The 115,343-nt window shown below is 63.9% G+C and carries 101 protein-coding genes and 1 pseudogene (1 of these 102 running past the window's edge); 42 read left to right on the top strand and 60 right to left on the bottom strand.

The genetic code is table 11. The features are described 5' to 3' along the window. Nucleotides 1-720, top strand: the 3' portion of a protein-coding gene (locus tag F3J19_RS18080; RefSeq protein WP_167043773.1) for a LysR family transcriptional regulator. 588 nt of this gene lie to the left of the window's left edge; 720 of the gene's 1,308 nt are visible here — the last part of the coding sequence; its start codon lies beyond the left edge, outside the window; the stop codon is at nt 718-720. Between the two features lie 11 nt (nt 721-731). On the opposite strand, the gene F3J19_RS18075 is transcribed toward F3J19_RS18080, so the two are convergent. Beyond that, entirely contained in the window at nt 732-869 is a 138-nt protein-coding gene (locus tag F3J19_RS18075; RefSeq protein WP_167043596.1) for a hypothetical protein, read from the bottom strand. A 208-nt stretch (nt 870-1,077) separates the two neighbouring features. Between F3J19_RS18075 and F3J19_RS18070 the strand changes: the two genes are divergently transcribed. Continuing rightward, on the top strand, nt 1,078-1,674 hold the full coding sequence (locus tag F3J19_RS18070) for a molybdopterin-dependent oxidoreductase (protein WP_167043771.1): 597 nt from the start codon (nt 1,078-1,080) through the stop codon (nt 1,672-1,674). 29 nt (nt 1,675-1,703) lie between these two features. On the opposite strand, the gene F3J19_RS18065 is transcribed toward F3J19_RS18070, so the two are convergent. Continuing rightward, the gene (locus F3J19_RS18065) at nt 1,704-3,854 is read right to left on the bottom strand and encodes a tetratricopeptide repeat protein (protein WP_167043770.1); all 2,151 of its coding nucleotides are present in this window, start codon (nt 3,852-3,854) and stop codon (nt 1,704-1,706) included. Then, nucleotides 3,851-4,051: a hypothetical protein gene (locus F3J19_RS18060; protein ID WP_167043769.1), complete on the bottom strand. Its 201-nt coding sequence runs from the start codon at nt 4,049-4,051 to the stop codon at nt 3,851-3,853. Before F3J19_RS18060 ends, F3J19_RS18065 begins: the two co-directional genes overlap by 4 nt. On the opposite strand from F3J19_RS18060, the gene F3J19_RS18055 reads away from it, so the two are divergent. The 5 genes from F3J19_RS18055 (at nt 4,050) to F3J19_RS18035 (ending at nt 10,637) form a co-directional block, all read left to right on the top strand. Next, entirely contained in the window at nt 4,050-4,457 is a 408-nt protein-coding gene (locus F3J19_RS18055) for a DUF2946 domain-containing protein (protein WP_167043768.1), read from the top strand. The genes F3J19_RS18060 and F3J19_RS18055 overlap by 2 nt on opposite strands. 82 nt (nt 4,458-4,539) lie before the next feature. Continuing rightward, nucleotides 4,540-6,999: a TonB-dependent receptor gene (locus tag F3J19_RS18050; RefSeq protein WP_167043767.1), complete on the top strand. Its 2,460-nt coding sequence runs from the start codon at nt 4,540-4,542 to the stop codon at nt 6,997-6,999. Between the two features lie 44 nt (nt 7,000-7,043). Then, on the top strand, nt 7,044-8,585 hold the full coding sequence (locus tag F3J19_RS18045) for a PepSY domain-containing protein (RefSeq protein WP_167043766.1): 1,542 nt from the start codon (nt 7,044-7,046) through the stop codon (nt 8,583-8,585). Between the two features lie 91 nt (nt 8,586-8,676). Further along, nucleotides 8,677-9,471: a DeoR/GlpR family DNA-binding transcription regulator gene (locus F3J19_RS18040; protein WP_167043764.1), complete on the top strand. Its 795-nt coding sequence runs from the start codon at nt 8,677-8,679 to the stop codon at nt 9,469-9,471. Beyond that, nucleotides 9,468-10,637, top strand: coding sequence for an MFS transporter (locus F3J19_RS18035; RefSeq protein ID WP_167043762.1), 1,170 nt, complete (start codon nt 9,468-9,470; stop codon nt 10,635-10,637). Before F3J19_RS18040 ends, F3J19_RS18035 begins: the two co-directional genes overlap by 4 nt. Nucleotides 10,638-10,731: 94 nt before the next feature. Here F3J19_RS18035 and F3J19_RS18030 read toward each other — a convergent pair whose 3' ends face one another. The 6 genes from F3J19_RS18030 to F3J19_RS18005 all read right to left on the bottom strand — a co-directional run bounded on the left by F3J19_RS18030 (nt 10,732) and on the right by F3J19_RS18005 (nt 15,146). After that, nucleotides 10,732-11,598 carry a sterol desaturase family protein gene (locus F3J19_RS18030; RefSeq protein ID WP_167043760.1) on the bottom strand — a complete coding sequence of 289 codons (867 nt, stop codon included), beginning with the start codon at nt 11,596-11,598 and terminating at the stop codon, nt 10,732-10,734. A gap of 812 nt (nt 11,599-12,410) precedes the next feature. Continuing rightward, the gene (locus tag F3J19_RS18025) at nt 12,411-13,349 is read right to left on the bottom strand and encodes a M23 family metallopeptidase (RefSeq protein ID WP_240159039.1); all 939 of its coding nucleotides are present in this window, start codon (nt 13,347-13,349) and stop codon (nt 12,411-12,413) included. Nucleotides 13,350-13,725: 376 nt separating this feature from the next. Beyond that, a complete protein-coding gene (locus F3J19_RS18020) occupies nt 13,726-13,953 on the bottom strand; it encodes a hypothetical protein (RefSeq protein ID WP_167043756.1) in 228 nt (75 codons plus the stop codon). Between the two features lie 111 nt (nt 13,954-14,064). Next, nucleotides 14,065-14,208 (bottom strand): hypothetical protein, encoded by a 144-nt coding sequence (locus F3J19_RS18015; RefSeq protein ID WP_167043754.1) that lies wholly within the window; start codon nt 14,206-14,208, stop codon nt 14,065-14,067. Between the two features lie 61 nt (nt 14,209-14,269). After that, on the bottom strand, nt 14,270-14,560 hold the full coding sequence (locus F3J19_RS18010) for a hypothetical protein (protein WP_167043752.1): 291 nt from the start codon (nt 14,558-14,560) through the stop codon (nt 14,270-14,272). 253 nt (nt 14,561-14,813) lie between these two features. After that, nucleotides 14,814-15,146 (bottom strand): DUF2322 family protein, encoded by a 333-nt coding sequence (locus F3J19_RS18005; RefSeq protein WP_167043751.1) that lies wholly within the window; start codon nt 15,144-15,146, stop codon nt 14,814-14,816. An 800-nt stretch (nt 15,147-15,946) separates the two neighbouring features. Between F3J19_RS18005 and F3J19_RS18000 the strand changes: the two genes are divergently transcribed. Together F3J19_RS18000 and F3J19_RS17995 are read left to right on the top strand one after the other, a co-directional pair. Next, the gene (locus F3J19_RS18000) at nt 15,947-18,142 is read left to right on the top strand and encodes a hypothetical protein (protein WP_167043749.1); all 2,196 of its coding nucleotides are present in this window, start codon (nt 15,947-15,949) and stop codon (nt 18,140-18,142) included. 9 nt (nt 18,143-18,151) lie between these two features. Continuing rightward, nucleotides 18,152-19,036 (top strand): arylsulfatase, encoded by an 885-nt coding sequence (locus F3J19_RS17995; protein WP_345891047.1) that lies wholly within the window; start codon nt 18,152-18,154, stop codon nt 19,034-19,036. 102 nt (nt 19,037-19,138) lie between these two features. On the opposite strand, the gene F3J19_RS17990 is transcribed toward F3J19_RS17995, so the two are convergent. From F3J19_RS17990 to ugpC, 5 genes are all read right to left on the bottom strand, one after another. Then, a complete protein-coding gene (locus F3J19_RS17990; protein ID WP_167043747.1) occupies nt 19,139-19,990 on the bottom strand; it encodes a carbohydrate ABC transporter permease in 852 nt (283 codons plus the stop codon). Nucleotides 19,991-20,000: 10 nt separating this feature from the next. Next, entirely contained in the window at nt 20,001-20,978 is a 978-nt protein-coding gene (locus F3J19_RS17985) for a sugar ABC transporter permease (protein WP_205988541.1), read from the bottom strand. Between the two features lie 68 nt (nt 20,979-21,046). After that, entirely contained in the window at nt 21,047-22,300 is a 1,254-nt protein-coding gene (locus F3J19_RS17980) for an extracellular solute-binding protein (RefSeq protein ID WP_167043743.1), read from the bottom strand. A 118-nt stretch (nt 22,301-22,418) separates the two neighbouring features. Beyond that, on the bottom strand, nt 22,419-24,413 hold the full coding sequence (locus tag F3J19_RS17975) for a beta-galactosidase (protein ID WP_167043741.1): 1,995 nt from the start codon (nt 24,411-24,413) through the stop codon (nt 22,419-22,421). 18 nt (nt 24,414-24,431) lie between these two features. Next, entirely contained in the window at nt 24,432-25,622 is a 1,191-nt protein-coding gene (gene ugpC, locus F3J19_RS17970; RefSeq protein WP_167043739.1) for a sn-glycerol-3-phosphate ABC transporter ATP-binding protein UgpC, read from the bottom strand. Between the two features lie 193 nt (nt 25,623-25,815). On the opposite strand from ugpC, the gene F3J19_RS17965 reads away from it, so the two are divergent. Beyond that, nucleotides 25,816-26,859: a LacI family DNA-binding transcriptional regulator gene (locus F3J19_RS17965; protein ID WP_167043737.1), complete on the top strand. Its 1,044-nt coding sequence runs from the start codon at nt 25,816-25,818 to the stop codon at nt 26,857-26,859. Nucleotides 26,860-27,189: 330 nt separating this feature from the next. Continuing rightward, nucleotides 27,190-27,990, top strand: a complete 801-nt coding sequence (locus F3J19_RS17960) for a flagellar brake protein (protein ID WP_167043735.1) — start codon at nt 27,190-27,192, stop codon at nt 27,988-27,990. A 16-nt stretch (nt 27,991-28,006) separates the two neighbouring features. Here the strand turns inward: F3J19_RS17960 and F3J19_RS17955 are convergent, their stop codons facing one another. After that, the gene (locus tag F3J19_RS17955; protein WP_167043733.1) at nt 28,007-31,081 is read right to left on the bottom strand and encodes a transglycosylase domain-containing protein; all 3,075 of its coding nucleotides are present in this window, start codon (nt 31,079-31,081) and stop codon (nt 28,007-28,009) included. A gap of 383 nt (nt 31,082-31,464) precedes the next feature. Between F3J19_RS17955 and F3J19_RS17950 the strand changes: the two genes are divergently transcribed. Further along, nucleotides 31,465-32,160 carry a TetR/AcrR family transcriptional regulator gene (locus F3J19_RS17950; RefSeq protein WP_167043731.1) on the top strand — a complete coding sequence of 232 codons (696 nt, stop codon included), beginning with the start codon at nt 31,465-31,467 and terminating at the stop codon, nt 32,158-32,160. A 121-nt stretch (nt 32,161-32,281) separates the two neighbouring features. Here the strand turns inward: F3J19_RS17950 and F3J19_RS17945 are convergent, their stop codons facing one another. From F3J19_RS17945 to F3J19_RS32680, 3 genes and pseudogenes are all read right to left on the bottom strand, one after another. Next, the gene (locus F3J19_RS17945) at nt 32,282-33,634 is read right to left on the bottom strand and encodes an MFS transporter (protein ID WP_167043729.1); all 1,353 of its coding nucleotides are present in this window, start codon (nt 33,632-33,634) and stop codon (nt 32,282-32,284) included. Nucleotides 33,635-33,715: 81 nt separating this feature from the next. Then, entirely contained in the window at nt 33,716-34,645 is a 930-nt protein-coding gene (locus tag F3J19_RS17940; RefSeq protein ID WP_167043727.1) for a shikimate dehydrogenase, read from the bottom strand. Further along, nucleotides 34,642-34,761 (bottom strand): annotated as a pseudogene (locus F3J19_RS32680) (3-dehydroquinate dehydratase); the annotation flags it as partial. The pseudogene F3J19_RS32680 and the gene F3J19_RS17940, both read right to left, overlap by 4 nt. A 271-nt stretch (nt 34,762-35,032) precedes the next feature. Between F3J19_RS32680 and F3J19_RS17930 the strand changes: the two are divergent. The 3 genes from F3J19_RS17930 to F3J19_RS17920 all read left to right on the top strand — a co-directional run bounded on the left by F3J19_RS17930 (nt 35,033) and on the right by F3J19_RS17920 (nt 38,041). Beyond that, nucleotides 35,033-36,922, top strand: a complete 1,890-nt coding sequence (locus tag F3J19_RS17930) for a sugar phosphate isomerase/epimerase and 4-hydroxyphenylpyruvate domain-containing protein (protein WP_167043725.1) — start codon at nt 35,033-35,035, stop codon at nt 36,920-36,922. A 366-nt stretch (nt 36,923-37,288) separates the two neighbouring features. After that, nucleotides 37,289-37,621 (top strand): hypothetical protein, encoded by a 333-nt coding sequence (locus F3J19_RS17925; protein ID WP_167043723.1) that lies wholly within the window; start codon nt 37,289-37,291, stop codon nt 37,619-37,621. Between the two features lie 165 nt (nt 37,622-37,786). Continuing rightward, nucleotides 37,787-38,041 carry a hypothetical protein gene (locus F3J19_RS17920; protein ID WP_167043721.1) on the top strand — a complete coding sequence of 85 codons (255 nt, stop codon included), beginning with the start codon at nt 37,787-37,789 and terminating at the stop codon, nt 38,039-38,041. Nucleotides 38,042-38,120: 79 nt separating this feature from the next. On the opposite strand, the gene F3J19_RS17915 is transcribed toward F3J19_RS17920, so the two are convergent. The 3 genes from F3J19_RS17915 to F3J19_RS17905 form a co-directional block, all read right to left on the bottom strand. Next, nucleotides 38,121-38,450, bottom strand: a complete 330-nt coding sequence (locus F3J19_RS17915; RefSeq protein WP_167043719.1) for a hypothetical protein — start codon at nt 38,448-38,450, stop codon at nt 38,121-38,123. Nucleotides 38,451-38,466: 16 nt separating this feature from the next. Continuing rightward, on the bottom strand, nt 38,467-39,234 hold the full coding sequence (locus F3J19_RS17910; RefSeq protein ID WP_167043962.1) for an AraC family transcriptional regulator: 768 nt from the start codon (nt 39,232-39,234) through the stop codon (nt 38,467-38,469). Between the two features lie 349 nt (nt 39,235-39,583). After that, on the bottom strand, nt 39,584-40,351 hold the full coding sequence (locus F3J19_RS17905; RefSeq protein ID WP_167043717.1) for a response regulator transcription factor: 768 nt from the start codon (nt 40,349-40,351) through the stop codon (nt 39,584-39,586). Nucleotides 40,352-40,649: 298 nt separating this feature from the next. Between F3J19_RS17905 and F3J19_RS17900 the strand changes: the two genes are divergently transcribed. After that, entirely contained in the window at nt 40,650-42,137 is a 1,488-nt protein-coding gene (locus F3J19_RS17900) for an MFS transporter (RefSeq protein WP_167043715.1), read from the top strand. Nucleotides 42,138-42,304: 167 nt separating this feature from the next. Here F3J19_RS17900 and F3J19_RS17895 read toward each other — a convergent pair whose 3' ends face one another. The 5 genes from F3J19_RS17895 to F3J19_RS17875 all read right to left on the bottom strand — a co-directional run bounded on the left by F3J19_RS17895 (nt 42,305) and on the right by F3J19_RS17875 (nt 44,632). Beyond that, nucleotides 42,305-42,577 (bottom strand): hypothetical protein, encoded by a 273-nt coding sequence (locus F3J19_RS17895; protein WP_167043713.1) that lies wholly within the window; start codon nt 42,575-42,577, stop codon nt 42,305-42,307. Nucleotides 42,578-42,669: 92 nt separating this feature from the next. Next, complete coding sequence (locus tag F3J19_RS17890) at nt 42,670-43,104, bottom strand: DoxX family protein (protein WP_167043711.1); 435 nt, start codon at nt 43,102-43,104, stop codon at nt 42,670-42,672. A gap of 183 nt (nt 43,105-43,287) precedes the next feature. Beyond that, complete coding sequence (locus F3J19_RS17885; RefSeq protein WP_167043709.1) at nt 43,288-43,749, bottom strand: RbsD/FucU domain-containing protein; 462 nt, start codon at nt 43,747-43,749, stop codon at nt 43,288-43,290. Nucleotides 43,750-43,921: 172 nt separating this feature from the next. Further along, nucleotides 43,922-44,215: a hypothetical protein gene (locus F3J19_RS17880; protein WP_167043707.1), complete on the bottom strand. Its 294-nt coding sequence runs from the start codon at nt 44,213-44,215 to the stop codon at nt 43,922-43,924. A gap of 48 nt (nt 44,216-44,263) precedes the next feature. Continuing rightward, nucleotides 44,264-44,632: a nuclear transport factor 2 family protein gene (locus F3J19_RS17875; RefSeq protein ID WP_167043705.1), complete on the bottom strand. Its 369-nt coding sequence runs from the start codon at nt 44,630-44,632 to the stop codon at nt 44,264-44,266. 290 nt (nt 44,633-44,922) lie between these two features. Between F3J19_RS17875 and F3J19_RS17870 the strand changes: the two genes are divergently transcribed. From F3J19_RS17870 to flhC, 6 genes are all read left to right on the top strand, one after another. Further along, the gene (locus F3J19_RS17870; RefSeq protein WP_167043703.1) at nt 44,923-45,294 is read left to right on the top strand and encodes a type II toxin-antitoxin system RelE/ParE family toxin; all 372 of its coding nucleotides are present in this window, start codon (nt 44,923-44,925) and stop codon (nt 45,292-45,294) included. Beyond that, nucleotides 45,291-45,593, top strand: a complete 303-nt coding sequence (locus F3J19_RS17865; RefSeq protein ID WP_167043701.1) for an addiction module antidote protein — start codon at nt 45,291-45,293, stop codon at nt 45,591-45,593. Before F3J19_RS17870 ends, F3J19_RS17865 begins: the two co-directional genes overlap by 4 nt. 190 nt (nt 45,594-45,783) lie before the next feature. Next, entirely contained in the window at nt 45,784-46,659 is an 876-nt protein-coding gene (locus F3J19_RS17860) for a helix-turn-helix transcriptional regulator (protein ID WP_167043700.1), read from the top strand. An 8-nt stretch (nt 46,660-46,667) separates the two neighbouring features. Beyond that, a complete protein-coding gene (locus F3J19_RS17855) occupies nt 46,668-46,808 on the top strand; it encodes a hypothetical protein (protein ID WP_167043698.1) in 141 nt (46 codons plus the stop codon). A gap of 596 nt (nt 46,809-47,404) precedes the next feature. Beyond that, entirely contained in the window at nt 47,405-47,725 is a 321-nt protein-coding gene (gene flhD / locus F3J19_RS17850; RefSeq protein ID WP_167043696.1) for a flagellar transcriptional regulator FlhD, read from the top strand. Nucleotides 47,726-47,739: 14 nt separating this feature from the next. Continuing rightward, nucleotides 47,740-48,309, top strand: coding sequence for a flagellar transcriptional regulator FlhC (gene flhC / locus F3J19_RS17845; protein ID WP_167043694.1), 570 nt, complete (start codon nt 47,740-47,742; stop codon nt 48,307-48,309). Between the two features lie 172 nt (nt 48,310-48,481). Here flhC and F3J19_RS17840 read toward each other — a convergent pair whose 3' ends face one another. From F3J19_RS17840 to F3J19_RS17815, 6 genes are all read right to left on the bottom strand, one after another. Next, on the bottom strand, nt 48,482-49,810 hold the full coding sequence (locus tag F3J19_RS17840) for an Nramp family divalent metal transporter (RefSeq protein WP_167043692.1): 1,329 nt from the start codon (nt 49,808-49,810) through the stop codon (nt 48,482-48,484). Between the two features lie 59 nt (nt 49,811-49,869). Further along, a complete protein-coding gene (locus F3J19_RS17835; RefSeq protein ID WP_345891051.1) occupies nt 49,870-51,048 on the bottom strand; it encodes an acyl-CoA dehydrogenase family protein in 1,179 nt (392 codons plus the stop codon). 230 nt (nt 51,049-51,278) lie between these two features. Beyond that, the gene (locus F3J19_RS17830) at nt 51,279-52,967 is read right to left on the bottom strand and encodes an efflux transporter outer membrane subunit (protein WP_167043688.1); all 1,689 of its coding nucleotides are present in this window, start codon (nt 52,965-52,967) and stop codon (nt 51,279-51,281) included. A gap of 13 nt (nt 52,968-52,980) precedes the next feature. After that, a complete protein-coding gene (locus F3J19_RS17825; protein WP_167043686.1) occupies nt 52,981-56,166 on the bottom strand; it encodes an efflux RND transporter permease subunit in 3,186 nt (1,061 codons plus the stop codon). A 43-nt stretch (nt 56,167-56,209) separates the two neighbouring features. Continuing rightward, nucleotides 56,210-57,448 carry an efflux RND transporter periplasmic adaptor subunit gene (locus F3J19_RS17820; protein WP_167043684.1) on the bottom strand — a complete coding sequence of 413 codons (1,239 nt, stop codon included), beginning with the start codon at nt 57,446-57,448 and terminating at the stop codon, nt 56,210-56,212. A gap of 33 nt (nt 57,449-57,481) precedes the next feature. Beyond that, nucleotides 57,482-58,336: an alpha/beta hydrolase gene (locus tag F3J19_RS17815; RefSeq protein ID WP_167043682.1), complete on the bottom strand. Its 855-nt coding sequence runs from the start codon at nt 58,334-58,336 to the stop codon at nt 57,482-57,484. 171 nt (nt 58,337-58,507) lie between these two features. Between F3J19_RS17815 and F3J19_RS17810 the strand changes: the two genes are divergently transcribed. Next, nucleotides 58,508-59,512 carry a LysR family transcriptional regulator gene (locus F3J19_RS17810; RefSeq protein WP_167043680.1) on the top strand — a complete coding sequence of 335 codons (1,005 nt, stop codon included), beginning with the start codon at nt 58,508-58,510 and terminating at the stop codon, nt 59,510-59,512. A gap of 289 nt (nt 59,513-59,801) precedes the next feature. Further along, a complete protein-coding gene (locus F3J19_RS17805) occupies nt 59,802-60,107 on the top strand; it encodes a DUF4148 domain-containing protein (RefSeq protein ID WP_167043678.1) in 306 nt (101 codons plus the stop codon). Between the two features lie 319 nt (nt 60,108-60,426). On the opposite strand, the gene F3J19_RS17800 is transcribed toward F3J19_RS17805, so the two are convergent. From F3J19_RS17800 to F3J19_RS17785, 4 genes are all read right to left on the bottom strand, one after another. Continuing rightward, nucleotides 60,427-61,335 carry a cation diffusion facilitator family transporter gene (locus tag F3J19_RS17800; RefSeq protein ID WP_167043676.1) on the bottom strand — a complete coding sequence of 303 codons (909 nt, stop codon included), beginning with the start codon at nt 61,333-61,335 and terminating at the stop codon, nt 60,427-60,429. A gap of 219 nt (nt 61,336-61,554) precedes the next feature. Further along, a complete protein-coding gene (locus F3J19_RS17795) occupies nt 61,555-66,396 on the bottom strand; it encodes an NAD-glutamate dehydrogenase (RefSeq protein ID WP_167043674.1) in 4,842 nt (1,613 codons plus the stop codon). Between the two features lie 244 nt (nt 66,397-66,640). Further along, entirely contained in the window at nt 66,641-67,471 is an 831-nt protein-coding gene (locus tag F3J19_RS17790) for an alpha/beta hydrolase (RefSeq protein ID WP_167043672.1), read from the bottom strand. Next, nucleotides 67,468-68,505 carry a M14 family zinc carboxypeptidase gene (locus tag F3J19_RS17785; RefSeq protein ID WP_167043670.1) on the bottom strand — a complete coding sequence of 346 codons (1,038 nt, stop codon included), beginning with the start codon at nt 68,503-68,505 and terminating at the stop codon, nt 67,468-67,470. The genes F3J19_RS17790 and F3J19_RS17785 overlap by 4 nt, the downstream gene beginning before the upstream one ends. A 328-nt stretch (nt 68,506-68,833) precedes the next feature. On the opposite strand from F3J19_RS17785, the gene phnC reads away from it, so the two are divergent. The 3 genes from phnC (at nt 68,834) to phnE (ending at nt 71,612) form a co-directional block, all read left to right on the top strand. Further along, nucleotides 68,834-69,721: a phosphonate ABC transporter ATP-binding protein gene (gene phnC, locus F3J19_RS17780; protein WP_167043669.1), complete on the top strand. Its 888-nt coding sequence runs from the start codon at nt 68,834-68,836 to the stop codon at nt 69,719-69,721. A gap of 71 nt (nt 69,722-69,792) precedes the next feature. Next, nucleotides 69,793-70,767 (top strand): phosphonate ABC transporter substrate-binding protein, encoded by a 975-nt coding sequence (phnD, locus tag F3J19_RS17775; RefSeq protein WP_167043667.1) that lies wholly within the window; start codon nt 69,793-69,795, stop codon nt 70,765-70,767. Then, nucleotides 70,764-71,612 (top strand): phosphonate ABC transporter, permease protein PhnE, encoded by an 849-nt coding sequence (gene phnE / locus F3J19_RS17770; protein ID WP_167043665.1) that lies wholly within the window; start codon nt 70,764-70,766, stop codon nt 71,610-71,612. Before phnD ends, phnE begins: the two co-directional genes overlap by 4 nt. Before the next feature lie 67 nt (nt 71,613-71,679). On the opposite strand, the gene F3J19_RS17765 is transcribed toward phnE, so the two are convergent. Then, the gene (locus tag F3J19_RS17765; RefSeq protein ID WP_167043663.1) at nt 71,680-72,024 is read right to left on the bottom strand and encodes a DUF4148 domain-containing protein; all 345 of its coding nucleotides are present in this window, start codon (nt 72,022-72,024) and stop codon (nt 71,680-71,682) included. Nucleotides 72,025-72,279: 255 nt separating this feature from the next. Here F3J19_RS17765 and F3J19_RS17760 point away from each other — a divergent pair, with 255 nt between their 5' ends. Further along, a complete protein-coding gene (locus F3J19_RS17760) occupies nt 72,280-72,786 on the top strand; it encodes a thioesterase family protein (RefSeq protein WP_167043661.1) in 507 nt (168 codons plus the stop codon). 106 nt (nt 72,787-72,892) lie between these two features. On the opposite strand, the gene F3J19_RS17755 is transcribed toward F3J19_RS17760, so the two are convergent. Further along, a complete protein-coding gene (locus F3J19_RS17755; RefSeq protein WP_167043659.1) occupies nt 72,893-73,855 on the bottom strand; it encodes a response regulator in 963 nt (320 codons plus the stop codon). A gap of 426 nt (nt 73,856-74,281) precedes the next feature. Between F3J19_RS17755 and F3J19_RS17750 the strand changes: the two genes are divergently transcribed. Beyond that, nucleotides 74,282-75,340 carry a hypothetical protein gene (locus F3J19_RS17750; RefSeq protein WP_167043657.1) on the top strand — a complete coding sequence of 353 codons (1,059 nt, stop codon included), beginning with the start codon at nt 74,282-74,284 and terminating at the stop codon, nt 75,338-75,340. 431 nt (nt 75,341-75,771) lie between these two features. Continuing rightward, nucleotides 75,772-76,932: a porin gene (locus tag F3J19_RS17745; RefSeq protein ID WP_167043655.1), complete on the top strand. Its 1,161-nt coding sequence runs from the start codon at nt 75,772-75,774 to the stop codon at nt 76,930-76,932. A gap of 60 nt (nt 76,933-76,992) precedes the next feature. On the opposite strand, the gene F3J19_RS17740 is transcribed toward F3J19_RS17745, so the two are convergent. Next, nucleotides 76,993-77,874, bottom strand: a complete 882-nt coding sequence (locus F3J19_RS17740; RefSeq protein WP_167043653.1) for a LysR family transcriptional regulator — start codon at nt 77,872-77,874, stop codon at nt 76,993-76,995. A gap of 124 nt (nt 77,875-77,998) precedes the next feature. Here F3J19_RS17740 and F3J19_RS17735 point away from each other — a divergent pair, with 124 nt between their 5' ends. Continuing rightward, complete coding sequence (locus tag F3J19_RS17735) at nt 77,999-78,760, top strand: TerC family protein (RefSeq protein ID WP_167043651.1); 762 nt, start codon at nt 77,999-78,001, stop codon at nt 78,758-78,760. A 164-nt stretch (nt 78,761-78,924) separates the two neighbouring features. Continuing rightward, nucleotides 78,925-79,206, top strand: coding sequence for a zf-TFIIB domain-containing protein (locus F3J19_RS17730; RefSeq protein WP_167043649.1), 282 nt, complete (start codon nt 78,925-78,927; stop codon nt 79,204-79,206). A 44-nt stretch (nt 79,207-79,250) separates the two neighbouring features. Here F3J19_RS17730 and F3J19_RS17725 read toward each other — a convergent pair whose 3' ends face one another. The 4 genes from F3J19_RS17725 to F3J19_RS17710 all read right to left on the bottom strand — a co-directional run bounded on the left by F3J19_RS17725 (nt 79,251) and on the right by F3J19_RS17710 (nt 84,534). Next, nucleotides 79,251-79,874 (bottom strand): DUF2894 domain-containing protein, encoded by a 624-nt coding sequence (locus tag F3J19_RS17725; protein WP_345891050.1) that lies wholly within the window; start codon nt 79,872-79,874, stop codon nt 79,251-79,253. A 76-nt stretch (nt 79,875-79,950) separates the two neighbouring features. Beyond that, entirely contained in the window at nt 79,951-80,604 is a 654-nt protein-coding gene (locus tag F3J19_RS17720) for an OmpA family protein (protein ID WP_167043645.1), read from the bottom strand. Then, nucleotides 80,601-83,480: a DUF802 domain-containing protein gene (locus tag F3J19_RS17715; protein ID WP_167043643.1), complete on the bottom strand. Its 2,880-nt coding sequence runs from the start codon at nt 83,478-83,480 to the stop codon at nt 80,601-80,603. The genes F3J19_RS17720 and F3J19_RS17715 overlap by 4 nt, the downstream gene beginning before the upstream one ends. A gap of 10 nt (nt 83,481-83,490) precedes the next feature. Further along, nucleotides 83,491-84,534 carry a DUF3348 domain-containing protein gene (locus F3J19_RS17710; protein ID WP_167043641.1) on the bottom strand — a complete coding sequence of 348 codons (1,044 nt, stop codon included), beginning with the start codon at nt 84,532-84,534 and terminating at the stop codon, nt 83,491-83,493. Nucleotides 84,535-84,865: 331 nt separating this feature from the next. Between F3J19_RS17710 and F3J19_RS17705 the strand changes: the two genes are divergently transcribed. Further along, nucleotides 84,866-86,098: an FAD-dependent oxidoreductase gene (locus tag F3J19_RS17705; protein WP_167043639.1), complete on the top strand. Its 1,233-nt coding sequence runs from the start codon at nt 84,866-84,868 to the stop codon at nt 86,096-86,098. 192 nt (nt 86,099-86,290) lie between these two features. On the opposite strand, the gene F3J19_RS17700 is transcribed toward F3J19_RS17705, so the two are convergent. Next, nucleotides 86,291-87,775 (bottom strand): sodium:solute symporter family protein, encoded by a 1,485-nt coding sequence (locus F3J19_RS17700; RefSeq protein WP_167043637.1) that lies wholly within the window; start codon nt 87,773-87,775, stop codon nt 86,291-86,293. Then, a complete protein-coding gene (locus tag F3J19_RS17695) occupies nt 87,772-87,969 on the bottom strand; it encodes a DUF3311 domain-containing protein (protein ID WP_167043635.1) in 198 nt (65 codons plus the stop codon). The genes F3J19_RS17700 and F3J19_RS17695 overlap by 4 nt, the downstream gene beginning before the upstream one ends. 342 nt (nt 87,970-88,311) lie before the next feature. Between F3J19_RS17695 and F3J19_RS17690 the strand changes: the two genes are divergently transcribed. The 3 genes from F3J19_RS17690 (at nt 88,312) to F3J19_RS17680 (ending at nt 91,033) form a co-directional block, all read left to right on the top strand. Continuing rightward, nucleotides 88,312-89,727, top strand: coding sequence for a cache domain-containing protein (locus tag F3J19_RS17690; RefSeq protein WP_167043633.1), 1,416 nt, complete (start codon nt 88,312-88,314; stop codon nt 89,725-89,727). Then, nucleotides 89,724-90,377 (top strand): response regulator transcription factor, encoded by a 654-nt coding sequence (locus F3J19_RS17685; protein ID WP_167043631.1) that lies wholly within the window; start codon nt 89,724-89,726, stop codon nt 90,375-90,377. Before F3J19_RS17690 ends, F3J19_RS17685 begins: the two co-directional genes overlap by 4 nt. A gap of 113 nt (nt 90,378-90,490) precedes the next feature. Beyond that, on the top strand, nt 90,491-91,033 hold the full coding sequence (locus F3J19_RS17680; RefSeq protein ID WP_167043629.1) for a hypothetical protein: 543 nt from the start codon (nt 90,491-90,493) through the stop codon (nt 91,031-91,033). A gap of 99 nt (nt 91,034-91,132) precedes the next feature. Here F3J19_RS17680 and F3J19_RS17675 read toward each other — a convergent pair whose 3' ends face one another. From F3J19_RS17675 to F3J19_RS17630, 10 genes are all read right to left on the bottom strand, one after another. Then, nucleotides 91,133-92,365 (bottom strand): efflux RND transporter periplasmic adaptor subunit, encoded by a 1,233-nt coding sequence (locus tag F3J19_RS17675; protein ID WP_167043627.1) that lies wholly within the window; start codon nt 92,363-92,365, stop codon nt 91,133-91,135. Beyond that, nucleotides 92,366-93,913, bottom strand: a complete 1,548-nt coding sequence (locus tag F3J19_RS17670) for an efflux transporter outer membrane subunit (RefSeq protein WP_167043625.1) — start codon at nt 93,911-93,913, stop codon at nt 92,366-92,368. An 8-nt stretch (nt 93,914-93,921) separates the two neighbouring features. Next, nucleotides 93,922-94,926 carry a glycosyltransferase family 2 protein gene (locus F3J19_RS17665; protein ID WP_167043624.1) on the bottom strand — a complete coding sequence of 335 codons (1,005 nt, stop codon included), beginning with the start codon at nt 94,924-94,926 and terminating at the stop codon, nt 93,922-93,924. 10 nt (nt 94,927-94,936) lie between these two features. Then, nucleotides 94,937-96,493, bottom strand: coding sequence for a DHA2 family efflux MFS transporter permease subunit (locus tag F3J19_RS17660; RefSeq protein WP_240159053.1), 1,557 nt, complete (start codon nt 96,491-96,493; stop codon nt 94,937-94,939). Nucleotides 96,494-96,555: 62 nt separating this feature from the next. After that, nucleotides 96,556-97,869, bottom strand: coding sequence for a nucleotide disphospho-sugar-binding domain-containing protein (locus tag F3J19_RS17655; protein WP_167043620.1), 1,314 nt, complete (start codon nt 97,867-97,869; stop codon nt 96,556-96,558). 8 nt (nt 97,870-97,877) lie between these two features. Continuing rightward, entirely contained in the window at nt 97,878-98,447 is a 570-nt protein-coding gene (locus tag F3J19_RS17650; protein ID WP_167043618.1) for an isoprenylcysteine carboxylmethyltransferase family protein, read from the bottom strand. Beyond that, nucleotides 98,444-99,400 carry an alpha/beta hydrolase gene (locus F3J19_RS17645; RefSeq protein ID WP_167043617.1) on the bottom strand — a complete coding sequence of 319 codons (957 nt, stop codon included), beginning with the start codon at nt 99,398-99,400 and terminating at the stop codon, nt 98,444-98,446. Before F3J19_RS17645 ends, F3J19_RS17650 begins: the two co-directional genes overlap by 4 nt. Nucleotides 99,401-100,073: 673 nt before the next feature. After that, complete coding sequence (locus tag F3J19_RS17640) at nt 100,074-100,580, bottom strand: hypothetical protein (RefSeq protein WP_167043615.1); 507 nt, start codon at nt 100,578-100,580, stop codon at nt 100,074-100,076. 21 nt (nt 100,581-100,601) lie between these two features. Further along, on the bottom strand, nt 100,602-101,384 hold the full coding sequence (locus F3J19_RS17635; protein WP_167043614.1) for an H-NS family nucleoid-associated regulatory protein: 783 nt from the start codon (nt 101,382-101,384) through the stop codon (nt 100,602-100,604). A gap of 199 nt (nt 101,385-101,583) precedes the next feature. Further along, entirely contained in the window at nt 101,584-101,922 is a 339-nt protein-coding gene (locus F3J19_RS17630) for a hypothetical protein (RefSeq protein WP_167043612.1), read from the bottom strand. Between the two features lie 424 nt (nt 101,923-102,346). On the opposite strand from F3J19_RS17630, the gene F3J19_RS17625 reads away from it, so the two are divergent. Then, on the top strand, nt 102,347-102,595 hold the full coding sequence (locus F3J19_RS17625; RefSeq protein ID WP_205192990.1) for a hypothetical protein: 249 nt from the start codon (nt 102,347-102,349) through the stop codon (nt 102,593-102,595). Nucleotides 102,596-102,699: 104 nt separating this feature from the next. On the opposite strand, the gene F3J19_RS17620 is transcribed toward F3J19_RS17625, so the two are convergent. The 4 genes from F3J19_RS17620 to F3J19_RS17605 all read right to left on the bottom strand — a co-directional run bounded on the left by F3J19_RS17620 (nt 102,700) and on the right by F3J19_RS17605 (nt 106,265). Continuing rightward, a complete protein-coding gene (locus F3J19_RS17620) occupies nt 102,700-103,773 on the bottom strand; it encodes a DUF6765 family protein (protein WP_167043956.1) in 1,074 nt (357 codons plus the stop codon). A gap of 354 nt (nt 103,774-104,127) precedes the next feature. After that, nucleotides 104,128-104,589, bottom strand: a complete 462-nt coding sequence (locus F3J19_RS17615) for a DUF488 domain-containing protein (protein ID WP_167043610.1) — start codon at nt 104,587-104,589, stop codon at nt 104,128-104,130. A gap of 105 nt (nt 104,590-104,694) precedes the next feature. Beyond that, nucleotides 104,695-105,045 carry an FKBP-type peptidyl-prolyl cis-trans isomerase gene (locus F3J19_RS17610; protein ID WP_205192989.1) on the bottom strand — a complete coding sequence of 117 codons (351 nt, stop codon included), beginning with the start codon at nt 105,043-105,045 and terminating at the stop codon, nt 104,695-104,697. 782 nt (nt 105,046-105,827) lie between these two features. Then, entirely contained in the window at nt 105,828-106,265 is a 438-nt protein-coding gene (locus tag F3J19_RS17605; protein WP_167043608.1) for a hypothetical protein, read from the bottom strand. Between the two features lie 141 nt (nt 106,266-106,406). On the opposite strand from F3J19_RS17605, the gene F3J19_RS33005 reads away from it, so the two are divergent. From F3J19_RS33005 to F3J19_RS17585, 4 genes are all read left to right on the top strand, one after another. After that, on the top strand, nt 106,407-108,266 hold the full coding sequence (locus F3J19_RS33005; RefSeq protein ID WP_167043606.1) for a hypothetical protein: 1,860 nt from the start codon (nt 106,407-106,409) through the stop codon (nt 108,264-108,266). A gap of 1,048 nt (nt 108,267-109,314) precedes the next feature. After that, the gene (locus tag F3J19_RS17595) at nt 109,315-110,703 is read left to right on the top strand and encodes an FAD-binding oxidoreductase (RefSeq protein ID WP_167043604.1); all 1,389 of its coding nucleotides are present in this window, start codon (nt 109,315-109,317) and stop codon (nt 110,701-110,703) included. 311 nt (nt 110,704-111,014) lie between these two features. Continuing rightward, nucleotides 111,015-111,605, top strand: a complete 591-nt coding sequence (locus F3J19_RS17590; protein ID WP_167043602.1) for a YSC84-related protein — start codon at nt 111,015-111,017, stop codon at nt 111,603-111,605. A gap of 304 nt (nt 111,606-111,909) precedes the next feature. After that, nucleotides 111,910-113,397, top strand: coding sequence for a SulP family inorganic anion transporter (locus tag F3J19_RS17585; protein ID WP_167043600.1), 1,488 nt, complete (start codon nt 111,910-111,912; stop codon nt 113,395-113,397). Nucleotides 113,398-113,578: 181 nt separating this feature from the next. On the opposite strand, the gene F3J19_RS17580 is transcribed toward F3J19_RS17585, so the two are convergent. Next, complete coding sequence (locus F3J19_RS17580) at nt 113,579-114,124, bottom strand: YbaK/EbsC family protein (RefSeq protein ID WP_167043950.1); 546 nt, start codon at nt 114,122-114,124, stop codon at nt 113,579-113,581. Nucleotides 114,125-114,369: 245 nt separating this feature from the next. Here F3J19_RS17580 and F3J19_RS17575 point away from each other — a divergent pair. Then, the coding region (locus F3J19_RS17575) for a YihY/virulence factor BrkB family protein (RefSeq protein ID WP_167043598.1) at nt 114,370-115,343 on the top strand (974 nt) is incomplete at its 3' end.

Here is a 115,343-nt window from a genome sequence, read left to right as displayed (position 1 = left end):
CGCGCACTGAACGAATTGCGCCACGTGCCCGACGATATCGCCGCGTTGCACGGCAAGATTCAGGGTGCGGTGACGGTCGGTGCGTTGCCACTCGGACGCACGCTGATTCTTCCCAAGGCGATTGCGCGCATGTCCTCGGAAAATCCGGGCGTGCGCGTCGTGACCGACGAAAGCTCGTACGAGACATTGGTGGCCGGTCTGCGCGCGGGCGACATCGACTTTATTCTCGGCGCGCTGCGCGACAACGATGCGACGAGCGGCCTGAAAAACGAGCGGTTGATGTCGGACGACATGGTGATACTGGTGCGGCGAGATCATCCGCTCACCCAGGCGCGCAACCTGACCATCATGGACTTGCGCGACGCGCAGTGGATTCTGCCGCGCAGCAACGCACCCGCGCGCGCATTGTTCGAAACGCAATTCAAGCGCCTGAAAGTCAAGCCGCCGCTACCGACAGTCGAGACCGCCGACTTTGCGGTGATTCGCGGGCTACTGCTCGGCACCGACATGGCCGCGGCACTCTCGGCGCAGCAACTGCATCACGAGATTCAATCAGGACAACTCGTGGCACTCGACGTGCCGCTGTACAACACGCGGCGCAATATCGGCCTGACGCTGCGCGCGGCGGGTACGCCCTCGCCGGCCGCGCGTGCGTTGATCGATGCAATCCGCCTGTCGGTGGTCGACGTGACGCGCACGGTCAGTATCGGTGCGAACTAGCGGTGCGATTTTCAGCCCCTGGACTCTCGCCCCCTGTCCGGCAGGCTATCGAAAAACGCGCGCCAATCGAACGGAGTCGGCAACGTTCCGTATTCGATACCATCCGCTTCTCCGAAGCCGATGAATGCAACGTACTTGAGTTCGTTCATTGCCCCCTTGTCTCCCAGATTGCTTTCCAGGCCACGCGAAGTTCTCTCAATGTTTTTGTAAGCCAGAAATCATTGTGGAAGTAAAAAGCAAATGGCAAACTCAGTAAAAATAAAGCACAACCGTATCACGCAAGGCGGCAATTCCCCGACAATATAGGGCACGCCGGCCTCGCCTGGCCAGGCCTCAACGACGCCCGGAGAAAATACAATGAATAAACGCGAATTCCTGACCCGCACAGCAGTACTAGGCGCGGCAGCCACGCCCGCATTCGGCGCACAGCGCGAATACAGCACTCGCTGCGCCCCCTCGCCAGTTATCCTGACGATATCCGGTTCGATCAAACGCAGCAATCGCGGCGCACTCGACCCGTCATTCGATCAGTTGCTGGCCAAGCATCAGATCAGGTTTTCGGAAGCCTATGGCATCGATCTGCCTTTGCTCGCTAGCATGAAGCAAGTGACGATTCGCCCCACCATCGAATACGATTCGCATCAGCATACGTTTAGCGGCCCATTGCTCACCGAGGTACTCGCTCACGTCGGCGCGCCCGATGCCGGCAGCACGCAAATCGTGATGCACGCGGTCGACGGTTACGCCGTGATGACGACACTCGACACGGTGCGTGCGTATCGCTTCATTCTCGCGACGCAGATGGACGGCAAGCCGCTGCCGCTCGGTGGCCTGGGACCGCTATGGGCGATCTTCGACGCGGACCATCTTGCCGAACTGGCCACCAAACCGCTCAAGGACCGCTTCGAGTTGTCGCCGTGGGGGCTTTATCACATCCAGGTGACGCAGGCATAAAGACGGCCTACGGTGCAGCCTGAAAGGAATCAGCGCGCTTCCTCGCGAAGCGCGGCACCGAATCGTTCGACACACGCCTGCCGCACGCGCTCGACCGATACCGCCCAATCCTCTCCGGGCGCCCGGCGAAACAGACGCAACGATTGGGGATACCACGGCGAATCGTCGCGCTCGTGCATCCAGCGCCAGTCGACATCGCGTTCCGGCAGCATCACCCAGCACGGCTTGCCGAGCGAGGCGGCCAGATGCGCGATCGACGTATCGACGCAAATCACGAGATCGAGCTGCGCGACGATCGCCGCGCTGTCCGCGAAATCCTTCACGTCAGCGCCAAGGTCGAGCAGCGGTTGAGCCGCCGGTGGATGGCGCGCTTCGTCTTCTCCCTGCCCTTTCTGCAGACTCACGAAACGCAGGCCCGGTACGCTCCAGAGCGGCGCGAGCGTGGCGAGCGACGGAATCGAGCGATTCGCGTCATTATGATGCTTCGCGTTGCCTTTCCAGACGAGACCGATCCTGGGCCCCGGCGGCAGTGCGTCCAATGCGGAACGCCATGACTCGACGAGCGCTGGATCGGTCCTGAATCGTAGCGGCGCGGGAATCGTCTCGACAGTCGTGCGGAAATGCAGCGGCGCGCTCAGAAGACTGGTCCAGCAGTCGTAGCCCGATATTTGCGCGAGTGCGCTGCTGTGATCGAACACGGCATCGATACCATCGACATCCGCCATCAGCCGATGCAGCGCCGGCACGCACGCAAACGCGATATGCGCAGCCCCTTGCGCTTTCAGCAACGAAAAATAGCGGCTGAATTGCAGCACGTCGCCAAGACCGTCCTCCTGCCAAACCAGCACCGACTTGCCCGCCAGCGTGTCGCCCGTCCATTGCGGACACCTGAGCATCTCGCGCGTCTTGCGGTGAATGAAACCGGGCTGCTCATAACGGTCCTCGTAGAGTGGCCAGGCTTCGTCGAAGCGGCCCATGCCGAGCAGCACCACGGCAAGACCGAAACGCGCTTCGCTATAACCGGCCTGCAAGGCCAGCGCCGCGCGATACTCGCTCTCGGCCTCGGAGAACCGTCTCAGCTGCGCGAGTGCAGCCGCGAGATTCGCATGCGCCGGCGCCAGTTGTGGAGATAGAGCGAGCGCGCGCCGGAATACCTCGATTGCCTCGGCGAAACGTTCCCGCACGCGCAGCACGCAACCGAGGTTGTTATGCGCATGCACGAGGTCCGGTTGCCAGCGAATCGCGTCACGATAGGCCTGTTCGGCCTGCTCGAAACGCTCCTGCCTGAACAGCGCAATGCCGAGGTTGTAATGCGCCTCCGCATAGTTCTCGCGATGAGCAATCGCTGCGCAATAAGCCGCTTCCGCTTCAGGCACTCGCCCGAGGTCGACCAGTACCGAGCCGAGATTCAGATGCGCCTCCGCGTAATCGGGCCGGATAGCCAGTGCAAGCCGGCAAGCCAGCTCGGCCTCCGCGAGCCGTTGCGTTGCCTTCAGCACGCCACCCAGGTTGTTGAGCGCTTCCGGATACTGCGGCCTGAGCGTCAGCGCCTCGCGATACGCCGCGTCCGCCTCCGCGAGACGCCCGAGTTCCAGCAACACGTTGCCGAGGTTGTTGTGCAATTCCGCATGACCGCGCAGTCCGCACAGCGCATGCCGATAAGCCACTTCGGCTTCATGCGGGCGGCGCAGTTCGCTCAGCACGATACCGAGGCCGTAATGTGCTTCGGCGTGATCGGGGCGAATCGTCAATGCCTTGCGATACGACGCCTGCGCTTCGTCCCTGTAGCCGAGCCCGTGCAGCACGCTGCCCAGTTGACAATGCGCATCCGCGTCGAGCGGACACCGCGCCACTAGTTGCAGATACATCGCTTTCGCGGCGGAGAGGCGGCCGAGCGATCGGAGCAGCGCGCCGAGACTCGCATACACGGCGACGTAATCGGGCTTCAGATGCAAACATTGGCGCCAGTAGTTCTCCGCGTCCGCGACCTGGCCCGACATGAACGAACACGCGCCGGCAATGTTCAGCACATCGGCACGCCGATCGTTCGGCAAGCTCGCATCGTCGAGCAGCGGCAAGACGAGCCGCGAGGCGTCGGCGTACTGTCCGGCCGAGCACGACGAAGCGGCGCGCTGGATGATGTCGGCGAGGGAAGGGGCAAGCGTCGGCATGGACGTCATGAGTCGTGGCGATAAATATTGCGCTGTTTCCGCGGGATGTCGGCAATGCGATCCGACAGATTAAGTGATTCGCCACTGTTCCAGCGCGTCGAAATGAATGGCCTTTTGCCGTCTAATCCGCTGCTATACCTGTCATCACGAAAGAAAAGATCGCGCGGCGATGATAGAATCGGCGCGGTCTTTTTCCCGATCATCATGACTTCACGCTCCCGTCACCGCATGACCGCATGGCTTGGCCTCGTCGCCATGTGGCTTGTCGTGTTCGCGCCGCTCGTGAGTCAATTGGTCGCATCGGGCCGCGCGGACGAGCCTGTTGCCGCGCTCTGTTCCGCGCTGCATCCGTCCGGCGCGAGCGATGCGGGCAATGCGCTCGTGGCTCAAACGAGTCCCGCGCCCGTGCATTTGAGCCACGACGATGCATTCGGCGCCTGCGGCTACTGTCATCTGCTCGAACATCACGTGGCGATGCCGACGGTTGCCGTCGCTGAACTTCCGGCCGCCCTGCCGCTTGCCGGCACCGCGCCGCCCACGCTGTCCATCCGCTTCATACCGCTTGGCGCGTTCCCGTCGGGACGCCCACGAGCCCCGCCTGTCGTTTCCTGATCGCTGCCGGTTCTGATCGCGCGTTCGTCGCCTGCGCCGACGACGCCCGCGCTCGCCTGTTCAATGCATCGAGGAAACGTTCATGTTCGACTTCGCCCTGCGAAGGCTGCCCCTTTGCGTCCGCCGCGACGCGGGCTTTGCTTCTTCCGCTTATCGCGCGGTTCATCGCGCCGCTTGCCGGTCCGCTCGCGGGGCGAGTCATGGGCCAGCTTGTTGGCCTGCTTATTCGTCCGCTTGTTGGTCCACTTGTCGGTCCGCTTATTGGCCGATCCTCGCTTCGGCACTCGTGCCGGCCCTCGTCGCCTCGCCCGCGCAAGCGGACGACGCCAAACCGGACGCGACGCTGCCCACGGTCAGCGTCAGCGCCAGTACGAGCGCCGCACCGCGCGCCGTCGATCCCAATCTGCCCGCTTCCGTCGAAACCGTCACGCGCAATCAGTTCGCCAACTGGAACGTCGCCAATACCGAAGACGTGCTCAAGTACATGCCGAATCTGGCCGTGCGCAAGCGCTTTATCGGCGACCTGAATTCGATCATCGCGGTGCGCGGCACGAGCAATACGCAAAGTGCGCGCGGCCTCGTCTATGCAGACGGTTTGATGCTGAGCAATCTGCTCGGCAATAGCTATTCGTTTCCGCCGCGCTGGTCGATGGTGTTTCCCGACGAGATCCAGCAGGTCGACGTGATCTACGGGCCGTTTTCCGCGCTCTATCCGGGCAATTCGCTGGGCGCGACCGTGCTCATCAGCACGCGCATGCCGAAGCAGTTCGAGGCCGATGCGGACGTCAAGGCGTTTACACAGCACTTCAGCCTGTACGGCGTCAACCAGAATTTCAACGGCACGGAAGCGAGCGCGTCGATCGGCGACCGCATCGGCAAGTTCTCGTATCTGCTCGGCGTGAATCATCTCGAGAACACGAGCCAGCCGCTGCAATTCGCGACGCTCGTGCAATCGGGCACACCCGCGAAAGCGGGCGATACGCCCGTCACCGGCGCGTACTTCTACAACAACCAGACCAATACGCCGACGGCCGTACTCGGCGTCAACGGCGAGGGCATCGAGCACACGGTGCAGGACCAGTTCAAGCTGAAGATGCAGTACGACTTCACGCCGACGCTGCAAGGCGGCTTCACGCTCGGCTACTGGCATCAGACCTACGACAGCCAGACCTCGACCTTCCTGCGCGACGCGAACGGTAATCCTGTGTACAGCGGCAACGTGTCGATCAACGGCTATCACTACACGATTCCCGCGGCCGCCTTTGCACCGAGTCTCGGTCACAGCGAAAACTGGCTATACGGTCTGTCGCTGAAAACCCGCAACGCAGCCGGCTGGAATGGCGAAGCGATCGCCTCGTATTACGACATCGGCAATAGCGTGGCGCGCACGGCGAATGCCGGCGGCCCCGGCAATGGTCCCGGCACGGTACTGTTCGGCGACGGCACGGGCTGGAAAACACTCGATCTGCGCGGCACGTACACACCGTTCACGAACGAGGCGGGACTCGGCAATCACGCGCTGAGTTTCGGCTATCACTACGACAACTACTTTCTCGACAACCAGAGCTACAACACGCTGAACTGGCGCGACGGCAACGCGGCGTCATTCGCCAATGCCTTCACGGGCAAAACGCAGACGCAGGCGCTCTACGCGCAGGACGCATGGCGTTTTCTGCCGCGCTGGAAGCTCGTCTACGGCGTGCGCTATGAAGACTGGCAAGCCTACGACGGCACGCAATCGCTGCCGGGCCAGACCGTTTCGTACGGCGAGGCGAGCCAGCGCCACTTCTCGCCGAAAGCGTCGCTGTCGTTCGACCTCAGCGACGATCTGACCTTGCGCGCCTCGATTGGCCGCGCGTACCGTTTCCCGACGGTCAGCGAACTGTTCCAGGGGCAAATCAACGGCTTCGCGATCGTCAACAACAATCCGAATCTCCAGCCCGAGGACGATCTTTCCAAAGAACTGAGTGCCGAATGGGCGCACTGGAATGGCCTATTCCGCTTCTCGCTGTTTCAGGACGACGTGAAGAACACGATCTTCAGTCAGACCGACACCACCGTGATTCCCAACGTGACGAACTTCCAGAACATCGGCAAGGTGCGCTCACGCGGCGTCGAAACGAGCTATTCCGGCGAGGACGTGCTGGTGCACGGCCTCGATCTGCTCGCCAGCGTCGCCTATACGCAGTCGAAGATCATCGCCAATGCGCAGAACCCGGCTACCGTCGGCAAGTACTTTTATCGCATTCCGTTATGGCGCGCGGATATTGCCGCGACCTATCACTTCGATGCCCGCGCAGCGCTCACGCTCGCCGCGCGCTATTCGGGACGCCAGTACAACACGCTCACGAATACCGACACGAATCCCGACGTATTCGGCGGCACCAGCACGTACACAGTCGCGGATGCGAAGTTCACCTTCAAGCCGACCCGGCTCAGCGAAATCGGTGTGGGCGTCGACAACATCTTCGATGCGCGCTACTTCGTCTATCACCCGTATCCGGGCCGCACGTTCTATGTGGAAGCGAAGCTGCGCCTGTAGGCGGCACGCGAACCGATCGATCCAACTTATCCGACGAGGATTTCATGTCCACAACTCATGCCGCTGAACACGAGCGCGTTGCCCGCGATTCGACCGCGGACCCGAGCGCCGGTGCGAACACCGGTTCCACGTATTCGGGGTACCGAACGCTATGGCGCTGGCACTTTTACGCCGGCCTCTTCGTGATGCCCTTTCTGCTCGTGCTGGCCGTCACCGGCACGCTGTATTGCTTCCAGCCGCAGATCGAGCCGCTGCTGTATCGGCACCGCCTGATCGTCGCACCGCAAGCGGTACCGAGGCTGCCCCCCAACGTACTGTTGGCGAAAGCGCGCGCGGCCATGCCGGCCGATGCCGTCGCGACGACCGCGGTTATCACAAGCGACGCGCAACGCAGCGCCGAATTCGTTTTCCGTCTCGCGGACCGCACGCAACAGAGCGTCTATCTGAATCCGTATAACGGCGAGGCATTAGGCACACTGAGCGTCGAGCGCCGTTTCATGCAGGTCGATCGCATGCTGCATCGCAAGCTGCTACTCGGCAAACCCGGCGAATTGCTGATGGAACTGGTCGCATGCTGGACGCTCGTGATGATCGGCACCGGCGTCGCGCTCTGGTGGCCGCGCGCCGGAACCACCGTGCGCGCCGCACTGGCACCGCGCCTGTCGCTGTCAGGGCGCCCGCTCTGGAAAAGCATCCACGCGACACTCGGCATCTGGCTCGCGCTCGGCGCGCTCGCCTTCGTGCTGACGGGCCTGCCGTGGACCGGCTCGTGGGGCAAGCAGTTCAAGGCGCTCGCGACTGCCGCGCAGCTCGGCGCGCCGCCGGGCGCATGGAAAGGTCTGGCGCTGCGCTCCGCATTGCCGGGTACGCACGCAGACCACGCAGAGGCAAAGGATGCGCACGGCGCCCATGAAGCCCACGCCCGCATGGACTCGATGCCCGGTATGGTCATGGACGACCTGCCGCTGCCGCTCAAACCGTGGGCCGCCGGCAATGCACCCGTGCCCTCGTCCCGCGATGCAGCAACCGATGCAAGCGCCGAAGCGCCACAGCCCCTTTCGCTCGGCCATATCGCCGCGTTCGCCACCTCTCTCGGCATCACCGACGGCTACAGCATCGTGCTGCCGGATTCCGCCACCGGCATCTATACCATTTCCTATTTCCCAGGGAATCCGAAAGACGAACGCACGCTATATATCGACCAATATAGTGGCGCGGTGCTGAAAGACATCCGCTACGGCGACTATGGCGCCATCGCGAAGGCCGTGTCGTACGGTACGTCGCTGCATATGGGCCGCTATTTCGGCGTGGCAAACCAGTTGCTCTGCGCGGCCATTTCGCTCGGCCTCGCCGCGCTCGCGGTGACGGGCTGCGTGATGTGGTGGAAACGGCGGCCGCTGCGTGTGTCCGGCACGCTCGGCGCGCCGTCGCGCGAACGCGCCGCGCCGCCGATGCGCGGCTGGAAAGCCGGCCTTATTCTGCTCGGCATCGTCTTTCCGCTGATGGGCGCGACGCTCGTCGCGGTATGGCTGCTCGACTGGCTATTCTTCGGCCGCAGTGCGCGCGGCCAGCAACGCATCGCCTGAGCCCGCGACGGCTCCGCTTGCATCGACTGCACGTTTACGATAAATTTTGCTCGTTTATGATCGATTCAAGCCCATCGAGCAAGGAGACGCCATGCAGCGAACGCGAGAGGAAGCCATCAACGGACTCCTGCCCGAGCAGCGCGAAGCGCTGATTCTCGAACGCCTGCGCACGCACGGTCGCGTGCTGGCGGCGGAACTCGCCGCCGAGTTACAGACCTCGGAGCACACGGTGCGCCGCCATCTGCGCGATCTCGCCGACCAGGGGCACTGCAAGCGCGTATACGGCGGCGCCCTGCTGATCTCGCCCGCCGACAAACCGGCCGCGCTCCGCATGCACGAAGCCGTCGATCGCAAGGCGCGCCTCGCCACGGCAGCTGCATCGATCGTGCGGCCGAAGCAGATCATTCTGCTCGACGCCGGCTCGACAAACGTCGCGATTGCAGAAGCCCTTCCCGAGAACGCCGATCTCACCGTCGTGACGAATTCGCCCGAAGCCGGCACGCGTTTGCTAAACCGGACCGGTTTCGACGTGATACTCGTCGGCGGGCGTATTGCTCGCGGCGCGGCCGGCTCGCTCGGCGCAACCGCACTGCTGCAAGTCCAGCAGATTCGCGCCGACCTCTGCTTTCTCGGCGCCTGTGCGCTCGATCCCGAGGAAGGCGTCGCTGCATTCGACGCAGAGGATGCCGAATTGAAACGCGCGATGGTCAAGTCCAGCGGCCGGATCGCCATCGCGCTGACGTCGGAAAAACTCATGACGGCAGCACCGTTCGCGGTCGCGCCCGCATCGGCGATCGACTATCTGTTCGTCGAGGCCGACGTGCCGCGCGCGCGGCTCAAGCGCCTCGAAGCCGTCTGCGACAACGTGACGGTGGCACGTTCATGACGACGCCCGACAACTCGCGCGGCAAGCCGGTCAAGGAACGCATCGCGACGATCGGTATCTTTCTCGCCAACGGTTTCGGCATCGGCGCATGGGCGGTCGAAGTGCCGCGCATCAAGGAAAGCCTCGCGCTTGGCGACGCGGCGCTCGGCATCGCGCTGTTCTGCTTCGCGCTCGGCGCGATCGTCGCCATGCCGCTCGCGGGACAACTCGCGCCACGCTTCGGCAGCGGCCGCGCGACCGCGCTGCTCGGCGTGGCCTTCGCCATCGCCTTGCCATTGCCCGCGCTCGCGCCCGGCATGGCGGCGCTGTGTGCCGTGCTGTTCGTGCTGGGGGCGTCGAATGGCGCGCTCGACGTGTCGATGAACGGACACGCGAGTGCCATCGAAACACAGTGGCGCGCGCCGATCATGTCGTCGTTTCATGCGGCATGGAGCGCCGGCGGTCTGCTCGGCGCCGCAACCGGCGCCATGTTGCAGAAGAACGGCATCGGGGTGATCGGCGGACTGCTGGCGCCCGACCTATGCATCGCAATCCTGATCGTTTTTTCCGCGTCGCTGGCATTGCGCGATGTCGGCGCGCGCGCGGCCGCCACGTCGAGCGGCTTCGCATGGCCCGACAGCGGCGTGATGAAACTGGCGATGCTCGCGTTTCTCTGCATGCTCGTGGAAGGCGCGGTGGCCGACTGGAGCGCGGTGTATCTGCGCTCGGCCCTGAATCAGGAAGCGAGCGTCGCCGCTATCGGCTACTCCGCGTTTGCGTTTTCGATGGCGGCCTGCCGGATCGCCGGCGATGCCTCGGTGCGCCGCTTCGGTTCGAGCAGGGTCGTCGCGCTCGGCGGCCTGATCGCGCTGGCCGGGCTCGCGCTGGTATTGAGCCTGCCGACAGTGCTGACCGCGTGCGTCGGCTTCGCGATGGTCGGCATCGGTCTCGCGAATATCGTGCCGGTGATTTTCAGCACGGCCGGCCGCTCGACCGCGACGCCCGCGATCGGCGTCTCGATGGCGGCCACGGCCGGTTACGCGGGCTTTCTGGTCGGACCGCCGCTAATCGGCCTCGGCGCAGGCTGGCTCGGCTTGCGCGTCGCGCTGTGCCTGCTCGTGATGGCTACGTTGATCGTTTCGCTATTGGGCGGCAAAGCCGTGCGCAACGCGCAGCCTGCCGCATAGCGCGCGAACCGGCTTTGCAACCGCGCCGCTTCATAGCCGATTCACATAGCCGCTGCACCGTTGCTTCACCGCGCGGCTTCCCAAGCCGCCAATGTCATTCCGTTTCCTTGTCCAGCAACGCGAGCGGCTTGCGAACAGGCACCGCCTCGCGCCTGGCATGGACACCTAACGGCCAGCTCAACGCGCCAAGCAGCGAGCGCGGCTGCGTGCCGTCGTCGAGACCCGTAACCGGCCATTCATGTTTCGCGGGCACCCACCGCGTGCCGAATACGTGGTCCCACATCGGCAGCAATTGCGCGAAGTTGTGATTGAGATGCTCCGCGCGGATCGAGTGATGCAAACGGTGATACTGCGGATTGCTGACCCACGTGACGTAACGGCCGAGGTCCACGCGCAGATTCAGATGCGAGAAGTAGTTGCCAAAGAGGAACACGACCGAGGTCGCGCCGACGATCCACGGTTCGACCCTGAACAGCACGCCGACGATCGGATAAAGCAGGCAGCCCTTAATCAGTACTTCGAGCCAGTGATGCCGCAGCGTGATCGTCACGTTGAAATCCACCGCGCTATGGTGCAGCGAATGCAGCTTCCACAACACAGGCCACGTGTGCTGCAGGCGATGAAACGCGTATTCGAGCAGATCGATTGTCAGCAGCACGATCACGAACGACGCCAGCGCGCCCCACCCTTGCGACACGAGCACCACCATGCCGCCGCCGAACGCATTCACGATCGCGACACTGGCCGCTGCCGCGAGCGGCTTCGCGGCCTCGACAAGCGCCAGATACACTCCCGCGTACGCCATGTTCAACCGTTGCCCCGCGCGCGATTGCAGCAACGCGGCCGGCCAGCGGCGCTCGAGCCATGCACCGATGCCCATCGTCAGCAGCGCGAGTGCGTAGGCTTTCAGCCAGAGGCTCGCGTGGTGCAGCAATTCAGGAAACGGGATCGACGCGAACATGGAATTCCCCGGGCGGACGATGCATACCGTGTATTGACGGCTCCTGCGCGCGCATTCGCGTGAACGGCTTGCTACGGCTCAACATGAGCAGTTCGAACCATCGCAAACAGGAAGCACGCACACCGGAGAGTCGGGAACGGCAGGAGCGTTAGCGTGATCTTCGCAGCCTGCCGGCCGGCACGCAAGCGCCAGCCCCACGAATCGGCGGCATCGCGCCGATGCTTTACCGTGAACTTACGGTAAATTCGACTCCGTCCACGAGGACGTAAAAAGTGGCGAGGTCATCGCTTCACGTTGTCATGATCGCGAGTGACCGATGCTTTCGCATCGCTCACTCGCGTCGTTGTTTATTGACATCCGCCCTGAGTTGGCCCCGCCGCCCCTCGCAAGACGCGTCAATCTCCCCGAACGCGAATCACGAAGACATGTGCTGCTGTCGGCTGTTATTCACTACGTGCTTGCCGGTTGCAGCGTATCTGGTTCTTGTGCCGCTCTTATTGCAACGGCCGTGCCATGATGCTGCAAACCTTGCCGGCAAATGATCTGAGCTTTCGCAGCGCGTATCGCGTGGGCCCGATCGCACGCGATGAGTCGGAATTGAGACACCACCATGGTGCAGCGATGCCGTCGCGCGCGTCGGCCTGCATTGATTCGAGGCGCGCGGGAAAACCCGTATCGATGTTGAGCGGCAAAGGTTTGCCGGGTACTCCGGTCAGAATTGCCTGCGCGTTACGAGACGGAGTAGCGATTACCTGGCACGGACCGGCGTGTCGCAAAGCTGAAACCGAACCCGGACAGCGGCCATTCCCGTTTCATAGCAGCGCCGTCAATTGCGCAACGCGGGCCTCGAATTGCTGCAACTCCCCGGCGCGCAGCGGCGTTTTCTCCGGCAGTCCGACCGTCAACGGGTCTTGCGGCACATTGTCGACGTGCACCTCGTAATGCAGATGCGGCCCGGTCGCCCAACCGGTCTCGCCGACATAGCCGATCACCTGATTACGCGCGACATGACTGCCGCGCCGCAGCCCTTTCGCAAAACGCGACAAATGCGCGAACGTCGTCGAATACGGTGCGGGATTCTCGATAACGACGACTTTGCCGTAACCGGTCTGACGGCCGATAAAGCGGATCACGCCTCGCGCCGTCGCATGCACGGGCGTGCCGGGAGGCGCGGCGAGATCGACACCGTTATGACTTTGCCAACGATGTGCGACCGGATCGAAGCGGCGCAACGAAAAACCGGATGACACGCGCGTGAAAGCCAGCGGATATCGATCGAAGGCGGGCTTCGTGCTCGCGCCGTCTTTCGTGTAATAGAGCGGCTGGCCGTGCAGGTCCTTGTACAGAAACACGTCGTGCGTGGCCGATCCGCGCACGATGCGAACCGCGAGCGGTTCGCGCGCGGACACGATGGAAGCACTCCCGCCGTTGCCCTGCGTGGCGTCGGCTTTGTCGCCACCGCCGTTGTTGTCGAACACCGCGCTCACCTGGTCGCCCGGTTGCGGGTCGCGCGTCAGGTCGAGTTCGTTATGGAACGCACGGACCAGAATCGCCGTGGTGCCGACATCGACGCCGAGGCTTTGCGTGGCCGCCGCGAAGTTGCGTTCGATCGGCGCCTTTTTAACGGTGAACGCGAGCAGTTGCGGAATCGGTGCAGTCGTCGCCGGTAAACGCGCGGCGGCGGTCGTCGAATCCTTGCTCACCAGCAAGACGTCGGGTTCGTCGTTGCGCGCGGCATGGTCGTGAGTCATCAGGTACGCCGCGCACACCGAGCTCATTGCACATACAACAATGATTTTGCTGGCGCGCCCCGGCAGGATGCGGGCTACGGATAGAGGCATTGACTAAGGCTAAGCGGTCGACCGTCGCAGGCGCGAGAGGCATGCACGGCGGTTTCGTTGGAACAGCATCTCCGGGTACTGCGCGAGACGCTGCATGAGGCTGCTGGAAGCCTATGGATGCTTTCTTAAGTCAGGCTTAAGCTGCCCCCAATAAGCAGGTGCGCAAAGCGCCACCTGGGACGGCATCGCCCGGGCCTTGCAGACCATTGCACCGAAAGCCATTCACGCGAACGAGGCCGGCGCGCATGCGCGCCTTCGCCTCATTCATTGCATTCGGTGCATTTAGTCAAGATAACGAAGCAAGCATGTTCGACAGACGACGGACATGCGCCTTGAACGCGTCGCCCGCTTCGCGGTTCGTCGTCGGATTCAGATGCGAGGTTTCGGCGAGTTGCGCCTGCTCGTGAAAGTCATTGGCGATCTTGCGCCGGATGTCCGCTGGCAGCGAGCGCACGATGGAGACCAGCAAAGCCTCTTCGGCATGCATCATGCCGAGAATCGAATGTGTGTCCATGCGAGAACCTCCGGTGGCAACATCGGCAGCGCCGTTCAGCACAAGCGCTCCGCACTTCATGTTACCCCGTTGGTTCGACGCCGTTGACCGGCTGTGATTGACCGGGTGAAATTACTCGGCAATCGAATAGCGCGAGGGACGGCGGCCCGGCTCTTTCGCCACGGGCTCGATACGCGGACTCGCGCCGCGAATGAACAGGATCGCGCAAAAAGCCAGCATCGCCCAGATGCAAAGAACTACCGTCAGAGCGCTCATGTCAGTCTCCGGAGAATGGGGAGTGCGGGTTAATACCGAAGTACCGGATGTGCTGAAGCCGTCAATGCAGCACGGACTCGCCTGACTCGCCGAACAGCAGTTCGTCGATCAGGCCGGTCGTCAGCGTCAACTGCGTTGCAAGCGATCGGCGCGCGAACTCGGCGCCGGCCGCGTCGCTGCGCGCAACGGCGGCGTGGGTTTCGGTCGCCAGGCGCAATACGGCTTCGGAGCGGTGCTGCAACTCTCGCATGATCTCCGCATCGGGACCGGACAACGGGCTGCCCCGCTCCGGGGTGGCAAATTCCGGCAGGCCGGCTTCGAATTGACGGCTTTTATCGTGGCGGGAAGACATCTGACACTCCTGGCGCAGTGAACGCGAATGGCACGAACCCAGTGTGCGCCGGCCGCCGGCTTTTCAATTCGTCGAATAGAAGCCGATTGTGAAGCCAATCCACTGCGATCGAAAAAATCAGGGTTTTTACTTAAATAAGGGCCCGACAGGCCGCGAATCCCGTTCGCGGGCGCATCGGAGCTTGCGGAAAACTCACGGCAACGGCAGGAAAACGTCTAACCTGCCGTACGCTTTCAGAGAACTTCAGGCAGCCTCAGGCCGCCGCGACAACGTCGATACGCAGGGCCTCGGCGCCAGCCGCGATGGCGAGCAGATGATCGACGCTCGGGTGCGCGCCCGGACGGTTGCGCGCGTCGGCCGTATGTTCGGCGAAGAGCGCGAGGCCGTATTCGGCTGCCTTGGAGTCCAGCGCACCGAACGTGGCATGCAGATAGTTGTAGACCGCGAGCGAGCCCTGCTTGCCCGGCTTGTTCTCGATGCTGGCGACCACGGTGCCCTTGCCGTCGACCAGATCGATGCGCGCGATGCCGTCGATCGCAGGCATCTGCGCAAGATTTTCCTTGAATACGTTGCTTGGTTGGAACATCGAAACCACTCCTTTTTTCTAAAAAATGCGAGGCGGGCCGTATCTTAGCCGATGGGTGGCTCAAGCCGCCGGCAATCGCTCAGAACAGCGCGCCGGACGCCACAGATATTCAGTAATCCCGGATAATTTTCGGCGTCGATTTTCAGGCCGCAGAGACAAGGAAAACGTTTAACTTCAGATCCTCGATGCGAGCAAGAACACCTACCTGTAATCATTTTCGAAGCAAAACAGCATCCGCACGAAAGCAACGCGACATCAGAGCACAGGACACAAAGCTTCGGAAGACTAACGATATCAAGCACAATAAATCGCCTTTGATAATCGACGACGAAAGCCCACTAAAAACGGCATTCAAAAGACCCATTTAGAAGCAGCAAACGGCCATTCATCGCGGATTCAGGCGCGCCCAGTTATGCCTTCAGCGTCATTTCGACTGCTTGCAATCTTCTTTGAGATATGATCTCCTATGACTTACGAATGTTTCTGTAACAAGAAAACACGCGTTACCGTAATCTTCATGCTGCGCACAGCAGCGATCCATCCAGGAGACGCCCGCCAGGCAAGGAAAGAAGACTGGTAAAAATGCCACGCAACGGGAGCATTACTCGCCCCGCTGCACGGGCATCTTTTTGCCTATTGATTTTAGTTATATGACGACTGATGTTTAGTATTTTTTAAAACCCGTACCGGCGAGATTTTAAAAATCACTTAATTCATTAATCCGACCAGGGGATGAAAATAAAAAACCATTAAAAACCAGCAATTGAATCCGCACCATCAAATCAAAATCTGGAGACGACATGCTTTCACCGAAGAAAACCACGCTTGCGCTTACTCTCAGTGCCGCCACCGCCCTGTTGATCACCGCCTGTGGCGGCAGCACGAACGACAGTTCGCCCGCTGCGCCCAGCTCCCCGAGTTCGCCGTCCACCACGACGCCCACGCCCGATCCGTCCCAAAACGGCGCGATTTCGCTGCACGGCATCGTCTACGGTCAGGCCGACACCAGCGTGCCGGATGGCGCCGGCATTCCGATCACGATGATGGGCCAGATGCGCGCGCTATTCGATCTGATCCGGAAATCGCCCGATTTCACGCAAGTGGTCATGGATCTCGGCGACGGCAACCCGGTTCACGTACTCGATACGAACACCGGCGACAAATTCCTGCCCGGCAAGCTCGCGCTCGGCCTGTCGTGGATTCTGATCGATATGAAGACGAAGGGTGATCCGGCCTATGCGGATTATCTGGCGACGTATCAGAAGATCACGACCGCGATGATGACGCAAATGACGGGCGCCAATTACACGTATGCGAATACGTCCTGGGGCGAGTACTACTATCTCGTCGCGCTCAACAATTTCAACGCGCATGGCATGCTGCACGAAGTGTTCAGCGACGCGATGCTGACCACGCTGCAAAACCGCCTGACCTTCTGCGACATGTTCGGCCCCGACGCGAGCGGGCAAAAGAATACCTGCCCGGCCGCCGGCACCCCGATTGACGTCGCCTCGCTCAATACCGCGCAGAACTACTACGCGGTGTCGTACGGTATCGCGGGGCTGCGCCAGAAACTCGGCTGGAGCAATCCGACGTTTTCTTCAACGACCGACCCGACCGTCGCCACAATGGGCGCGCGCGACGCACTGCTCTACACGCTCACGAAACATATCCGCAACGACTCGACGGGCGGCTTCTCCGACGAAGCCTCGAACACGCACACGACTTATTACGACCAGGCGCGCTACGACCGCTACAGCACGCTGCTGATCGGCGAAGTGACCGAGCGCACGCTGGAAATGGGTAACGAGGCCAATCTGACGCCGGAGCTGAAGCAGTATCTGCGCAACTCGGTCGATCTCATTCTTCCGCAGCTCAATACGAACGGCCAGGGCTTCAACTACGGCCGCTCGATCGGCCCGTACGGCGATACGGCATTCATGGAAGTGCTGACCGCGGCGGCCAATGTGGGCGTCCTCACGCCGCAGGAAATGCAGGTGGCCTACTCGTACATCTACAAGGCGGCTTATCGCTACAGCAACTTCTGGTACGACCCGACCTTGCCAACGCCGTCGGTGAACATGTGGGTCAAGGGCCGGGGCACCGACTCGTATCGCGGCAAGCCGCGCGTGATGGGCGAAAACTTCAGCCTGCTGCATCAGTTCATGTACGTCAACGCATGGTGGGACAAACTCGGCTTCAACGGCAAGGCACCGCTTCCCGATACCGACATGCAAACCTATCTCAACACGAAGCCGCATTACACGCTGACCTGGTACAACCAGCCGACCGATACCGCGCATCCGTATAGCGCGGCGCTCATCACGGTTCGCGACGGCAAGCGCGTCATCAACTTCAACCTGAGCCAGGCGCCCGACTACAACTCGTACACACCGTACTATCCGGTGCCGTCTTCGGATCAACTCGCGTACGGCACGACCGACCTCGCCTACGCGTTGCTGATTCCGCAGGTGTCGTATAACGGCAAAACCTATATTCCCGTCACGTACTACAAGAACCTGAACGTGCAGGAAAATAACGGCGAAGTCGTCGTCACGTTCGACACAGCGAAATTCAGGCAAGCCGCGAAAAACGCGCTGTACACGACAGATCTGGATCTGCAGGTGCATACGATCGTGACCTTCAGCCACGGCACGATCACGCGCAGCGATACGCTGAATTCGGGCACGTTGACGGGCAACCTGTCGGTGGAAACGGACTTCTCGTCTTTCGCGGATTTCCAGAACACCACCGCGGGCGGCGACGGCTTCTCGGTCAACTACACGAATAGCCCCGCCACCAATTACGCCACTACCGGTTTCGACAATTGCGCGCTGTCGCAATTCGACACCGTGAACGGGACGACCAATCCGTTGTCGACCACGCCGATTGGACAGCTACATTCCAATTTCGTGTGTAAGACCCAGCCGTTCGCGCTGACGGGCGGCGCCAACCGCACGTTCACGTGGACACTGAAGTACGCTGACCCGGCCTGAGCGGCTTAGGTGAGCCGGCCGGCCTTCGCGAGAAGGCCGGCCTTGTTATTCGCAGGCTCGCCGGCCGTTTTCCGCCGGTTTGCGGACGAAGGGGGTAGCAGTCATACCAGTAGGCGATGTTGCCTTGCTAAGGAAATGCGGCATCGGAACAATGTGTACGAATGCAATAAACCCGACGCGCCATTCGACTCGGGCACATCACCGGAGCTCAAAGCCATGCGCATTTCCTTTCTGCACACGATAGACAGTAATAGACAGGTATTCGAACAGGCAGCCACGGAACTCGGTTTACGGCCGGACGATCTTCAGCATCTCGTACGCGCGGATCTTCGCGAAGCAGTCGAGCGGGCCGGCACATTCTCTGCCGATGTAAAAGCGCAAACGTGCCGTACGCTTCTCGACCTCGCGGCCAATGCCGATGCCGTGATTCTGACTTGCGCGACGCTGGGGCCCGCGGTTGCCGAAATCGGCAATGCGCCAGTGCCTGTCGTCAGAACAGATGCCGCACTGGCTGCATGGGCCGCCGAATCGGCCGGGCCAAATGGCAAGATCGCCGTGTTATGCGCGGCCGAAGCCGCGCTCGAATCCAATCGCAAGCTTTTCACGCAGTATGCGAGCGAAAGCGCCGCGTCGACGGAAATCGCGGTGGAAATCGTACATACCCCGCTGGTTTGGACGCTGTTCAAAAGCGGCAATATGAACGGCTGCTTTGCGGCTATCTCATCGGCTGCCGCTGACGCGTATGCGGCGGGCGCAACGGTCGTCGCATTTGCTCATCCGTGGATGGCGCCGGCCGCTTATCTCGCGAGCGAGGCGAGCAACGGCAAGCGGCCGCTCGACAGTGCGCGTGCCGCGTTGAATGCCGCACTGCGACGCGTCGGCGAGGCCAGATAAAGCAGACCGAAAGAACCCGGTCCAAGGAAGAGTGACAAAAAAGCCCGCTTACGCGGGCAACCCTTCTCCACTCAACCTCTCAACGCGCAACACGCCTCGGGTTCATCCTTTCGTCGCCCCGAACGTCAGCCCCGCGACGAAATGCTTCTGCATGGCGAAGAACATCGCAACCGAGGGCAGCGCAGCCAGAATCGAACCCGCCGAAACGAGATTCCATGCGGTCGTCCACTGCCCTTTCAGCGCGGCGACGCCGACCGTGATCGGCGCGGCATCATCGCCCTGCGTCAGACACAGCGCCCAGAAATAGTCGTTCCACACGAACGTAAACACGAGAATCGCCAATGCAGCAAGCGCGGGACGAATCAACGGCAACACGATGCGAAAGAACACCGTCCATTCGTTCGCCCCTTCAATACGTGCGGCCTCGACAAGTTCGAACGGCAGTTGCTTGATGAAGTTGCGCAGAAACAGCGCGCAAAAACCGGTCTGAAACGAGACGTGAAACAGAATCAGCGCACTTACGGTATTGAATAGACCGAGTTGCAACGACAGATCGCGCACCGGAATCATCAGCACCTGGATCGGTACGAAATTGCCGGCGACGAAGGTCGCAAACAACGTCGAATTGCCACGAAAGCGATAGATCGCGAGCGCAAAGCCCGCCATCGCGGCTAGCGCGATCGAACCGACAACGGACGGCACCGTAATCAGCACGCTATTCCAGAAGTAATGCAGCATCGGCGAGGTGGTCAACGCCTCGCGATAGTTATCGAACATCGCGAAGTGCTTCGGCCATCCCCAATAGTTGCCCTCGCTCAATTCCTCGGTCGAACGCACGGACGTAACGAGTACCGCAATCATCGGCAGCAACCAGATCAGCAGCGCGACCGGCAAGGTCAGTTTGTACGCGCGGCGCGTGGCCGGCTTCCATTTGTCGATGGGCATCGGAAACATGAGCCGCTCCTTATTGCTCGGCGCGCAGCATCCGCCGCAGATGATAGACGATGTACACGAGCATGATGCCGAACAGCACGACCGCAATCGCCGCCGAATAGCCGATGCGGTAGTACTTGATAGCCTGGTCGTACATGAAGTACGCGAGCACGGTCGAGCTTTCGAACGGGCCGCCGCCCGTCATCACCGAAATCAGATCGAAGCTGCGCAGCGCGCCGATGATCGTCACGACGATCGCCATGAACGTGGTCGGCCGCAATTGCGGCAGGATTACGTGCCACAGCATCGACCAGCCATGCGCGCCTTCCATGCGGGCGGCTTCGATCTGCTCGCCGTTCAATGCGGTGAGGCCGGTCAGATAAAGAATCATGCAATACGCGGTTTGTGGCCACAGCGCCGCGAATACGATGCCGAACGTCGCGTAACGCGGGTCGCCGAGTACCGGCACGCCATGACCGAGAATCATCGCGAGCAGGCCGAAGGTCGGATCGTAGAACCACGAAAAGATCAGACCGACCACGACACCCGACAGCACGAACGGTGCGAAGAACAGCGACTTCACGATGCGAATGCCGGCCACCGCCTGATTCAGATACAGCGCGACGGCGAGCCCCATCGGCGGAGCGAGCAGAAACAGCACGAGCCAGATGAGATTGTTTCTGAGTGCCGTGTAGAACGTCGGCGTATGGAACAGTTCGACGTAGTTCGCGAGACCGATGAACGACGGTTCGGTCATACCGTCCCAGTTGAAAAAGCTCAGACGGATCGTCGAGAGGATCGGCCACACCACGTACACGGCGACCATGATGCAGGCCGGCGCGAGAAACAGGAACGCAGCGCGCCGCTGGCGCCGCGCGGTCGGCGTCGGACCACGGCGGCGCGATGCGACCCGCGCGCCGCCGCCCACCATGCCGCCGGGCACGGGCGAGCCCGGCCCGTCAGGTTCAACAGGACCGTCGACGCTATGACGGCTCACGGAATGCGACACGATCACTCTCCCGATCCGATCTGTTTCCAATCCCCAACGGCGAACGGCGGCCTCGCGGCCGCCACCGCTTACTTCTTGTAGATACGCTGACGGGTCTGCTCGAGTTGCGCGAGGATGTCGTCGAGCCTGGTCGGATCGGAGATGAACTGCTGCATCCCCTTCATCCCTTCGTCGGCCATTTCCTTCGTCATATCGCGATCATAGAACTGCGCAATACCGCCCTTCGTATTCGACAGAATCTGGAAGCCGATCTTCGAAATCGGATCTTCGGGTTCGGGCGATTTGCTGTTCGCCGACAAGGAACCGAGACCTGTAGCGAGTTGCGCGCCGATCTCGGGCGTTTCGACGAATGCGAGGAACGTGTGCGCATCGGCCTTGTTCTTCGCTTTCGACGGAATATGCAACGATTCGACCGGACCGTCTTCGGCGGTCGACACCTTCGAATCGATGATCGGGAACTGGAAGTAGCCCATTTGCGGTTTCACGTTCGGCGGAAAACCCGCGGCGATAAACGTGCCCATCAGCATCATGCCGGCCTTGCCCTGGAACAGGAACGGCTGCACCGCATCGAGATCGTAGGAAAGCGAATTGTCGATGAAGTAGCCGTCGTCGATCAATTGCTTCCACGTCGTATAAACCTTCTTGACGCGCGGATCGGTGTAGGGAATCTCACCGGCCATCAGCTTCTGGTGAAACGCGTTGCCGTTCAGACGCAGGTCGAGATAATCGAACCAGCCCGCGAGCGTCCACGCATCGCGGCCCGCTACCGCAATCGGCGTAATGCCCGCTGCCTTCAGCTTCTTCGCGGCGTCGAGAAACTCGTCCCACGTTTTCGGCTCGCTCTTGATGCCGGCCTTCTCGAACAGATCCTTGCGATAGAACATCCCCCACGAGTAGTACACGGTCGGCGCGGCATACTGCTTGCCCTTATACGACGAAGCTTCTTTCGTCGACGCATACATCCCGTTCCAGCCGTTCTTCTGCCAGTCGCCGCTCAGGTCTTCGAACAGGCCGCGCTGCGCGTAATACGCCATGCGTTCGCCGTCGTGCCAGTTGACGACATCGGGCGCGACAGTCGAGAGCCAACCGGGCAGTTGAACCTTGTACGCTTCTTCGTCGATAAACGACACTTTCACGTCGATGCCAGGATGAGCTTTCTTGAACTCGTCGACCACCTGCTGCCAGACCGCGCGCTGGCTCGCGCCCTTGTATGCGATGTTCAGCGCGAGCGTGCTGGCCTGCGCCGTGCCGACGACGGACGTGCCCGCCGCCACAGCGGCCAGCGCGAGCGTCAATAGAATCTTGCGTGGTTTCAGTTTCATGCTGCCTGTCTCCTGTATTTCGTGGTTTTACGTCGGTGTCGTTGCTGTGTGGAGCTGGGATATAGCACTACTGCATCGCACTGCTGCATGGCACTGCCGCAGCCTTACCGGATTCCTGTCACGAACGGTAAATCGCCACGCCCTGCGGAGCCACCGCGCGCGAGCCGATCACGAAAGCGTGATCGGCAACGTGATCGAGCGTATGCACTTCGGCGCCGTAGTTGAATACGTAGGTCAGCGCGCCGCGCCGGCTCACGCGTACGGCATCGCCGAGTGGCATCGTTTCGATGCCGGCTTCCTGGGCGATCCGCGCGAACAGACGCTGCGTGAGCGCGTCGTCGAACAGGCTCGCGAAATAGTGGCATGCGCCGTTTCGCACGTACGCGGGATGACCGTCCGCAAAACGCGCGCGCACATCGAGCGCAAACGTGGCATCGCTATCGACGAAATCGCGCCAGTGGCGCGCGAAGCCAGCGGCCTCCGCGTTTGCGCCCGGCTCTTCGAGCAGTACCGCTTCCGTCACGTTCGGCCGCATCGATTCGACGCGCCATACGCGCAGCGGCAATACCCCGGTCAACACGCCGGGCGGCAAATTGGCGGGAATCCGCAGATCAGGCGTTTTCGAACCAGTGCGCGGACCGAGCACCACTTGCGCCCCCGAGCGTGCGAGCCGTTCGGCGAAATCGCCCGGCACGACCGGCAACGGCGGCACGACAATCAGGCTATAACCATCGAAAGAAGCATCGGCCGGCACGACATCGACGTCGAGCCCGAGTGCGCGCAATGCCGAGTAGTACTCGAATGCGAAACGCGGATAGTGAAAGTCCGCGCCCTGCGGATGAATCTCGAACAGCCACTTCGCTTCGTAGTCGTAGACAAGCGCAACTTTCGAGCGAACCGCCGCATTCGCGTCGGCATCGACATCGGCATGCTCGGCAAGCACCGTGCGAATCTCGCCGGCGACTTGCGATGCTTCGCTACCGCCGATGTCGAGCCGGTTATCGGGCGTATTGAGACCCGCATGCATCTGCTCCTGCGCGAACGGCGCCTGACGCCAGCGGAAATACGACACGCAGCCCGCGCCGTGCGCGAACGCTTCCCAACTCCACAACCGCACCATGCCCGGCAATGGCGCGGGATTCCAGTGCGCCCAGTTCACCGGCCCCGGCTGCTGCTCCATGACCCAGAACGGCAGCTTCGACATGCCGCGATACACGTCGTGATTGAACGACGCGAAATCCGGATGACCGCTGCGCAGCCAGCGCGCCTTGATGTCCGGTGCGAACCACTGCTCTTCGAGCGCGCCGAGCGGATAGCTGTCCCACGTCGCAACGTCGAGATCGGCCGCGACCTTGTAGTGATCGAACTCGGTAAAGAGTTGCATGAAGTTGTGCGCGACGGGCCGCCCCGGCGAATGCGCGCGGATAATCTCGACCTGCATGCGGTTGTAGCGCGCCACTTCATCGGAGGCGAAACGCCGGTAATCAAGGCGATGCGAGGGATGCGCTTCGGTCACGGTCGCGACAGGCGCATCGATTTCGTCGAAGCTGCGGTACTCCATGCTCCAGAACACGGTGCCCCATGCATCGTTCAACGCCTTGATCGTGCGATAACGCGCCTTGAGCCACTCGCGAAAGCGCGCGACGGCCGCCGGCGAATAGCTGACCACCGTCTGGTGACAGCCGAATTCGTTATCGGTCTGCCAGTACGCGACCGCCGGATGTTTGCCGTAACGCTCGGCCACCGCCGTGCAGATGCGTTGCGATGCTTCGAAATACGCGGGCGACGAGAAGTCGTAATGGCGCCGCGAACCGAACGCGCGCGGACGTCCATCGGCGCCGACCGGCAGGATGTCGGGATGACGATGGATCAGCCATTTCGGCGGCGTCGCGGTCGGCGTGCACATGACGACCTTAAGACCCGCCGCGCCAAGCACGTCGATCGCGCGATCGAGCCAGCCCCAGTCGTATTCGCCGGGCGTCGGCTCCATGCGGCTCCACGCAAATTCGGCAATCCGCACCTGCTCGATGCCGAGCGCTTTCATCCGCCGCGCGTCGTCGTCCCACATCGATTCGGGCCAGTGTTCCGGGTAGTAACAGACTCCAAGGCGCATCCCAGGTCCCCATGTTATTCAAGCGTAGTGTTCGACGGATTCGAGCGACGCGGCCGCAAAGCCGTCTTCGGTAAACAGATGGCAGGCCGCACGCGGCACGCGCAGGCTCGCGCGCTCGCCTGGCGCGAGACGCGTTTCGCCCGGCGCCTTGGCAATCAGCACGGCGCCGCCGGGTTGATCGAGGTGGACGTAGCTGTGTTCGCCGAGCTGTTCGACGAGCGCGACGCTGCGCGTGAGCACGCCATCGGCCGGAGTCGTTGCCGATGCTGATACCGATACCGATGCTGATACGTCGGCGAATGCATCGACGAACTCGAGATGTTCGGGCCGCACGCCGAGCGTGACCGGCTGCGCGATTTGCAGACCCGTGCCGCTCACCGGCGCGTGGATGTTTTCGGCGCTGTGATCGAGCGTGACAAGCACGCCTTGCGCGTCGATCGACGCGACTTTGCCCGGCAGAAAATTCATGCGCGGCGAGCCGATAAAGCCGGCCACGAAACGACTCTTCGGATGCCGATACAATTCGAGCGGCGCGCCGATCTGCGCGATGCTGCCGTAGCGCTCGGTGTCCTTGCCTGCGTGCAGCAGCACGATCTTGTCGGCAAGCGTCATCGCTTCGATCTGATCGTGCGTGACGTAGACCACGCTCGCCTTCGCGAACTGCCTGTGCAGGCGCGCGATCTCGACGCGCGTTTGCCCGCGCAGCGTTGCATCGAGATTCGAGAGCGGCTCGTCGAACAGAAACACGCCGGGCTCGCGCACGATCGCGCGGCCGATCGCAACGCGTTGCCTCTGTCCGCCCGAGAGTGCCTTGGGCCGCCGTTCGAGCAGCGCTTCGAGTTGCAGAATGCGCGCGGCTTCGTGCACCTTGCGCTCGATTTCGTCCTTCGGCGTTTTGGCGAGCTTCAGGCCGAAGGCCATGTTCTCGAACACGGTCATGTGCGGAAACAGCGCGTAGCTCTGGAACACCATCGCAACGCCGCGCTGCGCGGCGGGCACATCGTTGACAATCTTCCCGCCGATCGCGAGGTCGCCGTCCGTCACGTCCTCAAGCCCGGCGATCATGCGCAGCAGCGTGGACTTGCCGCAACCCGACGGCCCGAGGAACACGCAGAACTCGTTCTCCCCGATCTCCAGATCAACATTGCGGATAACCGGCGCGCCGTCGCCATACGCCTTTTGCACGCCTCGTAAGGAAATGCTCGCCATTGCATCGACTCCGTGATTTAATCGGCGCGAAGTCGGAGATTAAGCGCTTAATCAGCAGGACCGAAAAAATCGATCGCCTGCGATCGTTGGGGCTGTCTCCGATATCGTTTGTCTGCCTGTTCGACGACAGATGTTGCCGCGCCTTGCGCCGCGACGCAAATGCCGGGCAGACGTCCCAGATATTGAAAGTACCATGACTACACTCAGCGAAGTCGCGCGTCATGCCGGTGTCACGCCGGCCACCGTCTCCAACGTTCTGCGCAAGCGCGGCCGCGTCGGCGAAACGACCCGCCAGCGCGTGCTCGACGCGGTCAAGGCGCTCGGCTACCGCCCGCATCTCGCCGCGCGCGCGCTCGCCGAGGGCCGCGCGCCAACGCTCGCGCTGATGGTGTCGAGCATCGCCAATCCGTTCTATCCGGAGTTCGCGCTCGCGGTCGAGCGCGCGGCACGCACGAGCGGCCACTTCGTCATCATCTGCAATACGAATGAAAATCCGCTGACCGGCCGCGCGTATCTCGACCAGATTGCCGGCACGCTCTCCGAGGGCGTGCTCGTGACCAATGCGAACCTCGATTTCGTGGACCTGCATGCGACCGAAGCACGCGGCACGCCGGTCGTGCTGTGCATATGGGAGCGGCCCAACGAGCCGCCGGGGTTGCCGTGCGTCGCGGTCGACTTCCGGCTCGCGGGAGAGCTGGCCGGCGCGCATCTGCTCGCGCTCGGACATCGGCGCTTCGGCGCGATCGTCGGCAGCAAGGCCCAGGGTATTCACGCGGCACGCTACGAAGGTTTCGTCGACGCGCTGCGCGCGGGCGGCGTCGCGAAGAACCGCGTCAGGCACGCGGCCGATACGATCCACGGCGGCTACCTCGCGGCGCGTGCGCTGCTCGAAGCCGATCCCCAACTCACCGCGATCTTCGCGACCAACGACCTGCCCGCGCTCGGCGCGATGCACGCGGCCGCCGATCTCGGCCTGCGGGTGCCGCACGATCTGTCGGTGGTCGGCATCACCGACATCCAGCTCGCGCGCGAATCACGTCCCGCGCTGACCACGGTGGCCGTGCCGACGGTCGAGGTCGCCGGGCTGGCGGTCGAGCTGTTGCGCGAGCTGATCGAGTCGTCGTATGGGCCGGCGGGACGCGCTGCGAATAAAGCGCCGGGGCCTGCGCCGATGCGGGTTTCGTCGGCACCGAAGCTGGTCGTGCGCGCCTCGACCGCGGCGCCGCGCGAGCGGTGATGCGGCCATCGGTGTGATCGCGGGGGTGTCACCGAGGCCACTGCCAAAGCGGCCACCAATACAGCGCGAATGTGGCCGTAACAACCGCATGCGCGTTACGTAGCGAACGTTTCAAGCACGCGTTTCATCGAGCAGCCGGCTCACCGGGACCACGCGCAAACGCCCGCCGCACGCGGCATAGCGGCGAGCGCGCCGCATCGCAAGCGCCTGACATGCAGTTGGCACGATCCCTGCAATCACTCCGGGACAAAGCCGAGCGCCGGCATCTTCGCCATGCCGCCCGCGCTCCCAACCGGCCAGGCCAGGGCCGCAACATGCAGGGATATTCGAATGACCGCCGCTCAACTGCTCGCTCAACCGCCAACGCAGCCGCCAGTGCAACCGACTCAAGCCGACCTCACGGCATCGCCCCACGACGCCGACGAAAACTTCGCGCAGCGCCATCCGCTGCAAATCGCCGTCTGCCTGCGCAATCTGCTGAACGGGCAGGACTTCGTGACAGTGGAGTTCGACGGCAGGCAGATCGTCACGCAGGTGCTCGACGTCGATTCGCGCAACGCACGCTTCGTATTCGACATGGGCAGCGTCGCGGACGACAATCGCGCGTTGCCCGCCGCGCCTCAGTTGACGTTTCGCAGTCTGCCCGGCGGCATCCGCACCGAATTCACGACGGGCGGCGCCACGCCCACCAGATTCGAAGGACGCTCCGCGTTCGAAGCGCCGTTCCCGCCGCTGCTCTACTACGTGCAGCGCCGCGAGTTCTTCCGCGTACAAACACCGTTGCTCGATCCGTATCTCGCGATCGGCCCGTACGCGAACGGCGGTTCGTTCCGCCTCGAATTGCAGGACCTGTCGCTCGGCGGCATCGCGTTGAAGACTGCCGACGAGCGCTTCGGTTCGCTCGAAGCCGGCACCGTGCTGCACGACGTGACCTTGCAACTCGGCAGTTTCGGTACGTTGCAACTGGATCTGCAAATCGTCGCGCCGCGCGCATTGACGACGCCGAAGGGCGACCGGCGTTATGTGATCGGCTGCAAATTCGCGTGCGCGCTCGGGCCCGCGGAGCGCACGCTGCAACGCGTCGTCACGCAACTCGAAACGAAACGGCAGACGCTCGCGCCGAGGCGGTAAGCCGACTCTGCGCACGTCATTGCGTCCCCTGCTCCGCGACGGTCTTCTCATCGGGACTATCGAGCAGGGGCTGCAACGCCGGCGCCATCGACTTCAGCAATTGCACGGCCAGGGCGCTCGTAAAGTCGTAGCGCGCCGCATACGGCTCGTGCGCCCACGCGGTCAGCGAACCGTAGAAACGGTCGCCGAGCGCGAACACGAAGGTCGCGCTGCGATTCACCTTGCGCGACTCGATGAGCCGCGCGCCCTTCGCATACACATTCAGGCGCTGATCGCCCGTGCCGGTCTTGCCGTAGACGTCGAGCGTTTCGCCATCGGGGAACGTCATGCCTTGCGCAAGACGCCTCGCGGTGCCGCCCGTCACGACGTCGCGCAGCAGCATCCGCACCACGCCCGCAATTTCCGGCGACACCTCTTGTTGCGGCGCGACCGATGCACGTTTGAAATGCGTCTCGTACGGCGTGTCTTTGGCGAAGTCGATCTGCGTAAGCGTTTCGGTCGGCACCTTGTTGCCGTCGTTCGCGATCACGCCGATCAATTGCGCGAGCGCTGCGGGCCGGTCGCCCGATGCGCCGATCGCGGCCGCATACGAAGGCGTGATCGACGCGAACGGATAACCGAGCGCCTGCCACGACTTGCCGATCGCGTCATATGCGCGCAGTTCGACCATGCGCTTGATGCGGCGATCCTGCGTCGCGTGATAGCGCGTCTTGAAGAGCCAGGAATAGGTGGACAGCCTCACGTCCCGACTCGCGCTATCGACTTGCGCGAGCGTCGCGTCGGGATGCGAGCGCAGGTAGTTGAGCGTCCACAGTTCGAGCGGATGCACGCCCGAGATATAGCCGCGGTCGTTCAGATTGAAGCGGTCGATACCGTATTTGTCGTATAGATTCGCGAGGTCTTCGTCGTCGAGTATCGAAGCGGCCGGCGTATTCTTCAGCGCCGCGCGCATCATCCGGTCGAACCACGCGTTCGATTCGTTCGGCGCGACGCTGCGCAATACGGTCGCCACTTTCGGCGGCGATTTGCGCACGCCGAGCAGCAGCAACGTGAGCGCCTGATCGGGTGCCTTGTCGTGATACTTCGTGTAGAAGCGCTTCATGTACACGCGGCTTTCCTGATCGGCGAAACGCGTGAGGTACATCTTGCGGGTCGCGGGATCGTCGAGCCATTGCGCCGACGGCCCGGTTGTCTGCACCATCTCGTAGTGGACGATGTCGCGCATCAGCCGCACGAACACGAGATTCACCGAATGCTGGAACGCACGATGCACGGTCAGGATGCGGCTATTGTCGTCGGATTCGAAGTTCGTGAAGGTTTGCGCGCCGCCGCCCGTGTAGAACGTTTCGCCGGGGCTCGCCGAGTATTTGCGCTCGACGGCCGCATCGAGCATCGGTTGCAGCGAATGGTCGCTGGTATGCAGCAGATAGTCGATTGCCCAGCGCGTCAATTGATCGTTAGGATCGGGCTTGACGGCCTTCAACTCCGCATTGCTTAGCGATGCATAGCGTGTGTGCAGTTCGGTGACGATCTGCAAATACGTGACGACGGTGCGCAGTTTCGCGGTCGAACCGAGATTCAGACGCGCGCCCGAGTTGATGTCGAACGGCTGGTTCACGCTGTCGGTCTGCACGCGCACGAGGTTCGCGCCGCCCTTGCGTTCGAACAGCGTGAAGCTGTAGGCGATATGCGAAGGATCGTCGGAGCCGCGCAGCATTTCGAAGCCGACGAGGCCCGCGGCCTTCGCGCCGTCGCGCGTCGCGGCGGCCGCGAGCCGTTCGCTGACGGCCTGCTGCACGGCGTTGTTGAGCGTGCCGCGCGCCTCGACGTCGAGGCGGTCGAGTTCGTAGAAGCTGCGCACGCCGAGTGCCGCGAGCAGATGCGAACGCATCGACGTCACGGCCTTGCGCGAAACGAACGAATCGTCGTTCGCGGCGACCTTCGTCGCGCGATGCAGGTCGACGTGCGCGGCGAGCGCGGCATCGCGCAACGGGGCCGATATCACGCCGCCGCTCGCGAGCAGACGCAGATAGCTGTCGGTCAGCCGTTCGAGATCGGGGTAGCCGCGTTGCAGGAAAAACGACGGCGCGCGTTGCGCGATCATCAGCGAGAGCACCTCGCGAAACGCGGCGCCCTGCTCGCCGAGATTCGCCTGTGTCGACGGCGCTTTCAGCACACGATTGGTCTCGCGGAAATCGCGCCCGTACCATGCGGCGAGTCCGTCGCCAATACCATTGATTTCGCCGATGCCCGGCTGCGCCGAGAGCGGCACCGAGTTCAGATAATGCACCACGATCTGCTGACGCGCGGGCAGCGTCTGCGGACCGTTCAGATAGGCGCGCACCGACGCGGACGCGATCTGCCGCAGCTTTTCGGGCGGCGTCGCGGTGCGGCCGCCGGCCGAGTGACGGAATTTCTCGATCTGCGTGGCGAGCGTGCTGCCGCCCGGCGTCTGCTGATGACGATTGAAAACGCGCACGCCCTGGTCGGCGAGCGCGCGACTGAAGCGCCCCCAGTCGATCGCCGGATTGCGGTTCGGCTGATTCGGATCGAGCAGATAGCGGTCTTCGATAAACAGCAGCGAATTCACGACGAGCGGCGGAATCGCCTCGAAGTTCTCGTAGGTGCGGCCCGGAAAACGCGCGCTGAAAAGCGGCGCGCCGGTGCCGTCGAACAGTTGCAGACCGGCGGTGTCTTTTTCTTCGTAGGGCAGGAAAAGGCCGTGATCGGCAAGCGACACCATCCGCTCGGAATCGCGCGCCTGCGAGCTGATTTCGAAGCCGCGTTGCTGCAACCGCTGTTCGATGGAAGGCAGCAGCGCGTAGCCGAGGCGTGTGTCGTAGGGGCCTTTATCGGCCTGCGGAAACCGGATCGACGGGCTGGGGCCGGCGGCGACGGAAAAGCCGACGTCGCGGGTCAGTTCGGAAAGGTAGCGTGCCTGCAGGCGCGAGGTTTCTATTTCGATCTGCACAAGCCGGGCAAGCAGCGCGACCGCGACGAGGAACGCCACGGCCAGCCCCCATTTGAGCCAGGTCCGGACCGGCACGGTGCCGGTCGCGCGAAGCGGAAACCGAAGCGGTGGCCGATTCATGGCAGTTCTCCCCGAGCGATGACCAGGCTGCCGAACCTGGCTCGCGTCATTCGAATCAGTGTAGCGCGGAACCGGAAATCGCTCCTGGCCCGGATTGAGCCAACAGTGTCGCGGCTACAACACCCGCCGGCGGCAGATGACAAAACGGGAATCGCCGTGAGATATTGAAAGTCTTTCAGATCGGAAAAAACCGCCTTTTCAGGTGGTTTTTTCATTTTTCGCCGGTACTTTCGTCTGCATTCGCGCGTTCTATCGTACGGTATCCGATGCAATCCGGATTCCATCCATGATCGGCAACGCGCCGCGCGGCGGCACGCCGAAACCCGCGCCAGAGGCGGGTTTCGCCATGCTAAAATGCCTCGTCACTGCCGCTCGAATCCACAATGAAAAAGGGAAACAAGGCCATCGAGCCTGATACCAACGGCATCACGTCCAGCTCGCCGCGCGCCGACGCCCGGCGCAAGTACGACCCCGAGCAGACGAAGCGCAACATCCTCGACGTCGCGACCCAGGAGTTCTCCGCGATGGGACTGACGGGCGCGCGCGTCGATGCGATCGCGGAACGCACGAACACCACCAAGCGCATGCTGTACTACTACTTCGGCAGCAAGGAAGGGTTGTACCAAGCGGTGCTGGAGAAGGTGTATGGAGACATTCGTGCGCTCGAACAGGACCTGCACATCAGCGAACTCGATCCGGTCGAGGGCATGCGCGCGCTGGTCGAATTCACGTTCGACTACCACGACCGCCAGCGCGACTTCGTGCGCCTCGTCACGATCGAGAACATTCACGGCGCGAAGTACGTCGAGCAGGTCAAGACGTTCAAAGGCCGCAACGTTACCGTGATTCACACGATCGAAGACCTGCTGGCGCGCGGCATCGCGGCCGGGCAGTTCCGCAGCGACATCGATCCGATCGATCTGCATCTGATGATCAGCTCGTTATGCTTTCATCGCGTGGGAAACCGGCATACGTTCGGAACCGCCTTTGGCCGGGACCCGTCGCATCCGCGATTGCGGGCAAGGCATCGGGCAATGATCGTCGATGCGATCCTGAGGTTCGTGCGCAAGGAAGATTGAGCAGAAACGCCAAATCCCCGGTTACCGCCGCAATGCGGCGACAACCGGGGATTCGAAGAAAGCAAGGCAGCAAAGTCGAAGCCGCCGTTATCTCTCACGGCGGCTCGACCCTGGTGGGTGCTTAATCCGCCAGCACGATCCGCTTGATATCCCCGACCACGAAGATATACGACAGCGCCCCCACCAGCGCGATCACGCCGATAAACACGAGCGCGCCGACGAACGAACCGGTCGCGGCAACGATGAGCCCGACCACGAGCGGCGTCACGATACCCGCAAGGTTAGCGGCAAAGTTGAAGATGCCGCCGGTCACGCCAAGCAGCCCTTCGGGCGCGATGTCCGAGACGAGCGTCCAGCCGAGCGCCGCCATTCCCTGCGCGAAAAACGCCACCGACAGAATTGCGATCACCACGACGTTGCTCTCGACATAGTTCGCGAGAATGATCGTCGAGGCGAGCAGCAGGCCGGCGATGATCGGCAGCTTGCGCGCGACGTTCGGCGACTTGCCGCGGCGCAGCAGCCAGTCGGAGAACACGCCGCCGAACATCACGCCGATCGACGCCGCGATAAACGGCATGATCGCGAAGAAGCCGATCTTCAGCCACGCCATATGACGCTCGGTAGCGAGGTAGGTCGGGAACCAGGTAAGGAAGAACACGAGCGTCGAATTGCCGGCGAACTGGCCGAGACAGATGCCGGTCAATTGCCGATGCTTGAGCAACTGCCCGATCGTGCGCCATTCGAAACTACGCTTCGGCGCGGCCGCCCCGGCATCGCCATCGAGTTTCGTCAGGCCGCCGCCCGCCTCGATATAGTCCAGCTCGGCCTGATTCACCGACGGATGATCGTGCGGCTCGCGGTACAGCAGCCACCACACCACGCCGAACACGATACCGACGCCGCCGACCACGAGGAAGAGCGAGCGCCAGCCGAACGCGCCCATCAGCATGAACAGGAACGGGCTGAAAAACGCGAGGCCGATATATTCGCCGACCGTGTAGGTGCCGGTCGCCATCGCGCGTTCGCTCTGCGGGAACCATGTGGCGACCACTCGGCTATTGGTCGGAAAGCACGGCGATTCCGACACGCCAAGGCCGAGACGGAACGCGAACAGCGCGCCGATGCCATGCACGAGGCCCTGCGCGAGCGTGCAGAGCGACCAGAACGTCATCGACAGAAAGTAAGTGATCTTGCTGCCGAAGCGGTCGAGAAACAGACCGCCCGGAATCTGCGCGGCCACGTAGCTCCACGAGAACACGGAAAACAGCAGCCCCATCAGCGCGGCGTTGATGCCGAGTTCCTTCGTCAGCTGCGGCGCCGCGATGCCGAGCACCGTGCGGTCGAGATAATTGATCATCGTGCCGACGGCGAGCAGCGCGAGGATCTTGTAGCGGGCCTTCGAGCGGCGCCCGGTGCCCGTCACGCCGTTCTGAAGCGGCGTACTGGTTGAACTGGATTGAATCGGTTGCGACATATCGTGCTGCTCTCCTCAAGCAGAGTGTGCCCGGCCATACGCTGCCGGTCGGCGGCCCTCGGCGGGCGGACTCAGGGACGCTCAGGGACGCCCGAGCAACGACTGGAAGTGCGTGTAGACGCGCTCGGCGTCGGGCTCGAGCCCTGTGAAAATGCGCATCGCGTCGACGGCCTGGTAGACCGCCATGCCGCCGCCGCTCAGCGTGCGGCAGCCGAGCGCTTCGGCCGCCTGCAGAAGCGCGGTGCGAATCGGGAAATAGACGATGTCGGCGACCCACAGGTCGCGGTGCAGCAATTCGGCCGGCAGCGGCAGGCCCGGCATCTTGGCCATGCCGGTCGGCGTGGCGTGAATCAGCCCTTGCGCGGCAGCCAGAGACTCCGCGAGCGAGGCGCCCGCGCTGACCTTCGCCGCGGGGAAGCGCTTCTGCAATTCGTCGGCGAGCGACTGCGCGCGGCTTGCGTCGACGTCGAACAGCGTCAGCGCTTGCGTGCCCATGTTGAGCGCCGCATGCGCGACCGCCGCGCCCGCCCCGCCCGCGCCGAGTTGCACGACGCGTTCGAGCGACACGTCCGGCAGGCCGCGCTGGAACGCGCGCGCGAAACCGGACCAGTCGGTGTTGTGGCCGATGCGCTTGCCGTCCTTGAACAGCACGGTGTTGACCGCGCCGAGCGCGCGCGCGTCGTCGGAGAGTTCGTCGAGCAGCGGGATGACAGCCTGCTTGCACGGATACGTAATGTTCAGGCCGTTGTAACCCATGCGTTCGGCGGCCGTCAGCAATTCAGGCAGCGCGGCGGCGTCGAGCTTCAGCGCTTCGAGATCGATACGGCGATACACATAGTGCAGGCCGAGCTTGCTGCCCTCTTCCTCGTGCATCGCGGGCGTGAGCGAACCGCTGATGCCCGCGCCGATCAGGCCGACCAGGTACGAGTGGCCGGTTGCGCGCAAGCTCGCCTGCGAGTTCGCCATCGCAGCGATCTGCGCGGCCGTACGAGTGTTCTCTTGAGTGTTCATGTTGTCGCCCTATCCTTAAGAATCGTCGCCATCCGCTCGGGAGCGAGCACATAGCCCTGAGTGCCGCAACCGGCGATGAGCGCGTCCGCCATCGCCGGCACCGACGAATGATGGCGGCGCCCGAGGCGCCTTTTCGACGCGTAGCGAAGTGTGCGCGCATCGGCCGTCGCCGTCATTCGGGGTTTCTACGAATTTGTACCATCTAGTTAGTTCGGATAGACTGTCGAAACTCGCGGTTAGTGTGGCGTATTCTTGCCTGTGTCCTGCCGGCGTGCATAATGAACCGACTCGTTTTGCGCGCCGCAACATAGCGGTCGGAAGACGCGTCCCGTACTGTTTCGCCGCTCATCCTTCCCCATCGTTTGTCCGTTTTTGCCGGAGCCGTTCATGCAACGTTCGATTGCCACCGTGTCGATTAGCGGCACCCTCGTCGAGAAGCTGAGCGCGATCCGCGCGGCCGGTTTCGAAGGCGTGGAAATCTTCGAGAATGACCTGCTGTATTTCGACGGCTCGCCCGCCGACGTGCGCCGCATCGCCGCGGACCTCGGCCTGAAGATCATGCTGTTCCAGCCGTTTCGCGACTTCGACGGCGTCAGCCCCGAGAGGCTCGCGCGCAATCTCGAACGCGCGAAACGCAAGTTCGAGGTCATGCACGAACTCGGCACGGACCGCATTCTCGTATGCAGCAACGTGTCGCCGGAAACGATCTGCGACGACGCGCTGATGATCGACCAGCTCGGCGCGCTCGCCCGCGCGGCCGAGGAGGCCGGTGTGATCGCCGGCTACGAGGCGCTCGCGTGGGGCAAGCACGTGAGCACGTACCGTCACGCGTGGAAGCTCGTCGACGCGGTCGATCATCCGAACCTCGGGCTCGTGCTCGACAGTTTCCATACGCTGTCGCTGAACGACACGGTCGACGCGATTGCCGACATTCCGGGCGAGCGCATCGCGTTCGTGCAGATCGCCGACGCGCCGAAGCTCGCGATGGACGTGATCGAATGGAGCCGCCACTACCGCTGCTTCCCCGGCCAGGGCGACCTCGATGTCGCGAACTTCACCGCGCAGGTCGTCAAGTCCGGCTACCAGGGCCCGCTGTCGCTCGAGATTTTCAACGACGGTTTCCGCGCCGCCCCCACCACGATCACGGCCGCCGACGGCCACCGCTCGCTGCTGTTCCTCGAAGAGCAGACCCGCGCGCTGCTGGAAGAACAGCAGGCGTCGGGCAAGACCGGCGATCTGTACCAGTCGCCGGCCGCCCCCGCGCACGTCGGCTATCAGTTCCTCGAATTCGCGGTCGACCACACCACGCGCACGCAGCTCGCCGACTGGCTCGGCAAGCTGCGCTTCCGTCAGGCCGGCCAGCATCGCTCGAAAGACGTGACGCTGTACCAGCACGGCGCGGCGTCGATCGTGCTGAACGCCGAGCCCGACTCGTTCGCCAACGCGTTCTTCCAGCAGCACGGTCTGTCGCTGTGCGCGTCGGCGTTTCGCGTCGACAACGCGAAACAGGCGTTCGAGCGCGCGGCCGGCTTCGGCTACGCGCCGTTCTCCGGCCAGATCGGCCCGAACGAGCGCGTGTTGCCCGCGGTGCAGGGGCCGGACAGCAGCCTCAACTATTTCGTCGACGAAACGCCGGATCAACCCACGCTGTTCGAAGCCGACTTCATCCTGACCGACATCAACGGCCCGACCGAGGTGGGTCCGCTCACGCGCATCGATCACGTGTGCCTGTCGGTGCCGGCCAACTCGCTCGATACGTGGGTGTTGTTCCTGCGCACCGCGTTCGGCTTTCAGGCCGAGCCCGGCGTGCTCGTGCCCGATCCGTACGGACTCGTGCGCAGCCGCGCGCTGCGCAGCCGCGACGGCTCGGTGCGGATCGCACTCAATGCGTCGGTGGACCGTCATACGGCGGTGGCCGAGGCGCTGCACACGTACCACGGCTCCGGCCTGAACCACGTCGCGTTCAGCACCGGCGACATCTTCAGCGCGATTCCCGAGTTCGTCGCCAACGGCGTGCCGGTGCTGCGCATCCCGCGCAACTACTACGACGATCTCGAAGCCCGCTATGCGCTGTCCGACACGCTGCTCGAAGCGATGCGCGCGAACAATATCCTCTACGACCGCGACGAGCGCGGCGGCGAGTTTTTCCATGCATACACGGAACAGCTCGACCAGCGCTTTTTCCTCGAAATCGTCGAGCGGCGCGGCGGTTATGACGGCTATGGCGCGGCCAATGCGGCGGTGCGGCTCGCCGCGCAGGCGCAGCGGCGGAAGTAAGCCAGGTGAAAGCGCGGTGCGGGCCTGTTGTTCTCGCGGGTTGCCGCGCCGCCGCCAGGGCGTGCTTCGGTCGAAGAAGGTGACTGACTGAACGGTCGGCCGCCCGAAAGCATCCGTTGCGAAATGGATGCTTTCGGGCCACCTCCACCCGCGCGGCGATGGCGGCTGGCTGTACCTCCTCTCTCTTTTCTCTTCTGTCGGGCAAGCTCTCCGTTCTCTGGCACGCCGCGTGCGTCTCCAACCGAAGCCCATTCGCCGCCTCGATATAATGGCGCCTGTTTTGCGACCTGGCCTGTGCGCCGTGCATTCCGCGCGGCGCGGCAGCCGGTGCGCCAGCCGAAACACTGAATCAACGCCTGGAGAGATATGAAGAAGTTCGCCGTCGCCCTGTCCCTTCCGCTGCTCGTCAGCGCTTGCGCGTATTTCCAGAAAAATCCGGATGCCGGCGAGCCCGTCACGGACACCACGACACAGCGCTCCGTCGACGACGTCGTCTCCTGCCTGACGCAGATCGCTAACCATCACAACGCCGCATTCAAGTCGACGGAGATTCCGCAGGGTCAGATGCTCGATTTCGGCGACTCGAACATCATCAAGGTACGCAGCGACAACGGCGCGACGACTTACCGTTTCTATGCGGGCAAGCGTCACGTCAGCAATCTGTGGCTCGAAGCGGCGGGCAAGACCTGCGCCCCATAAGGGTTGACGGGCGGTTTGCGCGGTGCGCACAGGAAGTTCCGGGCGCCGGAATTCGCTTTATTGCAACGTTCATGTCACGGTGTTACAGGACAATGGTGTCTTAAGAATCGTTTAAGACTTCGTCATCATGATCCCCCGGACATGATCCAGCACGAGGTGCGCTCCATGAACCAGCCCGAACCGAACATCAACGAAACACCGGCCAAACGGCCTACCATCCTGCGCCGTCTGCTGAGTCACCATGAACTGGCAACGTTGCTGCTGCTGTTGCACGCACCGATCGACGCATCCGCGAAACCCGAAATTCCGCAGCTTTACGAAGCCGGTCTCGTCGAAACGATTGCGAACGACGCCGGCGCCGCACACATCCGCCTGACGCCCGAGGGCAATGCGGTTTTGCGAGGGCTCGGGGTCAAGTAACAACAGCGCGCGAGGCGTCGCAATCCATTTGAGGCCGCGTCAACGTTTATCGTCGACGCGGCCTTTTCCATTTTGCCCCTCAAGCCTGCCACACCCCATACCCCGCTTCGCGCAGCCCGATCGCCAGTTCCACCTCCATATCCTGCGCGCCGCGATAAGGCATCGGATTGAACACCTCGTACAACTCGGGCAGCAGACGCAGCCCGTAATCGCGCACGTAGCGATTGGCCTGAATGCCGGCCTTGTGGCGATCGAAACGCAGATCGGGGTCGAGCCCCGTCATGCCGACATAGACGCACGGCTTGTCAAACCGGTAATCGGGATTCGCGCGGCGAAAGCGCGCCTCGTTCCAGACGGTGTCGTCGAGCGCGACGACGTACACGTAATAGTGGTGTCCGCGACGGGCCATGGGCGTGAGGCGCGGTTCAGCCGCGCAGCGTGCCGTGCAGCAACATCCGGTATTCGGTCGGCGTGACGCCGACCGTCGCCTTGAATTGCCGCGTGAACGCGCTGTGATCGGTGTAGCCGCAACGCGCGGCGACGTCCGTAACCTTGTCGTGCGACACCAGCAGCGCGGTCGCCGCGTCGAGCCGCGTCTTCAGCAACACCTGGCGTGGCGTCAGATGAAACACCTTGTGAAAATAGCGCTCCAGTTGCGCGACCGACATATTGGCCAGCGCCGCCAGTTGCTTCAGATTCAGCGGCTGTACGTAGTTTTCCTGGATCGACTGCACGACCGCGGCAAGGCGGCTGTAGGCCGGATGGCTGCTTTCGCCGGTCTTCAGATCGCGCGAAATGCCGGCGAGCCCGACAACCTTGCCGGTGGCGTCGCGCAGCGGCTGCTTGCAGGTCAGGCACCAGCCCGGCGTCCGCCCCGGGTACAGAGGCAATTCGAGCTGGTCGAGCATCTGGGCGCCAACGTCGATAATCGCCTTGTCCTGCGCGGTATAGACGCGCCCGAAGCGGCGCGGGAATACGTCCTCGGCAGTCTTGCCGAGCAGCGCGGCCTTCTCCTTGAAGCCGCAGCGCGAGGCAAGCGTGCGGTTGACGAGCGTGTAACGCGCCGCGGCGTCCTTCACGAAGAAAACGACGTCCGGCATCGCATCGAACACCGGCTCGAGCAATCTGAAGTGCGACAGCATGCCGGACAAGATCGTGTCGTCCGGTTCGAGCGAATAAGCCAGCGTGTCGATCATGCGGGTTCCGTTGGTCCGTACCTCGTTGAATGCGTTCAGGACGCGTTCGCGAGTCGCTGCGCCGGCACGGCCGAAGCAGTTTGCATATTCGGCCGATTATAGAACCGCGCGCCGCCCGGCAAACTCGCGAAGCCCAGCAGCGAGTCGTTCGTCACGGCGATAGGTCGATCAAGGCGCCGTGGGCACCGGTGACCTCCCGCGCGATCGACGCGTCGCGTCGACGCACGGCTCAGGCTAGGCTTGGCCAAGCCGGACCACCGCTTTCGCAGAAGCCACGGCAAGGTCAGACGCGAATTTCAGCACGAACTACCCCGCCGCATACGAGCCGCCATTTGAAGCCAAACCCTCAAACCGCTTCGACCAGCGCCAGCGCGAATGCCGCCGTGCGCGCGACCTCGCCCGCCACTTCGGCGCTGGCCACCTCCTCGCGCACACCCATCAGCCGATAACCGCTGCGATACACGGGCTGCAAGCTAAAACCATTGCGCCGCTCGATCTCGAGCAACTGACGCAGCCGCGACACGTGGCTATCGATCGTGCGAGTCAGATCGTTCAGTTCGCGGCCCCAGACTATTGCGTAGATATGGTCGCGCGACATCACCCAGCCGATGTTGGAGAAGAACAGCGCGGCGAGGTCGAACTGCGTGGGTGACAGCGGCACCCGCTTGCCACGCAGCATGACCTGCTTGCCGACGGTGTCGAAGCGGTAAGGACCGCGCTCGAAGCTCGCCGCCGCACGACGGCGCTCGGGATAAACGCGCCGCACCAGCGCCGCGACGCGCGCGCGAAATTCCTCAGGACGTAACGGCAACGTGACGTAGTCGTCCGCGCCGTCGACAAGCGCGCGCACCATGCTTTGCTCCGATGCGTCGCGCGACACGAACATGATCGGCACGCGCTCGCCGGCGGCTTTGCGCACCGAGTGCAGCAGCTCCGCGCCGAAAGGCCGTGTGCCCTGCCAGTCGAGCACCAGCAGATCCACCGTGGAACGGGTGAGCGCCTTCGAGATACCAAGGTTGTCGCGATATACCGTGCAGAAGTAACCGGAGCTTGCGAGAACCCGCTCGATCAACTCGCGCACGACCGGGTCGTGCTGAAAAACGGCGACGCGCATGAAATGGACTCCCGAGAAGCGAACTCGAACCATTCTCGGACGTGGCCGCCTTCGCTCCCATAGGAGCACTCCTAATTTGCGTCTGCCGCGGCACGGTTGCGTCGATCTCCATGAAAAAGCCGTTGCGGCGGCTTTCAATCGAGCCGGTCAGTCTGATTAAACGCGTCCGGAGAAGGCCAGCTTTCATCGCGCAAAGCCGCACCGGTTTCAGTCGCCTAAGCCGCCCACGGCAACCACCGCATCCATACTTCACGCCGCGCCGAAGCATGGCGCGCCACATCTGGCTTACGATGCAGCCATGAACTCAAGTACCCGTCCCCTCTCGCCCGCTCCTGGCCGCGTTCTCGCGACGGTCAGCGTCGGCTTCGTCGTCACGCAGCTCGACGTGACCATCGTCAATATCGCGCTGCCGCGCATCGGTGCGGACCTGCAGGCGAATGTCGCGGGCCTGCAATGGGTCGTCGATGCCTATACGCTCGCGTTCGCGGTGCTGATGCTGTCGGCGGGCGCGCTCGGCGACCGCTTCGGCGCGCGACGCATGTACGCGGCCGGAATCGTGCTGTTCGCGCTCGCATCGCTCGCCTGCGGGCTTGCGCTCGACGCAACCATGCTGGTCGGCGCGCGCGCCCTGCAAGGCATCGGCGCCGCCGCGATGCTGCCGAATTCCCTCGCGTTGCTCAATCAGTCGTACGGACACGACCCCAGGCTGCGAGCACGCGCGGTCGGCCTGTGGACCGCGTCCGGCGCGATTTCGATTGCGGCGGGGCCGGTTGCGGGCGGTTTGCTGATCGCCGCGTTCGGCTGGCGCAGCATTTTCCTCGTCAATCTGCCGATCTGCGCGGCGGGCCTGCTCGCGACGCTGCGCTGGATACCGCGTCCGCAAGCCACGCGTGCCGCCACGCCACCTGAAGCGCGGACCGCGGTCGGCGGCAGCGCTAACACCAACGCCGCGCCGCGCGGTGTCGACCTCGGCGGCCAGTGTCTCGCGATCGTCGCGCTGACCGCGTTCGTCGCCGCCGTGATCGAATGGCGGCCGCTCGGCCTCGCTCACCCGATCGTGGCCGGCGGCTTCGTTCTCGCACTCGTCGCGGCGGGCGCCTTCGTGTTCGTCGAGCGGCGCGTCGCGAACCCGATGCTGCCGCTGTCGCTATTCGGCAAGCGCACGTTCAGCGCGGCGGTGCTGTTCGGCATCTGCGTAAACTTCACGTACTACGGGATGGTGTTCGTGCTGAGCCTTTATCTGCAACGCGTGCGCGCTTACACGCCGTTGCAGGCGGGACTCGCGTTCCTGCCGCTGACGGGGGGCTTCCTGATTTCGAACGTGGCGAGCGGCTGGGTGGTCGGGCGCTTCGGCGTGCGCGTGCCGATGATTCTCGGCGCGATTACGGCCGGCCTCGGCTACGGCCTGCTTCATTTCGTCGATGCCACCACGCCGCTCGCCGGCCTGCTGGTGCCGTTCCTGCTGATTCCGTCGGGCATGGGACTCGCGGTGCCGGCGATGACCACCGCCGTGCTCGCATCGACCGAAGCGAAACGCGCGGGCACGGCGTCGGCGGTCCTGAACACGGCGCGACAGGCCGGTGGCGCGGTGGGCGTGGCCGCCTTCGGTGCGCTCGCGGGCGGCGCGGCCGCGACCCAGATCGTCCTCGGGATGCAGATGGCGACTGCCCTCTCGGTAGCGCTGCTGGCGCTGGGCGGGATACTCGCATGCCTCGTGCATCCGGAGCCGCATGCGGCGGCACAGACCGTGCGCGAAGCTCGCACGCGACGGATGAGCGAAGGGTAAGCAAAAGGTGAACGAATCGGACAAAGCGAACGAATCGCGTTGATGAAAAACAAACCCCCGCGCTGCACAACGCAGCGCGGGGGTTTTTTGACATGCAGGCGTGACCGCCTGAACCGATACGTGAGCAACCACCTGAGCAACGCGCGCCGCCGCACCGCCAGCATCGCCTAAAGCGCCCCCTCCTGAATCGTGCCGGTGTCGACCGCGCGTTCGATCAAGCCTTCGTTGCGCGCCTTGGCGATCGCATCGGCAATCAGCTTTTCCGGCTCGGCGATTCCCGCCTTCAGCGTGCCGATGAATCCCGATGCATCCAGAACCACCAGCGTCTTCGCCGAATCGGCGAAGCTGATGATCACGCGATGCGGCGTCGGCCCTTCGCCCAGGCTCGCGCACAATTGCGTGAGCTTGCCGCCAATCATCTGCTCGAAGTTCTGAATCATGATGTGCTCCCTTGATAGCCGCGGAATGAGGCGCGTGCTACGGAATGCGTGCCGTGTCGAAACGTGCCGCGCCGGTTGCCGATGGCGCTGCCTCAAAGCCCGCCGAGCCCGCCGCGTGGAGCGCGCGCCCCATCGATGCTCATCCGCCCCGCGCCGGTCACGAACAGCAGCAGGAAGCCGCCCGCGATACCGATGTTCTTCCAGAAGTGGATCACCATGTCGTGTTGCACTGCCGGATCGGTGACGTTCCAGAAATCGTGGCCGAGCACCGCGGTGACGATCGTGTACGCGGCCATGAACAGCGCGAGCGGCCGGATCTTGAAACCAACGACGAGCAGCAGGCCGCCGAGCACTTCGACCGCCGTCGCAATGGGCGCGGCGATCTGCACGAACGGCACGCCTTTCGAATGCAGGTAGCCGACAAAGCCCGCATAGCCCAGCAGCTTCATCGCCCCGCTCCACAGGAACAGCACGGAAAGGGCAAGACGGGCGATGAAGATGATGCCGTAATCGACGGGACGCGACATAGGGGGCTCCTGTAATTGAATAAGCAGCAGACCCGAATGGGCTGCCGCAGTTCCCGGCCTCGCCCCTGAGCATATGTGCAACGACCGCCTTTTCCAAGTGCCCGATGGGGCCGCGCGCTCGCCTTCACGAATAGGTGACGATCTCGACCCGATGGCCATCCGGACCCAGGCAATCCGCCGGCTTCATCCCGCCGCGTCCGGCGCGAGCAGCACGCCCTTCGTGAACACGAAGCAGCCATAGCCGCGCGCCTCGCCGGTTGCGATCACGCAATAGGCCTCGCGCGCCCGCTCGTAAAACGCAAACCGTTCGATCGACGCGAACGGCACCTCGCGCCCTTCCGCCGTGTTGACCTCGGCCTGCGCTTCGCGCTGCACCGCGGGGATCGTGTGCGGCTCGCCGACGACTTCCATGCGCGACGCGGGATGATCGACAAAGGTGTCGAGCGGCAGCACCGACAACACCGCGCGAATCGCGCGCGGCGAACTCACGCCGTCGAGACGCAATGGCCTGCCGAGCACGGTATCGCACGCGACCGACCCGGCCGGAAAGTTCGCGTCGCAAATGACGAGCTCGTCGCCGTGGCCCATCGAGCGCAGCGCATGCAGTATGTCGGCGTTCAGCAGCGGGTCCAGATTCTTCAGCACGGTATCTCCTTGTGGTGCGGTTGATGGCAGCGGTTGATGGCTTGCGGTTCGGGCTGGCGCGCGATGTTTTCCGCACGGGCTTTCCCCGCGCGGCGACGATCGATTGTAGCAAGCCATGCCGGCCACTCCCGTGCGGTGTGGCCGCCCGCGAGTGCGCGCATCGGGTACGCCGTCACCGGCATGCTTGTCGCTCATCCGGCCTCATCCAACCGCCGCCTTGCGTAGTACGCACAGCCGCGCTTGCGCCGCACTGCCAACGCAGCCACCCGACCATCGCCAGCAGCACGAGCCCCGCTCCACTCAGCACCGGTTCGCGCCAGCCGAGCAATGCGATGAACGTGAACGCCCGCGCGCCGGCGAGCAGCGCAAAGCCGGCGATCGCGCCTGATAGCGCGTCAGCGGCACCCGACACGCGCGCGAACGCGTGGTCGACCGTGACAGACATGGCGGCTACGGACTCGCGCATGATCGTCTCCGTGAAAAATGCGGCTGGTTGGACTATCTATCGGCAGCGTCAGGCGGCGCCCGGAGCTTCGTCGAGGAAGCCCGTGACCGCCAGCAGGCGACCGTGCGCATCCACCACGCCGAAGTCGGAACCCTTGACGATCGCTTCGCCCGCCGGCGTCGTCAGCGCCCACGAGAAACGCAGCCGGTTCGCGAAGCCGTCGACGTCGGTCGTGCGGCGAAACGTGTGATGCGGAAAACGCTCGTGCACCGCGCGGATCATCGCGTCGATACCGTCGTGCCCGGCGCCGGCGAGCAGCGGGTCGCGATAGTCGGCATCGGCGCTCCACGTCGCGGCGATCAGTTCGCGGCGGCGTGTGCCATCGGTCTCGTTCCAGGTATCGAAATAGCGGTCGATCAGATCGGTATGCGCATTCATCCCAAGCTCCTTGATTGGCAGGACTGAGCACTCCGCTCGGCACACGCGTCGTATGCGGCGGGCTCGGTTTGAAGATTGAACGAGCGCGTGAGCAGCGTCGATTACGTCACAGGTAAGCAGACGTCTGCAACGTCATCCCGTGCAGCGATTTTTTCGTCGCATTAGCCATTTGGCCGAGTCGTCAGAACGCGTAAGGACCGCTAACCTCGTGGGACGAATGGAGGCCGCGCGGCACTTGCGCGCGGTGTGGGAGTAACGAACAGGGGCACGGCACGAACCGTTTTATTGATATGTTTTCCACGCTTGCAAATAAGTATCCCAAAGGATACGATCTATACCAGATCGCAACACCACCCACGTACACGGTCAACTGCACCGAAGAATTCGACCATTGGCTCGACGGACTCACAGACCTGCGAGCCAAGGCAAAAATTCTCGTGCGTATCCGGCGCGCGGAACGCGGGTATTTCGGCGACGTCAAGTTTCTGGAAGAAGGGGTGTTCGAGATGCGCATCGACTGTGGCCCGGGGTATCGGGTCTACTACGCGCGCGAAGGGCGCACGGTGTATCTGCTGCTGTGCGGCGGCAACAAATCCACGCAGAAGGCAGACATCAAACATGCCCGAACAATGTGGGAAGCCATCAGAAGGGAACGATCATGAGCAAGATCAAAACGGCACGATTCGATGCCTCGCGCTACCTCGACAGCGACGCAATGGTCGCTGCATATCTGAACGCCGCGCTTGCCGAAAGCAATGCCGACGCGCTGCTCGCCGCCATCGCCGATGTCGCCAAATCGCGCGGCATCACCCGAATCGCGGCGGACGCGGGGCTCGGTCGCGAAAGCCTCTACAAGACACTTGCGCCCGGCTCCAAACCGCGCATGGACACGGTGCTCAAACTGCTGCGCGCACTCAACATCCGGCTTAGCGCTGAGCCCGCGAATGCGGTGGCTGCGTGATCGGGGTTCCGCGTTTTTTGCGTTGTGCCCCCGCACTGCCATATCGGCACGCCGGGTCTGCCGTATTGCCATGCACGCTCGAGGAGATCGGTCGGAAGCCGGCAGGACTGCGAGTATCGACGATTGAAACTGGCCGCACGTTACCTCTCAGGTCATGGTTTGCTCGCGCGCTTTGACTATGATCGGAGACATGAACACGCTCTCTCTTGCACAAACGGCTGCTTCACCCGCGTCGCTACCCAGTCGCACCGTTGGCAATCTGCTGCGCGAATGGCGTCAGCGGCGACGCATGAGCCAGTTGCTGCTTGCCACCGAAGCCGAAATTTCAACCCGGCATCTGAGCTTCGTCGAATCGGGCCGCGCGCTGCCGAGCCGCGAAATGGTCATGCACCTGGCCGAACGGCTCGACGTACCGTTGCGGGCACGCAATGCGCTGCTCGTCGCAGCGGGCTACGCACCGTTATTTCGTGAGCGCCCGCTTTCCGATCCGCAACTCGCCGCCGCACGCGAAGCCGTCGAACTGGTACTCAAGGGACACGAGCCCTACCCCGCGCTCGCAATCGACCGGCACTGGACCATCGTCGCGGCCAACAACGCACTTGCGCCACTATTGAGCGGTGCCAGTCCCGAGTTGCTGAAGCCGCCGGTCAACGCGCTGCGCTTGAGCCTGCATCCGCAGGGCATTGCGTCGTCTATCGTCAATTGGCATGCGTGGCGCGAGCACATACTGGCCCGCCTGCAACGGCAAATCGACGTCAGCGGCGACGATGCGCTGGGCGCGCTACGCGACGAGTTGGCCGCCTATCCCGCACCACCGGATGCGGACGCGGCAGCCCCAGACGACACCGCCCTCAATCAGATAGCGGTGCCGTTGAGGCTGCGCACTTCGATCGGCGTGCTGTCGTTTCTCAGCACGACCACGGTATTCGGTACGCCAGTGGATGTCACGCTGTCGGAACTCGCCATCGAGGCGTTCTTTCCCGCGGATCAGCAAACTACGCTGGCATTGCGCGAATTTGCATCGACCCGGCCGGCGCACGAAGGCCGAGGGATAAACGCCGGGTAGGTAACCCGATGCTCGGCTACTACGGCGTCCGCCTCGCCCATGGCGGCAATATCGGCACCTATTGGAGCACCGTCGCGTCAGACAGCTTCCACAGCGCGCTCCGCCTCACCGCAGCCTTCGCCGGCTACGTTCCCGGCACACGTCAATAGCGTCTCTTCGGCCCCGACACCAACCCCGTCCGACATCCCCGCAGGTAGCCCCCTCCCGCAAAACTGTCGCCTCAACGTTACAAATGTGGTCCGGCAGCGCCGCGTTTGTAACTGAGGCCACATCATCCTGTTACACATTTGATCGAACCCTATTCAACATACAAAAGCCGTATTTATTACCGCCCATTAGTTATTCTTTCTATTGCCTTTCCAAACCAAATCCAATTCGCCGTTCGCGGCCGATCGTAATCATTTGCCACGTCAATTAAGCCAGAGGCCCTCCCTGCAAGGTTTCCACCGATTTTCCTCGGATTTCGGATAGTCGAAGATTCGCCGTGCATCGTTCATTACAGTAGCGTGAAAGAGTTACCGGAAATCGATTCTTTTTCTGAGATATTTTTTCAGGAAGGGATTGCTTTCTGGTTTTACACTTCATACAATTCGTCCCAAGCTGTTACGAAATGTAACGCTATGTATCAAAAATTCGCAGTCTGTATCAGGCAGTGACATGTAGCCGGGGGGAATCGCCGGCGAGGCAGAAAAGACATAACGGCTAAAAGCCGACATAGTAATTCGGGGCTTCGGAAACAGAGAAAATGGACCGTAGCAGCGAGACGCTGGATTCTATCCGCGAGATCAACTTGTCTTACATCATGCTTGCGCAGCGTATGTTGCGTGAGGACAAACCGGTCGGCATGTTCCGGCTAGGGTTGTCGTCGGAATTGGCTGATTTGCTGGCCGGGCTGTCGCTCGCGCAGATCGTCAAGCTGGCCTCTTCCGAGCAGCTGTTGTGCTTCTTCCGCTTCAACGACCACTCGATGCTGTCAGCGTTGACGCAAACGACGAAGCACGCAGCCGTCGCGCCGACCCACGCGGCTATCCTGCTCGCAGGCCAGCCCGCCGAGCAGTTTGCTTGATCGAGGTAACTGCAATGCTCAAGCGAAGCCTCACTGAAGACGCGCAGGAAGTATTCCGCGCGATCGCGCTGATCGAACTCGGCGCGCGCATGCAGGTGCTCGAAAGCGAGCTGACGCTCTCGCGCGACCGCATGATCCGCCTGTACCGCGAGGTCAAGGGCGTGTCGCCGCCCAAGGGCATGCTGCCGTTTTCGGCGGACTGGTACATGACGTGGCTCGCGAACATTCATGCATCGCTGTTCTACAACACCTACCTGTTCCTCAAGAACGAAGCGCGCTGCTCGCATCTGGACGCACTGACCAAGGGGTATCGGCTGTATCTCGAACACTGCCAGCACAGCGAGACCGAACCGGTGCTGGACCTGACGCGCGCATGGACGCTCGTGCGTTTCTTCGACGCCGACATTCTGCAGCTGACCCCATGCTGCCGCTGCTCGGGCAAGTTTGTCGCGCATAAGCACGACCTGCAGCATAACGTCGTATGCGGTGCGTGCCAGCCGCCGTCGCGGGCCGGCAAGACCAAGAAAGCAGCAGCAGCCCGCCAGGAAGCGCTCGAAGCAGCGCAGGTCGCTCAGGCCGCCTGAATACATTGAATCGATCCGAGGAGACGGGGCCAGTCGATTCGAATCGAAGCCTATAAGAAAGAAGAGTCCGCAGAGTCGAACCGGCTATGCGGATTTTTTTTCGCCGTCACCGTCATCAATGACAACGGCAACGCCAACGGCCCTGCCGTTCAACCCTGCATGACTGCCGCGATCAGCCGGCAAGCCCGACCGTCTGCACAACGAGCCACAGATTCGCCGCGCTGATCGCCACGAACAGCGTCCACGCGAGCAGCCGCGTCGGCAGTCTGTTGGCGAATTCGCCCATCAGCGAGCGATCGTTCGTCATGCGAATCAGCGGATAGAGCGCGAACGGCAATTGCAGGCTCAGCACGACCTGGCTCGCGACGAGCAGTTGGCCGACCGCACCGTTGCCGAGCATCCGCACGCCGATCAGCGCGGGAATCAGCGCGAGCGCGCGCGTGATGAAGCGCCGCTGCCAGCACGGAATCTTCATCTTCAGGAAGCCTTCCATGATGACCTGCCCCGCCACCGTGCCGGTAAAGGTCGAGCTCTGTCCCGATGCGAGCAGCGTGATCGCGAACAGCAGCGCCGCGAAGCCGGTGCCGACGATCGGCGCGAGCAGCCGGTAGGCATCCTCGATCTGCGTGACGGCCTGGTGGCCGGTCGCGTGAAACGCCGCGGCGGCCAGTATCAGGATCGCCATGTTAATGAGCGCCGCGAGCACGAGCGACACGATCGTATCGATGCGCGACAGGCTGATCGCCGAACGGATGCCGGCCGAGTCGCGCTTCACCGCGCGCGTTTGTACGATCGACGAATGCAGATACAGGTTATGCGGCATCACCGTCGCGCCGAGGATGCCGATCGCGAGATACATCGGCTCGCGCGAACTGAGCGCCTGCCACGACGGAATCAGCCCATGCGCGACCGACGGCCAATGCGGCCCGACGAGCGCCAGCTCGATGATATAGCCGACACCGATCGTCGCGATCAGCCCGAGCATGATCGCTTCGAGGTCGCGAAAATTCTTGCCCTTGAGGCCGAGCACGATCAGCGTATCGAACGCGGTCAGCAACACGCCGGTGGTCAGCGAGCAATTGAACAGCAGATGGAACGCGAGCGCGCCGCCGAGCACCTCGGCGAGATCGCACGCGATGATCGACAGTTCCGCGAGCAGCCATTGCACGCGCGCGACGCGCGGCGAGTAGCGCGCGCTCGACAGTTGCGCGAGGTCGCGTCCGGTGGCGATGCCGAGCCGCATGCTCAGACATTGCAGCGCCATCGCCGCGAGGCTCGACAGCAGCACGACGAACAGCAGGCTGTAGCCGTAGCGTGATCCGGCTTCGATCGCCGTGGCCCAGTTGCCCGGGTCCATATAGCCGATCGAAACCAGCAGACCGGGCCCCGCGAATTGCAGGATCTTTTTCCAGAACGGCGCTTGCGCCGGGACGGCCACTGAGCCCTGCACCTCGGACGGGCAGAACGGCGCGGTGGCGGTAGTCGGTAATTTGAAGAACAAGCCGGGAATCTCTTGAGGGGAATCGACGCGACGCCCCACGCGGGCGGTCGCAAACGGCCTCAAGTGTACAAAGAAACCTCGGGCAGCGTGCCGTTTAGCGCGTAGCGGCCGACGTCGCGCACGCGATAGTCGAGCGGATCGTGCAGCGTATGCACGCGCGCGTTGCGCCAGAAGCGGTCGAGCGCAAGCGACGCATGCGTCGCGCGGGCACCGCAGGCGTCGAACAGCTTTTCGCCGACGTCGAGCGCCGCGCGGTGCGCCACGACCTTCGCTTCCGACGTCACGAGCGCCACCCGCGCGCGCGTGCCGGCTTCGAGCGACGCGCCCTGCCGCCACGCCTCGTCGAGCGCGTTCGCGGCACGCACGGCCAGCGCTTCCGCACTGACCGCCTGGATATGCATTTCGCCGAAACGCTGGATCAGATACGGATCGTCGGTGGCCTGGCTCACGCCGGACGCGATCCACGGCCGGCCATGCTCATGCACGTACGCGCGCGCCGCGTCGAGCGCGCCCTGCGCGAGGCCGACAAACAGATTGGTCAGCACCTGTTGCGAGATCAGCGTGCGCAAACTCGCATACGGCGTGTCGGGCCGCACCAGCACTTCGTCGGGCGCGACACGGACCCGCGCGAACGACACGCTGCCGCTGTCGGTCTGACGCTGGCCGATCGGATTCCAGTCGTCGTGCACGGCAATGCCCGCGCGCTCGGTCGGCACCACGGCGAACACCGGCTTGCCGGTGACGGGATCGTGCGCGGACACGGTCATCATCTGCGAGCCGCGCGTGCCGGAGCAAAAGCCTTTCTGGCCGTCGAGCAGATAGCCGCCGTCCCCGGTTGCCGTTGCAACGAGCCGCGTATCGAGCGGATTGACCGCATTGCCCCACCACCAGCGATGTTCGACGCTGCCTCGCAGATAGTGCGCGCGTTGCTGCGGATTGCCCCACACGTCGAGGCTCACGATTTGCAGGCAGGTGAAGCCGAGCAGATGCGCGAGCGCGCTGTCGACGCGCGCGAGTTGGCGAATCACATCGTAGATGTCGGACCAGCCTGCGCCCGCGCCGCCGAATTCGCGCGGCACGGCGAGCGTGAGCAGTCCCGCATCGGCGATCCACTGTTTTTCCCGCGCGGCATGGCCGCCTTCGCGATCGCGCTGCGCGGCGCTGGCACGCAGCGCCTGGAGCAACGCCGTCAGGTCGCGCGCGGGCTGCGCCTGTTGAGGTTCGCGAATCTGCTCGATGCCGTCACGCACGAAAGTCACTGGCTTGCCCTAGAGTAGTCGATGGTTGCATCCGGACGATCATAGAGAGCCGTGCATGCGAGGTCTACGAAGCGATTGGCAGAAGGAAAGCGCGAAAAACGATTTGGACGCAAAAACGCCGGGCGGCGCTTTTGCGCGGCCCGGCGTTGGTAATGCCTTTGGTGATGCGACCGTTGACGGCGTTGAGCCTCAACCGGTCGAACAACCGGTTAGCGCTTCGCCACCTGCTGCTGCGCCGGAACGGAGACGGCCTCAGACGCGGAGTTCGACGAAGCAGAGGGCAAAGCAGCGAGCGAAGCCGCCGCAGCGCCAGAAGCCCCGGCAGGAACCGCATCCGCTGGCACCGGAGCCGCCCCCACCGCGGTATCGTCCGCTTTCACATCGCCCCAGCCGCCGCCCAACGCACGAATCAGATTCACCGTCGCCACCGCCTGCGTGCCCGCCAGATGGCTCGCCTGCAATTGCGACAGCAGCACCTGGCGCTCGCCGTCGATCACGTCGAGATAGCTGACCGCACCTTCGGTGTACTGCGTACGCGACAGATGCGCGGCCCGTTGCGAGGCGTCGACCGCATTGTTCTGCTCGCGCATCTGATCGTCGAGCAGGCGCAGATCGGCGAGATTGTCCTCGACCTCGCGGAACGCCACGAGCACCTGCTGACGATACTGCGCGACGTCCTCGTCATACTTCGAGCGCGCCTGCGCGAGGTTGGCCTTGCGGCGCCCGCCGTCGAAGATCGGCAGCGTCAACGCGGTGCCCGCGAACGGCCCGAGAATGAACGCGCGGCTCGACCACATGAACAGATCGCCGAGCGTCGCCGATTCGAAACCGAACGCGCCGGTGATATCGAGCTTCGGGAAGAACGCCGACTTCGCAAGCCCGACGCGCGCGTTCGCGGCCTGCATCGCACGTTCGGCCGCCGCGATATCGGGGCGCCGTTCGAGCAGCGCCGACGGCAAACCGGCCGGCACGCGCACCGTTACCGGCACGAGCGGTGCTTCGGCAAACGAAAAATCGGCGGGCGGCTTGCCGAGCAGAATCGCAAGGCTATGCTCCGAGGCCGCCCGCTGACGCGCGACGCCCACCGCATCGGCACGCGCGCTCGCCAGTTCGTTGCGGGCGCGCGCAAGGTCGAGTTCGCTGATGTCGCCTTCCTTGAAGCGCCGCTCGACGAGCTTCAGCGCGTCCTCGCGCAATGCGACGGTGCGGCGATACAGGTCCTGGTCCGTATCGAGTTCGCGCAACAGGAAGTAGTTCTGCGCGACGTCGGCCTGCAACGACAACTGCACCGAACGGAACAGCGCTTCGCTTTGCTGCTCGTCGGCGCGCGACGCGTTCACGTTCGAGCCGACCCGCCCGAACAGATCCGCCTCGTACGACGCGCCCATCTGCGCGCGCCAGATCGTGCCGGTCGTGCCGCCCACGCTGTCCGGCTGGAATTGCGACGCCGCCGACGCCCGCTCGCGCGTCGGGCCGAAGCCCGCGTCGAACTTCGGAAACCAGTCGGACTTCGCCGCCTGCGTCACCGCGCGCGCCTGCTGCACGCGCGCCGCCGCGGCCTTCAGATCCTGATTCGCGGCGGCGGCCTGCGCTTCGAGCGCGTCGAGTTGCGAGTCGCCGAACACCTTCCACCATTCGCCGCGCAATGCGTCGTCGGACGGTTGAGCGGGCTTCCATGTGCCGGCGTTCTGTGCCGATGCATCGGTGGCGCCCGAGGCCGCCGCTGCCGGCGCGGCCGTTACCGCCGGCGCTTCCTTGAACGCGGCCGGCGCATCGACATCCGGCCGCTTGTACACGGGCTCCAGCGAGCACGCCGCCAGCAGCGCGACCAGCAAACCGCTTGCCGCCGCGCGGCCCCAGCCGCTCAAAGAGGCAAAGCGAGATTCAAAGCGTTTCATTATTGTTTTCTCCTCAGGCGTCCGTGACGGCCGTGCCATAGCGCGGCGAGTCCTTCTGCGCGACGTGGATCGTCCCACCCGCGAGCGAACGCAGCACCACATAAAACACCGGCGTCAGCATCAGGCCGAACAGCGTGACGCCGAGCATGCCGAAGAACACCGCGATACCCATCGCGTGACGCATCTCCGAGCCCGCGCCGCTCGACAGCACCAGCGGCACCACGCCCATGATGAAGGCGATCGACGTCATCAAAATCGGCCGCAACCGCAAGCGGCTTGCCTCGATCGCCGCCGCGAGCGGCGTGCGTCCATCGTGTTCGAGTTCGCGCGCGAATTCGACGATCAGGATCGCGTTCTTCGCCGACAGACCCACCAGCACCATCAAGCCGATCTGCGTGAAGATGTTGTTGTCGCCGCCGGTGAGCCACACGCCGGTCAGCGCGGACAGCACGCTCATCGGCACGATCAGGATCACCGCGAGCGGCAGCGTCAGGCTTTCGTACAGCGCCGCAAGCACGAGGAACACGAGCAGCACGCTGATCGGGAACACCCACATGCCCGCATTGCCGGCGAGAATCTGCTGATACGTGAGGTCGGTCCATTCGAGCTTCACGCCGCGCGGCAGCACTTCGGCCGCCACGCGTTCGGCCGCGGCCTGGGCCTGCCCCGACGAATAGCCGGGCGCCGGGCCGCCGTTGATGTCGGCCGCGGTATAGCCGTTGTAGCGCACCACCATCTCCGGGCCGTATGTCGGCGTCACCGTGACCAGCGACGAGAGCGGCACCATCTCACCCGAAGCATTGCGCGTCTTCAGTTGCAGGATGTCGTCGGCACGTTGACGGAACGGCGCATCCGCCTGCACCCGCACCTGATACACGCGGCCGAAGCGGTTGAAGTCGTTCACGTAGAGCGAGCCCAGATAGATCTGCATCGTGTCGAACACGTCGGTGACCGGCACGCCGAGCTGCTTGGCCTTCACGCGATCGAGATCGACGTTCAGTTGCGGCACGTTGATCTGATAGCTCGAGAACGTCGGGCCGAGTTCAGGCGTCTGCGCCGCGCGCTTCACGAATGCTTCCGCCGCCTTGTTGAGTTCGGCGTAACCGACCGCCCCGTGATCTTCGAGCTGCATCTTGAAGCCGCCGAGCGTGCCGAGGCCGAGCACCGGCGGCGGCGGGAACACCGCGACGAACGAGTCCTTGATCGCGCCATACTGCTGGTTCAGCGCGCCGGCAATCGCACCGGCCGAGAGCTTCCTGCTGCCACGCTGCTTGAACGGCTTCAGCGTGACGAACACGATGCCCGCGCTCGAACTATTCGTGAAGCCATTCACCGACAAACCGGGGAACGCCACCGCACTTTCGACGCCCGGCTGCTTCAGCGCGATCGCGCTCATGTCGCGAATCACCTTCTCGGTGCGATCGAGCGATGCACCGTTCGGCAGCTGCGCGAACGCGATCAGATACTCCTTGTCCTGCGCGGGCACGAAGCCGCCCGGCACCACGCGCGCCATCAAGACGGTCGCGCCGAGCAGGATCGCGTACACCACGAGCATCGCGCCCTTGCGGCGCAACACCCCGGTCACGCCACGGCCATAGGCTTCCGAACCGCGATGAAAGACCTTGTTGAAGCGCTTGAAGAAGCCGCCGAGCACACGATTCATCACGCGCGTCAGCCAGTCTTCCTTCGCGCCGTGGCCGCGCAACAGCAACGCGGACAGGGCCGGCGACAAGGTCAGCGAATTGAACGCCGAGATCACCGTCGAGATCGCGATAGTCATGGCGAACTGCTTGTAGAACTGGCCCGTGAGACCCGTCATGAACGCGAGCGGCACGAACACGGCAACAAGTGTCAGCGCAATTGCGATGATCGGCCCGCTCACTTCGCGCATCGCCTTGTAGGTCGCATCGCGCGCACTGAGCCCGCTTTCGATGTTGCGCTCGACGTTCTCCACCACCACGATCGCGTCGTCGACCACGATACCGATCGCGAGCACCATGCCGAACAGCGAGAGCGCGTTGATCGAAAAACCGAATGCCAGCAGCAGCGAGAACGTACCGACGATCGACACCGGCACCGCGATCAACGGAATGATCGACGCACGCCATGTCTGCAGAAACACGATCACGACGATCACAACGAGTGCGATTGCTTCGAGCAGCGTGTGGATCACCGCCTCGATACTCGAACGCACGAATTGCGTCGGGTCATAGACGATCCGGTATTCGACGCCGGCCGGCATGTCTGCGGAGAGTTCCTTCATCGCCGCGCGCACCTGTTCGGAAATCGCAAGCGAGTTCGCGCCGGGCGCCTGGTTGATGGCCAGTGCAACGGCGGGCTTGTTGTCGAGCAGCGAACGCAGGCCGTATTCCGACGCCGCAAGTTCGATACGCGCGATATCGCGCAGATACGTCACGCCGCCATCGGGCGCGGTCTTCACGATGATGTCGCCGAATTCGCTCTCGGTCTTCAAACGGCCGCGCGCATTCACCGACAACTGCAACTGCGTGCCCGGCACCGACGGCGATGCGCCGATCACGCCGGCCGCCACCTGAATGTTCTGCTCGCGAATCGCATTGACGACTTCGGTCGCGGTCAGCCCGCGCTGCGCGACTTTCTGCGGATCGAGCCAGATACGCATGGCGTAGTCGCCCGAACCCCACAACTGCACTTCGCCGACGCCCTGAATCCGCGCGAGCCGATCCTTCACGTTGAGCAGCGCGTAATTGCGCAGATACGTCATGTCGTAGCGGTCGTTCGGCGAGATCAGATGCACGACCATCGTCAGCGTCGGCGAGCTTTTGATCGTCGTCACGCCGAGCCGCTGCACGTCTTCGGGCAGACGCGGCAGCGCCTGGTTGACGCGGTTCTGCACCAGCTGCGTCGCGAGGTCGGGATTGGTGCCGAGCTTGAACGTCACGGTGAGCGTCAGATTGCCGTCGCTATTCGCCTGCGACTGCATATACAGCATGTTTTCGACGCCGTTGATCTGCTCTTCGAGCGGCGCGGCGACCGCCTCGGCAATCACTTTCGGATTCGCACCCGGATACTGCGCATGCACCACCACCGACGGCGGCACCACTTCCGGATACTCGGAAATAGGCAGCTTGAACAGCGAGATGATGCCCCCGAGCAGGATCAATACCGATAGCACGCCTGCAAAGATCGGGCGATCGATGAAGAATTTGGATATGTTCATGGGAAGCTCTTAACGTTGAAACATGCGCGCTGGCGCGTGCGGCTCACGAATTGCCCTTTGTGCTCTTCGTGCTGTCCGCGCCGGCGTCCGCCTTCGCGCGCGTTTGCGCGAGCGGTGCGCTGTTCGGGTCCTGGTCGGCCGTCATCGGCACCATGTGTGCGCGAACCGCATCGCCGGGACGCACGCGCTGAATGCCGTTCACGACGATGCGGTCGCCCGGCTTCAAACCGTCCTTGACGACGCGCAGATCGCCCTGCATCGCGCCCGTCGAGATCTCGCGATAGACGACGTGGTTGCCCTGATCGACCACGAGCACGAACTTCTTGTCCTGGTCGGTGCCGACCGCGGCATCGTCGATCAACAGCGCCGGGTGCGGCGCGCTGCCGCCCACTTTCACGCGCGCGTAAAGGCCCGGAATCAGCGCGCCGTCCGCGTTGTCGAACTTCGCGCGCACACGGATGGTGCCCGACGACGTATCGAGGCGGTTGTCGACCGACTCGATCGTGCCGCTGCGCGAGTAGCCGGTTTCATCGGCGAGACCGAGTTCGACCGGCACCTTGCTGCCGTCCTTCGCGCGGCTCAGGTATTGCAGGTAGGTCTGTTCGTCCGCGTCGAACGATGCGTAGATCGGCGAAACCGACACGAGCGTGGTCAACGGCGCGGCACTCGCGCCCGCCGACACGACGTTGCCGACCGTGATCTCCGCGCGCGACACGCGGCCCGACACCGGCGCCGTGATCTTCGTGTAGCCGAGATTGATGCGCGCGGTTTCGAGCGCGGCTTGCGCGGCCTTCAGGTTCGCGCTCGCCTCGCGCGCGGCGTTCTGCTTCTCGTCGTAGTCGCGCTTGGCAATGGCGTTGTCGGCAATCAGTCGCTGCGCGCGCTCCCAGTCGCTTTGCGTGTAGCCCGTGCGCGCCTGCGCGGCCGCGAGCTGTGCTTCGGCGCGATCGACTTCGGCCGCATACGGGCGCGGATCGATCACGAACAGCGTGTCGCCTTTCTTCACGAGCGCGCCGTCCTTGAAGTTGACCGAGACGATCGTGCCCGGCACCTGCGAACGCACGTCGACTTTCTCGACGGCTTCGAGACGGCCCGAATAACTCTGCCAGTCGGTGATCGTCTTTTGCACGACGGTCGCGACGTCGACCTCGGGCACGATGGTCGGCGCGGCCGGCGAACTCGCATCGACGCGAATCGCGCCGAACGTGCCGAGCCCGGCGAGCACGAGCACGGCTAGCGCGGCAAACGCCACGCGGCGGCGGGAAAGTGGAAGGATGGTCATATGTAGCTCCGGTATCGTTGATTGAAATTCTGTTTATCGATGCGCGCGCGTGTCGAAGCGCCACTGAAAAAAGCGCACCGCTTCCTGCAATGCGGGCGGATGATCGGCGAGCGCCGCGTGCGAAACGCTCGGATAGCGGGCCACCTGGGTCTGCACGCCCGCGTCGATCAGATTGCTTGCATACTTCTCGGCCTCGACATGCAGCACGTCGTTCTGCGCGGTCGCGATCAGCGTGGCCGGCAAACCCGCGAGCCGCGCCGATTCGAGCGGCGCCGCGTACGGATGCATGCGCTGCGAGGCTTTCGGCAGATACGCGCGATAACACGCGGCGCACTCGCTCGCGGTGATGTCGGAACCGAGGCGCCGCTCGTCGCCAAGACGCGTCAGGCTCGGATCGAGCATCGGTCCGAACAGCGCCTGCGCGGCGATCGGCACGTCGCCGCGGTCGCGCGCGATAAAGGCGAGACAGTTCGCCAGCTGGCCGCCCGCATCGTGACCGGCCACGCCGATCTTTCTGCTATTGCCGCCGAAAGCACGCGCCCGCGTCTGCACCCATAGCGCCGCGCGATGCGCGTCTTCGGGCGCAGCCGGAAACGGAAACCGCGGCGCAAGCGAATAGCCGACCGACACGACGAGCGCCGGCAAGTGTTCCGCGAAATAGCGCGCGGCAAAGTCGGCCTGCTCTATCGAGCCGCGGGTAAAGCCGCCGCCGTGGAAATAAAGCAGTACCGGCAGTGCGGTCTTTTTCGCAAGCCGGTACAAACGCAGGGTGATTTCCTGTGCGTGTCCGTCGATCTGTACGTCGGTGATTTCGAGTGCCGCCTCATTGGCTTCCGCGGCGCTGTCGTCCACGGGAACAAAGGAATACGGCGATTTGAATGCATCCATGTCGAGCCGCGCAAATGCGCATAAAACTTCAATGGTGCGAATTGTGGGTTCGGCAGACTCGTAAATAAATGCCTATAATCCGGCAACACAATTCGGTGCCTCTGAACAATCCACCGCGATTGCTCCGCGGATTCCACTCCGCCACTGCGCCCGTCTTCATGGAGGTTTGCGATGGACCGGCTTCAGGCCATGCAAGTGTTCACCCGTGTCGTCGACACCAACAGCTTTACCCGCGCGGCGGAAACGCTCAATTTGCCGCGCGCGTCGGTCACCACGATTATTCAGAACCTCGAAGCGTTTCTCGGCACCCGCCTGATGCACCGGACCACGCGGCGTCTGTCGCTGACGCCGGACGGCGCCGCGTATTACGAGCGCTGCGTGCGCATCCTCGCGGACGTCGAGGAAACCGAAGCCAGTTTTCAGAGCGGCAACAAGAAGCCGCACGGCAAGCTGCGCATCGACATGCCGGGGTCGCTCGGCCGCCTGATCGTGATTCCCTCGCTATGCGAATTCCACACGCGCTATCCGGACATCGACCTGCAGCTCGGTTTGACCGACCGGCCGGTAGACCTGTTGCAGGAAGGCGTGGATTGCGTGCTGCGGGTCGGCGCGCTGCAGGATTCGTCACTGGTCGCGCGCCGCATCGGCCTGTTCGAGGGCGTGACCTGCGCGTCGCCGGACTACATCGAGCGCGCGGGCATGCCCGCGTCGCTCGAAGATCTCGACAACCATAAGGCCGTCAATTACTTCTCGAGCCGCACGGGCCGCACGCTCGACTGGGCGTTCCTCGTGAACGGCAACGAAGTGGAAGTGAAGATGAAGAGCATCGTGTCGGTCAACGACGCGGATGCCTACGTGACTTGCGGACTCGAAGGCTTCGGCCTGATTCAGCCGGCGCTCTTCATGGTGCTGCCGCATCTGCGTTCGGGCCAGCTCGTCGAAGCGCTGCCGGAGTTGAAGCCTCTGCCGATGCCGATTTCCGCCGTCTATCCGCACAGCCGCCATCTGTCGCCGAAAGTCCGCGTGTTCGTGGACTGGATCGCGGAAGTGTTCGAGCGTTGCCCGCTGCTGAGCGGACGCTACAGTCTCGACGCCACCTGCACGAAGCGCACTTTGGAAGAACGCGAGTCGGCCCCGGTACGCGATACGCCGATGATGACCGAGTGGGTCGCATGAGAACCTCATCAGCGTCCCCGACGCGCTGCGTGGCTCTGCCCACATTGAAGTACTCAAAAGTACGCAAACTGAAACAGTGAATTACAGCCGCGGCTCCAATGCCGCGGTTTTTTTTAAAGCCTCGTCGCAGCCTGCGCAGTCGCGGCGATGGCCCGGCCTCTCGCGCGATTGTTCTGAAATCGCGACAATTCATTTCGCGAAAGCGGGATTTACCCGTACCGCACCGACCTCTACAGTTCACCCTGTCGCAGCGCCATCTGTGCTGCCAAGGAATCGACAGGAGTGAATCATGAAACGCAATCTGCTGGCAGGTCTCGCTCTTTCGCTGCTCGTCAGCGCTCCGGTATTTGCGCAAGGCGGTGGCGGCATTGGCCGCGCGGGAACTTACGACACGCAACCGGCGGCGGCCGCGAGCACGAAAACACGTGCCGAAGTCAAGGCCGAACTGGTCGCCGCGTATCGCGACGGTTCGCTGCCCTCGCTCAATCGCAACGCGTATCCGGACAAAGGTCTGATCGGCCAAACGCAAACGGCCCGTATCGCGCTACAGGAAGGCACGAGCGGCAACGTGACTCGTGTAGCGGCAGGTCAGTAACGCATCAGCCAAAGCGCGCTCGGCGCGACGATCGATTTTCCATCGGAAGTGGCCGCCGATTCGTCGCCCGCGCACTCTTCATCAAGGAGCTCACCATGACACCGTCGGAACTGGACAACTGGAATAGCGATACGCCCGTGTGGATGCCGTATCGTCCGTCGCACCATTGAGATTGAGTGTGGGTTGTTGCTCGCGGCACCGGCTGTGATGCGGCTGTGATGCGGCTGATATGCGCGATATGTGCGCTGTGCCCGCAAGCATCGCTTCGCGGGCGAAGCGCCATTCGCAAGCACTCGCGAATGCGCGTCGCGACGCGGCTTTATGCTTCGCGCGGCACGTCGGGCTCGAAGAACACCCAACGCACTTGCGGAAAGGTGGCCTGCAAATCGGCTTCGATCACGTTGATCGCATCGACCATCGCGCGGCCGCTCGCATAATCGATCATTTCCGCCTGCACCGCGACGACGACATGACGCCCCCATTGCAGCGTAATCATATTGATGATGCTGCGAATCTCCTCGCGCGCATGCAGATGCGCCTCGATCGCGCGGCGCACTTCCGGGCTCGCCGACTCGCCGACGATCATCGATTTCACTTCACGCGCAACAAGCCACGCAATCACCATGAGCAGGAAACCCACGCCGATCGAACCGAGCGCGTCATAGACAGGATTGCCGGTCACCATCGTCAGCAGCACCGCGATAAACGCGATCGCGAGGCCCGCGAGAGCGGCAATATCCTCGCCTGCCACGACCAGCAGCTCGGCTTCGCGCGTCTCGCGAAACCAGCGCCACAGGCTTTTATCCGGATGCGTCTTGCGAATCTCCTTGACGGCGCCCCATAGCGACAGCGATTCGAGCACCACCGAAATCCCGAGCACCGCCAGCGCGACAAACGCAAACTGCAACGGCTCGCGCGCCATCACACGATGTACGCCTTCATACACCGAGAACGCGCCGCCGACAAAAAACAGCAGCAACGCAACGAGCAGCGAATAGAAATTGATTTCGCGGCCGCTGCCCATGGGATGCAAGGGACTGACCGGCTTGCGCGCTTCGCTCAGGCCGAATAGCAGAAGCAGTTGATTGCCGCAGTCGGCGGTAGAGTGAATCGCTTCGGCAAACATCGCGCCGGAACCCGTAAACGCCGCCGCCGCGAACTTGCAGACAGCGATACCGAGATTGGCGGCGAGTGCATAAAAAATGGCTTTCGGCGATTCTTCTTTCATCTTCGGGAAGGCATCCGTGAGTTTTATCTGAGTTTTATCGGAAGTTGCCGACAGGCAACTCCCGTATTATGAACACGGCGAGTTGGACACATCCAACTCGCCGCGCTGAGCCGCGTCATCTTATGCTACCTCGCTCCACGAGCTGCCGATGTACGCGGTCGGTAGTCGAGCCCTTCCATGCGCGCCGTCTCTCCTGTCGCCACGCTCCCCCTCGGACGCTCACTGTGCCCTTTCCAGTGCCGCCATCTCGCGCACGACCACGAGCAGAACGGAAAGACTCGCGCCGCCGGTGGCGCGCAAGTCGGCTAGCAGACGCGTATAACGCTCGATCTGCGCGGCACGTTTTTCGTGCCACGCCTGCACGAGCGAGTCCGGCGTCGATGCCTCGTTCGCGTCCGCCAGCACGCTCGTGGTCAGCGCGCGCTTGAGCCGCGCGAGTTCGGCCAATGCCGAGGCGCGCGCCAGCATGTCCCAGTGCGTCGGCGCCGGCAGCGAAGCCGCGCGCTCGCTGATCCAGCCATAGTTCAATAGCGTGCCGAGCGCGAAGTAGACGCCTGCCACCTGTTCGAGACTGCGCCCGCACGTCGATGCAACTTCGGCGATATCGAGCAGCGCCGCCGATACCTCGCCGCTCGCGATACGCACCGCGAGGTCGCTATCGACACCGGCATCGACGAAGCCGCGCTGCCGCTCGGAAAGCGCTTCGAGATCCGCGCGCGGCAGCAACGCGGGCCATTGCGGCGCGAGGCGCTGCGCCGCATCGCGGCAGCGCGCGAGCAAACCGGCCACGTCGTCGCCGGCCGCGCCCGATTGCAGATGCCGCAAGAACCACAGCGCCGAACGTTCGACGAGCCGCGCGACTTCGGCGAACATGCGCGCCTGCACGTCATCGGGAACGCGGTTGTCGAGCGCGTCGATATCACTCCAGATCCGGTCGAGATCGAACACGTCGCGCGCCATGATGCAGGCACGCACGATATCGCCGGGCTGCGCGTCGGTTTCTTCCATCAGCCGATGCACGAACTCGCAGCCCACGCGATTCACCAGTGCATTGGTCAGATGCGTCGCGAGAATTTCACGGCGCAGCGGATGGCGCTGCATCGGTTCGCGGAAACGCTGCCGCAATGGTTTCGGGAAGTACTCGATCAGCATGTCGCCGACGAGCGGGTCTTCCGGCATCGACGAATCCAGCAGTGCGTCATATAGCCACATCTTGCTGTAGGCGAGCAGCACGGCGCGCTCGGGTGTCGTCAGGCCCTGCTTCGCGGCCGCGCGTTCGGCGATTTCCTCGTCGGTGGGCAGAAACTCGATCACGCGATTGAGCCGCCCCGCACGTTCCAGATAGCGCATCAGGCGCGCTTCGGCATCGAGCAGTTCGACGCCGAAGCGGCCCGCGATCGACAGCGCCTGGGTCTGATAGTAGTTGTCCCGCAGCACGAGCAGGCCCACTTCGTCGGTCATTTCGGCGAGCAGGGCATTGCGCTGCTTCTCGGTCATCTCGCCGTCGGCGACGACGAGCCCGAGCAGAATCTTGATGTTGACTTCGTGATCCGAACAATCGACGCCTGCGGAATTGTCGATCGCATCGGTATTGATGCGGCCGCCACGCTGCGCGAATTCGATGCGCCCCAATTGCGTCAGGCCGAGATTGCCGCCCTCGGCCACGACCTTGCAGCGCAGATCGGCGCCGCTCACGCGAATCGCGTCGTTCGCGCGATCGCCGACCTGCTGATGCGTTTCGCGGCTCGCCTTCACATAGGTGCCGATGCCGCCGTTATAAAGCAGATCGACCGGTGCCTGCAAAATCGCGCGCATCAGTTCGGCCGGCGCGAGTGCCGCCGCGTTGATGCCGAGCGCGGACTGCACCGCCATCGACAACGGAATCGTCTTCGCGCTACGCGGGAACACGCCGCCACCCGCCGAGATCAGCGACGGATCGTAGTCCGCCCAGCTCGAACGGTCGAGCATGAACAGCCGCTCGCGCTCGGCGAGACTCGCGGCCGGGTCGGGATCGGGATCGAGAAAGATGTGCCGGTGATCAAATGCGGCAACGAGCCGGATATGCGGCGACAACAGCATGCCGTTGCCGAACACGTCGCCCGACATATCGCCGACACCGACCACCGTGAAGTTCATGCTCTGCGTGTCGACGCCCATCTCGCGGAAGTGCCGTTTGACCGACTCCCATGCGCCGCGCGCGGTAATGGCCATCTTCTTGTGGTCGTAGCCGACCGAGCCGCCCGACGCGAACGCATCGTCGAGCCAGAAGCCGTATTCCTGCGAGATCGCGTTCGCGTAGTCGGAGAAGGTGGCCGTGCCTTTGTCGGCGGCGACGACCAGATACGGGTCGTCGGGATCGTGGCGCACCACGTCGGGCGGCGGCACGACGTCGGTGCCCGCGAGATTGTCGGTCACGTCGAGCAAGCCGCGCAGGAAGGTCTGATAGCACGCGACGCCTTCGCGCATCCACGCATCGCGCTCGCTTTGCGGCGGCGGATTCTTCACGACGAAGCCGCCCTTCGAGCCGACCGGCACGATCACGACGTTCTTCACCATCTGCGCTTTCATGAGGCCGAGCACTTCCGTGCGGAAGTCTTCACGCCGGTCGGACCAGCGCAAACCGCCGCGCGCGACGCGCCCGCCACGCAAATGCACGCCTTCGACACGCGGCGAATAGACCCAGATCTCGAACATCGGTTTCGGCTCGGGCAAGCCCGGCACCTGCGCTGGGTCGAACTTGAACGACAGGTACGACTTCGGCCGCCCTTCGGCGTCGTAGCGATAGTAGTTGGTGCGTTTGGTCGCCTTGATGACGCCGAGGAACTGCCGCAATATGCGGTCCTCGTCGAGATTCGGCACCTGGTCGAGCGCGCTCTCTATCGCCGCGAAACGGCTTTCGACGCGCGCCTCGCGCACCGCGCCGAGCGCCGGATCGAAGCGCGCGATAAACAGTTCGACGAGCATGCGCGCGATCGCCGGATTGCCGGTCACCGCGCGCTCGATATACGCGTCGCTGAACGTCGAGCCCACCTGGCGCAGATACTTCGCGTACGCCCGCAGAATCGTCACCTCGCGCGCATTCAGTTGCGCGCGCAAGACGAGGCGATTGAAGTCGTCGCTTTCGATCGCGCCGGTCCAGACCTGCTCGAACGCTTCCTCGAACAGGTCCTTCACGCGCTCGATGTCGAACTCGGCATCGTCCGCGAGTTCGAGGCCGAAGTCGTGAATCCATGCCGGCGTCGCGCCCAGTGCCTCGATCAGATAAGGCCGCTCTTCGTCGACCCGCACGCCGAGATGTTCGAGCATCGGCAAGCTGCGCGACAACGCGATCGGCTGGCCCGCGCGATACACCTTGAAGCGGAACGCGCGCGGTCCCGATTCGATCGGGCGGTACAGGTTCATCGCAAGCCTTTCGCTGCCCTGCACGCGCTCGATCAGCTCGATATCGCGCACCGCCGTGCGCGCCGGATAGTCGTCGCGATAGCCGGCGGGAAATGAGTCGCCGTAATGCTGCAGCAGACGGTTGCCGTGCTCTTCGCCATACACGTCGAGCAGCGCGTCGGCGAGATCGTCCTGCCAGCGGCGCGCAACCTGTACGAGCCGCGCTTCGAGCTCGCGCGTATCGACGTCCGGCATGCCGCCCGGTTTCGCATGGACGACGAAATGAATCCGCGCAAGCGTCGACTCCGAGAGCAGCGGCGTGAATTCGACGTTCTCGCCGTTGAACGCATCGGCGAGCAGGTTGGCGATACGCTGCCGCAAATCGGTGTTGTACTTGTCGCGCGACACGAACACGAGGCACGACACGAAGCGGTCGAAGCGATCGCGCCGCACGAACAGACGCGTGCGCTGATGCTCCTGCAAACGCAGCACGCCGAGCGCGGTGTCGTAGAGCTGATCTTCGTCGGCCTGGAACAGTTCGTCGCGCGGGTAAGTTTCGAGCACCGTCACGAGCGATTTCGCCAGATGCCCCTTCGGCAGGAAAGCGGCGCGGCGCACGATATTGGCGCATTTGCGCCGCACGATCGGAATTTCCGCAGCCGAAACGAAATACGCGGTGGACGTGTAAAGGCCGATGAAGCGCCGCTCGCCGCTCACCTTGCCGTCCGCGCCGGTCAGCTTGATGCCGACATAGTCGAGATAGCCGGGCCGGTGCACGGTGGCGCGCGAATTGGCCTTGGTCAGAAAGATCGGCGACGTGCCGGCAATGATCTCCGTCGCAGCCGGCGGCAGCGGCGTGATTTCCGCGGCGCCGGCGGGCCGCAGCGCATCGCGCAGAATGCCGAGGCCCGAGCCCGGCACGGCGCGCAAACCATAGCCGCTGTCCTGCTGCACGAGTTCGTAGTCGCGCTGGCCGAGAAACGTGAAGTGATCGGCGACCATCCATTCGAGGAACGCGCGCGCTTCGACGCCTTCCGCACCCGTCTCGCGAACCTTGAGGTCCTGGATCGTCGCCTTCGCGCACTCGATCAGCTTCGGCCAGTCTTCCACGGCCGCGCGCACGTCGCCGAGCACGCGCGCGATGTCGTCGCGCAGTGCGTCGAGTTTTGCGGCATCGCCGCAACGGTCCACTTCGAAGTGAATGCACGAGGTCAGGTGCGAACGCGTATCGCCGGCTTCCTCGGCGCCCTGGCTCACGCGCTCGATGCTGCCGTCGGCCGCGCGCCAGATGCGAAACACCGGATGCACGACCGAATGCAGCGCGAGCCCCTCGCGGTTGACCGCCATCGACACCGAATCGACGAGAAACGGCATGTCGTCGTTGACGATCTCGATCACCGTATGATCGGAGTGCCAACCGTGCTGTTCGAGGATCGGGTTATAGACGCGCAACCGCTGCTGGCCCGGCGCGAAGCGCTGCGCGGTTTGCCAGTGCGCGAGCGCCGCGCCGTAGAGATCGGCGATCGAGCGGCTTTGCAGATCGCCGCTGTCGACGAAATCGTAGTAATGCCGCAGGAAAGGTTCGACGATGTTGAAGGTCGGCTCGGGCAGCCGTCCACGCGCAAATTCGACGACATCGTTCAGCAGGTGCGTGACGGCTTCTTCGTTCTTTGCTTGCATGATCGACTCCCCTGGCTGGCGGCAATGGTGAGTATCGTGTGATTCGCAGGCAACGTCTGACAATGGATTATGCGCCCGTCGCGCGCAATCAGATCGATCGGCGCGCTCAGGTAATACCCGCTGCGTTTTTTCGCGGCGCCGCAGCGCATCGCGCTGCACTGCGGCAGTCCGCGCCGGCTGACGGCGAGCGGCTGGCGGCGCGGCCCGCTTACGGCGCGGGTCTGGCCGCCGCGCTTGCTGGCATCTACGCCGTGGCCGGCCCGTCCCGCTGCTCCAGCCATGCGCGAATCTGCGCCGCCATCCACGCCGGATCGTCGTGCGGCAGATCGTGCCCGGCCCACGGGTGCACGCGATGCCCGGTCCGCCACGCCGCCGCGAGCTTCGTCGAACAGGCCGGGTTGACGAGCCGGTCCGCCCGCGCGGAGAGGATCAGCAAGGGACAACGCGGCGCGGCGCGCGCCGCCGTGAAACGCGCCGCGGCCCATAGCTGCCGCAGCGCATTCGCGCGGCTCACGGGCGCGGCGCGGCGAATCCGCGTCCACGTATCAATATCGGTGCCCAATGTTTCGACGTTATTGCACGTGAGCCGATGAATGCCGCGCTCGGCCTCGACAGCATCGCTCCAATGCATGGCGATGCCGAGCAGACCCGGCCACGCCGACGGCCGCAGCCGTTCATGCGGACGGCTGAACGGCCGCATGCTCGTGTTGATCAGCACGAGCCGCTCGATGTCCTCGGGATAGCGCTGCGCCCAGTCGGTCGCCACCATGCCGCCGAGCGACATCGCCAGCACGCTGTACGGCCCCGGCGCCCCCGTTTGCAGAGCCGCTTGCCGCACGAACGCCACCATGCCCGCGACCGTCGCCGGAGCGCGCCGATCCGCGAACTCGCCGTTGCCTGGCAGATCGAGCAGCAGCAGGCGCGGGCACGCCGGCGCGCCGCCCGCGGCATCGCGCAAGGCCTCGCCCGATGAGTGGCTCGCGGTCTGGCTCAAATGCTCGCGCAACGCATCCGGCAGATGCCCCCAGTGCCGGGTTTCGCGCGTAAGCCCGCGCAGCAGTATCCAGGTGCTCATACGGCGTCCGGCCTGTACCAGAGATCGATCGCGCTTTCCAGCATCTGCTCGCGGCGCTTGCCTTGCGGCAGCCAGCGCTGCGACGAAAACGCCGCGCGCGCGAGGAAGTCGAGCAGGTTCGCATGGCGCCGCAGCACGCGCGCCGTGCGATGCGCCTTGACCGGATTGAACATGCCCTGCCGCGAAAACAGCTGGCGCGGGTTCTTCTTGATCCACAGCCACGAGCCGAGTTCGAGCGTCATGGGCAGGAAGATGTTCGGCGCCGGCACGCGATCGTAAGCGTAGTCCCATAGATCGCCGTGCACGAGATACTGGTGGCTCTGCGGCTCGAACTTATAGCCGTGGTGCGGATGCGCGTGCTCGAACATGCTCTTGAGCACGTACATTTCCGGCAGATGCGGCATCCGCTTGCGCGTACGCGCATAGGGAAACCAGATGCTGTCGCTCCAGCCGTAACCGGAGTGGCAATCGAGCGCGATGCTGAGCGGGCGCGTGGCCAGTTGCGTTTCGACGACCTGCAGCAGCGCGGCCGCCTCCGGCTCCATCGGCTCACCCGCACGGCCGCGATACCACGGCAGCCACGCGCCGACGCGCTGGCCGCCCGCGAGCAGCGGCACGCGCGCATCGGCATCCTGCGGCGCGTTGCGCATCAGATCGACACCGCGCGGATTCGCGCGCGTCGCCGCCCACATGCCGCCCGGATTGGCAATCGGCAGAAAAATCAGGCGAACCGACTGCAATTGCCGCACCAGCAATTCGTCCCACTCGAGCCGCGCGAGCAGCGCGCGCATGTAGTCGAGCACCAGTTGCGAGCCGATCCGCTCGAGGCCGTGAATGCCGCCGAAAAAGCCGATGGCCGGCGCGGACGGATCGGACGAACCGATGCTCGCGGTATAGACCGAAAAATGCCGGCCATGCACCGCGGTTTCGCACACGGCGCAGATTTCGAAGCTCGCACTGCCGTGGTCGAGAATCGACTTGAGATCTTCGTATTCCGCAAAGCTGTCGGGAAGAAAGCTCAAAGGGGTCGGCATGACGGCGTGAAGGATGATTGGGGACGGTCCCTGGATAACGCAATATAGCCTGGCCGCGTGTCGGCACTCGCGCGCGGCACGGTAGCGCACGAATCGTGTCATCCGTATGTCATTTTTCATTCTTCGGCGCATCGCGATCGGTGCCCCCCCGCTTCGCCGCTTCGGCTGACTTCCGGCTGACTTTGTTTTGCCATCCTGACGACATACAGAAAGGCATGAAATATATAGTCGTCTAGACGTTGCGATGCCTTCACTGAACCGTCACAGACGCTTCCTAGAATGTCCCCCACGCATACCGGCAGCGGCCGGCTGCAACGAGGAGAAACAGATGGAAACGATCCGTGAAGCCATTCGAATCGAACGTTTGAGCAAGACGTTCGGCAATGGACGCAAAGCGCTCGACGAAATCGATCTGCGAGTCGCGCCCGGCGAAATGGTCGCGCTGATCGGCGCATCGGGTTCGGGCAAGTCGACCTTGCTGCGGCACATCGCGGGCTTCACGGCCTCCGACGCCCAGCCCTCGCAGATCGAGATTCTCGGCCGGCCGATCCAGCGGAACGGCCGCATCGTCGGGGAAGTGCGCAGCATTCGCCGCGACATCGGCTTCGTGTTCCAGCAATTCAATCTGGTCAACCGGCTTTCCGTCGAAACCAACGTGCTGATCGGCGCGCTCGCGCGGCTGCCGTGGTGGCGCCGTCTGACCGGCCTCTTTCCGCAGGCCGAGCGCGCGCTGTCGCTCGCCGCGCTCGACGAAGTCGGCATCGGCGAACATGCGCGCGAACGCGCCGCGAATCTGTCGGGCGGTCAGCAGCAGCGCGCGGCACTCGCGCGTGCGCTCGTGCAGCGCGCGCGCATCGTGCTCGCCGACGAACCGATCGCCTCGCTCGACCCCGAATCGTCGCGCCGCGTGATGGACATGCTGCGCGCGCTGAACGTCGAGCATGGCATCACGGTGCTCGTGTCACTGCATCAGGTCGACATCGCAATGCAATACTGCGCGCGCACGATTGCGCTGCGGCGTGGCAAGGTCGTCTACGACGGCCCTTCCGGTGCGCTCACGCCGGCACTGCTCAAGAAGCTCTATGGCGACGACGCGCACGAACTGCTCGACGACACGGCGCACGAGTCCCTTGCCGACGCCCCCGCGCAGCACAACGACACGAATCGCGCCGCCGCGCACTACCCGTTCACACTCGCTGCCGCGCCCTCGAACTAAATTCGCATCGGGCTGCAACACGCCGCATCGCCCATCCACCCCATTCCGCTCACTCAACCAGAACTTCACCCATGAAACTCCTGCGCTCACTGATTACGCTGGCTGCCGGCGCAGCCGCTTTCGCCTGCGTCGCCGCGGCTCATGCCGAAGAAATCAACCTCGGCATCATCTCGACCGATTCGTCGGCGGTGCTCAAGCAACGTTGGGAACCGCTGATCGACGACATGAAGAAGCAGACCGGCCTCGACGTGAAGGCATTCTTCGCGACCGATTACGCCGGCATTATCGAAGGCATGCGCTTCAACAAAGTGCAGATCGGCTATTTCGGCAACGCCTCGGCACTGGAAGCCGTGGATCGTTCGAACGGCGAAATATTCGCCAAGGCACAGCACGCGAACGGCGACAGCGGCTACTACTCGCTGCTCATCACCAACGTGAACAGCCGCTTCAAGACGCTCGACGACGTCTTCAAGAACACCAAGGACGTGACGCTCGGTTACGGCGATCCGAACTCGACATCGGGTACGCTGGTGCCGGCTTACTACCTGTTCGCGAAGCACAACACGCCGGTCAATACGTCGTTCAAGAGCGTGTTGCCGTCGAGCCACGAGGCGAACCTGCTCGCCGTCGTGAACAACAAGGTGGACATCGCGACCAACAACAGCATGGCGATGGCTACGCTCAAGCGCGAGCATCCGGACAAGTTCGCGCAGGTGCGCGTGCTGTGGACCTCGCCGCTGATTCCGTCGGACCCGCTCGTGTGGCGCAAGGATCTGCCGCAAGCGACCAAGGACAAGATCCGCAAGTTCTTCCTGAACTATGCGAAGACCGATCCGCATGAAAAGGCGGTGATGGCCGGCATTACCGAATACAGCGGCTTCGAGGCTTCGTCGGATCAACAGTTGCAGCCGATTCGCGAGATCGCGCTGTTCCAGCAGAAGCAGAAGGTCGAGGCCGATACGCATCTGTCCGACAGCGAGCGCAAGACCCAGCTCGCCGAACTCGATGCGAAGCTGAGCGCGCTTAGCGCACAGCAGAAGCCATGAACCCGGCCGATCTGGTCACCTCGCCGGCGCCCGCGGACGACCCGTCCGCAGCACGGGCGGCGGCGCGCGAGGCGCGGGCGAAGGCCGCCGGCAAGCTCAGCTGGCGCTCGCTGCTCGGCTGGATCGTGGTGCTGGCGGTTCTCGGCGGCACATGGCATAGCGCCGACATGCGTCCGTTCGATCTCATCAGCGACGCCGGGAACATGGGGCAGTTCGCGAAGGACTTCTTCCCGCCCGACTTCACCGAGTGGCGCACCTACGTGCATGAAATGTTCGTGACGCTCTCGGTCGCGATCTGGGGCACGGCCCTCTCGCTCGTGTGCGCGGTGCCGTTCGGCCTGATGTCGGCGCACAACATCGCGCCGATGTGGGTCGTGCAGCCGGTGCGCCGCCTCATGGATGCGTGCCGCGCGATCAACGAAATGGTCTTCGCGATGCTGTTCATCGTCGCGGTCGGCCTCGGGCCGTTCGCGGGCGTGCTCGCGCTGTGGGTGCACACGACCGGCGTGCTCGCGAAGCTGTTCGCCGAAGCGGTCGAGGCGATCGATCCGCGTCCGGCCGAAGGCGTGCGCGCGACCGGCGCGACGCCTCTCGACGAAATCGTCTACGCGGTGCTGCCACAAGTGCTGCCGCTGTGGATTTCGTATGCGCTGTATCGCTTCGAATCGAACGTGCGTTCGGCGATGGTGGTCGGCATGGTCGGCGCGGGCGGCATCGGCGTCGTGCTGTACGAGGCGATCCGCTCGTTCGACTATGCGCAGACGTCCGCGCTGATGATCATGGTGATCGTCGTCGTGACCGTGATCGATCTTAGCTCGGCATGGCTGCGCGACCGGGTGATCTAAGTCAGGGTGATCTGATTCAATGCGCGGGGAGCGAAACCGCTCCTCGCACCGCCGCTTCCTCGATTCATCAGCGCGCGTAATTCACCACCGGCACCGAGTACGAACTCGGGACGAAATCGGCACGGCCGCCGCGCTGCGACGAACCGTGCGCCGGCGCGCCGTAGCCGCTATTCCCCACCGCCTGATTCTGGGCCGAGACCTTCGCTTCAGCCGCCTGAATATTGGCCGGATAATCGACGACGTTCTCGGTGGCCGGATCGTAACCGACCTTTTCGAGCTGGACCAATTCGGCACGCACCTGCGCGCGCGTGACCGGTTCGTTAGCCTGATTCGACTGGGCCGAGGCCGCGAGCGGCGCGGCAATGAGAGCGGCGATAACGGTAGCTTCGATCAGCGACTTGATGGTCTTCATGATGTCCAATCTCCAGAGATTGCTTCGTTCGGTTGCCGCGGCGCCTTGTGCAACGACCGGTTGTCCGCAGCGGTGAAGCCAGTTTAGAAGCCGGCTGTATCGCACAGAAGCCCCTGAACCATGAATTCACTGTTGCGCTAGCCACCACAATGCGTGGCCGGCATATCGGCCGTGCGGTCAAATCGTCATGCATTACACTGATGACGCACAACGAAGCGCCCACGCCATCGCATCCGATCGAGGAGACCCGCGCCCATGCCACCAGCCGTTGCCCTGCCTTCCTATCGCGCAACCGTGCGCGCCGAATGGGTCGATTACAACGGCCACATGCGCGACGCTTTCTATATGCTGCTTTTCAGTCTCGCCGGCGATGAGCTGATCGATCTGATCGGCCTGCCCGACAGCGTGCGCAAGGAACGGCGGCGCTCGATCTACACGCTCGAGGCCCATCTCAACTATCTGCACGAGATCAAGGAAGGCGCGCAGGTGCGCATCGACATGCGCCTCCTCGCGCACGACGCGAAACGAATCCACCTGTACCTTGAAATGTTCGCGCTCGACGGCCAACGCGCCGAACCCGTCGCCGCGAGCGAGCAGATGCTGTTGCACGTCGATACGAGCGGGCCGCGCAGCATCGCGTTCGATCCCGACGTCGCAGCGCGCGTGCGCGAACTCGCGGAAGCCCACGCCGCGTTGCCGCCCGCGCGCTTCGCAGGACACGTGATCGGCCTGCCGGCCGTCACACGGCGCCACGCGACATAGCGGGAGACCCGGCAAACGGGCGGGTGAACAAACGGGCGAGCAGGCGAGCGATTGCTCGCACGGAAAGAGCGCCGCCCCCGACCGGCGGGCGGCGTATCGACGCAGTTCAGCGATTACGCTGGGCGCGCCATTGCGAAAACGTTACGAGGTCGATACCGACTTCGGCCGGCTCGATACGCGTCCAGCCATAGAACGCGTCGTCCCACTCCGGAATGCCGCGCGGCGTCAGCGTCCTGAACTTCATGCCGGAGCGATAGGCGAGGTCCGGCCAGAACAGCGGCATAACCTCGCGCACCGCGAGTTGCCGCAGCAGGTCGGACGGCCCGCCCTCGTCGGCGACGATCTCGCCCTGCGAGATCCAGTCGTTCTCGGCCCACGCGACGAACACGCTCGGATTGCCCGCGCTGTCGAACATCAGGATCACGTTCTGCTCGGGCCGCCAGTAGTACTCGACGATGCCCTGCGCGGCCACCACTTCGTCGATCACCTTGCGCGTGCGTGGATCGCAGTAGGTCATGCCGTTCTCGCCGAGCGCGAGCCAACCCGATTCCGCGCAATGGCGGCTCTTCGCGTCCTTGAGGAAATGCAGGAGACGGTTGGCCGAATCGGGATCGGTCTTGCGCAGGTACAGGTCGACGATGCCGGCGTTGAACGCCTTGACCGCGACGGTTTCATCGGCGACACCGGTGAGCAGCACCTTCGCGCAGCGCAGATGCGAGATCGACGCGAGAAATTCGACCCCGCCGATGCTCGGCATATCGTAGTCGACGACAACCGCCGCCACTTCCTCGAAGCGCGAGGGCCGCGCGACGATATCGCGCTCCGCCGAGGTCTCGACGAAACGCTCGACACCCGGCTCGCTCAGGCACGCCGACGACGATGCGAATTCGAGCGAATTCTCGCGCGCATGCTGGCGGATATAGTTGAGCGCGGTTTGCGGCCGCGTGAAAAACAGATTGGTGTGGGTGTCTGGGAAAAAACGGCGCAGCGCATCGAGGTAGCTGTCGTTGTCGTCGACAAACACAACCGTGGACGGATAAAAAACGGGGGGTCGAATAAAGTTGTTCATGTTTTCACGTGGTTCATCACGCCGCCGCTGGAAGCGCTCCCGCAGGCACAACGGCCTGCCCTGACGACGATAGCCGAACCGTGGCCGGTGGTCGGCTCCGCTGCTACATAGTACAGGCTCCCTGCATGAACAGCACAGCTTGCGTTGCAGGGCGACCGTTGTATGCCAATCGAATAAGAAACGATTTACTGGCTCGAAAACGAAAATCGTAGTAGGCGCGAAAAAACAGGCGATCTCGATGATTCTCGATGACACGAGCAAGGAGCAGGAACGCCGCTTGCTCACTCGCTTGCGCGCTCCATGGGTTCCAGGTTCATTCCGACATCAGCCATCCGAATAGCCTCGACGCGGCGGTGGAAAGCGTCGTCGCGGGAGCCTGCGTTTATCATCGATTAATTGCAGTTCATGAAGATTGTTGGTTTAGATATGACGAATACCGGTAAGTTGTTGATAGTCGGCCTGCTGCTGATCGATGCAGGCATCGCCGGTTATCTGCTGTTTCCCAAGGACGACAAACAGCTCGAAGTCGCCGGCGCGGTGACAGGCAGCCCCGATAACGACGCGGCATTGGACTCGCAGGGCGGCTCGCCGCGTGTGACCGGCGGCAGTGTGTTGCCGGCCTTGCCGGCCGACGGTGCTGCGGGCAAGGCGGGGCAGTTGCCGCGATCGCAGCAGTCTGCTGGCGGGGCTTTGCCGGCACAGAATGTGGTGCCGGCCGCGCCGGCCGCTCCTGCTCCGGCCCCCGCACTCGCGGCCGCGCCCGCCCCGAGTGCCGCGCCCGATGCCGGCCAGATCGTCACCGGGCGAATCGATAGTGCAGTGCCCGCTGCACCCGTTGCACCCGCACCGGCGCAGCCGCCCGTGTCCGCGCGTGCGCAGGCCCAGCCGCTCATGCAGCCGCAACCTCAGCCGCAACCTTTGCCACAAGCACAAGCTCAGCCGCAATTTCAACCGCAGCCGAGGCCGCGACCGGCGCAGCGCGTCGAGCAGGCACAGGTGCGCAGATACGACGTACCGCGCGCGAACGGCGCAAACCCGTATTCCAACGCGATCCCGAACGCCAATGAAGGCACGAACGCCGTCTCGGCGGCACTGACGCAGCAACTGGTGCGGGAATCGGCGAGGCCCGATCCGTCGCTGCCGATACCGTCCAGCGCCGGCGCGCCGCCGCAACCGCCGCAACCGCCGCAACCGCCAATGCCGACAATGCCGACAATGCCGACAATGCCACAAATGCCGATGCCAACCGGCCGTGGCTCGAACCCGGTTGCGTCGGCCATGACCGATCAGCTGGTGCGGGAATCCGCGAAACCCGATCCCTCGCTGCCGATGCCGTCCGGCGTCAGCGTGCCGCTACAGCCGCAAATGCCGGCCAGCCGGAGCACGAATCCAGCGGCATCGGCAATGACCGACCGGCTCGTGCGCGAATCGTCGAACGTCACGCCGACTCAACAGGCGCCGTCGCAGGCCGCCGGCAAGCCCTGAGGGCTGCGCGCGCGGAGGGCTGTGCGGAGGCTGTGCCTCGCGCAAGAACCGGCGGCGCGCATTGCGAGCTGCCGGCGCCGACTCGCGGCCTCTGACTCGTCTGCCACGCCTCGCGGCCCGACCCGCCATCAGCGAGGCCGCCCCGTGGCCGCTCATGGCATGCACCCCGATCGTGCTAATTGCCTCCGCCCTGCCCTCCCGCTGAGCGCCGGAACAGGATAAGCTTCGCCCCCTCGCTGTTTTCGCGCTCACGCCGGTGTTCCGGAAAACCCTGCCTCGTCCCCACACGGCCCGCGCGAGCCGGCCGGCGGGCGCTTGTTGCCGCCACTGGCATGCCGCGTGCTTATCGACGGCCCGCAGCCCATTGCACGACGAAGCACGACGCATCCAGATCACTCGAACAAGATCGTTTTAATCAAGGACCACTCGCCATGAAAAAGACCCTGCTCGCCGCCGCGCTGTGCGGCGCCTTCACGATGTCCGCGCACGCGCAAAGCAGCGTGACGCTCTACGGCCTGCTCGATACCGGCCTCGTCTATACGAACAACCAGTTCGGCCACAGCAACTGGCAAGTCGTGAGCAGCACGACGCAGAACACGGTGTTCGGCCTCAAGGGTTCGGAAGACCTCGGCGCCGGCCTGCACGCGGTCTTCAAGCTCGAACAGGGCTTCCTGCTCAACAACGGCGCGCAGGCGTTCTCCGGCAGCGCGTTCGGCTCGCAGGCATGGGTCGGCCTGCAAAGCGATCCGTACGGCACGCTGACGTTCGGCCGCCAGTTCGACGTGATGAACGACCTCGTCGGCCCGCTCTCCGCAAGCTTCAACACCTGGGGCGGCAGCCTCGCCGCGCATCCGTTCGAGAACGACAATCTCGCCGCGAACTCGGTCGTCATCAACAACTCGGTCAAGTACGCGAGCCCGGTCTATCACGGCGTCACGTTCGAAACGATGTACTCGTTCAGCAACAAGGCCGGCGACTTCGCGAACAACCGCTCGTACGGCTTCGGTCTGTCGTATGCGCAAGGCCCGCTCAATCTCGCGGCCGGCTATCTGCAGTTGAACAACGCGGGCAACGGCACGGGCGCCGTGACGGCCAGCGACGCGAGCGCGAACTTCATCGCGCGGCGTCAGCGCATCTGGTCGCTCGGCGGCAACTACACGTTCGGTCCGGCCACGGTGGGCCTGCTGTGGAGCCACACGCAGATCGACGACGTCGCGGGCGTGTTCTCGTTCGGCACGGGCGACTATCTCGGCGCGAGCGGCGACCCGGCCGGCACGCTCGGCGGTTCGCTGCGCCTCGACAACTACGAGGCGAACGTGAAGTACGAACTGACGCCGGCATGGAGCGTATCGGGCGCCTACACCTACACGCACGGCGCGTACAACGGCTCGTCGCCGGCCTGGAACACCGCGATGCTGCAGACCGACTACGCGCTCAGCAAGCGCACGGACTTCTACCTCGAAAGCGTGTACCAGAACGCGCACGGCGCGCCAGCTGGGTCGGTGCTGTCGCACGCGATGATCAACACGCTGTCGCCGTCGTCGACGAATACGCAGGTGGCGGTCACGGTCGGCATGCGTCACGCGTTCTGATGACGGGCGGCGCGTCGTGAAAGCGGCGCAGGTGCCGAGGGTGCTGAAAACACATCGCTCTCACGGCTGCGCCGCCGCGATCACCTGCGAGGCCAGCGCATGGTGCTGGCCGCGCCGCGAACGGATCGCGTGAATCTCTTCGAGCACGCCGTCCGCGCGGCCGAGCCGGCGCAATCCCGGCAGCAACGACAGATCGTCGGCGCCTGGCTCCGCGAGCGGAAACACGCCGAGCCCGCGCGCCGCGAACACCGCCATCAGCGCGCTGTCCTCGAATTCGCCGACGATGCGCGGACGAACGCCCTGCGCCTCGAACCAGCGGTCGAGCCGCGCGCGCAAGGCACCGTGACGGGTCGGCAGCAGCACGGGCACCTCCGCGAGACAGTGCGGAAAACTCGCGCGAACCGGCTTGCGCACGATCTGCGCGGGGCCGTACCAATCCACCGGCGAACCGGCGACACGCTGGCTCACGACGCGCAGATCCGCGCCATGCGGCGCCGGCTGACAGGCAAGTACGAGATCGAGCCGATGCAACGCCAGCTCCGACAATAGCTGCGCGGGCTCGCCCTCGTGGCACAGCAGTCGCAGCGACGGCGTGGCCAGCACCGGCGCGAGCAGCGCATGCGCGGCGAGCTTCGACATGCCGTCGGACAACCCGACCGCGAAGCGCACCGCGCCTTCGCCGGTCGCCTCGCGCATTTCGTCGAGCAAGGCCTCGCCGAGCTGGAAGATCTGCTCGGCGCGATTGAACGCCTGCTCGCCGGCTTCGGTCATCGCGACGCCGCGCCCGGCCGGCTTCAGCAGCTGACGCCCGAGCGCTTTTTCGAGCTCGCGCACCTGTGCGCTGATCGTCTGCACGGCCATGTCGAGCCGTTCGGCGGCGCGCGCGAAACCGCCTTCCTTCACGACGATCCAGAAATAGTACAGATGACGGTAGTTGAGCATGCTCGTTTGATACTTCGAAAAAACCGATGTATTGCTCAGCTTATCACTGGTTTATTCAAACCATGAAAATCCCGATCATGACGGTTCCGCCACCACCGGCGCATCGCCTTTGACGAACCATCTCATGGATACCCTGCTCGCCCTCGCCGCCGATCCCGCCACCTGGGCCGCGCTCCTCACGCTGATCGTGATGGAGATCGTGCTCGGCATCGACAACCTGATCTTCATCTCGATCCTCAGCAACAAGTTGCCGGCCGCGCAACGCGCGCGCACGCAGCGCCTCGGCCTCATGCTCGCGCTGGTGATGCGGCTGACCCTGCTCGGCACGGTCGCATGGATCGCGCAGTTGACCGAAGCCGTGTTCACGCTGTTCGGCCACGGGTTTTCGTGGCGCGATCTGATCCTGCTCGGCGGCGGCCTGTTCCTCGTGTGGAAGGCGACGAGCGAAATCCGCCATCACGTGACCCACGCGGACGACGTCGCCGCCAAGGCAAGCTCGACCGTGCAGTTGGGCGTGGCGGCCGCGATCGGCCAGATCATCGTGCTCGACCTCGTGTTTTCGGTCGATAGCATCATCACCGCGGTCGGCATGACCGAGCACATGCCGATCATGTTCGTCGCGGTGATCGTCTCGGTCATGGCAATGCTGTTCGCCGCGCAGCCGCTCGCGCGCTTCATCGAGCGCAATCCGACCATCGTGATGCTGGCGCTGAGCTTCCTGCTCGTGATCGGCATGACGCTGATCGCCGAAGGTTTCGGCTCGCACGTGCCGAAGGCTTACATCTACGCGGCGATGGCGTTCTCCGCATTCGTCGAGATGATGAACATGCTCGCGAGGCGCGCGAAAGCGAAGCCGGCGAAGCGGGTGGAAAACGTCGTGCGGTGATGGTCGCCGTCACTGCGGCTCGACAGCGCGATTGCGAGCATCGATTGCGTGCCTCGGCGGCGCACCTCAGGTCCCGCATGCCTGAAATGCGGTTTGAAAATTTGAAGGTTGTTTGAAAAAGGGCATCGGCCCGTTCGATGCCCGCGAACACAAGGAGCTTCATCATGAAATGCCCTGTCTGCACGACGACCGATCTGCTGATGACCGAGCGCCGCTCGATCGAGATCGACTACTGCCCGAACTGCCGCGGCGTATGGCTCGATCGCGGCGAACTCGACAAGCTGATTGCGCAGGACATAGGCGACGCGGGCCCCACACGCGACGATGCGCGGCACGCAGAGCGCAGGTATGAAGGAGAGCGCCAGCGCGGCCACGACGAGCGCCGCGCGGACTATCGTGGCTACCGGAAGAAGCGTTCGATTTTCGATATGTTCGATTTCGACTGAACGCTTCGGCGCGGCGCGAACCTCGGCATGAACGCCGGCGGAATTCAGCGCGCCTTGCCGCGCGTGCCCTTGCCCGCGCTGGCCGCGCGCGGCGTTTCCTTAGCGGCGGGCGCGCCGCCGTTCATCTGTTCGAGCCACGCCAGCGTATCGACGTACGACAGAAACTGCTTCAGATATTCCGGCGACAACTCACGCATCAACGACAACGCGCGATGCACGAGGCTGCTCGAATTGAGCGGCCCCGCATTGCCCGGCACCTTCGCGAGCGACTGACGCACCTGCTTCTCGGTGCGGACTCTGGACCAGACGTCCCTGAAGTAATCGAGCGCGGGCAGTTCGGGATAAGCGGCGGCGCTGGCCTCGCCATGAGGACGCGCGCGATGAGCCATGCGTTCGACGAGGCTCGCGAGTGTCGCGTCGTCATTGGACTCGCCTGCCGCCGCAGAAGGTTCGGACGCGCTATCGGCCTCGGCCACGACGGCCGCATAGGCATCGAGCAATCCCGCCAGTCTCTCGTCGAGCACGCGCCGCGCCTCGCCGTGGTGATGCAGCACGCGCCGCGCCAGTGCCTCGATGAAATGAAAGCGCACCGGGTCGAGGCGATCCGCGCCGCGCGCGCGCCATGCGTCGAGCGCGGCGCGAACCGGATGGCGCGCATCGTCCTGCACGGCATGCGTCAGGCTCGCCGCGCTCCCGTCCCGATTGCCCTGCTCGCTACTCTCGCCATACTCGCCGCGCTCGTCGTCAAGCACCGGACTTCTCCGTGGCGGCCGCGGCGGACGGCCGCGGCACCGGCGCGATTTCGACGCGACGGTTTTTCGCGCGGCCCTGCTCGTCGGCATTCGAACTCACCGGCTGGCCCGAACCGAACGCGGCCGCGAACAGCGACGCCGCCGGCACGCCGTCGTCGATCAGCGCGCGCGTCACGGTCAGCGCGCGCTGCGCCGACAGCTCCCAGTTATCGGCGAAACGCCGGTTGCCTTCGCGCAAACGCTGGTCGTCGGTAAAGCCGCTCACCATCAGAATCTGGTCGCTCGCACGCAGATAGGCGCCAAGCGGTCCGGCGAGGCTCTTCAGCAACGCGCGGCCCTCGGGCTGCAACTGATCCGAGTTCAAGGCGAACAGCACGTTGCCGCTAATGCCGATGCGCCCGTTGACGAGCGTCACGCGACCCGCCGCGAGCGGCCCGGCGAGCGCCTGTTCGAGCGTCTTGCGGCGCTGCGTTTCGGCCTGGCGCTGCTTGACCTCCTGTTCGAGCTTGCTCGACAGTTCGAGCTGCACGCCGATCACGCCCACCAGAATCAGCACGAACGCGCCGAGCAGCACCGACATCAGATCGCCGAAAGCGGCCCAGATCGGCGCGGCCGTTTCCACGCCGCCGTCGATGTCCTCGCTCATACCGCGTCGGCTCCGGCGGTTGCGCGCTGCACGGCAAGCCGTTGCAGATCCTCGACGATCTGCTTCTGCGACATCACGCTCAGGTCGACTACTTCACGCGCCTGGGCGACGTAATAGGCCAGTTGCTCGTCGCTGCGCGTGAGCGATCTGCCGAGCGCCGCTTCGATGCGTTCGAGATGCGCGACGAGCTTGTCGTTCGATTCACCGAAGACCTGCACGGCCGCGCCGAATGCTTCGCCAAGGCTCGCCACTTCGACCGCGCTGCCGGTGACTTGCGCGGCGACCGCGCCGAGCTTGCCGGTCTCGTGTTCGAGGTGATCGGTGAAACGGCTGCCGACGCGCTCCAGCAAATCCGCCGAGGTGGAAACGAGCGCATCGACGGCCGTGCGCTGTTCAGTGGACGCGTGGTTGACCGCATCGAGCAGCGTCTCCAGCGTTTCGAGCAGACGGCTGCGTTCCTGCAGCATCGCGGTATCGCGGACCATGCTGTCGGAGAGCTTCTGGCGCAGTTCGGCGACGACCTCGGCGGCGGCCTTCGGCGCTTCCGATGCCGCCTGCACGAGCCGTTCGATTTCGGCGATCGTTTCGCGTGCGTGGGTCTGTGTTTGCGCCGAGATGTCGCGTGCGGTTTGAGCGAGCGTTTCGCAGATTTCCTGCTGACGGCTTGCGGTTTGCGCGCCGGTCTGCTGCCATTGTTCGCTCAGATTCGCAGCCATTGCGCCGAGCGTTTCGGTCCATGTGGTCAGGCGTTGTTCGTCGCGTGCGGCCAGTTCGGTTTGCATCGCCAGCGCGGCCTTCGGTGCTTCGGCCGCTGCCTGTACGAGGCGGTCGATTTCGCCGATTGTTTCGCGTGCGTGAGTCTGTGTTTGCGCCGAAATATCACGCGCGGTTTGAGCCAGCGTTTCGCAAATCTCCTGCTGACGGTTTGCGGTTTGCGCGCCGGTCTGCTGCCATTGCTCGCTCAGCTTTGTAGCCATCGCGCCGAGCGTTGCGGTCCACGTGGTCAGACGTTGTTCGTCGCGTGCGGCCAGTTCGGTTTGCATCGCCAGTGCGGCCTTCGGGGCTTCGGCCGCTGCCTGTACAAGGCGGTCGATTTCGCCAATCGTTTCCGTTGCATGCGCTTGCGCTTGCACCGAAATATCACGCGCGGTCTGTGCCAGCGTTTCGCAGATTTCCTGCTGACGGCTCGCGGTTTGCTCACCGGTCTGCTGCCATTGCTCGCTCAGATTCGCAGCCATCGCGCCAAGCGTTTCAGTCCACGTAGTCAAACGCTGCTCATCGCGCGCGGCCAGTTCGGTTTGCATCGCCAGCGCGGCCTTCGGTGCTTCGGCTGCTGCCTGTACGAGGCGGTCGATTTCGCCGATTGTCTCCCGTGCATGAGTCTGTGTTTGCGCCGAAATATCGCGCGCGGTTCGCGCCAGCGTTTCGCAAATCTCCCGCTGACGGCTCGCGGTTTGCTCACCGGTCTGCTGCCATTGCTCACCCAGCTTCGCGTTCATCGCCCCAAGCGACTCGGTCCACGCGCTCAGGCGCTGTTCGTCGCATGCCGCGAGTTGCGTCTGCAAGTCCGCATGCGACTGGCCGACCGCTTGCAGCAACGACGCGCCATGCCGCTCGAACGTCGCCGCGGCCTGCGCCAGCGCCTGCTCGTTGTTCGCCGCAAGCTGTTCGCCCGCACTGTGCTGACGCGAGAGCGCCGCATCCCACGCCTGCGACATGCCGCTCGCGCTCGCTTCGAGCCGCGCGGACACGCCGTCGAGCAAGGCCGCCGAGCGTTGCTCGAAGGTTTCGGCGACACGCGCGAGCGACGCGCGCTGCTGTCCGGCGAGCGCCTCGCTCGCCTCGCGGTGTCCGGCGAGCGCGTCGTTCCAGATCCGCGCGACGTTCGCGCTGGTCGCCGCGAAGCCGTCCGACATGCCGTCGAGCTGCCTGTGCACCGCCTGCGTCACGGAGTCGTGCAACGCCGTGGTCTCGCGCGCGAGACCGGCCATCGTCGCGGCGACGACCGGCTGCAACGCCTCGCCGGCCGCACGCGCGCTGCCGGCCACGCTGTCCTTCAGCGACTGTTCGATGACGCCGGCGAGGCGCTGGTACGCGGCCTCGGTGCGGCCGTAAAACGCGTCGAGGCCCGCGATCTGCCGTTCGTTCGACGCGACGCTCTGCTGCTCGATCGCGCTCATCATCGTCTGCAAACGTTCGACCAGTTGCGGCATCGCGTCGGACTGGCGCTGCAGCAGCCGGAAGCTTTCCTCGCGCTGATGGCGGCGCGAATAGACGCGCAGCGTCGTCGCGATCTTCAGGTCGAGCTGTTGCGCGGCATCGAGCCGTTCGCGGCGGCACAGCGCCGACAGGAGCCCAAGCATCGCGGACGTCGAAACACCCGCGATCGAGGTGCCGAACGCGAAGCCGAGCCCCTTGACCGGCGCCGCCAGCGAGGCGCGGATCGCCTGCAGATCGCTGGCGCTTTCGAGCGCGAGGCCGGTGCCGCGCAGCGTCATCACCATGCCGAGCAGCGTGCCGAGCATGCCGAGCAGAACCAGCAGGCCGACCAGATAAGGAGCCAACGCGGGGCCCGGCAGCGCCACGCGCTCGCCCTCGACACGCAGACGCACGGCATTGCGCAACCCCGGATGCAGCGTGTCGAGAAACGCCGACAGCCCCGGCGGCGGACCGGACAGTGCGGAGACCGCGCGCGTCAACGTGCCGGTGGCCTGGCTATAGCGGCGCAATTCGAGCGCGCCCAGCACGTAGAACATGCCGATCAGCAGCGTGACGGCGAACGCGAGCGGGTTGGTGACGGCATAGCCGGCTGCGATCCAGCACACAGCGGCGAGACCCGCGAGAAACACGACGAGATCGATACGATATCTGGACATGGGGTCCCAGTTAGCAGGCGCGAAGGGCCGCGAGCAGCCCTTCGACCGGTTGAAAACGGACATCCAGTTCGGCAAGCAAGACGCTCTGCATGTCCTTGCGGAATACGTCCAGCCACGCGTCCTGCGTGACCGGCGCGCGGTGGCCGGCGGTCGCGGAGAGCCCAGTGGGATCCGTGGCCGCGGTCACGGCTTTTGCCTCGGCAGTAGTGATGTCGCGCGCGGCATCCGCAAGCGCTTTGGCCGGCGTGGGATCGACTCCGGCTTGCGTCTGTGCCGGGCTCTGCGGTGCGGCGCTGGCATCGCCTTCGGCTTCGGCTGCGGTATCGGCTGCGGCCAGCTTTTGCCGCGCGGCATCCGCTGCGGCTGCGGTTTCAGCTTCGGCTGCTTCAGCCTCGGCCTGCCGCTGAAGCGCGGCCTCGCGCAAACGCGCGAAGTGCCCGCCGAGCAATCCCGGCACCGCCGCCAGCACGGTCCGCTCGCGCTCGCTCAGCGCGCGCTCCATCACCGCATCCACGACCGCGAGGCGCGCGAACGCCGGCGTGCGCGCGGCGAGCAGCGCGCGCAGACGGCTGCGCAACGCGCCGATCGCCGTCTCCATCGACTGCTGGAGCGCGAGATAGCGCTGACGAAACACCGCGTAGTCGGCTTGCGGGTCGGCGCCGCCGCGTTGCGCCGGTAGCTGTGCCGACATCTGTGCCGACATCCGCGTCGAACCATGCGCCGATCCGTGAGCCGGTGCCGACGCCCGCGCCGGTGCGTGCCGCCGCGCTGGCGCAAGCACGCTGTCGCCGGCGATGGCGCTCGCGAGCGAGCCGCGCACGCGTGCGCATTCGTCCTCGTCGGCGCGGCCGAAGCCGCGTGCGCCGGCGGCGACGGTCGGCGGCGCGCCGTTCAACGCCGACGACAACGCGATCGCATCGGTCCAGCCGAGCCACTGGCTCAGTTGATCCGACAGCGATTGCCGCGATTCGACGGCATCGACCTCCGCGAAACGGGTCAGTAGGCGAACGAGCGCGGGCCCGCTCAGAGCGGTGCGCTGGGGGGCTTGCAACATACCACTGGAAGCAAAAAACTCAGCAGTTTACACGCTGACGGGCGCGAGGCCGATCTCTTCCCCGATCGCCCCCGTCCGCGAGACATTTCAAACATGCGTTCCGATGGCGCAAACCGCACCCGTAGCGCGACTTTTGCGCGGCCCTGGGGCTTTCCCAACCACGGTTTTTCGCCAATAGATCAGCGGGCCGATCAGCGTATAAGATAAAAGCACGCTCCCTTCGCCGCATCCTCGCCGTCCCCTGCCTTTCCAGGCTGCCGCCCTGTTCCGAGCGTCGAGAGCCGTAACCCGGCTGTGACCCGCAGTGACCCTGGACGAGACGCGCAGCCGCATGAAATTCGATACCGTGGTGCTCGGCGCCGGCATTGTCGGTGTGTGCGTCGCCGTGCATCTTCAGAAACGCGGACGCGCGGTCGCGCTGCTCGACCGCAAGCAGCCCGGCAACGAGACCTCGTTCGGCAACGCGGGGCTGATCCAGCGCGAAGGCGTCTATCCGTACGCGCTGCCGCGCAGGCTCGGCACGCTGCTGCGCTATGCGCGCAACCAGTCGCCCGAGGTGCGCTATCACGCCAACGCCATGCTCGAAACCGCGCCGTTTCTGTGGCGCTACTGGCGCAACTCGCATCCGCTGAAGCACGCGGCCATCGCGAAGTCGTACGCGACGCTGATCGAGCATTGCATCAGCGAACATCACGCGCTGGCCGCCGCCGCGGGAGCCAGCGCGCTGCTGCGCCCGACCGGCTGGATCAAGGTGTTTCGCAGCGGTATTGCCAGGGATGCCGAAATACGGATCGCCGAGCGCTGGCATCGCGAATACGGCGTCGCGTTTGAAACGCTCGACGCACCGCGTCTGCGGCAGCTGGAACCCGACCTCGACAAGCGTCTGCAAGGCGGCCTGCGTTATCCGGACTCCGACACGGTCAGCGATCCGAACGCACTCGTCACCGCATATGCACGCTATTTCGAAGCGCTCGGCGGGCGGTTTTTTATCGGCGACGCCGACACGCTGCGCGAAGGCTGGCAAGTCGACACGCAGGAAGGGACGCTCGAGGCCGAGTCGGTCGTCGTCGCGCTCGGGCCGTGGTCGGATCGCATCAGTACGCGGCTCGGGTATCGGCTGCCGCTCGCGGTCAAGCGCGGCTATCACATGCACTATGCGCCGCGTCAGACGGCGCGGCTCAATCATCCGGTGCTCGACGCCGAAAACGGCTACGTGCTTGCGCCGATGGCGCGCGGCATCCGCCTGACCACCGGCGCGGAAATCGCGCGGCGCGACGCGGACAAAACACCGGCGCAACTCGACGCGGTCGAGCCGATCGCGCGCACGCTGTTCCCGCTCGGCGAGCGTCTCGACGCCGAGCCGTGGATGGGGCGCCGCCCCTGCACGCCGGACATGATGCCGATCATCGGTGCGGCGAAGAAGCATCAGGGCCTGTGGTTTGCATTCGGCCACGCGCATCACGGCCTGACGCTCGGGCCGGTGACGGGCCGGCTGCTCGCCGAGATGATGAGCGGCGAGGAAACGCTCGTGGACCCGTGGCCGTTTCGCGTCGAGCGGTTCTAGCGGAGTGGGCGTGCTGCACGGCTGATTCGTCGGCCGCTCCGCCGCGTTGGCATTGCCACCTTGCCAGGCCGCTGCCTGAACGGAACGGCGCGGACCAAAACGAAACAGAACGGCGCGGAACCGACGCAATAAAAAACGCCTTGGCGCTATTCGCGCCAAGGCGTTTTTTCAAACCAGTCAACGAGACGCCGATCAGGCCGTCGTCACTGCTGCCCTGCGCGGCGACAGCGCCGACACCGCAAAGCTCACGACAATGTTCGCCGCCAGCGCGATCATGCCGATATAAAGCGGATAGTCCTCATGGCCGACATGCAGCCCGTACACCGGCTTGAGCCCCTGCGAAATCGCGAGGCCCGTGCCGAGCGCGATACCGACGAGCCAGCCAATGAACAGGCCCGGCGTATTGAGGCGGCGCGTGTACAGCGAGAACACGACGGCCGGGAAAATCTGCAGAATCCACACGCCGCCGAGCAGTTGCAGATCGATCGCGTACTGCGTCGGCAGAAACACGATGAACAGCAGCGCGCCGAACTTCACGACCAGCGAGACGATCTTCGCGTTGGCGGCCTCGGCTTGCGGCGAAAGATTCGGCGCAACCAGCGGACGCCACAGATTGCGCGTGAACAGATTCGCCGCGCCGATCGACATGATCGCCGCCGGCACCAGCGCGCTGATCGCAATCGCAGCCGCCGCGAAGCCGATGAACCACGCCGGGAACAGCGTGCCGAACAGCGCGGGCACGACGTCGCTGGCCGACTTCACGTTCACGCCGGCCGCGATCGCCATATAGCCGAGCAGCGCGATCAGGCCGAGCAGCAGCGTGTACGCCGGCAGGAAGATCGCGTTCTTGCGCACGGTCTTGGCCGACGCCGACGACAACACCGCCGTCATCGTATGCGGATACATGAACGCGGCGAGCGCCGAGCCGAGCGCGAGCGAGGCGAATGCGGTGTACTGCGACGGCTTCAGCAGAATGCCGGTCGCGCCGCCCTTCGCCTGGAAGTGCGCGTCGGCCACCGCGAACACGTGTCCGTAGCCGCCGAGCTTCACCGGAATCAGCCATACCGCCGCGATCACGACGATATAGATCATGATGTCCTTGACGAACGCGATCATCGCCGGCGCGCGCAAACCGCTCGCATAGGTGTAGAGCGCGAGAATCACGAACGCGACGATCAGCGGCATTTCACCGCTCACGCCGAGCCCCTTGATGACGACCTGCATGCCGACCAGTTGCAGCGCGATATACGGCATCGTCGCGACGATGCCGGTCAGCGCGACCGCGGCCGGAAACCACTTGCCGCCGTACTCGCCGTGCACGTAGTCGGCCGCCGTGATGTGGTTTTTGTCGTGCGCGACTTTCCACAGCTTTGGCATCACCGCGAATACGAACGGATAGACGATGATCGTGTACGGCAACGCGAAGAAGCCATACGCGCCGACCGAATAAACGAGCGCGGGCACCGCGATCACGGTATAGGCAGTATAGAAATCGCCGCCGACGAGGAACCACGAAATGATCGTGCCGAACTGGCGGCCGCCGAGGCCCCACTCGTGCAATTGCGTGAGATCGCCCCGCTTCCAGCGCGCGGCAAAAAAGCCGATCACGGTCACGAGCACGAAGAACGCGATGAATACCGACATCGAGACGGGGTTCACTGGATTCAGGTCGCTCATTTGATACCTCGATACACGATGTAGACCAGCAGCGAGGTCAACGGCACCCACAGAAACTGATACCAGTAGAAAAACGGAAAGCCCGCGAACGAGGGATGCGCGTCGTTATAGAACGGCAGCCACAGCAGCGCGATATAAGGAATCAGCAGAATGAGCCAGCGCCATGAACGGCCGGCGGAAGTGGTGGTCTCCACGTATGTCTCCTGGGTCTTGTCGACACCGCGCGTCATCGCTTATGGCCTGGCGTGCAGGTGTCCGGTTGCCTGAGGTCAGGCGGAAAAACAGGCAGCGGGCGCGCCGTTCGGGGAATTTCATGGAATTCCGGGAATTCCCTAAGAAACGGCCCGAACGCCGCGGCTCGCGCGAGCGCTTGCGCCGCAAGTGCCGAAACCGCTCCGCGAACGGCGCGCAGGGCCCCCCACGCGGCACGGCGCGCCGCGGGGATGTAGTATTCGCCTTCACGGGCGTCCTTACAAGCGCGCAACTACGTAAGCAGTCTACGTAATACTACGTAGACTGCCGGCCGTTTTTCAACGATGAAACTCAAAGCAAAGATTGTGCTGCTCGCGATCGTGCCGTTCCTGGCGGCGATCGCCAGCATCGAAACGGGGGTGCGCCGCGAAGCCACGGCACTCGCCGAGCGGCAGCACGCGACGACCCAGGCCGCTTACCTCGCGAGCAAGGAGATCGAACTCAGGCACTACGTCGAACTCGCGACCACCGCGATCGAGCCGCTCTACGAGGCCGGCCGCGACAATGCGCGCGACGACGCGCTGCTGCGCATGCGCGCGCTCGCCGTGCTCAAGAAGATGGATTTCGGCGAGGACGGCTACTTCTTCGTCTACGACATGCATGGCCGCTCGCTGATGCATCCGCGCGAGCCCGATCTGGTCGGCCGCGATCTCTGGTCGCTGCGCGACAGCCAGGGCGCGCCGACGATCCAGCAACTGCTCGCCGCGGCCACGCGCGGCGGCGGTTACGTGCGCTATCTATGGCATCGCCCGTCGACCGGCAAGATCGAGTCGAAACTCGGCTACGTGGTGCCGCTCGAACGCTGGGGCTGGATGATCGGCACCGGCATCTATCTCGACGACGTCGACTCGACGCTCGCGCATATCGACGCCGAGGCGGCCGCCAATATCGATCGCACGATGAAGTGGATCGACGCGATCGCGGTGGCCGGGCTCGCGGTGATCGCGCTGTGCGCGCTCGTGCTCAACGTCAGCGAATATCGCAGCGCCGACGCGAAACTGAAGCGGCTCGCGCGCCAGGTGGTCGAATCGCAGGAAAACGAACGCGCGCGGCTGTCGCGCGAATTGCACGACGGCATCAGCCAGATGATGGTCTCCGTGAAGCTGCTGCTCGAATCGGCGCTCGCGCGCCTCGAACGCGGCGACGCGCGCGTGCCCGCCGCCGAAGCCGCGCTGTCCACCGGTCTTACCCGGCTCGGCGATACGCTGCGCGAAGTCCGGCGCATTTCTCATGCGCTGCGGCCGTCGATGCTCGACGACCTCGGCGTCGCCGCCGCGCTCGAACAGCTCACGCGCGAACTGAGCGAACAGTCGGGCATCGAGATCGGCTTCACGCAGATCGCGCACACGCACGCGGCCACCTTGCCCGATGCGGTCAACACCGCGCTCTTTCGCATCGCCCAGGAAGCGCTGACCAACATCGTCCGTCATGCGCAGGCGTCGAGTGCATCGCTTGCGCTCGACATCGCGCACGACGCGGTCACGCTGACGATCGCCGACAATGGCCGCGGCTTCGACGTCACCGATGCGTTCGTCGGCCGGCGCGCGGGCGTCGGTCTGCGCAACATGCGCGAACGGCTCGAAGCGCTTGGCGGCAAACTCGCGCTCGCCTCGCAGGCGGGCCACACCGTCGTCACCGCGCGCGTGCCGTTGCCAACCACCGATGCCCCGCTGCCGCCCTTGCAGGAAATCCGCTCATGAACGACAACGCTTCTGCCACGAGCGCGCGCCTGCTGCTCGTCGACGATCATCCGCTCGTGCGCGACGGCCTGCGCGCGCGTCTCGAAGCCGTGCGCCATTTCGAAGTGGTCGGCGAAGCGGACAACGCACAGGAAGCGCTCGCACTCGCCGAGAAGGCGGCACCGCACCTCGCGCTGATGGACGTCGGCATGAAGAACGGCATGAACGGCATTGCGTTGACGGGCCTTTTTCACGAGCGTTTTCCGGCGATTCGCGTGCTGATGCTGTCGATGCACGACAACCTCGAATACGTGACGCAAGCGGTGCGCGCCGGTGCGAGCGGCTATGTGCTGAAGGATTCGCCCGCGCTCGAAATCATTCAGGCGATCGGCGCGGTGCTCGACGGCAAGACGTTTTTCAGCGCGGAATTGAGCGCGCGGCTGATCCAGGCGTCGGCGACGCAATCGCCGGTCGAGCGGCTCACGCCTCGCGAGCGCGATATTCTCGATGCGCTCGCCGAGGGTCTGTCGAGCAAGCAGATCGCGCAACGCAACGATCTGTCCGTGCGCACCGTGGAGACGCACAGGCAGAATCTGAAGCGCAAACTCGAAATCGAGGGGCAGGCGGAGCTGATCAAGTTCGCGGTCGAATATCGGCGCGCGCGGCGCTAGGTTGCTTCGCGGGTCGCGCGATAATGGATCGATGGCGCGCGCCGATGCTTTCAAGCCTGTTTCACCACCGGTGCTTGAGGACTCCCCAAACCGCAGCAGGAACTGGAGCAAGCATGAAACGCCTGACCGAACGCCGGCTTGCCTGTCTGCTGATCTGCGCGGCAACGGCGCACGCCTATGCCGAAGCGCCGCGCCTCAATCGCGGCCATGATCCTTTCTTTCAGATATCCCAGGCAATCGCCGATTGCCCGACACCGCTCGGTCCATTCGAAACGGAACAGGAATGGCTCGACGACAGCCATTACCGCATCGAGCGTGGCAATAGCTGCTGGATCGAAGGACGCTGCCGCTTGCCGAACGCCTATCTATACGACGCGGAAATCGCCGAAACCGTGCGGCGGCGTCTCGCGAATCTCAACGTCGCGACGCACTGGCGCGAACAGTCCACGCTCTGGCTGACCTTGCAGCGCCGCTTTATTTATGTCGAAGGCTGCGTCGCGCCGGGTTTCGACAAGAAGACATTCCTGACCGAACTCGCGAAAACCGCGGACGTCGAGCGCGTCATCGACAACACCGTCACGAACCCGCATGCCGCGCAGCTGCCTTATCGTACGCAGGCCGAGCCGGACAAACCGGTGCTGGAGCCCGGCAATTAAATTAGCGCGATGCCTACGGAGTTAGGGTCTACGCGGAACCATGCCGGTACATCCTCACCAGCACGTTCCGCCATCGAAGCCTCTCAGCGAAGCCGCTCACTAATCCGCCGCGCCCGTGCGATCGCTGTTCTCCCGCACGATCTTCTCGATCAACGCATCCGCTTCACGCGAAACGTCGTCATGCACACGCGTGCTCTGCGTAATCGCCGACGTATCGTTGCCGATCAGATGACCGCCGCGCTCATGCGTATCGACCGAAGCCTGCATCGATAAACCGAGCCGCAGCGGATGCGCAGCCAGTTCGGCCACATCGAGCGAAATCACGATCGGCACGCGCTGCACGACCTTGATCCAGTTGCCCGCCGCGTTCTGCGACGGCAGCATCGAAAACGCACTGCCCGTGCCCGCCGAAAAACCTTCGACGTGGCCGTGATAAACGACCTGCGAGCCATACACGTCCGACACGAGCCGCACCGGCTGGCCCACGCGCATATGGCGAATCTGCCCTTCCTTGAAGTTCGCCTCGACCCAGAGATGTTCGAGCGGAACGATCGACATCAGCGTCACGCCGGGCCCGACCTGCTGGCCGATCTGCACCGCACGCTGGCCGACCGTGCCGTCGATCGGTGCAATCACCGTCGTGCGTTGCAGGTTCCGGTAAGCGAGCCGCAACTGCGCGGCGGCCTGTAACACGGGCGGACTCGATTCGATCGACGATTTGCCGCCGAGCGCGCGCGCGGCATCGAGCTGCACCTGCGCGGACGCGAGATTCGCCTGCGCGACAGCCACCGTCTCTTTCGCACGCGCGAGTTCTTCCGGCGACACCACTTCCACCGACGCATGATCGCGCGCGGCCAACGCACGCTGCGCGAGCGCGAGTTCGGCGCGGCGCGCGTCGATCGATTGCACATAGAGCTTGCGCGAAATCGCGGCGTTCGCCACCTGACGCACGGCCGACGTCAACTGCGCGCGCGCCTGCGCAAACGCGGCAGCGGCCTCGGCATCGTCGAGCTTGACGAGCGGCTGGCCCGCGCGCACGTGGCGCGTGTTCTCGACCAGAATGTCGGTGACCGTACCGGGGATTTGCGCCGCGATCTGCACGATGTTGCCGGCCACGTAAGCGTCGTCGGTTTCCTCGAAGAAGCGCGAACTGAAGCCCCAGTACGAGAGCCACGCCACACCGGCGAGCGCGACCACGCCGAAGAAGATCGCAAAGCGCCGCCGCCGCGTTGCGCGCTTCGCATCGGGTGCGCCGCTCTCCGCCGCGTGCGCTGCGTGGGCCTGTTCCTGTGTCCAGCCGGCCGCCTGCTGTGCCTGTTTATCGTTATGCATTCAATCGAAGTGCGAATCCATGAGGCGTGCGTGAGAGAAAAGAACCGTCTGCGAATGAACGATCGGTGCGCCGCTGATCTTGCGTTCGTCGAAGCCGCCGCCGAGCGCGCCGATCAGCGCGACTTGCAGCAGCATGCGGCGGCCTTGCAGATCGGCCTGTTGCGCGCGTTCGTCGAGCAGCGACAGATCGGCGAGCATCACGTCCTTCTGCATGCCGATGCCGCGCCGGTGCCGCTCGCGCGCAATCGCGACGATGCGCGTGGCCGAATCGACCGCGCGGTTCTGCTCGGCCGACAGACGCTCGACCGTGCGCAGCGAAGTCAGTTGACGCGCGACGTCGCCGAGCGCTTCATCGACGGTCTTGTTGTAGAGGCTCACCGCCGCGTCGACGTTCGCGTAGTCGCCGTGCAATTGCGCGCGCAGCCGCGTACGGTCGAACACCGGCAGCGAAATCGCCGGCCCGACCGAGCCGGTCAGCGCCGCGCGCGAGAACAGCGCGGCCGGCGTCAACGCGGTCAAGCCCGCGAACGCCGCAAGATTGACGTCGGGATAGAACTGCGCGCGCGTCGCGTCGATATGGTTGAGTGCCGCTTCGGCACGCAGCCGCGCGGCGACGATATCGGGCCGGCGGCCGAGCAGATCGACCGGCAATTGCGCGGGCAACGGCGCGTCGGCGGCCGCCGCGAGTTGCGGACGATGCAGCGACAGGCCACGCTCGGGCCCTCGGCCCGTCAGCACGCCGAGCTGCAACTCGGTCAGCGTGATGCGCTCGTCGTTGAGGGCCTGTTGCGACGCGAGGCGGCTGCGCTTCAACTCGGCATCGGCCGCGTCGTACGCATTGTCGATGCCGCGCGCGCTGCGCTCGCGCAATACCGTATCGACACCGTCGGCCGCCTGTTGCTTCTGCAGCAACAGCGCTTGCATCGTGAATGCGCGGTCCAGTTCGCAGTACAGCGTGACGAGTGCGACCATCAGCGTAAGGCGCGCCTGTTCCGCGTCGACGCGCGCCGCATCGCGCGAAGACAGCAGGCTGCGCGTAAGCGCGGCATTCTTGCCCCACAGATCGAGCTGATAGCTGAGCCCCGCCATCAATGCCGATGGCGACACCACCGGATCGTCGAACAGTTGCACCGGAAACTGCTGTCCCGCGACGGACACGTTCGCGACATTGTTCGGTTGCGGCAGGCGCGCCTTGTTGACCGACGCAAGCGCCGTGCCGTTCAATCCGGACAACGAGGCAAATTGCTCCAGTTGCGACTGCGCCGCGCCGACGCGCGCCTGCGCGATCTGCAGATCGGGATTGTGCTGCAATGCCTCGGCGGCCAGTTCGTCGAGTTGCGGATCGCCGTAGCGCTTGACCCAATCGGGTGCGGGCCATGCGCCGTTCGCGTCGGGGCCGAGCGTTTTCGCGAGCGCATCGGCACCCGGTTGCAGCGGTTCGACACTCGCATGCAAACCGGCATCGCTGACGCAGCCGCTCAACGCCGCCGAGATCAGCAGCATGGGCAGCGCGTGTCGCGTAAGAAATCGCATGGTGGTTGGCTTCATGAGCGGTTTCATGAATGGTGCGGGTGATGCAGCGCGGCTTCGCCGGCGCGTGATGGAGAAGAGGAACCCGCCGCGGTGGCCTTCCTCACGCTAGCCGTTTTTGCGGCCAGCCGTGGACGGACCTGTTCGAGCGGTCCCATGCGTCCGAACAAACCGTCGATCAGCCCCTGCGCGATCGCGCTCAGCTTCGCGAGCTTGTCGTGTTCGGCCAGAACGATCTGTACGATCTGCCATAGCGTGAGCAGGTTCGGCACGATCGCGACTGGCAGGCGCAAGCCATATTGCAACGCGAGTTGCATCGCATTGCGTGCGCTGTAATAGCGGCGAAAGCCGGGGTGATTCATCGTCGTCATTTCGAATGCGCCGAGTTTATGGCGGCGCCGCGAACCGATCCGGTGCAGTAGCACGAGCGACGGCACGACATACACGGGTACGTTGCGCAGCAAGGCGCGCAGGCAGTACTCGGTATCGACGTGATCGATAAACAGGCTTTCGTCGAAACGGCCGAGACGCGCGAATGCCTCGCGCGAAATAACGGAGCCCGAGGAGATCAGAAACGCGCAGCGCTGCAATGAGGCAGCGGCATCCGTCGCGAGGCGCTTGACCGCGAGGCCGCTCGTGACGAGTTCCGGCAAATAGCGCTGATCGTTTTCGTCGAAAATACGTGGCCCCATCAGGAACGGCTGACCATCGAGCGGCGTGCAACGCTCGCGCATCACGTCGAAATAGCCCTCAGGCATGGTCGAGTCCTGATCGAACAGCGCGACCGCGTCCATACCGTGGCCGAACAGCGCATGCAGTCCGCTATTGAATGCGCCCGCAATGCCGTGACGATTGCCGTGATGCAGCAGTGCGATGCCGGCATCGCCGAGCACTTGCGCCGCGCGAGCGTCGGGCTCGGGCGAGTTGTCGATCACGAGCAGGCGGTCGCACACCGCGCGCATCGCCACCGCACGCGCGAGTTGTTCGTCGTTCGGATGAAACAGTACGATCAGCGCGGCCAATTTCGTCATTGGCTTTCTCCTAGTGTCCGAGCGTCATCGCGGAGCCGCGTTTCGGACGCGTGAGCCACATCATCGCGGCGAGCGCGAGACAGGTGACGCTCGCCATATAGAACATGTCGCCGGTCGCCATCATGTAGGCCTGCTGCTGCACGACGTGGTGCAGCGTCGTGACTTCGCGCGCGCCGTCGATCCCGAAACCATGCAGCTTCTGCACGAACTGCTGCGTATTGCCCGACGATTTCGTCACCGCCTGGGAAATCACGTCGTAGTGAAACAACGCGCGGTTGTCCCACAACGTGACGCTCATCGCGGTGCCGAATGCGGCCGACAGCGTGCGCAGGAAATTCGACAGGCTCGAGGCGGCGGCCAGCTTGTGATCGGGTACGCGCGACAGCGTCGCGGCGGTCAGCGGAATAAAAAAGCACGGCAGGCCGATGCCCTGGATCAGACCGGGCGTGATGATCTGCACGAAGGTCATTGTCAGCGTGAAATGCGCGTTCCACCACAGCACGGCCGCGAATACGAGAAAGCCGAACGTCGCGAGGACGCGCGCGTCGAAACGCGGCGCGTAAATGCCGACCAGAATCGAAAACACGAGCGCGAGCACGCCGAGCGGCGCGGTGGCGAGTCCCGCGTGATAGGCGGTATAGCCCATCACGGCCTGCAACCAGAGCGGAAACACCACGCCGACCACCGAAAAACTCATCATGCCGAGCGAGATAATCAGCACGCAGAACGAAAACGTGCGGTCGCGAAACAGGCTCAGATCGATCACCGGATGCGCCTCGCCCGCTTCCCAGATCAACAACGACACGATGGACAGCGCCGCGACGATCGAAAGCGTCAGAATCAGCGGCGAATCGAACCAGCCGCGGTCGTGCCCGAGGTCGAGCACGACTTGCAGCGAGCCGACGCCGAGCACGAGCAACGCAATACCGGGAAGATCGACACGCGTGGCCGCCCTGGTCGCAGCGGTCTCTCCTGTCTCTCCGGTCGCTTCAGTTGCCGAATCATGCGCGTCGCGGCGCAAGAGCGTCGTGCACACCGAAAACGAGAACACGCCGATCGGCAGATTGATCAGAAAGATCCACGGCCACGAGAAGTTGTCGATAATCCAGCCGCCCACGACCGGCCCGAAAATCGGCGCGAGCAGTACCGTCATCGCCCATAGCGCGAGCGCCACGACCCGTCTTTGCGGCGGAAAACTGCGCAGCAGAATGGTTTGCGACAGCGGCACCATCGGCCCGGAAAACAGCCCCTGCAAGGCGCGGCACACGACCAGCACGTGAAAGTTGGCGGCCATGCCGCACAACAGCGAGGTCGAGGTGAACAGAATCACCGCCGCGAGAAAAAGCCGCGTTTCGCCGAACCGCTGCGCGAGCCAGCCCGTCAGCGGCACCGCAATCGCGGCGGCGACCGAATACGAACTGATAACCCATGTGCCCTGGCTATTCGACACGCCGAGGCTGCCGGAAATAGCCGGCACCGCGACATTGGTGACGGTCGAGTCGAGTACTTCGATAAACGTCGCGAGCGAGAGCGCGAAAGTCAGCAAGGCAAGCCGCATGCCGCGCATTTGGCCGCGAATGTTGCTGCGATCCTCGCGCGCAGCACTGTCCGGCACTGACGTCGCCGTGCTCATGCGCCCTGTCCACCCGCAGCCAGCACCAACGACGGCACGCCGGCAATCGCGGGCTCGCGCGCCGTGCGACGCATGAATCCTTCGATATAGCGCGCGGCCGTGTCGCAACCGTCCGGCGCGGCCGCGAGCCGATCCTGCATGCGCACGCACTGCGTCGCGATCGACGGGGAACCGAGCACGTCCCTGAGCGAGCGCGCCAGCGCCCGCACTTGCAACGGCGCATCGAGCCGCACGCCGCAGCCGCTCGCGGCGACGCGTTGCGCGTTATCGAACTGATCGTGCGCAAACGGCGTAACGACCTGCGGAATACCGGCCGCATACGCGAGTGCCGCCGTGCCGATGCCGCCGTGATGCACGAGCGCGCGGCAGCGCGGCAATAGCGTGCGCATCGGCACATAGTGGCGCGTGAGCAGCTGCGCCGTTGCCGTTTCCGCCTGCTGCTGTGTATGCGGCGTCAATAGAATGCCGCGCAGCCCGGTATCACGCAGCACCGCATTCACGATCCCGGCATAGTGCGCATGATCGGTCAACGTCGAGCCGGCCGTGAACACGACGGGGCGCTCGCCGTCGTCGAGAAACGCTTCGAGTTGCGCATCGGGTTCGTGCGCCTGCGTCTCGTTGAATAACGGAAAGCCGCTCTGCCGACGCGGCTCCGGCCAATCCGGCTGCGGTTGCGCAAACCATTCGGGAAACAGGCACAGCACGCCGTCGGTCGAATGCAGCCAGTGGCCGAAAATGCGCGTGACCGACGGCAGCCCCAATTGCGCGCGCAATGCATTGAGTTCGGGGCCGCACACCCGGTCTAGCACCTGCGTTTCAATCAGGCGCAGCAGTGCCGCCTTGACGCCGAGCGGCAGCCAGCGCGGAATCGTCAAACGCGGGTGCGTCGGCGGCGCATGCGCGGACAGCAACGTCGACGGCGACACCTGCACCGACACCAACGGCACGCGATATAACTCCTGCATGAGCCGCGCGGAAAAAGCCCACAAGCTGCCGACAAGCACCGTGTCGTCGTTGGTCAACGAAACGAGCGTATGAAAGTGCGGCTGCAACGTCGGCGCAATCACGGCCCACAGCGTTCGAAATGACGTGCGCGGATTCCATAGCGCGGGGTTCGCCATCGCGGCCGCGTATTCGTCGGCGGTGCCGATCGGCTTGAATGCGAATCCCTGGCGCACAGCGGCAGCTTCGAACGGCGGGTGGCTGCAAAACACGATCTCGTGCCCGCGCGCCGCGAGCGCGGCGCCGATGCCGAGCAGCGGATGCACGTCGCCCGCCGAGCCGATCGCGGTAATGATGACTCTCGTCATGCGGTGGCTCAGAAGAGACCGGGAATCAGCGCGGCCACGTCGCGGCGGTACTGGGTATAAGCGCCGCCGAAGTGGCCGGTCAGCCAGCTTTCCTCGACCCGCACCTTGTAGGCGAGCGACGCGAAAATCAGCGCGAGGCCGAACGCGCCGCGCCATTGCGCGCCGATTATCGCCGCACCGAGCAGCGCCAGCAGGCAACCCGTATAAATAGGATGGCGAACCAGGCCATAAGGCCCGCTGCGCACGAGTTCATGATCGTCTTTCAGCGTGACCGACACGCTCCAGTTCGTGCCGAGATGCAGCCGGGCCCACACGGAAAAAGCGAGACCCGCGAGCAGTACGACGAGACCGGCGATCTGTAGCGGCCCGAACATCTGCGGGTCGAAACGCCACGCGGCGGCCGTGAAATCCGGCAGGATAATCAGCGCGCCGCCCGCAATCAGCGGAATCGACTGCAAGGTGCGCGACAGCGACGCTTCCTTGCGCGCGGTCGCCTTGACCTGTTTCGACGTCGCGATCCAGTACAGCAGCCAGAGGGTCCACGGCACGACGATGGCAATGCTTTGAACGATATTCACGGTAGTTCGACCTGTTGGAACGAGTGATCGGCGGCGGTAGCCATGGAAGGTTGCTGCATCGGCAAAATCGGCGCGCGCGCGGCCAGCACGTCGACGCAATCGCGTGCGCGATTGCCGGTATGGGTCCGCGCGGGCCCGAAGTAGTCGAGAATCTCCGCGCGAACCTGGCGCAGTGCCGCCTTGCCTTCGAGATCGAGAAAATGCCCGGCCTGGCCGATCGTCGAGAACTCGGCGCTTTGCAGATGTTCGCCGAGCGAGCGCACGTCGCCCGGCGTCGTGTATTCGTCGAGCTCGCCGTTGAGGAATTTCAGGCCGCAGTCGATATTGCGGAATTCGTGCAGATAATCTTCCGGGCGAATCGCCAGAATCTGCTCGACATGAAACGCGACCTGCTCCTGCTCCTCGCGCGGCAGCGTCGCAAGATAGCGGAAGTTATAGAGCTTCATAATGCGCGGTAAGTGCTTGCCGACCGTGTCATTGAGCAGTTGCGCGGCCTTCAGGTTTTCGCCGGCGGCGATATGGTCGCGCGCGGAACTGACATAGTTCGTCATGGCCTCGTTCAGGCGCGGCGAGAACGAGGCGATCACCGCGCGACGCACGCTCGTGCGCGCCCGCGACAGCGCGAGCAGCGACGCCACTCCGCCCCACGAGACCGACAGCAGATAAGCCGGTTCGAATAAGCCGATTAAATAGAGAAGAATGTTGACTTCATCGTCTTTAGTGAGAATGAAGTCGCATTTATTATGCGGCTTAGATTGCCCGGCATAAGGTAAATCGAAGCAGATCGCATTATAGCGTTCGCCTAGATATTTAATGGTCTGACCGAATGACGCCGTAGTGGCAAGCGCTCCATTGATCAGAATGACACTCTCGAAAGCCGGATTGAATACGTGACGTTCAACGTAGACTTTCAGGCCCGCAGGCAGCGGAACAACAAGTTTTTCGATAGGCATGGAGTATTCGCATGCACTTGCGCAACGCAGGTGCGTACCGATACCGCGCCCGCGCAAACGGACGCCGTGCGGCCATACTACCGCGAATCAGGCCCGTGACTTGCCCTGGCGCAGGCAAATCCGATTCGCGACGACCGCTGCTACATCGAAGCGCATTGCTTTCGGCAATGCTTTTCGGCTCGATATGCTTAACCAATAAAGCTATGCACCAGAACCGTGATTTCGATGCCCCGTAATAATTTCTTATATAAAGTTTCTGAAAGAATTACCGAAAATCCACAGTGCATCTTTCAGTGAAACATTGTGCTGCAACCGCATGAAGACTAGATGTCAAGCTATGATAATGCAAATATTTTTATAACTAATTTCCAAGCTATTTTTCCTGAAATCTCATTCACGCGGCCAGCATGAAGGCATGCCATTTTACGGTTTCAAGGCGGGCTGTCTAGTAGCTGCTCGCACTTTTCGACAAATGCCCCTGGGGCGAACGACGCTGGCCTGCCTCGAAGGTCGGGCATGCTTCGCTTGCGCAAACGTTGGAATGTGCACGGCGCAAGCCCGCTTATGGGACCGCGCCTTGCTGTGAGTTCTGGCTGATTGCTGCCCGGCGTTGCAGGTCTTTCCCTGCCCGAGCGAAATTATCTGGCTTATCTGACCAACTTATCTGACCCACTTACCTGACCAACGCGAATGCTTCCCTGCTGGCGATTTCTCCCGCGCCATATACGCCAATGACCGTATAGTCCGACGCCACGCATTCGAACGTCGACGCACCGAACGTCACGACGAAATGGCGCCGTGCCGGTGTCCCGGCATCGCCTGGCGTTGCGCCCACCTGTACTGCGGCAATTTCCGCGCACAAAGACGAATTGACGACTTCATGCACCGAATAACTGGAGAGACCTTGCGCCGCCAGTGGATGAACGTCGAGATCGCCATCGCCTGGCGGACCTAGCCGATGAAATATTGCATCGGGAAAGAGCACCGCGCAGAAGGGATCGTCGCCGGGATCGAAAGGACCGAACCGCTCGAAGTCTTCTTCGGCGATCGGATAAGTCAGAATCACACGGCGGTCGCTGGCGACGAGAAAAGGTTCGTCGGCATCGGCGGCCGGATGAGGAGCGGAGTCCAGCAGGACGACCTGGTCTTCCTGCTGGGATGCATCGAACGTGCTGACCATCTACTTCGCGACTCGATGCGCTTACGCGCTCGCTTCCGCCGTAGCGGCTTGCGGTGCCGCTGCGCTCGGAGCTGCCGCTGCCTTCGTTGCGACTTTGCGGGCCGGCGCTTTTTTCGCGGCGGCTTTCTTTACCGCGACTTTCCTGCTTGCCGTGGGTGCCTTCTTCGCGGCGGCTTTTTTCGCCACCGTCTTGCGCGCGGCACCGGCTTTTTTCGCCGCGGCCTTCTTGCTCACCGCCGCCGATTTGGCTTTACCGGTCTTTGCCGCTGCTTTGGGAGCCGCTGCCGCCGCGCCCTCGATCAGGAATTTGCTGCGGTCCTTGACCGATGCGAGCCATGCGGGCGCCGGACCACGACCACTCCAGGTCGCACCGGTTTTCGGGTCGCGGTACTTCGGCGGCTGCGCGCCTTTCGGTTGACCCTTGCCGCCTTTGGCAGGCGCCGCCGCTTTCATTTCGCTCGCGCCACTGATCAGGAATGCCGTGCGATCTTTCGCATTGACGATCCAGCCCGGCGCGCGGCCATGGCCGGTCCACGTCGCGCCGGTTTTGGGATCGAGGTATTTGGCCGGCGTGGCTGTTTTGCCCGCCTTGGCCGCACCGGCGGCTTTCACGCGGCCATTGCCCGCGCCTCTTGCGGCACGTCTTGCCTTTGCTTCGGCTTCGATATCGGCCGTGGTGAGACCATGCTTGAGCATCAGCTCGCGAATCTGGTCGACTGCAGCCTGCGCTTTTCGGGCAATCATTACGTCAGCTTGCGCCTGGAGCTTTTTAAGCTTTGCTTGGATTTGCTCTAATGTGGGCATTCGAATGCTCCTTGTGTGGTAATCGTCGAACTATGCCATGAATAGAGGAAGAAAGGCAGTCTATTGAACCTTCAGTACATCGACATGACCTGGTCGAGCGGAGTTCAAATACAAAGCTTTCAGATTCTCCACTGACGTATCCCGGCTTTCTTCCTTTGCCTCTCCTCCTGACTCGTCTTTTCTGTTTCGGTTCCGCCACTCAGATAGGCGTAAAAACGACAACCTGACGATCGGCGATATACCTGACACTCCGTACGAAACGGTAGTGTTGACCGTCCGCCGTTATCCGGTTCAGCCCGAGGCAGGTCAGCATCAGCATTTCATCGGCCTGGAAAGCATCGACAACACCGGAATCTGTTAAATCCTCCAATGCGCCCGATGGATTGCCGACATAAACGCCGCGCACCTGCTTGCCGATTCTCATCACGACCACGCTCTTTCCTTCGTCGAGTGCCAATTCGAGATAACTCGCGAGCGTTCGCAACGACTCCGGCGTAGAGGACCCCGACTGGGAGATCGCGGCATTCGACGGCGTCATGTGTGCCTCTCCATCACTTGCATCCAACGGTAGCCCGTTACCGTGCCTGCTGGCAATAACCGCTTCTACTATAGGCAAGCATTCGAATATTCAAAGGAAAGTAGTTCATTTTTTATTTGAAAACGGCCTTTTTCTTGTGACCGACTTTAGAACAGTACATTGGAGATGGAGAAAAAACGCGGGTTCGGGAGCATGAAAATACGCTTTCCTCAGGGCTGGTAACTGTCGGTTACCAATCTTGCAATCGCTGTTGTTCCCGCTCGGGATGCGCCCTTTTACACTGCGGTCTGGGTCCGGCAACGCGGCCGCGGGCAATCTTCGAACCCATTGAGAGTTGGTGCGGAAAAGACATGGGCGGCCGCTATTGAAAATGAAGCCGAGGCAACCCATTTCCGGTCAACTCGACAACCGTACGGTATTCGCAATGAAAGCTGGTTATATTCGGGCCGCCCTGGCGGCGGTGGCACTCTCTTCGGCAATGGCCGGCACCGCGAACGCGGCCGGCTGTATCAAAGGAGCGGTAGTGGGTGGAGTCGCGGGGCACTATGCGGGGCATCACGCGGTGGCCGGCGCAGTGGGCGGCTGTCTCGTCGGACGGCATATGGCTAAAAAACACGCCGAAGAACAGGCGGCGGCACAGGCCGCGCAACGTCAACAGGCAAGAATGCAATAGACCGGAAAGAGGGAGAACCGCCGCAAGCGCGAATTCACATCTCGTTGCGATGTTTGAAATCCCGCTTGCGGCACAGCACGCCGCGCGGCCCAGGAAAGCCTCAGTCAAGCAATGCGCAGGCCGCGAGCGGGCAGGATCTCCTGGGTCGTCACGAAGCGGTGCTGTTTGACCGCGTCATGAAAAAGGCGGTAGTCGCTTTTCTCAAAGTCGTTCGACCATGGCGGTCTGTCCCCGGTGTCGTCGTCGCAAAGCAGACCCGTCGCCTTGAACTTCCACGAATCGCGTCCTTTGGCGATATAGCCGGGCACCGCTTCTTTCAGACCGGGAATACGGCCGGCTTTCACCCATTCGCAGACGTTTTGCAGGCGCAGGTTGTCGTCGGGATTCCGGCTCGTATCGAGCAACTGGGTCAGTGCGCTTGTCGTATCCTCCGGCATGCCGGGAAAAGTTTCGAAATCCTCTCGTCCCGCGAGATATCCGCGCACGGCGCGGCACGCCATTTGCGCCGCCTGCACGAAATCCGGCAGATTGTGCCGCGAGATGAAGTTGTTGCGGCCGTCGATGTAATGCCAACGCGCCCACGGCTGGTCGGGATAATGCAATGCGGCGCCGTGACCGACCGGCAGCGCGATCGTCAATATGTCCTCCTCGATATGTTCGAGCAGATGCCCGGCCGCGAGCCGGAGGCGCGCGAGCCAGCCCTTGCGTGTGCAATCCTGCGCTTCGAGAAGATGCACGCGATTCCACGGACTCTCGATCCCCGCGAAGCCCTGGTGCGCCCAGGTATCGACATACGTATGCAGCGTAATGCCGAGCCGGTGCAAAGCCGTTTCCGAGTCGCGCTGACGAATGGCACGCCGCACGACCTCACGCGCCACCTCGCTGTCGGGCCGGCAGATCGCCTTCTCTTCGAGGGAGGCGCCTTCTCCGGCGGGCAGAAAATGGAACGGCGTCCACACGAGGCGGTTCTGGTCGTTCTCGGTATTGGCGTAGTCGAATAACTTGTGCGCGGTCGCAAAACGCTCGAAAGTCTCGCCGCCTTTGAAACGCAGTATTCCGCTCGTGGTCGCGTCGTCGACATACTGGCAGGCATGCGCGACGGTCTGTGCGTCGCCGGGCGTCATTCCGCCGATCCGGGCCGCAATGTAGACCACCCCGTAGTGAAAGTCGATATTCATGGCTGGCGCTCCTCGCACGCGTGAAAAGACGGCCGGCGTTTTCCCGATGTTTACGGATAGTATGGCGAGGCGAATACGGGGGACGGCTCGTGAATAGTGAATAGACGAGCCAGCCGCACGCAACTTGAAAGCGGGCGCGCGTTTTTTTGAATTTTTCAGCGCTTTTCCGCCGCTTCCGGGTGCTCGAATAGTCGGGCTGGCGATGAAATGAAGGGGGTGATCGGACTCGGCGCAACCGTCCGCTGCAAAGAAAAGTACAGGAAAGTACCAGGGAAAAACGCGGCAGACAGCAAGGAAAAACCAGCCCAAAGCAGGTTCGCGGGCGGTGCCCGAACCCCTCGCGAACCCGATTCGTCAGGTCAGATGCGTAATGGCGAGCCGGCTATTCCAGTGGCTGTTCAGGTACTCGAGTGCGAACATCCGGTGGCAGTGATGCGGTAAATGTTCACTGCAGAGCAGACAGCCCGATTGAAAGAGCGAGATATCCAGATTGCTTTCCACGCGACGCTTCGCAATCAGATCGAAATACTCTTCGCGAAAGTTTTCCCACGTCAATGCCTTACCCTGGTAGCGTTTCAGCAGATCCGGTTCCGGGGCCAGCTCCGGCACTTCGACGTACGCCGCATCGCACAGGTGCTCGAGAAAATAAGGCAGATCCTGCTTCTTCGCAAAGCCCGCGAGCTGCGAGGTGTTATTCAGGCGGATGTCGAGAACCGTGCGCACGTGGGCGTCCTTCAGCAAATCGAAGAACTTTTGCGCGGTCTTGCCCGTGAAGCCGATACTTGCGACCGGCACGGCGGTTTTATCGCGTTTCATGGTGAATCCCCCAGACGGGTTATTCTGCGCCCCAAAAACAAAGCCTCGCTGCGAGATTCGGAGCGAGGCTTTGTTTCAGCGTATTTTCAACGCGTCCCGGCGCATTTACTTGACGATGCCGACCAGTTCGACTTCGAACGTCAGGTCGGTGTTCGGCGGAATCGGACCGACTCCGCGATCGCCGTAAGCGGTTGCGGCCGGGCATGTCAGCCGTGCCTTGCCGCCTACTTTCATCTTCTGGACGCCTTGCGTCCAGCACGGAATCACGCGATTCAGCGGGAACGTGGCCGGGCCGCCGTGCTTCGTCGAGCTATCGAATTCGGTGCCGTTGGGCAGCGTGCCCCGGTAGTTGACCTTCACGACATCTTCCGCCGACGGCTGCGGGCCAGTGCCTTGCGTCAGGTGTTCGACGATGACGCCCGACGGCAGTTTTTCCGTGGTCGGCGCGGCAGCCATGGCCGTCGAAGAAAGAACGGTTGCAGCCAGCAAAGCGACGAGTAATTTCAAAGCCATTCTCCAGTGGGGTAAGCAGGCTGTCCCATTGTAACGGATCGGATGGGGGCTACCGTGACCGGAGCATTCGGGCGCTGACGAACGGGCAGGCGCAGCCGGGTCGGGCCGTCGATGAATCGCTATTGCGGTTTCGCGGTCCGGATGAATGTCGGCGTAAGTCATTTGCCGGCTGCGAATTCGATGCTGGAAGAGGGCTTTCAATGCAGAGCCACAGTTTCGAGTTGCCGGGTGGGCAGACATGCGATTGGGAATCGTGCCGTTGTGGAACGGTTTGTTGCCGGTCAATGGGTTCGCTGATGACATTGCCGGAAAGCCGCAATTCGTCCGAGCTTTTGTTACGGTGTTTTTTGCTTGCGTTTTTGCTTTCGCTTTTGCTTGCGTTTTCGTTTTTGCGAGATTGCGCGGATCGGGTTCGTGTTTTTGACGCGTTCCGGGCAGCGGAAAGCGCGCGGCAATGACAGGTATCGCGTTGCAAGTGTCGAACGGATTTTTTATGAGGTCTTTCGTCTGCGCAATTACGGCTCTCTGCTTTCGGGTCCGATCTGTATCGAAGTACTGCTGCGGGGATTCGACGTCGCGGGAATTCGTTTTGTGCTCGAACGCATGCATGTGATTCGCGTCGTTATCAGGTATTCAGGCATACCGACACCGTTTGCGTTTTCGTTTGCGTTGGTCGCCGGATAGGCCGATGTGAAAACGTCAGTGCCGGGAAGCTCGTGTCGTGTTTACCGGCGATCTGCTGCCGCGCGCGAATCGCTCATCGCATTCACGCTCGATGCGTTGCCTGTGCGGTGCTTGTCGAAGGCCATCGCAATCGGCATGCGGGTGCATTGCCGTACGCATTGAGGGTCGAAGACGTGTGCGAGCCGTAGCGTCTCAGGCCGTGGCGCGGTGCCGTCATCCGCGCGATAGATGATGCGTGTGTGCTTGCGGGTCGTCGCGTGCATCCGGTCTATCGGATCGCAATGCGAGCCGATGCGTATGCCGTGTTTGCAGTTTGAGATAAGCCAAGGAATGCTGCCGGCGTTTGGGAGTTTTGCGGACGGAGCCGTGGGACAGGACGCGTCGCTAAGAGGAAGGGCTTTATCGTAGTGCAGGAAAAAGTCATCGCATTCGGCGGGTAAGTGGACGGCGGCGGCCGTCCACTTCTTTTGCCGATGCATCCCTGCCGCGCCGCGCGGATTTCCTGGCGGAGACCGGATGCCCGGTCTCCGCAGATGAGGGACATCCCGCGTATTCCGCGTGGAGCGGGAATGTCCCTCCGGCCGTGCTTATCGTCAGTGACCGCCGCCGTGGCCACCACCGTGACCGCCACCACTGCCGCCTCCGGAGCCGCCACCGTGGCCACCGGAGCCGCCATTGCCGCCGTTTCCGGAACCACCGTTGCCGCCGCCGTGGCCGCCGTTGCCGGAACCGCCGTTGCCCTCGCCGCCGCCATGGCCTCCGTTGCCGGAACCGCCGTTGCCCTCGCCGCCGCCGTGGCCTCCGTTGCCGGAACCGCCATTGCCCTGGCCGCCGCCGTGGCCTCCGTTGCCGGAACCGCCGCCGTGGCCGCCGTTGCCGGAACCGCCGTTGCCTTCGCCGCCGCCGTGGCCGCCGTTACCGGAACCGCCGTTGCCCTCGCCGCCGCCGTGGCCGCCGTTGCCGGAGCCGCCGTTGCCCTCGCCGCCGCCGTGGCCTCCGTTGCCGGAACCGCCATTGCCGTCACCGCCGCCGTGGCCGCCGTTACTGGAACCGCCATTGCCCTCGCCACCGCCATGGCCTCCGTTGCCGGAACCGCCATTGCCCTCGCCGCCGCCATGGCCTCCGTTGCCGGAACCGCCGTTGCCCTGGCCGCCGCCGTGGCCGCCGTTACCGGAACCGCCGTTGCCCTCGCCGCCGGCGTGGCCTCCGTTGCCGGAACCGCCATTGCCCTCGCCGCCGCCGTGGCCCTGACCACCATTGCTACCGTGACCGCCGTCGCCATGACCACCGTCACCGTGGCCACCATCACCGTGACCACTAGCACCATGGCCACCATCGCCATGACCGCCATCGCCGTGGCCACCATCGCCATGACCGCCATCGCCGTGGCCACCATCTCCGTGGCCGCCATCGCCGTGACCACCATCACCGTGACCACCGGCACCATGGCCGCCATCGCCGTGACCACCGTCGCCGTGGCCACCGTCACCATGGCCGCCATCACCGTGACCACCATCGCCATGACCGCCATCGCCATGACCGCCATCGCCGTGGCCGCCATCACTATGGCCACCATCACCGTGACCACCATCGCCATGGCCGCCATCTCCGTGACCACCATCGCCATGGCCGCCATCGCCGTGGCCACCATCTCCGTGGCCGCCATCGCCATGACCGCCATCGCCGTGGCCGTGGCCGCCATCGCCGTGACCACCATCACCGTGACCACCATCGCCATGGCCGCCATCTCCATGACCACCGGCACCATGGCCGCCATCGCCGTGACCGCCATCTCCATGACCACCGTCACCATGACCACCGTCACCATGGCCGCCATCGCCGTGACCACCGTCTCCATGGCCGCCATCACCGTGGCCGCCATCTCCATGGCCACCATCGCCACGACCGCCATCTCCATGGCCACCATGCCCGCCGTCACCATCCCCATCACCGCCGTGCCCATGCCCATGATGACCATGCCCACCATGACCATGCCCGCCATCTCCACCGGAATCACCACCGTTGCCGGCGTCTCCCCCCGAGCCGTCGCCTCCGGTCCCGCCGTTACCGCCGCCATTACCGTTACCGCTACCATTACCGCCATTACCGGCGTTACTGCCATTCCCGTTGTTCCCGCCGGTGCCTCCCGAGCCGGAGTTGGCCGCGCTGTTTCCGCCGCTCAGGCCATTGCCGCCCGTGCTTGTCGACGGCGCCCCGCTACTCTGCGGGCCCGTCGGCGCAGCCGAAGCGAGCCCCACCGATGCGAAGCCCGCTCCGCCTCCCTGAGTCGCGCAGCCGGGCCCGGCACCGCTCGAACATCCGCTGCCCGATGTCTGCGCGCCCGCCATCGCCGCATAAAGGCTCACAGCCACCGCCAAAGCCGCGCGCCGCGTACCCAGCTTCCACGCGTCCCCGTTATGCTTTTTCATTTCAATCTCCTAATTATTCCATCCAGAACGACCGGTCCAAATAACGAGTGAATCTCCGCTCATCGAGAAAACGGAAATCCGAAGCCCGACCGACTTCGCCTCGTGCGAAATAAAACCCGTCACACGGGACACTTCTCTCTCGGAAAATCCCCGGTCCGATTTGGCGTACTTCGAGAGAATCGGCTGGCTGTGCGCCGAACTAATCGTTAAAGCAGCACAGCAAGGCTTGATGGACGTTGAAGTTATGCGCAGAGCAATCAGGTGACCGTGCGCTAGACCACGCAATGCGATATCGCCGATATTCGCGGCAACGTTCCGCACTCGTTCGACGAAGCGGCATCAATCGAAATAAGCCCTGAAACAAGCCATGAATCGTTTGTTCTGACATTCGCCTCACATTATTGACAGCACCAGAAGCGAATCGAAAATAGCGCAATCATCGAGGGTTTTCGCGTACTCAATCGGACTCTTTACATATCGCCTCTTTTATTCATGTGTTTCTCCGCACATAAAACGAAAAATGCCCAAAGGCGAATGAGCGCAATCCCACAGACAGGGTAGATAAAAGCCGCCGCGCCGTTTCACAAACATCGCGCCGTCAAAACCGCCTCCTCGCGCCGGAAAAAAATCTCCGCCGATGTGCGCTAGCGCTCATACATCGGCGCACGCATCGACCACCGCAACCGCCGACATGCGAAGCAACGCAGCAGCCCGCCGCCGCTTCCGAACACTCGCCATCGAAGCCTCAATCGCAATCGGCCCTGCAGACACACTCCCGCGCGCCGCAAAGTGTCGCGGCGCAACCATCAGCGCGGCGCGAACCAACACTTCATCGCGCGATCTTTTTCCGAAGCATGTGCACCATCCGTGCGATCGCGACCGGCCATCGACACCTGCACGCCGCGCAAACGCCTGTCGCGCGAGCGATTGCGCCGCGACGTCCGCGAGCGCGGGTATACCTTTGTTTGACTTCGGCGCGCCGCCCCGTTTACTGGACGCACACCGACCTCCCGATACGCGTTCCCTCGGCGGCGTCCATTTAGTTTGGTCTTCTGAATAGCGCGGCGGGAGCGTCTGCCACTCTCCTGCGAGGTACGCCATGGTCACGATATCCAGCAGCGCAATCGACGCATTCAAAGCCGGCCTGCGCGGCCCGCTTCTCCTGCCCGACACGCCGGATTTCGACGCGGCGCGCAGCATCTGGAATGCGATGATCGACCGCTATCCCGCGATGATCCTGCGTTGCGCCGGCGCGGCCGACGTGCGCAGCGGCATCGCCTTCGCGCGCGACAACGGCCTGCCGCTCGCGGTTCGCGGCGGCGGCCACAACATCGGCGGCAGCGCGCTGTGCGACGACGGGCTCGTGCTCGATCTGTCGTCGATGAAATCCGTGCGCATCGATCCGGCCGCGCGGCGCGCCTATGTCGAACCGGGCGCGACGCTGCACGATTTCGATCACGAAGCGCAGGCATTCGGACTCGCGACACCGCTCGGCATCAACTCGACGACCGGCGTCGCGGGGCTCACGCTCGGCGGCGGATTCGGCTGGCTCAGCCGCCGCTACGGCATGACGGTCGACAACCTCGTGGCCGCCGACGTCATCACCGCCGACGGCGAATTGCGCCGCGTGAGCGCCACCTCGCACGACGATCTGTTCTGGGCGATTCGCGGCGGCGGCGGCAATTTCGGCGTCGTCACGCAATTCGAGTTCGATCTGCATCCGCTCGGCCCGCTCGTGTACGGCGGCCTCGTCGTGCTGCCGTTCGGGAACGCGAAAGACGCGCTCGTCAGCTACCGCGCCGCCGCGCCCGCGATGCCGGAAGAACTCGCCGTGTGGGCCGTTGCGCGGCTCGCGCCGCCGCTGCCGTTCCTGCCGCCCGACGTACACGGCCAGCCGGTGCTCGTCTTTGCGATGTGCTACACCGGCCCCGTCGAAAACGGTCCGGCCGCGGTCGAGCACGTGCGCGGCTTCGGCGCGCCGCTTGGCGAACATCTCGGGCCGATGCCGTACGAAACGTGGCAACAGGCGTTCGATCCGCTACTCACGCCCGGCGCGCGCAACTACTGGAAGTCGCACAATCTCGCCGACATCGACGATGGTCTGATCGACGCCTTGATCCGTGCGATCGACACGCTGCCGTCGCCGCAATGCGAGATCTTTTTCGGACTGATCGGCAGGCAAACGCAGCGCGTGGCGGTCGACGCAACCGCCTATCCGAACCGCGACACGCTCTATGCGATGAACGTGCATGGCCGCTGGGACGATGCGCGCGACGACGACCGCTGCATCGCATGGGCGCGCGAATTCTTCGAGGCGGCGCGGCCCTTCGCGCTCGGCAGCGTGTACGTGAACTTCATGACGCAGGAGGAAAGCGGCCGCATCGCCGAAGCGTACGGGCCGAACTACGAGCGGCTCGTCGCCGTGAAGAACCGCTACGACCCCGGCAATCTGTTCCGCCACAATCAGAACATCCGTCCGACGCCCTGACTACGCTAGCCGTCCTGACCGCGCGCGGCCGGGAGCCGGCCTCGCGCACGCCCCACCGCCACGACGAGGCACACCGCCCCGGCCCCACAGCGACGCGCGCTTCGACACGCCTTGGGCACACAATCTGCTGGATCATTCGCACACGCCCCGGCACACTGGCGGCGCAGCGTTCCCGTTCCAAATCAACGGCCACGACGCGCGCAAGGAAACTCCCGCGCGTAAAACAGAACAAACGAAAGCAGGCGAAACCGCCGCACTCTCCAATCACGTACAAAACACAAAACGCGTTCGACACGCAAAGGAAAACAGTCATGCGCAGACGACAGTTCATCATGACCGGCAGCGCTGCTCTCGCCGTCGCGGGCCTGAACCTCACCGGTTGCACGACGACTTCGCCGGCTTCCGGCGCCTCGCCCGCAGCCAACGCCGGCAAGCGCGACACGATCAACGCGGGCATCGACTCGACGCTCGCGCGTCTGTACGAAAACGTCGACGGCTCGCGCGATCTCGTCGCCAAGGCGCGTGGCGTGCTGGTGTTCCCGTCGGTGATCGCGGCCGGCTTCTGGGTCGGCGGACAGTACGGCGAAGGCGCGCTGCGCATCGACGGACGCACGGTCGGCTACTACAGCACGCTCGCGGGTTCGTTCGGCTTGCAGATCGGCGCGCAGTCGAAGGCGCTCGTGTTCCTGTTCATGACGAAGGAAGCCCTCGACGATTTCCTGCATAGCCAGGGATGGGCGGTCGGCGCAAACGCGACCGTCGCGGTACTGAAGGTCGGCGCGAACGGCGCGGTCGATACGTCGACCGCGACGAGCCCGGTGCAGGCTTTCGTGCTGACCAACGGCGGCCTGATGGCGGGCGTTTCGCTCGAAGGCACGAAGGTTTCGCGTCTGATTATTTGAGCGCGGAGATTGGCGTCACCGCGTATTGGCACAGAGCCATTCGTATAGATCGGCTTCACAACCGCGCTACGCCGCACCGCCTCTATCACGGACCATCGCGCAACCTTCGGGCAACCATCGCGCAACCGCCCGCCGCTTGCGCGACGGTCCGCGCGGCGCTCAGCGACCCGATTCATCGTACTACGGTAGAATTGCGGCCTTTCGCAAAGCGTTCCGCCTTCGGCTGACGCCTCCTTCGCGCCGCCACCTGCATCGCCATGTGAGCGCGCTTGCACCGCGCGCTCGCGCGCCCACCTCGTTGACCATGAACACCGCTAGTCCCGCTCCCGGTCGGCCCGCGCGGCTTTCCGGCATCCGCAGCAACGTGCTCGCCGGCCTGACCTCGTCGTTCGCGCTCGTGCCCGAATGCATCGCGTTCGCGCTGGTCGCCCATCTCAATCCGCTGATGGGCCTGTATGGCGCATTCTTTATCTGCACCGTCACCGCCCTGTTCGGCGGACGGCCCGGCATGATCTCGGGCGCCGCCGGTTCGATGGCCGTCGTGATCGTCGCGCTGGTCGTGCAGCACGGCGCGCAATATCTGCTCGCCACCGTGATACTGAGCGGCCTGCTGATGGTGCTGTTCGGCGCATTGCGGCTCGGCAAGCTGATCCGCATGGTGCCGCATCCGGTGATGCTCGGCTTCGTCAACGGACTCGCAATCGTTATCGCCAGCGCGCAGCTCGCGCACTTCAAACAGATCACGCCGCACGGCGAAACATGGCTGCGCGGCAGCGCACTCGCGACGATGTGCGCGCTCGTCGCGCTGACGATGGCGATCGTCTATCTGCTGCCGCGCCTCACGCGCGCCGCGCCGCCCGCGCTGGTGGCGATTCTCGGCGTCGGCCTGTTCACGCAGCTGCTGCATCTGCCGACCCGCACGCTCGGCGACATGGCGCATATCGCGGGCAACCTGCCGGCGCTGCATCTGCCCGACGTGCCGCTGAATCTGGACACGCTGCGCATCATCCTGCCGTACGCGGTGCTGATGGCGATCGTCGGTCTGCTCGAAACGCTGCTCACGTTCAATCTGACCGACGAGATCACCGAAACGCGCGGTCAGCCGAATCGCGAATGCGTGGCGCTCGGCGCCGCGAATATCGCCTCGGGACTGTTCGGCGGCATGGGCGGCTGCGCGATGATCGGCCAAACCATGATCAACCTGAATTCGGGGGGGCGCTCGCGGCTGTCGGGGATCGTCAGCGGCGTGATGATCCTGCTGTACATCCTGTTCCTGTCGCCGCTGATCGAGCGGATTCCGCTCGCGGCGCTGGTCGGCGTGATGTTCGTGGTCGCACAGCAGACCTTCGCATGGGGGTCGCTGCGCGTGCTCGGCAAGGTGCCGCGCAACGACGCGCTCGTGATCGTCGCGGTCACGGTCATTACCGTGTTCGCCGATCTCGCGATCGCGGTGATGTGCGGCATCGTGATCGCCGCGCTCAACTTCGCGTGGCAGCATGCGCGCGAAATTCATGCGCACGCCGAGGATCGCGCGGGCCACCGGACCTACGTGCCGCGCGGCACGCTGTTTTTCGCGTCGACCACGCGCTTTCACGAACTGTTCGATCCGGCGCGCGACCCGGCGAACGTGACCGTCGATTGCAGCCATCTGCTGCTCGCCGATCATTCGGCGCTCGCGGCCTTGCAGGGACTCGCCGAGCGTTATCGCAAGGCGGGCAAGCAGTTGAGCATGAAGAACCTGTCGGAGCGCAACCGCCAGTTGCTGAGCCGCGCGGGCGTCGGCTTCGCTTGAGGTTTCGTTTGGGACCTCGCCTGAGGCCGCGGGCCGAGGTCAGGGTCGGGGTCGTGCTCAGGCTCAGGCACGAGCAAGGACACGCGGGCGTACACACTTCGCCAGCAAGCACCGCGTAGCCGCGTTCCTTCCCGCCGGTAGCGCGCGCCGCTTCGACTGCAGCGTCAACGCCACGACCGTCTCACTCCGCCGACAGCGGCAGCGTCAACTCCGCCACCTCGCAGCGCGGCCACTGCCGCAGCACCTCGGGAGAAAGCAGCAGCTTGGCGGCCCGCACGCCCGCGCCCATGACGATCTGCATGCGCTCCATCACCGCGGCGTCGACGAGAATGCGCCAGTCCTGCGGCAGACCGAACGCGGTAATCCCGCCGAACTCCATCCGGCTATGCTCGACCGCCGTCTCGCGCTGCGCGAACGAGAGCCGCTGCGCGCCGAGCACAGCCTTCACCGCGCCGTTGACGTCGAGCCGCCGCGAACCGAGCGAAACGAGCGCCGCGTAATGCTCGCCGCCGTCCTTTTTGTAGCGGATCACGATCGTGTTCGCGCAGTCTTCGAGGCCGAAGCCGTAGCGCGCGCTGAAGGCGGCGGTATCGGAAGCGTCGTCGGTCACGCCGAACACCGTGATGCCCTGCGCCGGCAATTGTTCGACGACGTGCGCGGGCAGATGCGCGCCCCATTGATCGGCGGCGATGACGTCCAGTTGCTGTACGAATTCGTGCGAATGCATGGTGACGAGAAAGGTGAAGGGAATCCGCTGCATTCTAGCGGCATGCGCGGCGGCCGCGCAGCGCATGCATACCTGCCCGCGCGACGATGTGACGGCGTGACGACACATGGGCGCTGTGTCTTCGTCACGACGGCCCGCGCCGCTTAGCTTGTATAGTGGCGGGCACACGGCTTGCGGAGGGCACGCAAGCGAAAGCCGCCCGCCGCGACAAGACGCGACGGCCCGGCACCGTTCGGAACACGACCATGGACCTCGACTCCTTCTCCACCGGGAACCTTCAGCAGGCAGCGCGCAAGCAGGCCAACTGGGTAATCGGCGCGCTGCGGCAATTCTCGGACAACCGCTGTCCGGCGCAGGCGGCCAGCATCGCGTTCTACGCGGCCTTCTCGCTTGCGCCGACGCTCGTGATGGTGATCGCCGTGGCCGGCTGGTTCTTCGGCGCGGCGGCCGCGCGCGGCGAACTGTACGGCCATATCAACGGCCTGATCGGCAATCAGGCCGCCGAGGGCGTGCAGACGATCGTCGAGAACGCGCATCATGCGGGCGCCAAAGGCGGCGTCGCGGCGATCATTTCGTTTTCGCTGCTGGCGATCGGCGCATCGGCGACGTTCTCGTCGCTCAACAGCGCCCTTAATATAGTGTGGCCCTACACCGGGCCGCGCACCTCGGGCGTGCTCGCGCTCGTGCGCGTGCGGCTGGTCTCGTTCGGGCTCGTGCTCGGCGTCGCGTTTCTGCTGATCGTCTCGCTCGTGCTCGATACGGTGATCGTCTTCATCGGCAACTGGCTGTGGGGCAACTCGCCCTATGTCGTGATCGGCAACCTGCTGCAACTCGGCGTCGGGCTGCTCGTGCTGGTGTTCGCGTTCGCCGGGCTGCTCAAGTTCCTGCCCGACGCGAAGGTGCTGTGGCGCGACTCGCTGGTCGGCGGCCTCGTCGCGGCCGTGCTGTTCACGGCCGGCAAGAAGCTGTTCGCGCTCTATCTCGCGCATGCCGGCATGGCCAGTTCGTTTGGCGCGGCCGGCTCGCTCGCGGTGCTGCTGATGTGGCTGTATTTCTCGGCGGCGGTGCTGCTGCTCGGCGCGGAGTTCTCGGCGGCGCGCGGGCGCCTGCACGATCCGCGCGGCGGCTGGGGCATGCAGAACGGCGCGCCGCCGGGCAGCCGCGCGAAGCTCGCGTCGGTGCTGGCCGCGTCGACGGTCGGCATGGATGCGGCGCCGCG

The organism is Burkholderia sp. Ax-1724, assembly GCF_011752995.1.
Taxonomy (GTDB): domain Bacteria; phylum Pseudomonadota; class Gammaproteobacteria; order Burkholderiales; family Burkholderiaceae; genus Paraburkholderia.
This window is presented reverse-complemented; position numbering and strand designations above follow the sequence as displayed.

Excerpts from the sequence above, each read along its gene's own strand:
- F3J19_RS18075 (WP_167043596.1), bottom strand. The coding sequence starts at position 869 with ATGAACGAACTCAAGTACGTTGCATTCATCGGCTTCGGAGAAGCGGAT.
- F3J19_RS18070 (WP_167043771.1), top strand. The coding sequence starts at position 1,078 with ATGAATAAACGCGAATTCCTGACCCGCACAGCAGTACTAGGCGCGGCA.
- F3J19_RS18065 (WP_167043770.1), bottom strand. The coding sequence starts at position 3,854 with ATGACGTCCATGCCGACGCTTGCCCCTTCCCTCGCCGACATCATCCAG.
- F3J19_RS18055 (WP_167043768.1), top strand. The coding sequence starts at position 4,050 with ATGACTTCACGCTCCCGTCACCGCATGACCGCATGGCTTGGCCTCGTC.
- F3J19_RS18060 (WP_167043769.1), bottom strand. The coding sequence starts at position 4,051 with ATGATGATCGGGAAAAAGACCGCGCCGATTCTATCATCGCCGCGCGAT.
- F3J19_RS18050 (WP_167043767.1), top strand. The coding sequence starts at position 4,540 with ATGTTCGACTTCGCCCTGCGAAGGCTGCCCCTTTGCGTCCGCCGCGAC.
- F3J19_RS18045 (WP_167043766.1), top strand. The coding sequence starts at position 7,044 with ATGTCCACAACTCATGCCGCTGAACACGAGCGCGTTGCCCGCGATTCG.
- F3J19_RS18040 (WP_167043764.1), top strand. The coding sequence starts at position 8,677 with ATGCAGCGAACGCGAGAGGAAGCCATCAACGGACTCCTGCCCGAGCAG.
- F3J19_RS18035 (WP_167043762.1), top strand. The coding sequence starts at position 9,468 with ATGACGACGCCCGACAACTCGCGCGGCAAGCCGGTCAAGGAACGCATC.
- F3J19_RS18030 (WP_167043760.1), bottom strand. The coding sequence starts at position 11,598 with ATGTTCGCGTCGATCCCGTTTCCTGAATTGCTGCACCACGCGAGCCTC.
- F3J19_RS18025 (WP_240159039.1), bottom strand. The coding sequence starts at position 13,349 with ATGACTCACGACCATGCCGCGCGCAACGACGAACCCGACGTCTTGCTG.
- F3J19_RS18020 (WP_167043756.1), bottom strand. The coding sequence starts at position 13,953 with ATGGACACACATTCGATTCTCGGCATGATGCATGCCGAAGAGGCTTTG.
- F3J19_RS18015 (WP_167043754.1), bottom strand. The coding sequence starts at position 14,208 with ATGAGCGCTCTGACGGTAGTTCTTTGCATCTGGGCGATGCTGGCTTTT.
- F3J19_RS18010 (WP_167043752.1), bottom strand. The coding sequence starts at position 14,560 with ATGTCTTCCCGCCACGATAAAAGCCGTCAATTCGAAGCCGGCCTGCCG.
- F3J19_RS18005 (WP_167043751.1), bottom strand. The coding sequence starts at position 15,146 with ATGTTCCAACCAAGCAACGTATTCAAGGAAAATCTTGCGCAGATGCCT.
- F3J19_RS18000 (WP_167043749.1), top strand. The coding sequence starts at position 15,947 with ATGCTTTCACCGAAGAAAACCACGCTTGCGCTTACTCTCAGTGCCGCC.
- F3J19_RS17990 (WP_167043747.1), bottom strand. The coding sequence starts at position 19,990 with ATGTTTCCGATGCCCATCGACAAATGGAAGCCGGCCACGCGCCGCGCG.
- F3J19_RS17980 (WP_167043743.1), bottom strand. The coding sequence starts at position 22,300 with ATGAAACTGAAACCACGCAAGATTCTATTGACGCTCGCGCTGGCCGCT.
- F3J19_RS17975 (WP_167043741.1), bottom strand. The coding sequence starts at position 24,413 with ATGCGCCTTGGAGTCTGTTACTACCCGGAACACTGGCCCGAATCGATG.
- ugpC (WP_167043739.1), bottom strand. The coding sequence starts at position 25,622 with ATGGCGAGCATTTCCTTACGAGGCGTGCAAAAGGCGTATGGCGACGGC.
- F3J19_RS17965 (WP_167043737.1), top strand. The coding sequence starts at position 25,816 with ATGACTACACTCAGCGAAGTCGCGCGTCATGCCGGTGTCACGCCGGCC.
- F3J19_RS17960 (WP_167043735.1), top strand. The coding sequence starts at position 27,190 with ATGACCGCCGCTCAACTGCTCGCTCAACCGCCAACGCAGCCGCCAGTG.
- F3J19_RS17955 (WP_167043733.1), bottom strand. The coding sequence starts at position 31,081 with ATGAATCGGCCACCGCTTCGGTTTCCGCTTCGCGCGACCGGCACCGTG.
- F3J19_RS17950 (WP_167043731.1), top strand. The coding sequence starts at position 31,465 with ATGAAAAAGGGAAACAAGGCCATCGAGCCTGATACCAACGGCATCACG.
- F3J19_RS17945 (WP_167043729.1), bottom strand. The coding sequence starts at position 33,634 with ATGTCGCAACCGATTCAATCCAGTTCAACCAGTACGCCGCTTCAGAAC.
- F3J19_RS17940 (WP_167043727.1), bottom strand. The coding sequence starts at position 34,645 with ATGAACACTCAAGAGAACACTCGTACGGCCGCGCAGATCGCTGCGATG.
- F3J19_RS17930 (WP_167043725.1), top strand. The coding sequence starts at position 35,033 with ATGCAACGTTCGATTGCCACCGTGTCGATTAGCGGCACCCTCGTCGAG.
- F3J19_RS17925 (WP_167043723.1), top strand. The coding sequence starts at position 37,289 with ATGAAGAAGTTCGCCGTCGCCCTGTCCCTTCCGCTGCTCGTCAGCGCT.
- F3J19_RS17920 (WP_167043721.1), top strand. The coding sequence starts at position 37,787 with ATGAACCAGCCCGAACCGAACATCAACGAAACACCGGCCAAACGGCCT.
- F3J19_RS17915 (WP_167043719.1), bottom strand. The coding sequence starts at position 38,450 with ATGGCCCGTCGCGGACACCACTATTACGTGTACGTCGTCGCGCTCGAC.
- F3J19_RS17905 (WP_167043717.1), bottom strand. The coding sequence starts at position 40,351 with ATGCGCGTCGCCGTTTTTCAGCACGACCCGGTCGTGCGCGAGTTGATC.
- F3J19_RS17900 (WP_167043715.1), top strand. The coding sequence starts at position 40,650 with ATGAACTCAAGTACCCGTCCCCTCTCGCCCGCTCCTGGCCGCGTTCTC.
- F3J19_RS17895 (WP_167043713.1), bottom strand. The coding sequence starts at position 42,577 with ATGATTCAGAACTTCGAGCAGATGATTGGCGGCAAGCTCACGCAATTG.
- F3J19_RS17890 (WP_167043711.1), bottom strand. The coding sequence starts at position 43,104 with ATGTCGCGTCCCGTCGATTACGGCATCATCTTCATCGCCCGTCTTGCC.
- F3J19_RS17880 (WP_167043707.1), bottom strand. The coding sequence starts at position 44,215 with ATGCGCGAGTCCGTAGCCGCCATGTCTGTCACGGTCGACCACGCGTTC.
- F3J19_RS17875 (WP_167043705.1), bottom strand. The coding sequence starts at position 44,632 with ATGAATGCGCATACCGATCTGATCGACCGCTATTTCGATACCTGGAAC.
- F3J19_RS17870 (WP_167043703.1), top strand. The coding sequence starts at position 44,923 with ATGTTTTCCACGCTTGCAAATAAGTATCCCAAAGGATACGATCTATAC.
- F3J19_RS17865 (WP_167043701.1), top strand. The coding sequence starts at position 45,291 with ATGAGCAAGATCAAAACGGCACGATTCGATGCCTCGCGCTACCTCGAC.
- F3J19_RS17860 (WP_167043700.1), top strand. The coding sequence starts at position 45,784 with ATGAACACGCTCTCTCTTGCACAAACGGCTGCTTCACCCGCGTCGCTA.
- F3J19_RS17855 (WP_167043698.1), top strand. The coding sequence starts at position 46,668 with ATGCTCGGCTACTACGGCGTCCGCCTCGCCCATGGCGGCAATATCGGC.
- flhD (WP_167043696.1), top strand. The coding sequence starts at position 47,405 with ATGGACCGTAGCAGCGAGACGCTGGATTCTATCCGCGAGATCAACTTG.
- flhC (WP_167043694.1), top strand. The coding sequence starts at position 47,740 with ATGCTCAAGCGAAGCCTCACTGAAGACGCGCAGGAAGTATTCCGCGCG.
- F3J19_RS17830 (WP_167043688.1), bottom strand. The coding sequence starts at position 52,967 with ATGAAACGCTTTGAATCTCGCTTTGCCTCTTTGAGCGGCTGGGGCCGC.
- F3J19_RS17825 (WP_167043686.1), bottom strand. The coding sequence starts at position 56,166 with ATGAACATATCCAAATTCTTCATCGATCGCCCGATCTTTGCAGGCGTG.
- F3J19_RS17820 (WP_167043684.1), bottom strand. The coding sequence starts at position 57,448 with ATGACCATCCTTCCACTTTCCCGCCGCCGCGTGGCGTTTGCCGCGCTA.
- F3J19_RS17815 (WP_167043682.1), bottom strand. The coding sequence starts at position 58,336 with ATGGATGCATTCAAATCGCCGTATTCCTTTGTTCCCGTGGACGACAGC.
- F3J19_RS17810 (WP_167043680.1), top strand. The coding sequence starts at position 58,508 with ATGGACCGGCTTCAGGCCATGCAAGTGTTCACCCGTGTCGTCGACACC.
- F3J19_RS17805 (WP_167043678.1), top strand. The coding sequence starts at position 59,802 with ATGAAACGCAATCTGCTGGCAGGTCTCGCTCTTTCGCTGCTCGTCAGC.
- F3J19_RS17800 (WP_167043676.1), bottom strand. The coding sequence starts at position 61,335 with ATGAAAGAAGAATCGCCGAAAGCCATTTTTTATGCACTCGCCGCCAAT.
- F3J19_RS17795 (WP_167043674.1), bottom strand. The coding sequence starts at position 66,396 with ATGCAAGCAAAGAACGAAGAAGCCGTCACGCACCTGCTGAACGATGTC.
- F3J19_RS17790 (WP_167043672.1), bottom strand. The coding sequence starts at position 67,471 with ATGAGCACCTGGATACTGCTGCGCGGGCTTACGCGCGAAACCCGGCAC.
- F3J19_RS17785 (WP_167043670.1), bottom strand. The coding sequence starts at position 68,505 with ATGCCGACCCCTTTGAGCTTTCTTCCCGACAGCTTTGCGGAATACGAA.
- phnC (WP_167043669.1), top strand. The coding sequence starts at position 68,834 with ATGGAAACGATCCGTGAAGCCATTCGAATCGAACGTTTGAGCAAGACG.
- phnD (WP_167043667.1), top strand. The coding sequence starts at position 69,793 with ATGAAACTCCTGCGCTCACTGATTACGCTGGCTGCCGGCGCAGCCGCT.
- phnE (WP_167043665.1), top strand. The coding sequence starts at position 70,764 with ATGAACCCGGCCGATCTGGTCACCTCGCCGGCGCCCGCGGACGACCCG.
- F3J19_RS17765 (WP_167043663.1), bottom strand. The coding sequence starts at position 72,024 with ATGAAGACCATCAAGTCGCTGATCGAAGCTACCGTTATCGCCGCTCTC.
- F3J19_RS17760 (WP_167043661.1), top strand. The coding sequence starts at position 72,280 with ATGCCACCAGCCGTTGCCCTGCCTTCCTATCGCGCAACCGTGCGCGCC.
- F3J19_RS17755 (WP_167043659.1), bottom strand. The coding sequence starts at position 73,855 with ATGAACAACTTTATTCGACCCCCCGTTTTTTATCCGTCCACGGTTGTG.
- F3J19_RS17750 (WP_167043657.1), top strand. The coding sequence starts at position 74,282 with ATGACGAATACCGGTAAGTTGTTGATAGTCGGCCTGCTGCTGATCGAT.
- F3J19_RS17745 (WP_167043655.1), top strand. The coding sequence starts at position 75,772 with ATGAAAAAGACCCTGCTCGCCGCCGCGCTGTGCGGCGCCTTCACGATG.
- F3J19_RS17740 (WP_167043653.1), bottom strand. The coding sequence starts at position 77,874 with ATGCTCAACTACCGTCATCTGTACTATTTCTGGATCGTCGTGAAGGAA.
- F3J19_RS17735 (WP_167043651.1), top strand. The coding sequence starts at position 77,999 with ATGGATACCCTGCTCGCCCTCGCCGCCGATCCCGCCACCTGGGCCGCG.
- F3J19_RS17730 (WP_167043649.1), top strand. The coding sequence starts at position 78,925 with ATGAAATGCCCTGTCTGCACGACGACCGATCTGCTGATGACCGAGCGC.
- F3J19_RS17720 (WP_167043645.1), bottom strand. The coding sequence starts at position 80,604 with ATGAGCGAGGACATCGACGGCGGCGTGGAAACGGCCGCGCCGATCTGG.
- F3J19_RS17715 (WP_167043643.1), bottom strand. The coding sequence starts at position 83,480 with ATGTCCAGATATCGTATCGATCTCGTCGTGTTTCTCGCGGGTCTCGCC.
- F3J19_RS17710 (WP_167043641.1), bottom strand. The coding sequence starts at position 84,534 with ATGTTGCAAGCCCCCCAGCGCACCGCTCTGAGCGGGCCCGCGCTCGTT.
- F3J19_RS17705 (WP_167043639.1), top strand. The coding sequence starts at position 84,866 with ATGAAATTCGATACCGTGGTGCTCGGCGCCGGCATTGTCGGTGTGTGC.
- F3J19_RS17700 (WP_167043637.1), bottom strand. The coding sequence starts at position 87,775 with ATGAGCGACCTGAATCCAGTGAACCCCGTCTCGATGTCGGTATTCATC.
- F3J19_RS17690 (WP_167043633.1), top strand. The coding sequence starts at position 88,312 with ATGAAACTCAAAGCAAAGATTGTGCTGCTCGCGATCGTGCCGTTCCTG.
- F3J19_RS17685 (WP_167043631.1), top strand. The coding sequence starts at position 89,724 with ATGAACGACAACGCTTCTGCCACGAGCGCGCGCCTGCTGCTCGTCGAC.
- F3J19_RS17680 (WP_167043629.1), top strand. The coding sequence starts at position 90,491 with ATGAAACGCCTGACCGAACGCCGGCTTGCCTGTCTGCTGATCTGCGCG.
- F3J19_RS17675 (WP_167043627.1), bottom strand. The coding sequence starts at position 92,365 with ATGCATAACGATAAACAGGCACAGCAGGCGGCCGGCTGGACACAGGAA.
- F3J19_RS17670 (WP_167043625.1), bottom strand. The coding sequence starts at position 93,913 with ATGAAGCCAACCACCATGCGATTTCTTACGCGACACGCGCTGCCCATG.
- F3J19_RS17665 (WP_167043624.1), bottom strand. The coding sequence starts at position 94,926 with ATGACGAAATTGGCCGCGCTGATCGTACTGTTTCATCCGAACGACGAA.
- F3J19_RS17660 (WP_240159053.1), bottom strand. The coding sequence starts at position 96,493 with ATGCGCGGCATGCGGCTTGCCTTGCTGACTTTCGCGCTCTCGCTCGCG.
- F3J19_RS17655 (WP_167043620.1), bottom strand. The coding sequence starts at position 97,869 with ATGACGAGAGTCATCATTACCGCGATCGGCTCGGCGGGCGACGTGCAT.
- F3J19_RS17645 (WP_167043617.1), bottom strand. The coding sequence starts at position 99,400 with ATGCCTATCGAAAAACTTGTTGTTCCGCTGCCTGCGGGCCTGAAAGTC.
- F3J19_RS17640 (WP_167043615.1), bottom strand. The coding sequence starts at position 100,580 with ATGGTCAGCACGTTCGATGCATCCCAGCAGGAAGACCAGGTCGTCCTG.
- F3J19_RS17635 (WP_167043614.1), bottom strand. The coding sequence starts at position 101,384 with ATGCCCACATTAGAGCAAATCCAAGCAAAGCTTAAAAAGCTCCAGGCG.
- F3J19_RS17630 (WP_167043612.1), bottom strand. The coding sequence starts at position 101,922 with ATGACGCCGTCGAATGCCGCGATCTCCCAGTCGGGGTCCTCTACGCCG.
- F3J19_RS17625 (WP_205192990.1), top strand. The coding sequence starts at position 102,347 with ATGAAAGCTGGTTATATTCGGGCCGCCCTGGCGGCGGTGGCACTCTCT.
- F3J19_RS17620 (WP_167043956.1), bottom strand. The coding sequence starts at position 103,773 with ATGAATATCGACTTTCACTACGGGGTGGTCTACATTGCGGCCCGGATC.
- F3J19_RS17615 (WP_167043610.1), bottom strand. The coding sequence starts at position 104,589 with ATGAAACGCGATAAAACCGCCGTGCCGGTCGCAAGTATCGGCTTCACG.
- F3J19_RS17610 (WP_205192989.1), bottom strand. The coding sequence starts at position 105,045 with ATGGCTGCCGCGCCGACCACGGAAAAACTGCCGTCGGGCGTCATCGTC.
- F3J19_RS17605 (WP_167043608.1), bottom strand. The coding sequence starts at position 106,265 with ATGCATCGGCAAAAGAAGTGGACGGCCGCCGCCGTCCACTTACCCGCC.
- F3J19_RS17595 (WP_167043604.1), top strand. The coding sequence starts at position 109,315 with ATGGTCACGATATCCAGCAGCGCAATCGACGCATTCAAAGCCGGCCTG.
- F3J19_RS17590 (WP_167043602.1), top strand. The coding sequence starts at position 111,015 with ATGCGCAGACGACAGTTCATCATGACCGGCAGCGCTGCTCTCGCCGTC.
- F3J19_RS17585 (WP_167043600.1), top strand. The coding sequence starts at position 111,910 with ATGAACACCGCTAGTCCCGCTCCCGGTCGGCCCGCGCGGCTTTCCGGC.
- F3J19_RS17580 (WP_167043950.1), bottom strand. The coding sequence starts at position 114,124 with ATGCATTCGCACGAATTCGTACAGCAACTGGACGTCATCGCCGCCGAT.